Origin of the sequence: Pseudomonas sp. PDM03 (assembly GCF_014852385.1) — a bacterium.
Lineage (GTDB): Bacteria > Pseudomonadota > Gammaproteobacteria > Pseudomonadales > Pseudomonadaceae > Aquipseudomonas > Aquipseudomonas migulae.
On sequence record NZ_JACVBM010000002.1, the window covers coordinates 1 to 110643 of the forward strand.

At 59.8% G+C, this 110643-nt stretch carries 109 protein-coding genes, 1 other RNA gene and 1 pseudogene (1 of these 111 only partly in view); 67 read left to right on the plus strand and 44 right to left on the minus strand.

Annotated elements, in window-relative coordinates:
• Positions 1 to 468: 468 nt before the first annotated feature.
• Positions 469 to 729, minus strand: a complete 261-nt coding sequence (locus IB254_RS04835) for an accessory factor UbiK family protein (RefSeq protein ID WP_008030504.1) — start codon at positions 727 to 729, stop codon at positions 469 to 471.
• Positions 730 to 1147: 418 nt separating this feature from the next.
• Between IB254_RS04835 and glnK the strand changes: the two genes are divergently transcribed.
• From glnK to sutA, 4 genes are all read left to right on the plus strand, one after another.
• Positions 1148 to 1486 (plus strand): P-II family nitrogen regulator, encoded by a 339-nt coding sequence (gene glnK, locus IB254_RS04840; RefSeq protein ID WP_002555808.1) that lies wholly within the window; start codon positions 1148 to 1150, stop codon positions 1484 to 1486.
• A 36-nt stretch (positions 1487 to 1522) separates the two neighbouring features.
• Entirely contained in the window at positions 1523 to 2860 is a 1338-nt protein-coding gene (locus IB254_RS04845; RefSeq protein WP_008030500.1) for an ammonium transporter, read from the plus strand.
• Positions 2861 to 3073: 213 nt separating this feature from the next.
• Entirely contained in the window at positions 3074 to 3499 is a 426-nt protein-coding gene (locus tag IB254_RS04850; RefSeq protein ID WP_008030499.1) for a secondary thiamine-phosphate synthase enzyme YjbQ, read from the plus strand.
• Positions 3500 to 3600: 101 nt separating this feature from the next.
• On the plus strand, positions 3601 to 3924 hold the full coding sequence (gene sutA, locus IB254_RS04855; protein WP_192416627.1) for a transcriptional regulator SutA: 324 nt from the start codon (positions 3601 to 3603) through the stop codon (positions 3922 to 3924).
• A gap of 199 nt (positions 3925 to 4123) precedes the next feature.
• Here sutA and IB254_RS04860 read toward each other — a convergent pair whose 3' ends face one another.
• The 6 genes from IB254_RS04860 to lptM are packed head-to-tail and all read right to left on the minus strand — an operon-like array spanning position 4124 to position 8731.
• On the minus strand, positions 4124 to 4828 hold the full coding sequence (locus IB254_RS04860; RefSeq protein WP_192416628.1) for an HAD family hydrolase: 705 nt from the start codon (positions 4826 to 4828) through the stop codon (positions 4124 to 4126).
• Positions 4825 to 5724 carry a tyrosine recombinase XerC gene (xerC, locus tag IB254_RS04865; protein ID WP_192416629.1) on the minus strand — a complete coding sequence of 300 codons (900 nt, stop codon included), beginning with the start codon at positions 5722 to 5724 and terminating at the stop codon, positions 4825 to 4827. Before xerC ends, IB254_RS04860 begins: the two co-directional genes overlap by 4 nt.
• 2 nt (positions 5725 to 5726) lie before the next feature.
• Positions 5727 to 6452 carry a DUF484 family protein gene (locus IB254_RS04870; RefSeq protein ID WP_192416630.1) on the minus strand — a complete coding sequence of 242 codons (726 nt, stop codon included), beginning with the start codon at positions 6450 to 6452 and terminating at the stop codon, positions 5727 to 5729.
• Positions 6453 to 6465: 13 nt separating this feature from the next.
• A complete protein-coding gene (gene dapF / locus IB254_RS04875; protein ID WP_192227475.1) occupies positions 6466 to 7296 on the minus strand; it encodes a diaminopimelate epimerase in 831 nt (276 codons plus the stop codon).
• Positions 7297 to 7300: 4 nt separating this feature from the next.
• Positions 7301 to 8548, minus strand: a complete 1248-nt coding sequence (gene lysA / locus IB254_RS04880; protein WP_192416631.1) for a diaminopimelate decarboxylase — start codon at positions 8546 to 8548, stop codon at positions 7301 to 7303.
• A 9-nt stretch (positions 8549 to 8557) separates the two neighbouring features.
• A complete protein-coding gene (gene lptM, locus IB254_RS04885) occupies positions 8558 to 8731 on the minus strand; it encodes an LPS translocon maturation chaperone LptM (protein WP_008024369.1) in 174 nt (57 codons plus the stop codon).
• A 317-nt stretch (positions 8732 to 9048) separates the two neighbouring features.
• Here lptM and cyaY point away from each other — a divergent pair, with 317 nt between their 5' ends.
• From cyaY to rnk, 3 genes are all read left to right on the plus strand, one after another.
• A complete protein-coding gene (cyaY, locus tag IB254_RS04890) occupies positions 9049 to 9381 on the plus strand; it encodes an iron donor protein CyaY (protein WP_008024366.1) in 333 nt (110 codons plus the stop codon).
• 4 nt (positions 9382 to 9385) lie between these two features.
• Positions 9386 to 9613, plus strand: coding sequence for a DUF1289 domain-containing protein (locus tag IB254_RS04895; RefSeq protein ID WP_192416632.1), 228 nt, complete (start codon positions 9386 to 9388; stop codon positions 9611 to 9613).
• Positions 9614 to 9842: 229 nt separating this feature from the next.
• Positions 9843 to 10253: a nucleoside diphosphate kinase regulator gene (gene rnk / locus IB254_RS04900; RefSeq protein ID WP_008024364.1), complete on the plus strand. Its 411-nt coding sequence runs from the start codon at positions 9843 to 9845 to the stop codon at positions 10251 to 10253.
• Between the two features lie 6 nt (positions 10254 to 10259).
• Here rnk and IB254_RS04905 read toward each other — a convergent pair whose 3' ends face one another.
• The 3 genes from IB254_RS04905 to IB254_RS04915 form a co-directional block, all read right to left on the minus strand.
• Positions 10260 to 13103: a class I adenylate cyclase gene (locus IB254_RS04905; RefSeq protein WP_192416633.1), complete on the minus strand. Its 2844-nt coding sequence runs from the start codon at positions 13101 to 13103 to the stop codon at positions 10260 to 10262.
• A gap of 193 nt (positions 13104 to 13296) precedes the next feature.
• Positions 13297 to 13542, minus strand: coding sequence for a TIGR02647 family protein (locus IB254_RS04910; protein ID WP_008024358.1), 246 nt, complete (start codon positions 13540 to 13542; stop codon positions 13297 to 13299).
• 299 nt (positions 13543 to 13841) lie between these two features.
• Positions 13842 to 14126, minus strand: a complete 285-nt coding sequence (locus IB254_RS04915) for a hypothetical protein (RefSeq protein WP_192416634.1) — start codon at positions 14124 to 14126, stop codon at positions 13842 to 13844.
• Positions 14127 to 14250: 124 nt separating this feature from the next.
• On the opposite strand from IB254_RS04915, the gene IB254_RS04920 reads away from it, so the two are divergent.
• Both IB254_RS04920 and IB254_RS04925 read left to right on the plus strand, forming a co-directional pair.
• Positions 14251 to 14910: a glutathione S-transferase family protein gene (locus tag IB254_RS04920; protein WP_192416635.1), complete on the plus strand. Its 660-nt coding sequence runs from the start codon at positions 14251 to 14253 to the stop codon at positions 14908 to 14910.
• Positions 14911 to 15107: 197 nt separating this feature from the next.
• Positions 15108 to 15782, plus strand: a complete 675-nt coding sequence (locus IB254_RS04925) for a glutathione S-transferase family protein (protein WP_192416636.1) — start codon at positions 15108 to 15110, stop codon at positions 15780 to 15782.
• A gap of 56 nt (positions 15783 to 15838) precedes the next feature.
• Here IB254_RS04925 and argH read toward each other — a convergent pair whose 3' ends face one another.
• Positions 15839 to 17233, minus strand: a complete 1395-nt coding sequence (gene argH, locus IB254_RS04930; protein WP_008040637.1) for an argininosuccinate lyase — start codon at positions 17231 to 17233, stop codon at positions 15839 to 15841.
• Positions 17234 to 17474: 241 nt separating this feature from the next.
• Between argH and IB254_RS29800 the strand changes: the two are divergent.
• The 8 genes and pseudogenes from IB254_RS29800 to rsd form a co-directional block, all read left to right on the plus strand.
• Positions 17475 to 17684, plus strand: a pseudogene (locus IB254_RS29800) (sensor histidine kinase); the annotation flags it as partial.
• Positions 17681 to 18427: a LytR/AlgR family response regulator transcription factor gene (locus IB254_RS04935; protein ID WP_192416637.1), complete on the plus strand. Its 747-nt coding sequence runs from the start codon at positions 17681 to 17683 to the stop codon at positions 18425 to 18427. The pseudogene IB254_RS29800 and the gene IB254_RS04935, both read left to right, overlap by 4 nt.
• Positions 18428 to 18565: 138 nt before the next feature.
• Positions 18566 to 19507 (plus strand): hydroxymethylbilane synthase, encoded by a 942-nt coding sequence (gene hemC / locus IB254_RS04940; RefSeq protein ID WP_192416638.1) that lies wholly within the window; start codon positions 18566 to 18568, stop codon positions 19505 to 19507.
• Entirely contained in the window at positions 19504 to 20271 is a 768-nt protein-coding gene (locus tag IB254_RS04945) for a uroporphyrinogen-III synthase (protein WP_192416639.1), read from the plus strand. Before hemC ends, IB254_RS04945 begins: the two co-directional genes overlap by 4 nt.
• 16 nt (positions 20272 to 20287) lie before the next feature.
• Positions 20288 to 21442: a uroporphyrinogen-III C-methyltransferase gene (locus IB254_RS04950; protein WP_192416640.1), complete on the plus strand. Its 1155-nt coding sequence runs from the start codon at positions 20288 to 20290 to the stop codon at positions 21440 to 21442.
• Entirely contained in the window at positions 21439 to 22677 is a 1239-nt protein-coding gene (locus IB254_RS04955; protein ID WP_192416641.1) for a heme biosynthesis protein HemY, read from the plus strand. The genes IB254_RS04950 and IB254_RS04955 overlap by 4 nt, the downstream gene beginning before the upstream one ends.
• Before the next feature lie 230 nt (positions 22678 to 22907).
• Positions 22908 to 23459, plus strand: coding sequence for a disulfide bond formation protein B (locus tag IB254_RS04960; RefSeq protein ID WP_192416642.1), 552 nt, complete (start codon positions 22908 to 22910; stop codon positions 23457 to 23459).
• 178 nt (positions 23460 to 23637) lie between these two features.
• Positions 23638 to 24096: a sigma D regulator gene (gene rsd / locus IB254_RS04965; RefSeq protein ID WP_192416844.1), complete on the plus strand. Its 459-nt coding sequence runs from the start codon at positions 23638 to 23640 to the stop codon at positions 24094 to 24096.
• Positions 24097 to 24156: 60 nt separating this feature from the next.
• Here rsd and IB254_RS04970 read toward each other — a convergent pair whose 3' ends face one another.
• The gene (locus tag IB254_RS04970) at positions 24157 to 24822 is read right to left on the minus strand and encodes an FKBP-type peptidyl-prolyl cis-trans isomerase (RefSeq protein ID WP_008040643.1); all 666 of its coding nucleotides are present in this window, start codon (positions 24820 to 24822) and stop codon (positions 24157 to 24159) included.
• 192 nt (positions 24823 to 25014) lie between these two features.
• Here IB254_RS04970 and IB254_RS04975 point away from each other — a divergent pair, with 192 nt between their 5' ends.
• Positions 25015 to 26217: an AlgP family protein gene (locus IB254_RS04975; protein WP_192416643.1), complete on the plus strand. Its 1203-nt coding sequence runs from the start codon at positions 25015 to 25017 to the stop codon at positions 26215 to 26217.
• Here IB254_RS04975 and IB254_RS04980 read toward each other — a convergent pair.
• The gene (locus IB254_RS04980; RefSeq protein WP_192416644.1) at positions 26214 to 26678 is read right to left on the minus strand and encodes a TIGR02444 family protein; all 465 of its coding nucleotides are present in this window, start codon (positions 26676 to 26678) and stop codon (positions 26214 to 26216) included. The two genes, IB254_RS04975 and IB254_RS04980, sit on opposite strands and share 4 nt — an antisense overlap.
• A 50-nt stretch (positions 26679 to 26728) precedes the next feature.
• Between IB254_RS04980 and IB254_RS04985 the strand changes: the two genes are divergently transcribed.
• The 3 genes from IB254_RS04985 to IB254_RS04995 all read left to right on the plus strand — a co-directional run bounded on the left by IB254_RS04985 (position 26729) and on the right by IB254_RS04995 (position 29971).
• Positions 26729 to 28639: an ATP-binding cassette domain-containing protein gene (locus IB254_RS04985; protein ID WP_192416645.1), complete on the plus strand. Its 1911-nt coding sequence runs from the start codon at positions 26729 to 26731 to the stop codon at positions 28637 to 28639.
• Entirely contained in the window at positions 28639 to 29220 is a 582-nt protein-coding gene (locus tag IB254_RS04990) for a mechanosensitive ion channel family protein (protein WP_192416646.1), read from the plus strand. The genes IB254_RS04985 and IB254_RS04990 overlap by 1 nt, the downstream gene beginning before the upstream one ends.
• 118 nt (positions 29221 to 29338) lie before the next feature.
• Complete coding sequence (locus IB254_RS04995; protein ID WP_008024319.1) at positions 29339 to 29971, plus strand: LysE family transporter; 633 nt, start codon at positions 29339 to 29341, stop codon at positions 29969 to 29971.
• A gap of 54 nt (positions 29972 to 30025) precedes the next feature.
• On the opposite strand, the gene IB254_RS05000 is transcribed toward IB254_RS04995, so the two are convergent.
• Genes IB254_RS05000 through IB254_RS05015 form a run of 4 tightly spaced genes read right to left on the minus strand, consistent with a single transcriptional unit; the run spans position 30026 to position 33148 of the window.
• Positions 30026 to 30769, minus strand: a complete 744-nt coding sequence (locus IB254_RS05000; RefSeq protein WP_192416647.1) for a penicillin-binding protein activator LpoB — start codon at positions 30767 to 30769, stop codon at positions 30026 to 30028.
• Between the two features lie 3 nt (positions 30770 to 30772).
• Positions 30773 to 31363 carry a penicillin-binding protein activator LpoB gene (lpoB, locus tag IB254_RS05005; RefSeq protein WP_192227487.1) on the minus strand — a complete coding sequence of 197 codons (591 nt, stop codon included), beginning with the start codon at positions 31361 to 31363 and terminating at the stop codon, positions 30773 to 30775.
• Positions 31364 to 31396: 33 nt separating this feature from the next.
• Positions 31397 to 31747, minus strand: a complete 351-nt coding sequence (locus IB254_RS05010) for a YcfL family protein (protein WP_192416648.1) — start codon at positions 31745 to 31747, stop codon at positions 31397 to 31399.
• A 15-nt stretch (positions 31748 to 31762) separates the two neighbouring features.
• Positions 31763 to 33148, minus strand: coding sequence for a COG3014 family protein (locus IB254_RS05015; protein WP_192416649.1), 1386 nt, complete (start codon positions 33146 to 33148; stop codon positions 31763 to 31765).
• A gap of 316 nt (positions 33149 to 33464) precedes the next feature.
• Here IB254_RS05015 and IB254_RS05020 point away from each other — a divergent pair, with 316 nt between their 5' ends.
• Together IB254_RS05020 and IB254_RS05025 are read left to right on the plus strand one after the other, a co-directional pair.
• Complete coding sequence (locus IB254_RS05020) at positions 33465 to 35363, plus strand: FTR1 family protein (protein ID WP_192416650.1); 1899 nt, start codon at positions 33465 to 33467, stop codon at positions 35361 to 35363.
• A gap of 67 nt (positions 35364 to 35430) precedes the next feature.
• The gene (locus IB254_RS05025) at positions 35431 to 35886 is read left to right on the plus strand and encodes a YaiI/YqxD family protein (RefSeq protein ID WP_192227491.1); all 456 of its coding nucleotides are present in this window, start codon (positions 35431 to 35433) and stop codon (positions 35884 to 35886) included.
• Between the two features lie 134 nt (positions 35887 to 36020).
• On the opposite strand, the gene elbB is transcribed toward IB254_RS05025, so the two are convergent.
• Entirely contained in the window at positions 36021 to 36689 is a 669-nt protein-coding gene (elbB, locus tag IB254_RS05030; RefSeq protein ID WP_008024305.1) for an isoprenoid biosynthesis glyoxalase ElbB, read from the minus strand.
• Between the two features lie 115 nt (positions 36690 to 36804).
• Here elbB and IB254_RS05035 point away from each other — a divergent pair, with 115 nt between their 5' ends.
• Positions 36805 to 38040, plus strand: a complete 1236-nt coding sequence (locus IB254_RS05035; RefSeq protein WP_192416651.1) for a sterol desaturase family protein — start codon at positions 36805 to 36807, stop codon at positions 38038 to 38040.
• Here the strand turns inward: IB254_RS05035 and IB254_RS05040 are convergent.
• Positions 38021 to 38653 carry a DedA family protein gene (locus IB254_RS05040; RefSeq protein WP_192416652.1) on the minus strand — a complete coding sequence of 211 codons (633 nt, stop codon included), beginning with the start codon at positions 38651 to 38653 and terminating at the stop codon, positions 38021 to 38023. The genes IB254_RS05035 and IB254_RS05040 overlap by 20 nt on opposite strands.
• A gap of 208 nt (positions 38654 to 38861) precedes the next feature.
• Here IB254_RS05040 and hemB point away from each other — a divergent pair, with 208 nt between their 5' ends.
• Both hemB and ppk1 read left to right on the plus strand, forming a co-directional pair.
• Positions 38862 to 39875, plus strand: coding sequence for a porphobilinogen synthase (hemB, locus tag IB254_RS05045; RefSeq protein ID WP_010465043.1), 1014 nt, complete (start codon positions 38862 to 38864; stop codon positions 39873 to 39875).
• Between the two features lie 18 nt (positions 39876 to 39893).
• Positions 39894 to 42116, plus strand: coding sequence for a polyphosphate kinase 1 (ppk1, locus tag IB254_RS05050; protein ID WP_192416653.1), 2223 nt, complete (start codon positions 39894 to 39896; stop codon positions 42114 to 42116).
• Positions 42117 to 42372: 256 nt separating this feature from the next.
• Here the strand turns inward: ppk1 and ppx are convergent, their stop codons facing one another.
• From ppx to IB254_RS05075, 5 genes are all read right to left on the minus strand, one after another.
• The gene (gene ppx, locus IB254_RS05055; RefSeq protein WP_192416654.1) at positions 42373 to 43875 is read right to left on the minus strand and encodes an exopolyphosphatase; all 1503 of its coding nucleotides are present in this window, start codon (positions 43873 to 43875) and stop codon (positions 42373 to 42375) included.
• Between the two features lie 209 nt (positions 43876 to 44084).
• Positions 44085 to 44822, minus strand: a complete 738-nt coding sequence (locus IB254_RS05060) for an amino acid ABC transporter ATP-binding protein (RefSeq protein ID WP_008040676.1) — start codon at positions 44820 to 44822, stop codon at positions 44085 to 44087.
• Positions 44809 to 45459: an amino acid ABC transporter permease gene (locus IB254_RS05065; protein ID WP_008024293.1), complete on the minus strand. Its 651-nt coding sequence runs from the start codon at positions 45457 to 45459 to the stop codon at positions 44809 to 44811. The genes IB254_RS05060 and IB254_RS05065 overlap by 14 nt, the downstream gene beginning before the upstream one ends.
• Complete coding sequence (locus IB254_RS05070; protein ID WP_192416655.1) at positions 45456 to 46124, minus strand: amino acid ABC transporter permease; 669 nt, start codon at positions 46122 to 46124, stop codon at positions 45456 to 45458. The genes IB254_RS05065 and IB254_RS05070 overlap by 4 nt, the downstream gene beginning before the upstream one ends.
• Before the next feature lie 21 nt (positions 46125 to 46145).
• On the minus strand, positions 46146 to 46931 hold the full coding sequence (locus tag IB254_RS05075; protein ID WP_008024289.1) for a transporter substrate-binding domain-containing protein: 786 nt from the start codon (positions 46929 to 46931) through the stop codon (positions 46146 to 46148).
• A 255-nt stretch (positions 46932 to 47186) separates the two neighbouring features.
• On the opposite strand from IB254_RS05075, the gene IB254_RS05080 reads away from it, so the two are divergent.
• The 6 genes from IB254_RS05080 to IB254_RS05105 all read left to right on the plus strand — a co-directional run bounded on the left by IB254_RS05080 (position 47187) and on the right by IB254_RS05105 (position 53398).
• Positions 47187 to 47894 carry a FadR/GntR family transcriptional regulator gene (locus IB254_RS05080; RefSeq protein WP_008040677.1) on the plus strand — a complete coding sequence of 236 codons (708 nt, stop codon included), beginning with the start codon at positions 47187 to 47189 and terminating at the stop codon, positions 47892 to 47894.
• A 120-nt stretch (positions 47895 to 48014) separates the two neighbouring features.
• Positions 48015 to 48344, plus strand: coding sequence for a thioredoxin TrxA (gene trxA, locus IB254_RS05085; protein WP_003206727.1), 330 nt, complete (start codon positions 48015 to 48017; stop codon positions 48342 to 48344).
• Between the two features lie 250 nt (positions 48345 to 48594).
• Positions 48595 to 49854 carry a transcription termination factor Rho gene (gene rho, locus IB254_RS05090; protein ID WP_007942421.1) on the plus strand — a complete coding sequence of 420 codons (1260 nt, stop codon included), beginning with the start codon at positions 48595 to 48597 and terminating at the stop codon, positions 49852 to 49854.
• 140 nt (positions 49855 to 49994) lie between these two features.
• Positions 49995 to 51461, plus strand: a complete 1467-nt coding sequence (gene ubiD, locus IB254_RS05095; RefSeq protein ID WP_008024285.1) for a 4-hydroxy-3-polyprenylbenzoate decarboxylase — start codon at positions 49995 to 49997, stop codon at positions 51459 to 51461.
• Entirely contained in the window at positions 51461 to 52429 is a 969-nt protein-coding gene (locus tag IB254_RS05100; RefSeq protein WP_008040685.1) for a CDP-6-deoxy-delta-3,4-glucoseen reductase, read from the plus strand. Before ubiD ends, IB254_RS05100 begins: the two co-directional genes overlap by 1 nt.
• 300 nt (positions 52430 to 52729) lie before the next feature.
• Positions 52730 to 53398 (plus strand): gamma-glutamylcyclotransferase, encoded by a 669-nt coding sequence (locus tag IB254_RS05105; RefSeq protein WP_192227496.1) that lies wholly within the window; start codon positions 52730 to 52732, stop codon positions 53396 to 53398.
• On the opposite strand, the gene glpT is transcribed toward IB254_RS05105, so the two are convergent.
• Entirely contained in the window at positions 53374 to 54723 is a 1350-nt protein-coding gene (glpT, locus tag IB254_RS05110) for a glycerol-3-phosphate transporter (protein WP_008024279.1), read from the minus strand. The genes IB254_RS05105 and glpT overlap by 25 nt on opposite strands.
• 328 nt (positions 54724 to 55051) lie before the next feature.
• Here glpT and IB254_RS05115 point away from each other — a divergent pair, with 328 nt between their 5' ends.
• The gene (locus tag IB254_RS05115) at positions 55052 to 55669 is read left to right on the plus strand and encodes an energy transducer TonB (protein ID WP_192416656.1); all 618 of its coding nucleotides are present in this window, start codon (positions 55052 to 55054) and stop codon (positions 55667 to 55669) included.
• Between the two features lie 97 nt (positions 55670 to 55766).
• Here the strand turns inward: IB254_RS05115 and IB254_RS05120 are convergent, their stop codons facing one another.
• Complete coding sequence (locus tag IB254_RS05120) at positions 55767 to 56744, minus strand: NADPH:quinone oxidoreductase family protein (RefSeq protein WP_192416657.1); 978 nt, start codon at positions 56742 to 56744, stop codon at positions 55767 to 55769.
• A gap of 150 nt (positions 56745 to 56894) precedes the next feature.
• On the opposite strand from IB254_RS05120, the gene IB254_RS05125 reads away from it, so the two are divergent.
• On the plus strand, positions 56895 to 57305 hold the full coding sequence (locus IB254_RS05125) for a flagellar basal body-associated protein FliL (RefSeq protein WP_192227498.1): 411 nt from the start codon (positions 56895 to 56897) through the stop codon (positions 57303 to 57305).
• A gap of 108 nt (positions 57306 to 57413) precedes the next feature.
• On the opposite strand, the gene IB254_RS05130 is transcribed toward IB254_RS05125, so the two are convergent.
• Complete coding sequence (locus IB254_RS05130) at positions 57414 to 57863, minus strand: EVE domain-containing protein (protein ID WP_008024269.1); 450 nt, start codon at positions 57861 to 57863, stop codon at positions 57414 to 57416.
• Positions 57864 to 58064: 201 nt separating this feature from the next.
• Between IB254_RS05130 and IB254_RS05135 the strand changes: the two genes are divergently transcribed.
• A complete protein-coding gene (locus IB254_RS05135) occupies positions 58065 to 58217 on the plus strand; it encodes a hypothetical protein (RefSeq protein WP_008024268.1) in 153 nt (50 codons plus the stop codon).
• A gap of 35 nt (positions 58218 to 58252) precedes the next feature.
• Here IB254_RS05135 and IB254_RS05140 read toward each other — a convergent pair whose 3' ends face one another.
• From IB254_RS05140 to IB254_RS05155, 4 genes are all read right to left on the minus strand, one after another.
• On the minus strand, positions 58253 to 58858 hold the full coding sequence (locus IB254_RS05140; RefSeq protein ID WP_192416658.1) for a 5-formyltetrahydrofolate cyclo-ligase: 606 nt from the start codon (positions 58856 to 58858) through the stop codon (positions 58253 to 58255).
• Between the two features lie 86 nt (positions 58859 to 58944).
• A non-coding RNA gene (gene ssrS, locus IB254_RS05145) (6S RNA) lies at positions 58945 to 59123 on the minus strand.
• A 30-nt stretch (positions 59124 to 59153) separates the two neighbouring features.
• Positions 59154 to 59471: a cell division protein ZapA gene (locus IB254_RS05150; protein WP_008024266.1), complete on the minus strand. Its 318-nt coding sequence runs from the start codon at positions 59469 to 59471 to the stop codon at positions 59154 to 59156.
• Positions 59468 to 59677 carry a TIGR02449 family protein gene (locus IB254_RS05155; RefSeq protein ID WP_003177365.1) on the minus strand — a complete coding sequence of 70 codons (210 nt, stop codon included), beginning with the start codon at positions 59675 to 59677 and terminating at the stop codon, positions 59468 to 59470. Before IB254_RS05155 ends, IB254_RS05150 begins: the two co-directional genes overlap by 4 nt.
• Before the next feature lie 130 nt (positions 59678 to 59807).
• Here IB254_RS05155 and IB254_RS05160 point away from each other — a divergent pair, with 130 nt between their 5' ends.
• From IB254_RS05160 to gcvH, 9 genes are all read left to right on the plus strand, one after another.
• On the plus strand, positions 59808 to 60368 hold the full coding sequence (locus IB254_RS05160) for a YecA family protein (protein WP_192416659.1): 561 nt from the start codon (positions 59808 to 59810) through the stop codon (positions 60366 to 60368).
• Between the two features lie 27 nt (positions 60369 to 60395).
• On the plus strand, positions 60396 to 61730 hold the full coding sequence (pepP, locus tag IB254_RS05165) for a Xaa-Pro aminopeptidase (protein ID WP_192416660.1): 1335 nt from the start codon (positions 60396 to 60398) through the stop codon (positions 61728 to 61730).
• Positions 61727 to 62914 carry a 2-octaprenyl-6-methoxyphenyl hydroxylase gene (ubiH, locus tag IB254_RS05170; RefSeq protein WP_192416661.1) on the plus strand — a complete coding sequence of 396 codons (1188 nt, stop codon included), beginning with the start codon at positions 61727 to 61729 and terminating at the stop codon, positions 62912 to 62914. Before pepP ends, ubiH begins: the two co-directional genes overlap by 4 nt.
• Positions 62907 to 63392, plus strand: a complete 486-nt coding sequence (locus tag IB254_RS05175; RefSeq protein ID WP_192416662.1) for a DUF4442 domain-containing protein — start codon at positions 62907 to 62909, stop codon at positions 63390 to 63392. Before ubiH ends, IB254_RS05175 begins: the two co-directional genes overlap by 8 nt.
• 9 nt (positions 63393 to 63401) lie before the next feature.
• Complete coding sequence (locus IB254_RS05180) at positions 63402 to 64619, plus strand: 2-octaprenyl-3-methyl-6-methoxy-1,4-benzoquinol hydroxylase (RefSeq protein ID WP_192416845.1); 1218 nt, start codon at positions 63402 to 63404, stop codon at positions 64617 to 64619.
• A gap of 220 nt (positions 64620 to 64839) precedes the next feature.
• Positions 64840 to 65844: an extracellular solute-binding protein gene (locus IB254_RS05185; protein WP_192416663.1), complete on the plus strand. Its 1005-nt coding sequence runs from the start codon at positions 64840 to 64842 to the stop codon at positions 65842 to 65844.
• A 205-nt stretch (positions 65845 to 66049) separates the two neighbouring features.
• A complete protein-coding gene (locus IB254_RS05190; RefSeq protein ID WP_008024249.1) occupies positions 66050 to 67666 on the plus strand; it encodes an ABC transporter permease in 1617 nt (538 codons plus the stop codon).
• Positions 67667 to 67822: 156 nt separating this feature from the next.
• Complete coding sequence (gcvT, locus tag IB254_RS05195; protein ID WP_008024247.1) at positions 67823 to 68905, plus strand: glycine cleavage system aminomethyltransferase GcvT; 1083 nt, start codon at positions 67823 to 67825, stop codon at positions 68903 to 68905.
• Between the two features lie 50 nt (positions 68906 to 68955).
• On the plus strand, positions 68956 to 69339 hold the full coding sequence (gene gcvH / locus IB254_RS05200) for a glycine cleavage system protein GcvH (RefSeq protein WP_192416664.1): 384 nt from the start codon (positions 68956 to 68958) through the stop codon (positions 69337 to 69339).
• A gap of 114 nt (positions 69340 to 69453) precedes the next feature.
• Here the strand turns inward: gcvH and IB254_RS05205 are convergent, their stop codons facing one another.
• Complete coding sequence (locus IB254_RS05205; RefSeq protein ID WP_192416665.1) at positions 69454 to 70149, minus strand: hypothetical protein; 696 nt, start codon at positions 70147 to 70149, stop codon at positions 69454 to 69456.
• Positions 70150 to 70322: 173 nt separating this feature from the next.
• Positions 70323 to 71021 (minus strand): hypothetical protein, encoded by a 699-nt coding sequence (locus tag IB254_RS05210; RefSeq protein ID WP_192416666.1) that lies wholly within the window; start codon positions 71019 to 71021, stop codon positions 70323 to 70325.
• A 439-nt stretch (positions 71022 to 71460) separates the two neighbouring features.
• Here IB254_RS05210 and gcvP point away from each other — a divergent pair, with 439 nt between their 5' ends.
• Positions 71461 to 74334, plus strand: a complete 2874-nt coding sequence (gene gcvP / locus IB254_RS05215; RefSeq protein ID WP_192416667.1) for an aminomethyl-transferring glycine dehydrogenase — start codon at positions 71461 to 71463, stop codon at positions 74332 to 74334.
• 162 nt (positions 74335 to 74496) lie between these two features.
• Here gcvP and IB254_RS05220 read toward each other — a convergent pair whose 3' ends face one another.
• From IB254_RS05220 to IB254_RS05230, 3 genes are all read right to left on the minus strand, one after another.
• A complete protein-coding gene (locus IB254_RS05220) occupies positions 74497 to 74817 on the minus strand; it encodes a DUF2388 domain-containing protein (RefSeq protein ID WP_192416668.1) in 321 nt (106 codons plus the stop codon).
• 75 nt (positions 74818 to 74892) lie between these two features.
• Positions 74893 to 76677 (minus strand): GspE/PulE family protein, encoded by a 1785-nt coding sequence (locus IB254_RS05225; RefSeq protein ID WP_192227505.1) that lies wholly within the window; start codon positions 76675 to 76677, stop codon positions 74893 to 74895.
• A gap of 90 nt (positions 76678 to 76767) precedes the next feature.
• Complete coding sequence (locus IB254_RS05230) at positions 76768 to 77106, minus strand: hypothetical protein (protein WP_192416669.1); 339 nt, start codon at positions 77104 to 77106, stop codon at positions 76768 to 76770.
• A 126-nt stretch (positions 77107 to 77232) separates the two neighbouring features.
• On the opposite strand from IB254_RS05230, the gene IB254_RS05235 reads away from it, so the two are divergent.
• A complete protein-coding gene (locus tag IB254_RS05235; RefSeq protein ID WP_008024235.1) occupies positions 77233 to 77697 on the plus strand; it encodes an Lrp/AsnC family transcriptional regulator in 465 nt (154 codons plus the stop codon).
• 108 nt (positions 77698 to 77805) lie between these two features.
• On the opposite strand, the gene IB254_RS05240 is transcribed toward IB254_RS05235, so the two are convergent.
• Positions 77806 to 79173, minus strand: coding sequence for an inorganic triphosphatase (locus tag IB254_RS05240; RefSeq protein WP_008026000.1), 1368 nt, complete (start codon positions 79171 to 79173; stop codon positions 77806 to 77808).
• A gap of 156 nt (positions 79174 to 79329) precedes the next feature.
• On the opposite strand from IB254_RS05240, the gene argE reads away from it, so the two are divergent.
• Both argE and argA read left to right on the plus strand, forming a co-directional pair.
• Positions 79330 to 80484 carry an acetylornithine deacetylase gene (gene argE / locus IB254_RS05245; protein ID WP_192416670.1) on the plus strand — a complete coding sequence of 385 codons (1155 nt, stop codon included), beginning with the start codon at positions 79330 to 79332 and terminating at the stop codon, positions 80482 to 80484.
• A 237-nt stretch (positions 80485 to 80721) separates the two neighbouring features.
• Positions 80722 to 82020, plus strand: coding sequence for an amino-acid N-acetyltransferase (gene argA / locus IB254_RS05250; RefSeq protein ID WP_008026003.1), 1299 nt, complete (start codon positions 80722 to 80724; stop codon positions 82018 to 82020).
• 90 nt (positions 82021 to 82110) lie between these two features.
• Here the strand turns inward: argA and tauA are convergent, their stop codons facing one another.
• Positions 82111 to 83100, minus strand: coding sequence for a taurine ABC transporter substrate-binding protein (tauA, locus tag IB254_RS05255; protein WP_192227509.1), 990 nt, complete (start codon positions 83098 to 83100; stop codon positions 82111 to 82113).
• 361 nt (positions 83101 to 83461) lie between these two features.
• Here tauA and IB254_RS05260 point away from each other — a divergent pair, with 361 nt between their 5' ends.
• The 9 genes from IB254_RS05260 to IB254_RS05300 all read left to right on the plus strand — a co-directional run bounded on the left by IB254_RS05260 (position 83462) and on the right by IB254_RS05300 (position 92462).
• Complete coding sequence (locus tag IB254_RS05260; protein ID WP_192416671.1) at positions 83462 to 84796, plus strand: OprD family outer membrane porin; 1335 nt, start codon at positions 83462 to 83464, stop codon at positions 84794 to 84796.
• Between the two features lie 373 nt (positions 84797 to 85169).
• Positions 85170 to 86531 (plus strand): OprD family porin, encoded by a 1362-nt coding sequence (locus IB254_RS05265; protein WP_192416672.1) that lies wholly within the window; start codon positions 85170 to 85172, stop codon positions 86529 to 86531.
• Positions 86532 to 86825: 294 nt separating this feature from the next.
• Positions 86826 to 87464 carry a peroxiredoxin gene (locus IB254_RS05270; RefSeq protein ID WP_192416673.1) on the plus strand — a complete coding sequence of 213 codons (639 nt, stop codon included), beginning with the start codon at positions 86826 to 86828 and terminating at the stop codon, positions 87462 to 87464.
• Positions 87465 to 87796: 332 nt separating this feature from the next.
• Positions 87797 to 88390, plus strand: coding sequence for an NADPH-dependent FMN reductase (gene ssuE / locus IB254_RS05275; protein WP_008026012.1), 594 nt, complete (start codon positions 87797 to 87799; stop codon positions 88388 to 88390).
• A gap of 89 nt (positions 88391 to 88479) precedes the next feature.
• Positions 88480 to 89445: a sulfonate ABC transporter substrate-binding protein gene (locus IB254_RS05280; protein ID WP_192416674.1), complete on the plus strand. Its 966-nt coding sequence runs from the start codon at positions 88480 to 88482 to the stop codon at positions 89443 to 89445.
• 25 nt (positions 89446 to 89470) lie between these two features.
• A complete protein-coding gene (ssuD, locus tag IB254_RS05285; RefSeq protein WP_008026018.1) occupies positions 89471 to 90619 on the plus strand; it encodes an FMNH2-dependent alkanesulfonate monooxygenase in 1149 nt (382 codons plus the stop codon).
• An 8-nt stretch (positions 90620 to 90627) separates the two neighbouring features.
• Positions 90628 to 91410, plus strand: coding sequence for an aliphatic sulfonate ABC transporter permease SsuC (gene ssuC, locus IB254_RS05290; protein ID WP_192227512.1), 783 nt, complete (start codon positions 90628 to 90630; stop codon positions 91408 to 91410).
• A complete protein-coding gene (gene ssuB / locus IB254_RS05295; RefSeq protein ID WP_192416675.1) occupies positions 91407 to 92213 on the plus strand; it encodes an aliphatic sulfonates ABC transporter ATP-binding protein in 807 nt (268 codons plus the stop codon). The genes ssuC and ssuB overlap by 4 nt, the downstream gene beginning before the upstream one ends.
• A gap of 33 nt (positions 92214 to 92246) precedes the next feature.
• On the plus strand, positions 92247 to 92462 hold the full coding sequence (locus IB254_RS05300; RefSeq protein WP_003229256.1) for a TOBE domain-containing protein: 216 nt from the start codon (positions 92247 to 92249) through the stop codon (positions 92460 to 92462).
• A gap of 175 nt (positions 92463 to 92637) precedes the next feature.
• On the opposite strand, the gene IB254_RS05305 is transcribed toward IB254_RS05300, so the two are convergent.
• Together IB254_RS05305 and IB254_RS05310 are read right to left on the minus strand one after the other, a co-directional pair.
• On the minus strand, positions 92638 to 93276 hold the full coding sequence (locus tag IB254_RS05305; RefSeq protein WP_008040751.1) for a TetR/AcrR family transcriptional regulator: 639 nt from the start codon (positions 93274 to 93276) through the stop codon (positions 92638 to 92640).
• Positions 93277 to 93503: 227 nt separating this feature from the next.
• Positions 93504 to 94880, minus strand: coding sequence for a glutamine synthetase family protein (locus IB254_RS05310; protein WP_192416676.1), 1377 nt, complete (start codon positions 94878 to 94880; stop codon positions 93504 to 93506).
• Positions 94881 to 95158: 278 nt separating this feature from the next.
• Between IB254_RS05310 and IB254_RS05315 the strand changes: the two genes are divergently transcribed.
• The 8 genes from IB254_RS05315 to IB254_RS05350 all read left to right on the plus strand — a co-directional run bounded on the left by IB254_RS05315 (position 95159) and on the right by IB254_RS05350 (position 104004).
• Positions 95159 to 95539 carry a gamma-glutamyl-gamma-aminobutyrate hydrolase family protein gene (locus IB254_RS05315; RefSeq protein ID WP_192416677.1) on the plus strand — a complete coding sequence of 127 codons (381 nt, stop codon included), beginning with the start codon at positions 95159 to 95161 and terminating at the stop codon, positions 95537 to 95539.
• Positions 95540 to 95576: 37 nt separating this feature from the next.
• A complete protein-coding gene (locus IB254_RS05320) occupies positions 95577 to 96935 on the plus strand; it encodes a glutamine synthetase family protein (RefSeq protein WP_084320351.1) in 1359 nt (452 codons plus the stop codon).
• Positions 96936 to 96993: 58 nt separating this feature from the next.
• A complete protein-coding gene (locus IB254_RS05325) occupies positions 96994 to 98358 on the plus strand; it encodes an aspartate aminotransferase family protein (protein ID WP_008026032.1) in 1365 nt (454 codons plus the stop codon).
• Between the two features lie 170 nt (positions 98359 to 98528).
• Positions 98529 to 99641, plus strand: a complete 1113-nt coding sequence (locus tag IB254_RS05330) for a polyamine ABC transporter substrate-binding protein (protein WP_008026034.1) — start codon at positions 98529 to 98531, stop codon at positions 99639 to 99641.
• Positions 99642 to 99886: 245 nt separating this feature from the next.
• A complete protein-coding gene (locus IB254_RS05335; RefSeq protein WP_192416678.1) occupies positions 99887 to 100984 on the plus strand; it encodes a polyamine ABC transporter substrate-binding protein in 1098 nt (365 codons plus the stop codon).
• A gap of 70 nt (positions 100985 to 101054) precedes the next feature.
• Positions 101055 to 102197 (plus strand): ABC transporter ATP-binding protein, encoded by a 1143-nt coding sequence (locus IB254_RS05340; protein ID WP_008026038.1) that lies wholly within the window; start codon positions 101055 to 101057, stop codon positions 102195 to 102197.
• Positions 102198 to 102232: 35 nt separating this feature from the next.
• Positions 102233 to 103114, plus strand: coding sequence for an ABC transporter permease subunit (locus tag IB254_RS05345; RefSeq protein ID WP_177318183.1), 882 nt, complete (start codon positions 102233 to 102235; stop codon positions 103112 to 103114).
• Positions 103111 to 104004 carry an ABC transporter permease subunit gene (locus IB254_RS05350; RefSeq protein WP_192416679.1) on the plus strand — a complete coding sequence of 298 codons (894 nt, stop codon included), beginning with the start codon at positions 103111 to 103113 and terminating at the stop codon, positions 104002 to 104004. Before IB254_RS05345 ends, IB254_RS05350 begins: the two co-directional genes overlap by 4 nt.
• Before the next feature lie 130 nt (positions 104005 to 104134).
• Here the strand turns inward: IB254_RS05350 and IB254_RS05355 are convergent, their stop codons facing one another.
• Complete coding sequence (locus tag IB254_RS05355) at positions 104135 to 104776, minus strand: HD domain-containing protein (RefSeq protein WP_192416680.1); 642 nt, start codon at positions 104774 to 104776, stop codon at positions 104135 to 104137.
• A 303-nt stretch (positions 104777 to 105079) separates the two neighbouring features.
• Between IB254_RS05355 and IB254_RS05360 the strand changes: the two genes are divergently transcribed.
• Positions 105080 to 106045, plus strand: a complete 966-nt coding sequence (locus IB254_RS05360) for a GlxA family transcriptional regulator (protein ID WP_008040757.1) — start codon at positions 105080 to 105082, stop codon at positions 106043 to 106045.
• Between the two features lie 128 nt (positions 106046 to 106173).
• Here IB254_RS05360 and IB254_RS05365 read toward each other — a convergent pair whose 3' ends face one another.
• The gene (locus IB254_RS05365; protein ID WP_192416681.1) at positions 106174 to 108585 is read right to left on the minus strand and encodes a penicillin acylase family protein; all 2412 of its coding nucleotides are present in this window, start codon (positions 108583 to 108585) and stop codon (positions 106174 to 106176) included.
• A 107-nt stretch (positions 108586 to 108692) separates the two neighbouring features.
• Positions 108693 to 109274 (minus strand): DUF6436 domain-containing protein, encoded by a 582-nt coding sequence (locus IB254_RS05370; protein WP_192416682.1) that lies wholly within the window; start codon positions 109272 to 109274, stop codon positions 108693 to 108695.
• 97 nt (positions 109275 to 109371) lie between these two features.
• Between IB254_RS05370 and IB254_RS05375 the strand changes: the two genes are divergently transcribed.
• Positions 109372 to 110319, plus strand: coding sequence for an alpha/beta hydrolase (locus IB254_RS05375; protein WP_192416683.1), 948 nt, complete (start codon positions 109372 to 109374; stop codon positions 110317 to 110319).
• Positions 110320 to 110439: 120 nt separating this feature from the next.
• On the opposite strand, the gene IB254_RS05380 is transcribed toward IB254_RS05375, so the two are convergent.
• Positions 110440 to 110643 carry the final stretch of a DUF2059 domain-containing protein gene (locus tag IB254_RS05380; RefSeq protein ID WP_192416684.1) on the minus strand. The gene runs 549 nt beyond the window's last position, so 204 of the gene's 753 nt are visible here — the last part of the coding sequence; its start codon lies beyond the right edge, outside the window — the gene reads right to left on this strand; its stop codon occupies positions 110440 to 110442.

Below are 110643 nucleotides of genomic sequence, written 5' to 3' on the forward strand. Positions count from 1 at the left end.
TTTCCAATATCCAGGCCGAGCAAGTCCAGGATGTCCATGAGAGGTCTCCTCAAGTAAGTGAGAACCCCGGTAAGTTTAGATTTAGCGGGGTTCCCGTACTGGGCTGACCATCTCATTAGGGTGGCAGTTGTACGCGGGTTGGCGAACCGGAGCAAAAGGAACCCGGCAGACCCGAAGGCCTCCCACGCACAACCGCCATGACTGTGTCGATGGTCGTCATGCTCCTTAAGCTTCCAGGTCGCCAAACCCGGTGCTGAACATTCAGCATTGGGCGAGCTTAGGAACCGGGGCATTGCGGCGCAATCGGACGGCGGTGGTTTTGTTGTAGGAAGGTGCCGGGATTTTTGAGGGCTTGGGATCGCCCTTGGCACCATTTCCTACAGATGAATCTGAAGGTCGTTCCGACCTTCAATCGCGAGCAGGCTCGCTCCCACAGGGGAGTGGGTTTTTACAATGGGATTTGCGGGGTTACTCGGTTGGGGGATTGAGCTTTGCTTCCAGCTCCGCAACCTTCGCTTCCAGGCTTTCCAATCTTGCCCGAGTGCGTGCGAGCACGACCATCTGGCTATCGAATTCTTCCCGGCTCACCAGGTCCAGTTTGCTGAAGCCGCTTTGCAGCAACGCCTTGAACTGGCTTTCGATTTCGCTTTTCGGCAGTGGGGTGTCGCCGCTGAAGAGGCGGGAGGCTGTGCCGGTCAAGGCGTCGAGGAAATCTTTGGGCGCGAGCATGGGAAAGGTCCTGGAAACAATGGCGGGCAGTGTATCACGCAGTGTCTATAGTCAATCCCGACCGCAGGGATGCACGCTTTTCGCGCATGCGGACGGACGGTGCCGCACCGTTGTTGTGCGTAACGCGTCCGGTGTTGCAGCGATGTGGCGGGCATCTACGGCCAAAGGCTTGAAAACTGAGGGTTTTGTGGAGATGGCAAGCTTTCTGCTTAGACGGTAGTGACCCATGCACTGATGCAGTCGATGTGACGAATGCAGTGCGCCAAGCGAAACGGGGGAAGAGTTTCGTGCGGAGCGGTTAGCTGGCGTCGGACGGGCAGGTAAGGCCGACGATGCGTTACAAAGCCAGGCACTGCGCTTAGACTTGAGCCGGGTTTGTTTTCCTGGGGCAAGTCCACCAATTCGGGAGAGAGTTTTCATGAAGCTAGTCACTGCCATCATCAAGCCGTTCAAGTTGGACGACGTGCGCGAATCGCTGTCCGAGATCGGCGTGCAGGGCATTACCGTTACCGAAGTCAAAGGCTTCGGACGGCAGAAGGGTCACACCGAGCTGTATCGCGGCGCGGAATACGTGGTCGATTTCCTGCCCAAGGTGAAGATCGATGTCGCCATTGACGACAAGGATCTTGATCGGGTTATCGAGGCGATAACCAAGGCAGCCAACACCGGCAAGATCGGTGACGGCAAGATCTTCGTGGTCAATCTGGAACAGGCGATTCGCATCCGTACCGGCGAAACCGATACCGACGCGATTTAAGCCGCCACAAACCCCAACGCCCCAGGAGAAAACAATATGACTCTGCGTAAATTCGCAGGGCTAGGAGCCCTGTTGTCCCTCGTAATGCCCAGCCTGGCCATGGCGGCAGACGAAGTGGCGGCCCCAGTCCTCAATTCCGGCGATACCGCCTGGATGCTGACCTCGACAGCCCTCGTGCTGTTCATGACCATTCCCGGCCTCGCGCTGTTCTACGGCGGCATGGTTCGCTCCAAAAACATTCTTTCCGTGATGATGCAGTGCTTCGCCATTACCGGTCTGATCAGCGTCCTGTGGGTCATTTATGGCTACAGCATCGCGTTCGACACCACCGGCATGGAACAAGGCGTCGTCAACTTCAACTCCTTCTTCGGCGGCATGGGCAAGGCATTCCTGGCCGGTGTCACACCAGCGAGCCTGACCGGCCCTGCAGCGCTGTTCCCTGAAGCGGTGTTCATCACCTTCCAGATGACGTTCGCCATCATCACTCCGGCGCTGATCGTCGGTGCCTTCGCCGAGCGGATGAAGTTCTCCGCGATGCTGATCTTCATGGGCATCTGGTTCACTCTGGTTTATGCACCGATCGCGCACATGGTCTGGTCCGGCAACGGCGGCCTGATGTGGGACTGGGGCGTGCTCGATTTCGCCGGCGGCACCGTGGTGCACATCAACGCCGGTGTGGCCGGTCTGGTGGCGTGCATCGTGCTCGGCAAGCGTAAAGGCTTCCCGACCACCCCGATGGCACCGCACAACCTCGGTTACACCCTGATGGGCGCAGCCATGCTGTGGGTTGGCTGGTTCGGCTTCAACGCCGGTTCCGCCGCAGCGGCCAACGGCACTGCCGGCATGGCGATGCTGGTTACCCAGATCGCAACCGCCGCCGCCGCACTGGGCTGGATGTTTGCCGAGTGGGTCACCCACGGAAAGCCAAGTGCACTGGGTATCGCCTCTGGTGTAGTCGCCGGTCTGGTTGCAATCACCCCGGCCGCTGGCACCGTGGGCCCGATGGGCGCGCTGGTGATCGGTCTGGCAGCGGGCGTGGTGTGCTTCTTCTGCGCCACCACCCTGAAACGCAAACTCGGTTATGACGATTCCCTGGACGCCTTCGGCGTGCACGGTATCGGCGGTATCCTCGGCGCGATCCTGACCGGTGTGTTCGCCGCACCGTCGCTGGGTGGCTTCGGCACCGTCACCGACATCGCCGCACAAGTCTGGATTCAGTGCAAAGGCGTGGGCTTCACGGTGATCTACACCGCAATCGTCACCTACATCATTCTCAAGGTGCTGGACGCTGTCATGGGTCTGCGTATCACCGAAGAAGAAGAGGCTGTCGGCATCGATCTGGCGCTTCACAACGAACGCGGCTACAACTTGTAAGACGCGCATAAAAAACTTGCCCGGCTTGCCGGGCATTTTTTTGTCTGGAGTTTGTCAGTGTGAGGACTGCTGAAAGGTTTTTTCGTACACGTTTAGTGGTGTTTACGGCGGGCGTTTTTCTGCGGCCAATGGCTTACATGATTGAAGGAATATTAGGGCCTTTGTTTTTTCCCAGAGCGCGCTAGAATGCGCCCCGAACGTGCGGAGAACTGTATGTGGCAACAGACTCTGATTACCCTGCGGGCGAGGCCCCGGGGCTTTCATCTGGTAACGGACGAGTTACTCGCCGGCCTGCCTGAACTCAAGGCGTGTCGGGTCGGTCTGTTGCATTTGTGGCTGCAGCATACCTCGGCGTCGTTGACCATCAACGAGAACGCCGATCCGGCGGTACGTCGCGACTTCGAACGATTTTTCAATCGTCTGATCCCACAAGGAACAGACGGCTATGAGCATAACGACGAAGGCCTGGACGACCTCCCGGCGCACTTCAAGGCCAGCGTGCTTGGCTGTCAGCTCAGTTTGCCGATTTCGGCGGGCCGACTGGCGTTAGGGACCTGGCAAGGCGTTTATCTGGGCGAGCACCGTGATTTTGGCGGTGCCCGTAAAGTCCTCGCCACCGTGCACGGTGAAGAGGCATGAGCCGCTGGTCACCAGCGGTTATTGAATTTTTCCGGCAGCCTTCGACAGAGGGCAAAGCTGGGCTATAACTAATCTGCTTTTCGCAAGTCATGAGGTAGAACATGAGCGACGATGATCTGGAAAACGACGACCTCGAAGTAGGCGACGACGACGAAACCGAAGAAGGTCTGGAAGCAGCGGCGGAAGACGTCGCTGAAGACGATGGCGGTGAAGCGCCCGTTCCGACCGCCAAAGGCAAAGCCAAGGCAGCGGTATCGGTCGATGAGCTGCCGAGCGTCGAAGCAAAAAACAAGGAACGCGATGCCTTGGCCAAGGCCATGGAAGAGTTCCTGGCTCGTGGCGGCAAGGTGCAGGAAGTGGAGGCCAATGTGGTCGCCGATCCTCCCAAGAAGCCTGACAACAAGTACGGCAGCCGGCCTATCTAAGCGTCTGCCCTTGCTTGCTGAAAAAGCCCGCCGTCGCTGCGGGCTTTTTCATGTCTGTAAAAAAGTCTGGAGACTTGTGTAGATCCCCTGTGGGAGCGAGCCTGCTCGCGATGGCGGTGTGTCAGTCAACATCAATTGCGAATGTTAAGGCCTCATCGCGAGCAGGCTCGCTCCCACAGGGTCGGTGGTGTATTCAAGGTCAGTGATGGACATTCCAGCGCGCCAACAACGCCGGCAGCTCAGTCAGGCTGCGAATCTCGGCGTCCGGCGCTTTCTGCGCTTCCCACAATTTGCCCTGCGGGTTAAACCAGATCGCCCGCAACCCCGCCTGCTGCGCCCCGGCAATGTCATCACCCGGATGGTCGCCGATATGCACCGCCGTCGCGGCCGTTGCGCCGCCACGCTTCAGCGCCTCATGAAACAGGCGTGCGTCCGGTTTGGCGATGCCGATGTCTTCGGCGCACAGTGCAAACTTGAAGTAGTCGGCCAGCCCTAAACGGCGCACATCGGCATTGCCGTTGGTGACGACGCCGAGTGCATAGTGTTTGGCCAGCGTCTCCAGTGTCGGCTCGACTTCCGGGAAGATTTCCAGCTGATGCCGGGCATGCAGAAACACTTCAAAACTCTGATCGGCCAGGTCTGACGCCTGATCGTGACCGTAACCGGCCTCTTCCAGTGCATGGAAAAGCACCCGGCGACGCAAGGCACTGATTCGATGCTTGAGGCCCGGTTCGCTGCCCAGAATGCGCTCGCGAATCCCCCACAAGTGCTCCACCGGCACCGCGCCCAGATTCGGTGCATGTTCGGTCAGCCATTCACGCAATACGGCTTCGGCGCTGACGATGACCGGGGCGGTATCCCACAAGGTGTCGTCGAGGTCGAAGGTGATCAATTGGATCGTCATGAATCATCGCCCTTAATGCGTTTGGCCCGTGGATGGGCGCTGTCGTAAACCGTCGCCAGATGCTGGAAGTCCAGGTGGGTGTAGATCTGGGTGGTCTTGATGTCCGAGTGGCCGAGCAATTCCTGCACTGCGCGCAGGTCCTGCGAGGATTCCAGCAGGTGGCTGGCGAAGGAGTGTCGCAACATGTGCGGATGCAGGTTTTGCCCCAGCTCGCGCTCACCGGCGGCCTTGACCCGCACCTGAATCGCCCGAGGGCCGAGGCGTCGGCCTTGCTGGCTGACAAACACGGCGTCATCCGCCGGGTTGGTCATGGCGCGCAATGGCAGCCACAACTCCAGCGCTTCGCGGGCCTTTTTGCCAACTGGCAACAGGCGCGTCTTGCTGCCTTTACCGAGCACCTGAACCATGCCGTCAGCCAGGTCCAGTTGATCGAGATTGAGCCCGGTCAGCTCCGAAAGCCGCAAACCCGAGGAATAGAACAACTCCAGAATCGCCTGATCCCGACGTGCCAGAAAATCATCCTCCACCGCGCCTTCAAGCAGTTGCAGCGCGCGGTCGGTGTCGAGGGTTTTCGGCAGTCTTCGTTCGCCTTTCGGCGGCGCCAGACCGTTGGCCGGATCGTGATCGCAAAGACCTTCGCGGTTCAGATAATGATAGAGCCCGCGCACGGCCGAGAGCAGCCGCGCCAGACTGCGGGACGATTGGCCCTGGGAATGCAAGCGAGCGATCAGGCTGCGCAGACGCTGGATGTCCAGCGCGGCCCAGCTGTCGATGTTCTGTTTGACGCAGAAGCCCAGCACTTTGTCGAGGTCGCGGCGGTAGGCGTACAGCGTGTGGGGCGACACCTGTCGCTCACTGCGCAGGTGTTCGCAGTAAGCGTCCAGTTGCCGTTCCACGATCAGCGTACCGAGCGCAGCGAGCTGTTGACCCGTGGCAGCACGCGGCCCATGACTTCGGCGATGTAGCTGAGGAACAGCGTGCCCACCGAGCTTTTGTAGTGCTGCGGATCACGGCTGGCGATCGCCAGTACGCCGTGGATGCCTTGATGACTGATGGCAACGACGGCGGTGGAGCCGATCTGCTTGCGCTGCTCTTCGCCGAACAGGAAGTCCAGTTCATGCTCGCGCAGGCTGCCGCTGACACTTTTGTCTTCCGAGAGCAAACCACCAATGGCTGTTTGCGCATCGGCGTGGGTCACCCAGCGGCCGACCGGCATCGGGTTGTCGCCCAGCAGGATCAGGCTGACAAAAGGCACCTGAAAGTCCTGGCGCAGGCTGTCTTCAACGCTGATCACCACGTCTTCCAGGCTGGTGGCGTCCATCAAGGCGAGAATCAGACGCCGGGTCTTGTCGAAGAGGCGGTCGTTGTCGCGGGCCACGTCCATCAAGTGCGAGAGGCGATGACGCAATTCGATGTTGCGGTCGCGCAGGATGGTCATCTGGCGCTCGACCAGCGAGATGGTGTCGCCACGCTGGTGCGGAATGCGCAGGGCCGGGAGCAGTTCTTCGTGCTCGACGAAGAAATCCGGATGAGCCTCCAGGTACGCGGCAATCGCCGCCGCCTCAAGGCTTTCGGAAGGGGATTCGTCGGGCTGTAGGGCGGGAACCTGGGGCTTGTCGGTCATGGGTTTGACTCACTCAAAGACGTACTTGTCCTTCATAAACACGGACTGCCGGGCCGGTCATCAACACCGGTTGGCCAGGGCCTGCCCATTCAATGGACAGACGCCCGCCGGGCAGGTCGATCAATAGCGGCGAATCCATCCACCCCTGGCTGATCGCGGCCACTGCAGCAGCACAGGCGCCGGTGCCGCAGGCCTGGGTTTCCCCGGCGCCACGTTCCCAGACGCGCAGCTGCGCGCGGTTCCGGTCGATGACCTGGAGAAAACCGACATTGACCCGCGCCGGGAAGCGCGGGTGATGTTCGATTTTCGGCCCCAGTTCATGCACCGGTGCGTTGTTGATATCGCTGACCCGCAGCACGGCGTGCGGATTGCCCATCGACACAGCGGCGAGTTCCACCGTGGTGCCGTCGACGTCGAGCGAGTAGCTCGGCGCCTGACTGTCGGCAACGAACGGGATGTCGGCCGGCACCAGGCGCGGTGCGCCCATGTCGACACTGATCTGGCCGTCACTGCGGATATCCAGCTCGATGATGCCACTTTTGGTTTCGACGCGAATCTGCCGTTTTGCGGTCAGGCGCTTGTCGAGCACGAAGCGGGCGAAACAGCGCGCACCGTTGCCGCACTGTTCCACTTCGGAACCGTCGGAGTTGAAGATCCGATAGCGGAAATCCACGTCCGGGTTACTCGGCGCTTCGACGATCAGCAACTGGTCGAAACCGATGCCGGTGTGCCGATCGCCCCATTGCTTGGCATGCTTGGGCAGGATGTGCGCGTGCTGGCTGACCAGGTCGAGGACCATGAAGTCATTGCCCAGGCCGTGCATCTTGGTAAAACGCAGCAGCATGGTTTTACTCCGGCAGCAGGCTTTCGCCAGCAAACAACTCGGCTACCGTCTCACGGCGACGCACTTCAAATGCCTGATCACCGTCCACCAACACTTCAGCGGCGCGGCCGCGAGTGTTGTAGTTGGAACTCATGACAAACCCGTAGGCGCCGGCCGAATGCACAGCCAGCAAGTCGCCTTCTTCGAGGGCCAGCTGACGATCCTTGGCCAGGAAGTCGCCGGTCTCGCAGATCGGTCCGACGATGTCGTAGGCACGAGCGGCGGTGGCGCGAGGGCGCACGGCGGTGACGTCCATCCATGCCTGGTACAGCGCCGGGCGGATCAGGTCGTTCATGGCCGCGTCGACGATGGCGAAGTCTTTGTGTTCGGTGTGCTTGAGGTATTCGACCTGAGTCAGCAGCACGCCGGCGTTGGCGACGATGAAGCGGCCCGGCTCGAACACCAGCGCCAGGTCACGACCGTCGAGACGCTCGCGCACGGCTTTGATGTAGTCGGCAGCCAATGGTGGCTCTTCATCGCGATAACGCACGCCCAAGCCACCACCGAGATCGATGTGGCGCAGGTAAATGCCGCAATCGCCGAGGCGGTCGACCAGGCCCAGCAGGCGGTCGAGAGCATCGATGAACGGCGGCAGGGTGGTCAGTTGCGAACCGATGTGGCAATCGACGCCGACCACTTCCAGGTTCGGCAGCTGCGCGGCACGCACGTACACGTCTTCGGCGTCGGCAATGGCGATGCCGAACTTGTTCTCTTTGAGACCGGTGGAAATGTACGGGTGCGTGCCGGCATCGACGTCCGGATTCACGCGCAGCGAGATCGGTGCGCGAACGCCCAGCTCGGCGGCGACGATTTGCAGGCGTTCCAGCTCATCGGTGGACTCGACGTTGAAGCAGTGCACGCCGACTTCCAGGGCGCGACGCATGTCGTCACGGGTCTTGCCGACACCGGAGAACACGATCTTGTCGGCACTGCCGCCAGCGGCCAGTACGCGTTCCAGCTCGCCACGGGAGACGATGTCAAAACCGGCGCCCAATCGCGCCAGGACATTCAGCACACCCAGGTTGGAGTTGGCCTTGACCGCGAAGCAGACCAGGTGCGGCATGCCGACCAGTGCATCGGCATACGCCAGGTACTGGGCTTCGATGTGGGCACGGGAGTAGACGTAAGTCGGGGTGCCAAAGCGTTCGGCGATGGCAGACAGGGCAACACCCTCCGCGAACAGCTCGCCGTCACGGTAGTTAAAAGCGTCCATGGCGTTCCCTTATTGGTAGACGTCGTGCTTGTGTGCTTTCGACGGCTGCTTTTGCGAGGACTTGGCCTGCTCGGCAGGGTCCTGGGAATCGTCAGGCAGGTACAGCGGACCTTTTTGACCACAGGCCGACAATAAACAAGCAACCGCGACGAGCGCAGCAAAGGAAGAGATCAGGCGCTTCATGGCGAAATCCTTGAAAATGCGTTAATTGCGCCGGAGTATACCGGCCACCCGGCAGCTTGCCTATGCGACCAGGGTCCCGTCCGGCGGGGCTTCGCATGAAGCCGGCTAGCAAGGTGCAATCCCTGTGGGAGCGAGCCTGCTCGCGATGGCGGTGTGTCAGGTGACGATGATGTTGAATGTGCCGGCCTCTTCGCGAGCAAGCCCGCTCCCACAGGTGTACCTAAATCGGCCCTTGGTCGTTATCCTTTGCAATCACCGGGGCTCGCCCGTATCTTGCGGCGCTTGAGCCTGATCAGACACTTTTTGAGGTTGCCGTAATGAGTTTGTCCGAAGCGCGTTTCCACGATCTGGTCGATGCCACCCAGCAAACCCTGGAGGACATCTTTGACGACAGCGACCTGGATATCGATCTGGAGAGCTCGGCCGGTGTGCTCACCGTCAAGTTCGAAAACGGCACTCAGTTGATCTTCAGCCGCCAGGAACCCCTGCGTCAGCTGTGGCTGGCGGCGGTGTCGGGTGGCTTCCACTTCGACTACGACGAAGAGAGCGAGCGCTGGATGTGCGACAAGAGCGAAGAGCAGCTCGGCGAGATGCTTGAGCGCATCGTCCAGCAACAGGCCGGCGCTGAATTCGATTTCGAAGGTCTGTGAGATCGTGACCCAGCCTGCACCCGTTCGACCGCCCAAGCCGCTTTACAGCAATGTCAGCCCGGCGGTCCCTTCGCCGTGCAGCGGCGTGTGTCGGCTGGATGAGCAGAAGGTCTGCCTGGGGTGTTTTCGCCATGTCGAAGACATCCGCGAATGGCGCTCGGCCGATGATGAGCGCCGGCGCACGATTTGCGTCCAGGCCTCCCATCGCAAAGCCAGCGCCGATTCCCTGTAGGAGCTGGCTTGCCAGCGATGGCGGCCTTAAGGTCGCCGCAAAGTTCAAGATCCTGTCGCCAGCAAGCTGGCTCCTACAGGGATTGCACGCTGTCCGCTTGCGGCTTGTATATTTTTTGAGCTGTGATAGTGTCCAGAAACGCCTCAACCCATCGAGGCTCGTGAAAACCCCGCCTTTTTCTGGCGGGGTTTTGCTTTTTCTGTGCAGAAGAAAGGAGTCTGCCTCTATCATGACCGCACCTTCCATCACCCTTACTCGTCTGGACGTTCAACGTCTGGAACGCCTGATCGACAGCCTGGACGACACGCTGCCGGGCGTTATCGCGCTGCAAACCGAACTGGATCGCGCCGATACCGTGGTCGGTCACGATGAAGTGCCCGCCGATGTCGTGACCATGAATTCCAGAGTGCATTGCCGCGAAGAAAGCAGCGGCAAGGACTATCATCTGACGTTGGTGTACCCCAAGGATGCCAACGCGGACGAAGGCAAAATCTCCATTCTGGCGCCTGTCGGTAGCGCACTGCTGGGCCTGAAGGTTGGCCAGCACATCGATTGGCCTGCTCCGGGCGGCAAAACCCTCAAGCTGACCCTGCTTGAAGTCGAATCGCAGCCAGCCAATGGCGGCCCCTTCCCGGAATAACTTGCCTCAGACCAGCTCGAGCGCGTCATTCAATGCGCGCTCCAGATCGGCCTTGTAGCGCAGGTACAAATTGCTTGAACTCTGACCATCACCGAGCAGGCCCGACAGGTCCAGATCGGTGATGTAGCAGCGATAGCGTTCGGTTTCACGGCGCTGCTCGACGATTTCCCGGGCGACCACACTGAACAGTTGGTCGCCATGCTCCAGCTCTGAAAATTCCCGCTGATTGCAATACAACGTGACTTGCACCTTGCCCGGTGCGGCTTTGCCGACGATCGCCTGCACATCGTAGAACGGCTTGTTGACCGGAGTTTGCGGCGCGAGTCGGGCTTCGACCCGGCGCGCTCGTCCGGGACCCGACGGCAGCAGTTGGTAATACAGCGTGTCGAGGCTCAGTGGCTGGGCGGCGTCCATCGGCAGCAAGGCATCGCGCCGGTACTGGATCGATTGCAGGAAGCGTTGCAACGGCACCAGCAGGCTTTGTTCGTCGTGATAGGGCAAACGCTGTTGCCACAACGCATTGAACTCATCCAGCACGTACAGATCGGCCTGCTCGTCGTGAATCCGGTAGAACACCTGAATGCACTCGGGCTGCCCCATGGGCAGAATCAGTGCGAGGTCCTGATCCTCCAGCGCCATTGGGTCCAGGTGCAGCGGGCTGTAGCTCGCCAGCTCTTCGCCGAGGTAGTCGAACAGCGCCGGCAGGGTGGCGAGGGCGACGTGATTGACCTGCCCCGGCACCAATTCCAGCACGTGATAATGCTGCTGGACCTGAATCAGGTAGCGATGATTGAGTTTGCTCAGCAGCAGGTTCTGCGCGGTGTCGATCACTTCCTCGACCCGTTGCGCAATGAACTGCGCGCGGTTGTGGCAGAAACAACGCACCCGCAACTTGGGTTGCTGTGGGCCGTTCGGCAGGTTGTTGAGGTAATCGCGCAGGCAGTCGAGCAGGGCGTGAGGGCCATCGAAGCGATTGACCGAGACCTCGTTCCAGCTGTTGAGCGTGACCTGATCCAGGGTCAGCACCAGGTTCTCGCGGACCCCGGCGTAACTCAGCGAGTCAGTGCGCTCGGTGGTCATCAGGATGTTCAGGTCGCGGTGATGCTTGAGCGGATCGACGCCGACGTTCACCAGAATCAGCACCTCGCTCGGCACGCTGGCGCGCAGCAGCGGTTCTTCGGCGACCGTAGGCAGGGGCAGGGCGATGCTCTGTTGCAGGCTGCCGAGCAGGTTGAACAGTTCGAATTCGCTCAGGTCACTGTCGCCGGGATGCAGCGCCAGGCGCGTGCTGCTATCGATCACGCCGTTGCGATGGCACCAGGTCAGCAGTTCCAGCAATTGGCGACTGCGCTTGATCGGTGCGAAATGCTCCCACTCGAGGGCGGTCAGGCTGCCGTTGTACAAGCCCCACTGGGTTTGCCCCGATTCTTTCTTGTCTGGCGCATGCACCAGCGTCAGGGTGTCTTCGGCCAGGTCCGGGGCGATGCCCGGGTTGATGAACTCGACTTTGTCGGCCTTGCGCTCGAACGCTGCGTACAGGCGTCGGCCCAGCACGTTGAGGTCGCGCTTGTTGATCAGGCTGACGGTCTGTTCGCTGCGGGCGAACTCAGTCAAAAAGCGGTAGCTGTAATTCAGTTCGTTGACCAACGCCCGGCGTTCGGAACTGACCTGACGGACTTTCCACTGGCTACGGCTATCAAGCAGCGCCAGTTGACGCTGATCCCAATGCCATTCGTGGGCCAGGCGTTCAAGCAACGAGCGCTGCCAACTCTGGGTGCGGCTGCTGCCAGTGAGTTTACGATTGACCTTCAGGTACAACGCGCGCCGCACCAGCTCCAGGCGCTCCGATTCGCCACGGGCGGTGAGGTATTCCTCTATTCGCCGGTAAACCACGACGTACGGGTCCAGCTCGTCGAGGTCGAGCTGGTTGGCGAACACCGCTTGCTTGAAACGCAGGCTCAGGCATTGAACCCTGGGGTGTTCGCTGGCGTAGACCTCGGTCAGCAACAGCTTGAGCACCGACTTGTAGGGTGACTCGATCCCTTTGAACAACTGCCAGAGCCCGGCGCCGATGAATTCGCCAGGCGGGATGTACGCCAGATGCCCCAAGTCGAGGGTTTCGTCGGCACGGATGAAGCGCTTGGACAGCAGCGTGTGGGTGTAGCGGTCGTACGCGGCCTCTTCGTATACCGGCACCAGCCACCAGATGGGCGTGCGGCCGGCCAGCCAGATTGCCGTGCGGTAGAACTCGTCCAGTAGCAGGTAATGCTGGGTGGTGCCGCAGTCTTCCGAACTCAGTTGATTGTCCCGCTCGCCGAGCACGAAGCGGGCCGGGTCGATCAGGAAAAAATGCGCCTCGGCGCCCTGGCTCGCGGCCCAGGTTTCGAGCAACTGGCATTTTTTACGCAGCTCGTTGAGTTCGCTTTCGCTCAAGTCCGGTGCGTGACAGACCCACACGTCCATGTCGCTTTGATCAGCCTGCGCCAGGGTGCCGAGGCTGCCCATCAGGAACAGGCCGTGAATCGGTCGCGGTGGATTGCTGCCGTGGCGCGGCTTGTATGAAAACGAGCGGGTCAGGCGCTGGGCTTCGGCGAGGGCGTTGGCGTCAGGCTCGAAGTTCGACAGCCCGGCGGGCGTGCTTCCGGATACGTAACCCGGCAACAGCGGATGATTGACGTGGAAAAACAGCGGCAGCAGGGTCAACACCCCTTGCTGACGGCTCGATAGCCCTTCCATGGCCCGCGTCATGCGGCCCTCGTTGAGTTTTAGAAAACGTGCGCGCAACTGACCGAGAACCTTGCGGTCGATTCCTTCGTCCAGATCGGGGCGGATTTCATGGGTGCGGGTCATGTCAGCTCAAACCGGCTCGCAGGGCTCGGACGTGGAGGATCTCAGGATGAGGGGCAGTTTAGCGCCTCGGCCCCGGGATATTCAGGCTGATTTTGTTTTTTTGGCGTCAGATTTCTATCGTTGGGCGACAGTTCGTATCGAAGAGTGCCCGCGGAAATCCCGTAGCGGGGGTTTCCGTGGGCGATACGGTGGGTCAGGCTGTTTCCTGGACGCTCAGAATGGTGAGAACGGTTTGCACACTTTGCGCGGCATCACGACCCAGGCTGGTCAGATAACCGCCATCGGGTTGGTCAATCAGTTCTTTTTCGAACAGGCGTTGAGCGGCAGCTATGGCTTTCGGGGCAGCGGTCTGATGAATTTTCAAACCTTCCTGGGAACTGTCCAGGTTGAAGAGTGCGAGGATTTCCAGTTCGGCAACCAACTCAGGGGTAAGCGACATAAGGACTCCAGACTTTCTAGGAATTGGACGACAGCGCCCCTAAGGTGATCCCACTCGCGCGGCATGTCCAGTGCTCGCGACAGGGTTTTTTCTCTTCGGGAAGATTCCCCGACAGCGGGGTGCGTACCAGTGTAGTCAGGGTCTGGGGGAAAGGCCTGGGGATTGTTTGTAGGAGCGAGCGGTGCGGCGATCCGACTCGCCCGCGAAGAACGGTAACGCGGTGTTTCAGAGGGACCGCGGTAGAGCTTTCGCGGGCAAGTCGGATCGCCGCACCGCTCGCTCCTACACTAAGCGGGGGGTTACTTCTTTTCCGGCGGCAATTCCGGCAAGGCACGCAGTGCCGCTTCGTACCATTCGGTGTTGAACGCGCGGTCTTCTTCGAGGATCGCGTCGATTTCTACCGCTAAAACGTGAGCCATCAGGTTGAGGATTTCATCACGCTCGTAACCCACCAGGGTCAACTTGTTGAAGGTCGCCTTGGCGGCTGGCGGGTTGTCGCTCTCGATCTGGTTTTCGATCGCTTCGATCAGGGTATTTTCGGTGAATTCTTCTTCGTCGCTATCGATGTCGGTTGGCTCGCTCATGGCAGGCTCCTCAAGTTAAGGCGGGCAGTTTACCTGCATTCAGCGCTGTGATGCTGCTGGCGAGAAACGCCCGGGCGTTCTATAAACAGGCACTGCCAACCCCGCACGGCCTGGAGGCTTCGTGATGCTCAAGCTTTATGGATTTTCCGTCAGTAACTACTACAACATGGTGAAACTGGCGCTGCTGGAGAAAGGACTGCCGTTCGAGGAAGTGCCGTTTTATGCGGGCCAGAGCCCTGAGGCGCTGGCCATCAGCCCGCGTGGCAAGGTGCCTGTGTTGTGCGTCGAGCAAGGGTTTGTCAACGAAACCTCGGTGATTCTCGAATACATCGAGCAGAGCCAGAAAGGCACGCCGCTGCTGCCGAGCGATCCCTTCGAGCGCGCACAGGTCCTGGCGCTGGCCAAGGAAATCGAGCTGTACATCGAGCTGCCGGCTCGTGCCTGTTACGGCGAAGCATTTTTCGGCTCGCCTTTACCCGGCGCCATCAAGGACAAGACCAAAGCCGAGTTGCTGCTGGGTTTTGCCTCGCTTGAAAGGCACGGCAAGTTTGCCCCTTATGTTGCAGGCGACAGCCTGAGCATTGCGGATTTGTACTTCCTGTACAGCGTGCCGCTGGCCTGTGCGGTGGGCCACAAGCTGTTTGGTGTTGACCTGTTGGCAGACATGCCAGCGGCCAAGGCATTGCTCGAGCGCCTGGAGCAGAACCCGAACGTGCAGCGGGTTGCGGCGGACAAGGATGCGGCGATGCCCGCGTTCCTGGCGATGGTGGCGTCCAAGAAATAAAGAAGTGGCGGCCATTGTGTGTGTCAGAAGATTCGCAATCTTTTGTCCCATATTGCCGTCGCCCTTGTCCGACGGGCCGCTCAGGCAATTGCGTCTTACGCGGTAATAACCGGGTTCTTCCACGGCCCCGGGTATTGGTTACCTTGAGCATCGATCGTTTCCGATCAGGAAACTTCCACGGTCAAGGAGACCCGACGATGCTCAAACTGTATGGCTTTGCGGCCAGCAATTATTTCAACATGGTCAAACTGGCACTCCTGGAGAAAGGCGTGCCGTTTGAAACGGTTCCGTTTCATGGATGCCAGAACCCGGACATCCTGGCGGTCAGCCCACGCGGGAAAGTGCCGGTACTGGAAACCGAACAAGGGTTCTTGAGCGAAACGGACGCTATCCTCGATTTCATCGAAGAGACTCAACCGGGCATTTCACTGCTGCCGCAAACGCCGTTTGAAAGGGCAGGCGTTCGAGCCATGGCCAAGGAGATCGAGTTGTATATCGAACTGCCGGCGCGAGTCTGTTATGTCGAGGTGTTCTTTGGTGGCAGGCCGACCCCCGAGGCGCTGAAGGCCAAATCCGAGCGAGACCTGATCAAGGGATTTGCCGCCCTGAAACACCGGGCGCGGTTTGCACCGTATGTGGCGGGCGAACAGTTCACCCTGGCCGATTTGTACTTTCTCTACAGCGTCGATCTGGCGGCGGACGTCGGAAAGCGTTTGTTCAACGTCGATTTCCTCGGCGACATGCCCGGCGCCAAAGCCTTGTTGGAGCGCCTGGCCGATAATCCGAATGTACAAAAAGTCGCCGCTGACCGGCTGGCTGAAGCGCCTGCCTTTTTGCAGCGGGTGGGAGCCGTTGGACGCGCGACAGCCTGAGCATAAAAAAGCTCGATGGCCTTTCAGCCATCGAGCTCAGGTGTTACAGAGGCCGTTTAACGGCTGGCGAGCAGCGCCTGGCCGCGAGCCACCGCCTGCTTGACCTGCGCCGGAGCGGTCCCGCCGATGTGGTCACGGGCGTTCACCGAACCTTCGAGGGTCAGTACGGCGAACACGTCCTGATCGATCTGGTCGCTGAACTTGCGCAGCTCTTCCAGGCTCATTTCCGCCAGGTCTTTACCGCTTTCCACGCCGTACTTCACGGCATGGCCAACGATTTCGTGGCAGTCACGGAACGGCAGGCCACGACGCACCAGATAGTCGGCCAGGTCGGTGGCGGTGGAGAAACCGCGCAGCGCCGCTTCGCGCATCATTGCGTGCTTGGGTTTGATCGCCGGGATCATGTCGGCAAAGGCCCGCAGCGAGTCGCGCAGGGTGTCGGCGGCGTCGAACAGCGGTTCCTTGTCTTCCTGGTTGTCCTTGTTGTAGGCCAATGGCTGGCCTTTCATCAGGGTCAGCAGGCCCATCAGTGCGCCGAAGACGCGACCGGTCTTGCCGCGAACCAGCTCTGGCACGTCCGGGTTTTTCTTTTGCGGCATGATCGAGCTGCCGGTGCAGAAGCGGTCCGGCAGATCGATGAACTGGAACTGGGCGCTGGTCCACAGCACCAGCTCTTCGGAGAAACGCGACAAGTGCATCATCGCGATGCTCGCGGCCGAGCAGAACTCGATGGCGAAGTCACGATCGGACACATTGTCCAGCGAGTTGCCGCCCACGGCGTCGAAGCCCAGCAGTTGCGCGGTGTATTCGCGGTCGATCGGGTACGTGGTGCCGGCCAGCGCGGCACTGCCCAACGGCATGCGGTTGGTGCGCTTGCGGCAGTCGACCAGACGCTCATAGTCGCGGCTGAGCATTTCGAACCAGGCCAGCATGTGGTGCCCGAAAGTCACCGGCTGCGCGGTTTGCAGGTGAGTGAAGCCCGGCATGATGCTGCCGGCTTCGCGCTCGGCCTGTTCCAGCAGGCCTTTTTGCAGGCGGGTGATTTCGCCCAGGATCAGGTCGATCTCGTCACGCAGCCACAGGCGAATGTCGGTGGCGACCTGGTCGTTACGGCTGCGGCCGGTGTGCAGCTTTTTACCGGTCACGCCGATGCGGTCGGTCAGACGCGCCTCGATGTTCATGTGCACGTCTTCGAGGTCGATGCGCCAGTCGAACTGGCCGGCCTCGATTTCACCCTGGATGGTCTTCAGGCCATCGGTGATGCTGTCGCGCTCGGCATCAGTCAGCACGCCGACCTTGGCCAGCATGGTGGCGTGGGCGATCGAGCCCATGATGTCGTGGCGATACAGGCGCTGGTCGAAAGTGACGGAGGCGGTGAAGCGGGCGACGAAGGCGTCGACGGGTTCACTGAAGCGGCCGCCCCAGGACTGATTGGTCTTGTCAGTGCTCATGAATTCGCTCGTATCGGCTGAAGAAAGATGGCGTTGAAAGCTGCGGCGGATAATAACAGGGTTGCCAATCCTGTCGCTGACACTGGTCGACACGTTTTTTTCTCATGCGTCGACCCATACTCAAGGCAGGCATTGTGGAAATTGCGCAACGATATTTTTCAATTGAGCAATAACGTGCCGGCAACCGTCTACAGTTGGACAGTAGGATCAGCGCACTTCCTGGCGCTGCAGCGGACGATAAGAAGAGGGGGTGTTCATATTGTGTATCAGCAAACCCTACGGCGATGCCTCGCCAACCGCCAATTGCCCGGCAAATAAAAATTTAGCAGTCGGACGGGCGGCACTTTTTGGCCCTCGCGCTAGTCTTAGCGTGGATCGCGGTGACAGACGTCACTTCACCTGTCTACGCTATCCTTGTGCGAGACTCACGCAGGAATCCAGCGCAATATGAATGTCCTGATCGTTGATGACGAACCCCTTGCCCGCGAGCGCCTGAGCCGAATGGTCGGCGAACTCGAGGGATACAGTGTCCTGGAGCCGAGCGCCACGAACGGCGAAGAAGCGTTGGCACTGATCGACAGCCACAAACCGGATATCGTGCTGCTCGATATCCGCATGCCGGGCCTCGATGGCCTGCAAGTGGCTGCACGATTGTGCGAACGCGAAACCCCGCCCGCCGTGGTGTTTTGCACAGGTCCCGATGAATTTGCCGTGGAAGCCTTACAGGCCAGCGCCGTAGGCTATCTGGTGAAACCTGTGCGTACAGAACAATTGCATGACGCGATGAAAAAAGCCGAACGCCCCAATCGCGTCCAGCTCGCGGCTTTGACCCGTCCCGCCGCCGAAACCGGCAGCGGCCCGCGCAGCCATATCAGCGCCCGTACCCGTAAAGGTATTGAACTGATCCCGTTGGGGCAGGTGGTCTACTTCATTGCGGATCACAAATACGTGACCTTGCGCCATGAAGGCGGCGAAGTGCTGCTGGATGAGCCGCTCAAGGCCCTTGAGGATGAATTCGGTGACCGTTTCGTGCGGATCCACCGCAACGCCCTGGTCGCCCGCGAACGCATCGAACGCCTGCAACGCACGCCACTGGGGCATTTTCAGCTGTTCCTCAAAGGCCTGAACGGTGACGCCCTGATCGTCAGCCGACGCCATGTGGCCGGTGTGCGCAAAATGATGCAACAGCTTTAATTCGCCACCCGCAGGCGAACTTCTCACCCGATTGCCGGACGTCCGGGGCCAGGGAGGCCAGGCAATTCCTGATTCAAGTCAAAGCGGATTTGGTTGAGCTGTTATTATCTGCCGTATCTATTCAGTACGGATTGATCCATGTCCTCTCGCGAAATCCGCATCGCCACCCGCAAAAGTGCTCTCGCCCTGTGGCAGGCCGAATACGTCAAAGCCCGTCTGGAAGAGGCCCATCCGGGTCTGCTCGTGACGTTGGTGCCCATGGTCAGTCGTGGCGACAAGCTACTCGACTCGCCGCTGTCGAAAATCGGCGGCAAGGGCCTGTTCGTCAAGGAGCTGGAAACCGCGCTGCTGGAAAATGAAGCCGACATCGCCGTGCATTCCATGAAAGACGTGCCGATGGATTTCCCGGAAGGCCTCGGTCTGTTCTGCATCTGCGAGCGAGAAGACCCGCGCGATGCCTTCGTCTCCAATACCTATGCCAGCCTGGACGAATTGCCGCCAGGCAGCATCGTCGGCACCTCCAGCCTGCGCCGTCAGGCTCAGTTGCTGACCCGTCGCCCGGACCTGGAAATCCGCTTCCTGCGCGGTAACGTCAACACGCGCCTGGCCAAGCTCGATGCCGGCGAATACGACGCCATCATCCTCGCGGCGGCCGGTTTGATTCGTCTGGGCTTCGAGGATCGCATCACCTCGGCGATCAGCGTCGATGACAGCCTGCCGGCCGGCGGGCAGGGTGCCGTGGGCATTGAATGCCGCTCCGCCGACCGCGAAATTCACGCCTTGCTCGCGCCGCTGCACCATCAGGACACCGCCACCCGTGTCACCGCCGAACGTGCCCTCAACAAACATCTGAATGGCGGTTGCCAGGTGCCGATCGCCTGCTACGCCGTGCTGGAAGGCGAGCAGATCTGGTTGCGTGGCCTGGTGGGCGATCCGAGCGGCGGTCTGCTGCTCAGCGCCGAGGCCCGTGCACCGCGCGCCGATGCCGAAGCACTGGGTGTGCGAGTGGCCGAAGACCTTCTGAGCCAGGGTGCCGATGACATTCTGAAAGCGGTCTACGGTGAGGCAGGTCACGAGTGACGGGCTGGCGCCTGCTGCTGACGCGTCCGGCGGATGAGTCGGCGGCGCTGAGCGCTGTGTTGGCCGAAGCGGGGATTTTCAGCAGCAGTTTGCCGCTTTTGGAAATTGAACCGATTCCGACCTCTGCCACAATGCGCCAGGTGATTCAGGATCTGGATCGTTATTGCGCCGTGATTGTGGTCAGCAAACCCGCCGCCAGAATCGCGGTGGACCTGGTCGATCAGTACTGGCCGCAAGCACCGCGCCTGAAGTGGTTCAGCGTAGGCGCGGCGACGGCGCAGATCCTTGATGAACACGGGTTGGACGTGAGTTTCCCGGCCGAGGGTGATGACAGCGAAGCCTTGCTGGAGCTTGCGTCGTTGCGCGAGGCTGTCGAGCAGCCTGATCCACGGGTGCTGATCCTGCGTGGGGAGGGTGGCCGCGAGTTGCTCGCTGAGCGTTTGCGCGAGCTTGGTGCTAGTGTCGACTATCTGGAGTTGTATCGCCGCAAGCTTCCACAGTATCCGCCGGCAACACTGCCTGAGCGGATCAAGGCGGAACGCTTGAACGGGCTGGTGGTCAGCAGTGGACAGGGTTTTGAGCATCTGTATCAATTGGCCGGCGATGCCTGGCCGCAGTTGGCGCAGTTGCCGTTGTTTGTACCAAGCCCCAGGGTCGCCGAGCTGGCACGTGCCGCCGGGGCCCAAACAGTTGTGGATTGTCGTGGCGCGAGTGCCACGGCTTTGCTGACGGTGTTACGGGAGCATCCCGAACCCGTTCTCTAATGCAAAGGATGGATACGTGAGCGAAACAGCCTTGCCTAAAGATGACTCCCGGCCAGTGATCGATGCGCCGATAGATGCACCGGTAGAAAGTGCGCCACCTGCTGCAGAGCAGCGCCGAGGCAATGGGCTGGCAATCGTCGCGCTGTTGCTGGGCGCCGCCGGTGTGGCGGTGGGCGGTTGGGGCGTCTGGCAGGTGCGTCACCTGCAAGCCAATACGCAGGAGCAGTTGAGTCAGGTGCAGGCGTTGAACGATCAGGCGCAAAGCCTGAAGCTCAACGAGCAGCGCCTTAGCGCACGCCTTGAGCAAATGCCTGCCGCCGAAGAACTCGATGCCCGCAGCCGTCTGGTGATCCAGCTGCAAGGCGATCAGCAGCGCTTGAATCAACGTCTGGAAACCGTCCTCGGCGCCAGCCGCAAGGACTGGCGCCTGGCTGAGGCCGAACACTTGCTGCGCCTGGCCAGCCTGCGTCTTTCGGCGTTGCAGGACATCAACAGCGCTCAGGCGCTGGTGCAGGGCGCCGACGAAATTCTTCGCGAACAGAACGATCCGGGTTCCTTTGCCGCTCGCGAGCAAGTGGCGAAAACCCTGGTCGCCTTGCGCAGTACCGAACAGCCGGATCGCACCGGCCTGTTCCTGCGACTGGGTGCGCTGCGCGATCAGGTGGTCAGCCTCACCGAGCTGGCTCCCGAGTACAAGGACCGGGGCGATTCGCTGCTGGGCCTGACCGCCGATGGCGACGGCGCGAGTCGTTGGGCGCAGTGGTGGGATCAGATCTCGCGTTACATCCGTATCGATTTCAATGCCGATAAAAATGTCCGTCCGCTGCTGGCAGGGCAGAGCCTGAGCCAGGTGCGCCTGGCCTTGAGCCTGGCGCTGGAGCAGGCGCAGTGGGCGGCGCTCAATGGTCAGGCTGCGGTCTACACCCAGGCGCTGGCCGAGGCGCGGGACGTGCTCAAGGGTAATTTCAACCCGGACAACCCGCAGAGCAAAGTGATGCTCGAGCAGGTGGGCGAACTGAGCAAGCAGCCGGTCACCGTGGTCACGCCGGACCTGACCGGCACGCTGAGCGCGGTTCAGGGCTATCTCGAGCGACGTAATGTCAACGCCGAAGACTCGATCAAACCCATGGCCAAACCTGCCGCAAGCACCGCGCAGGAGGCCACGCCATGAAACGCCTCTATGTGATCGTGTTTCTGGCCATCGCCGTTGCCGCCGCGCTGGGGCTGGCGATTGCCGAGCATTCCGGCTACGTGCTGATCGCCTACAAGAGCTTCCGTTTCGAATCGAGCCTGTGGGCCACCCTGGCGCTGGTGGCGGTGCTGTGGCTGGTGTTCTGGGGCATCAAGGCGTTGATCGAATTGGTGACGACCTCCAGCGGCGTGGTCAACCCATGGTCGCGGCGCAATCGCAGTCGTCGGGTGCAAGTGGCGATCGAGCACGGTCAGCTGGATTTGGCCGAGGGTCGCTGGGCCAGCGCGCAGCGTCATCTGCATCGCGCCGCCGAAGCCGAGCGTCAGCCGCTGCTTTACTACCTCGGCGCTGCCCGCGCGGCGAACGAACAAGGTCATTACGAAGAAAGCGACAACCTGCTGGAGCGCGCACTGGAGCGACAGCCTCAGGCCGAGTTGGCGATTGCCCTGAGTCATGCCCAATTGCAGACCGACCGTGGCGACACCGACGGCGCCCTCTCGACGTTGCAGGCGATGCATGAGCGTCACCCTCACAACGTACAGACCTTGCGCCAGTTGCAACGCTTGCATCAGCAGCGCGGCGACTGGTCAGCGGTGATTCGCCTGCTGCCGGAGCTGCGCAAGGACAAGGTCCTGCCGGCGGCCGAGCTGGCCGAACTTGAGCGCCGGGCCTGGGGCGAAAACCTGTCCCTGGCTGCGCGTCAGGAAGAAGACGGGACGGTGGGTTTGCAGTCGCTCAACCGCGCCTGGCAACAACTCACCTCGGCTCAGCGCCAGGAACCGCAACTGGTATTGGCGTATGCCGAGCAACTTCGGCAACTGGGCGCGCAGGTTGAGGCCGAAGAGGTCCTGCGAACGGCGCTCAAGCGCAACTACGACAGCCATCTGGCACGCCTTTACGGGCTGGTTCGCGGCAGTGACTCTGCGCGTCAATTGCAGACCGCCGAGGGCTGGCTCAAGGATCATCCTGCTGACCCGAGCCTGTTGCTGACCCTTGGTCGTCTGTGTCTGCAAAACAGTTTGTGGGGCAAGGCCCGGGACTATCTGGAAAGCAGCCTGCGCGTGCAGCGCAACCCGGAAGCCTGTGCCGAGCTGGCTCGGCTGCTGGCGCAACTGGGCGACACCGAGCGCAGCAACCAGCTGTTTCAAGAAGGCCTTGGTTTGTTGGACGAACGTTTGCTGGCCGCGCCGCTACCGGCGCCGGTTCATGCCTGATTGTGTGGCGAGGGGGGCAAGCTCCCTCGCCACGCAGTAGGTGTTGCAGCGACGTTTTCTTACATTCGTAGAGCCTCGACGGCAAAGTCCTACAGAGGACTACACCTGATCCTCTCGCTTCTGTCGGGAATTCCCTACACCTCTGTTGAAGTGTCCTTGCTGGCTTGCCTTGAAAGGCTGCCGCGCTTTCCTCTACCGTAACCACTTGTCTCTACTGGTACGGAAAAGCCATGACGTTGGCCTGCTCACGCTCCTTGTTTTTCATGGTTTTCATTGCCGGCGCGCTGGCGTTGGGCGTTTCCTACTACCTGGAATATGCAGTCGGCCTCAAGCCCTGCGGGCTGTGCCTTTTACAGCGGATTTGCCTGGCGGTGCTCACGGGTGTCTGCCTGATGGCTTCGGTTCATGGCCCCGGTCGCTTCGGTTCGTTCCTGTACTGGCTGCTCGGTTTGCTGTGCAGTCTGGCAGGTACGGTGACGGCGTGGCGTCAGGTGTTGTTGCAAGGCGATCCGGTGCAACAGCTATCAGCGTGCTCGCTCAGCCTGGCGGACCCGTTCGCAAGAACCCCCTTGGTTTATGTGGTGCAGCAGATGTTCAAGGGCGCGGCCGAATGCGCACAGATTTCCTGGACGCTGTTTGACCTGAGCCTTCCCGAGTGGAGTCTGCTCTTCTTCATCGCCATGACGATCCTGAGTGTTTACCAGTTACTGCGCGTGGTCTGGTTCGCTTGTCAGCGACCGCTCAGTGGCACGTCGTCGCACCGGGCGCTGGTCGGCGATTAAACACTTGTATGAACTTTATCTGCTGCGTACCTTGAAGCCACAGTCGCGCGGGCATAATCTGGCCCGCACGTGTCATTGGAATTATGTTGCTCGAATGACGCTCTGCCTGGCCGATTCTTGATCTTCAAGTGTGCGACAGGTGTAGGGCAGCATGACCCACAAGGGAAGAGAGACCGCCATGCTCGAAAGTTGTCAGAATGCTCAAGAACGCTGGGGTGGAGTGAATCTGCTGATCGATCGCTGGTTGCAGGAGCGTCACGAACTGGTTCGGGCCTATGATGCTCTCGGCGCCAAGCCTGAGGCGCTGGGTGAGAACCGCAAGCCATTGCAGGAATTCTGCGGCGTGCTGGTCGATTACGTGTCTGCCGGGCACTTCGAGATCTACGAACAGCTGACGGGGGAGGCCAAGGCTTTCAACGACAAGCGTGGCCTGGAACTCGCCGAGACCATCTATCCGCGCATCGACGTCATCACCGAGAAGCTGCTCGCGTTCAATGACCTGTGTGACGCAGGCAAATGCGTCGCAGAGAAATTCAAGGAGCTGGGTGGCCTGTTGCACGAACGCTTCGAACTGGAAGACTGCCTGATCGAAGTGCTGCACACCGCTCACAAGGAAGTGGATTCGGTTCAGGCCTGAACCCCTTCCTGCCACACCTAAAAACGGTGCGCTTTGCGCGCCGTTTTTCGTTTCCGCTGTTTAGCTGGTGGCACCGCGCAATTCGACTTCGAATACCAGCGGCGTGAACGGCTCGATCAAGTCGCCGGCACCGTCGGCGCCATAGGCTTGGGCCGATGGAATCACCAATCGCCACTTCGCACCGACCGGCATGTTCTGCAGTGCGCTGCGCCATCCGCTGATCACGCTGTCGAGACTGAACCATTGCGGTTGAGTGTTCTGATCGAACACGGTGCCGTCGGGAAGACGACCGACGTACAGCACCTGAACCTTGCCATTCGGACCGGCTTTCGCGCCGGTGCCGGGTGTCAGCTCTGTCAGCAATATTCCATCGGCCAGTTCGCGAACGCCGGGTCTGGTTTTTTCTTCGGCGAGAAATCGGTGCTCTTTTTCGAGAGAGGCTTCGCTCTGTGGCGGGGTCGGCTGCAAGGCTGCCTGCGCTTCGTGCTCGGTCAGAATCTGTTCGATCTGCTCATCTTTCAGGGCCAGGGGTTTGCCTTGATAGGCCTGCTGCAAACCTTCGACCAGCGCCTGCAGTTGCAGGTCGGGAACCTCCAGGCGCAAGCGTTCGCCGAGGCTCGCGCCCAGGCTGTAAGCGAGATCGTGAGCTTCATTTTCCTTGGTTTTTTCGGCGGCTTGGGCGATGGAAAAAAACACGCACAGCGATAAAAAAAGGTAGCGCGACATGGGCACTCTCCGACCTGAGATGCGGCAGATTATGCCAGTGTGAATGCGTTCGACAGTGAACTTGTTTTGCGCAAGCGCGGAAGATTTTCGATCCGTTGCAACGCGACGCTTTCGATACTGTCAACATGCCCTAGCGGCGGTAGCAGCAGAGGTCTAGTATGAGCCGCACCCACGTCAGCCAGGAGGTAAACCATGTCGGCCACCAAGAAGCCTGTAAATACCCCGTTGCACTTACTCCAACAACTCTCGGGCAGCTTGCTCGAGCATTTGGAAACCGCTTGTTCCCAAGCCTTGGCTGATGCTGAAAAACTGCTCGCCAAACTGGAAAAACAGCGCGGAAAAGCACAAGAGAAATTGCACAAATCCCGCACCAAATTGCAGGACGCTGCGGCGGCCGGCAAAGCCAAGGCACAAGCCAAGGCGAAGGACGGCGTGCAGCAACTCGAAGACGTGCTCGATGCCCTCAAGGATCGTCAGTCCGACACCCGCGCCTACATTCTGCAACTCAAGCGCGATGCCCAAGAAAGCCTGAAACTGGCCCAGGGCGTCGGTCGTGTTCAAGAGGCTGTCGCCAAGGCGTTGTCCTTGCGTGCGGCCAAGCCTGCTGCGGCCCCTGCGAAGAAAGCCGCTGCCAAACCGGCTGCTGCAAAAGCACCGGCCAAACCTGCCGCCAAGGCACCTGTGAAAGCGGCGGCTAAACCTGCAGCTAAACCTGCGGTGAAAAAACCAGTCGCTGCCAGCGCTGCTAAACCGGCTGCAAAACCAGCTGCTAAAACTGCTGCTGCCAAACCTGCTGCCAAGCCAGCCGCTGCCAAAACAGCTGCCGCAAAACCGGCCGCAAAACCGGCTGCAAAAACCACTGCTGCCAAACCGGCTGTAGCAAAAACTGCAGCGGCCAAACCCGCTGCAAAACCGGCCGCTAAAACAGCTGCAAAACCAGCCGCTAAAACTGCCGCTGCGAAGCCTGCTGCCAAGCCGGTCGCCGCTAAAACCGCTGCCAAGCCAGCGGCAAAATCAGTGGCTAAAACTGCTGCTGCGAAACCTGCTGCCAAACCGGCCGCTACCAGGACTGCTGCTGCAAAACCTGCGACTGCAAAACCTGCTGCCGCTGCCAAGCCAGCCACCGCGGCAAAACCTGCCGCAGCGAAACCAGCAGCCAAACCTGCCGCTGCCAAGCCGGCTGCAAAACCAGCTGCCAAGCCAGCAGCCAAACCAGCCGTGAAAAAACCGGCCGCTGTTGCCAAGCCGACCCCGGTAATTGCTGCCAAGCCAGCGACTCCGGCGCCATCCGCTTCGGCCGCGCCTGCACCAGCAGCCTCCACCTCGACAGTCACCACGGCGCCAACGCCTGTCGCACCGTCGAGCACCAGCTCCACCCCAACCAGCGCTTCCTAAGTGCCGGTTGCCGCGACGCGCAGCTGATGCAGCGCGTCGCGGTCCAGGTGGGCGGCACCCGCCGCCACACCCTCCAGCCAGGCCGATAAATCGGTCGCCTCACACTGCGGCCAATTCAACGCCGCTCGCTCCAGCCGCATCAGCAAATGCCGCTCGGCTTCCAGCTCCAGCGTTTTTACTTGTTCGCGTAACGCATTCAGTTCGGCGTCCTCAGTCGCGACGACTTTCCATCGCATGCGCAAGGCGCGCAGCGGTTGAACGACATCCGAGTCCCAAGGCTGCGCCACGTTGCGAAGCCGCTGCAGTCGATGTTCGTTGCAGGCGATCCCCCGCTGGCCCAGCCACAACCCGCATAGCAACAGGCACACATTCACCCCCGCCGATTGCAGGGTCAGGCACGCGGCTTCAACGCCGGGACGGGCGTAAGTGTCAAGGGAAAAGCTCCACAGGTCAGAGGACATAGTGCTACTCGCGCCAGTTGCGAGCGAAGCTGGTAGACTCCGCCGCCATTATGATTCGACTTCAGAACCTGACTTTACAGCGTGGCCCGCAACGTCTGCTAGAAGACGCCGAGCTGACCCTGCACGCCGGCCACAAAGCCGGCCTCATCGGTGCCAACGGCGCCGGCAAATCGAGCCTGTTCGCCTTGATCCGGGGCGAACTGCACCCGGACTCGGGTGATTGCTTCCTGCCGGCCGACTGGCGCATCGCCCACATGCGCCAGGAGATCGAGACGCTCGAGCGCCTGGCGGTCGACTACGTGCTCGATGGCGACCTGCGCCTGCGCGAGGTGCAACGTGACCTCGCCGTGGCCGAAGCCGCCCATGACGGCACCGCTCTGGCTCGCCTGCACTCGGAACTCGACAGCGCCGACGGTTACACCGCCGACGCTCGTGCCCGCAAGCTGCTGGCCGGGCTTGGGTTCACCAATGAGCAGATGGATCGCCAGGTCGGCGATTTCTCCGGTGGCTGGCGGATGCGTCTGAACCTGGCGCAGGCATTGATGTGCCCCTCGGACTTGCTGCTGCTCGACGAACCGACCAACCACTTGGACCTCGACGCCATCATCTGGCTCGAAGAATGGCTGAAAAGCTATCCCGGCACCTTGCTGCTGATTTCCCACGACCGGGATTTTCTCGACGCCGTGGTCGATCACGTGGCCCACGTCGACCAACGCAAGATCACCCTGTATCGCGGTGGTTACAGCGCTTTCGAACGTGCCCGCGCCGAACGTCTGGCCCAGCAACAGCAGGCCTACGAGAAGCAGCAGGCGCAGCGTGCGCACATGGAAAGTTACATCGCCCGCTTCAAGGCCCAGGCCACCAAGGCCCGCCAGGCCCAGAGCCGGATCAAGGCGCTGGAGCGGATGGAAGAGTTGTCCGCCGCCCACGTCGACTCGCCGTTCGACTTCGTCTTCCGCGAGTCGACGAAGATTTCCAGCCCGCTGATCGATCTGTCCGATGCCCGTCTGGGCTACGGCGACAAAGCCGTGCTGGAGAAGGTCAAGCTGCAACTGACCCCTGGCGCGCGCATCGGGTTGCTCGGCCCCAACGGTGCCGGTAAATCGACCCTGATCAAAAACCTTGCCGGTGAGCTTTCGCCGCTGGCCGGTCGGCTGACCCGTGGCGAGAACACCGTCGTCGGCTACTTCGCCCAGCATCAGCTCGATTCACTCGACTCGAAGGCCAGCCCGTTGCTGCACTTGCAGCGTCTGGCGCCAACCGAGCGTGAACAGACGTTGCGCGACTTCCTCGGTGGTTTCGACTTCCGCGGCGCGCGCATCGACGAGCCAGTGCTGAACTTCTCCGGTGGCGAGAAGGCACGTCTGGCCCTGGCGTTGATCGCCTGGGAGCGGCCGAACCTGTTGCTGCTCGACGAACCGACCAACCACCTGGACCTGGAAATGCGCCTGGCGCTGACCATGGCTTTGCAGGAATTCAGCGGTGCGGTACTGGTGGTCTCCCACGATCGTCATTTGCTCAAAAGCACCACCGACAATTTCTATCTGGTGGCGGATGGCAAGGTCGAGGAGTTTGATGGCGACCTGGAAGATTACGCCCGTTGGCTGGTCGACTACCGTCAGCGCAACGCCCCGGTCAACACCACGCCGGTCAATCCGGACAAGACTGACAAGAAGGCCCAGCGTCAGGCCGCCGCTGCGTTGCGTCAGCAACTGGCACCGCACAAGCGCGAGGCTGACAAGCTCGAAGCCGAGCTGGGCAAGCTCCACGAGAAGCTGGCGAAGATCGATACCAGCCTCGGCGACAGCGACATTTACGAGCCGGCGCGCAAGAACGACCTGCGTGATCTGTTGGCCGAGCAAGCCAAGCTGAAAGTGCGTGAAGCCGAACTGGAAGAAGCCTGGATGGAAGCCCTGGAATTGCTGGAAAGCATGCAGGCGGAGCTGGAGGCGCTGTCCTGATGGAGGCGTTCAAGCTGCCGCTGCCGGCGGTGTGGGTCGAGCCGATCTGGCTCGTCGTGCAAATCCTGCTGATTCTGTTGGCCGGTTACTTCACCCAGCGCTTTGTCGCGAAATGCCTGACACGCCTGGGCGAGCGCTACCCGTTCCCGCCGCAGCTGCTGATGCCGCTGCGGGGCGGTCTGCGCTGGCTGATCATGGGCAGTGCGCTGATTTTCGTGCTGGAACGCCTCGGGGTGTCGGCGACGGTGCTCTGGACCGCGCTGTCCGGCTTCGTCGCGGTAGCGGCGGTGGCGTTTTTCGCCATGTGGAGCGTGCTCTCCAATCTGCTCTGCGCGATCCTGATCTTCACCGTCGGCCCGTTTCGCCTCGGCGATGTGGTCGAGTTGGTGGACACCACTGACAAGCCTGGCGTCAAAGGTCGGGTGGTGGCGATCAATCTGCTTTACACCACGTTGATCGAAGCTGAAGAGCTTGGGACCGGCAGTGCGATGGTTCAGGTGCCTAACAGCCTGTTCTTCCAGCGCTCGGTTCGACGCTGGCGCGGTACGGATGTGTTCCCTTCCAACGGGTTTGAAAAGTAAGCCCTCAAAGCTGCAAACGCTGGTCGGCGACCGCAACATCCTGCAAAAAATCGATGGTCATCGGCCCAAAGCCGCATTAGCTTAGACATCTGTTTACGAGTCTGAGTCGAGGTGTGCGATGGAGCTTCAAACATGGCTGGCGTTTTTTGCCGCCTGCTGGGTGATCAGCCTGTCTCCCGGTGCCGGCGCCATTGCGTCGATGTCCAGCGGTCTGCAATACGGTTTCTGGCGCGGTTACTGGAATGCCCTGGGCCTGCAATTGGGCCTGGCGGTGCAGATCGCGATTGTCGGTGCCGGTGTCGGCGCGATCCTCACGGCGTCGGCCAGCGCTTTTTATGCGATCAAATGGTTCGGCGTGGCGTACCTGGTTTATCTCGCAATCAAGCAATGGCGCGCTCTGCCCAGCGACATGAGCGATGACGCGGCGGTGCGTCAGATCGGCAAGCCGATGGCCCTGGTGTTCCGCGGTTTCCTGGTCAACATCAGCAACCCCAAGGCCCTGGTGTTCATGCTGGCGGTGTTGCCGCAGTTTATCGATCCGCATGCGCCATTACTGGTTCAATACCTGATCATCGGCGTAACCATGGTCTGCGTTGACCTGATCGTCATGGCCGGTTACACCGGGCTGGCGTCCAAAGTGCTGCGCATGTTGCGCACGCCCAAGCAGCAAAGACGCATGAACCGCACGTTTGCCGGGCTGTTCATTGGCGCTGCGGCGTTTATGGCGACGCTGCGCAAAGCGGCGGTGTAAAACCGCCAGGCACAAAAAAGGCGACCCTTGAGGTCGCCTTTTTCGTTCAAGGGATCAGCGCAAAATGACTGGCTCTGTATCCTCTGGCAGGTTATTGCTCAACGGCGCCTGCTCTTGCTGCTCATTCCCGCTGCCACCCAGTTGTTCGCTCAATTGACGAGCCACATCTTCCCCCAGGGACTTGGACACCTCACGTACCAACCGTGGGCGACTCTGTGAGATTTTCGCGTCCCGATGGTTCGTCAACTTGGTGTCCTGGCCTTCGCCCATCGCCGTGAAGGCCGAGGTGATTTCGAAGGTTTTGGTGTCGATCAGGCTGAAATCCGCCACCAGGGTCAGTGCCAGCACCGAGGAATAGCTGTCGGTGTTGGGTATTTCGTTGACATCACTGTTGAAGTCTACGTCCGACAAGGTGCCGAACAGTACATAGTCGGCGCCCTCGAAGTTGCCGGCCTTGATCCGCTCGATCACGTCATAGATATCGACTTTGGACTCGGCGGTGTGCGGCTTGCCTTGCACCAGCTGGAACATTCCGGAGCGCAGCATCTGGCCCTTGATGTCGCCGGTGAATTTGCGCAGCTCGGTTTGCTCGATGTAACTGGTTTTGGATTCGAACGAGTCGTAGCTCGAAGAACCGCTGGAGCTGTACTCACCCTCGCGGTAATTGTCCTTGGACGAAACGGTGTGGATGTACTGCTCCACGCGCTCCTCGTATGCCAGGTCGGTTACTGCGACTTTCGGGGCCGCCTGCACGCTGAACGTGCAAGCCAGGGCCATCATCCCAATCCATGCGCGCATTGATTAATGCTCCGTAGTTTTGCGGATCTCTTTTTCGTCCATCCACTCGGCCAGACCGCTTTCAACGTCGATCAATTGCAGGCTGAATTTGTAGAAGACGTCCTTGTACTCGCTGCTGCGCTTGACGATCGAGCTGATCGAACCTTCAAGGCGGTATTTGGCGGCGATCATGTTGCCGATCTTGGACACGGTGGCTTTCTTGTACAGACCGCTCTGGTTTTGCAGCTGGATCTGATCAACCTGGCTCTGCATATCGGTGTTGTCGCTGGAGAAGCGTGCCGTGCCCGATTTCATCAGTTGGGTCTTGATGGTGGTGGTGATTTCACGGGTGTCGATGTATTCGCTGGTCTTGTTCTTCACGTCGTAGACCTGGACCACCGGGCGTCCACGCAGAATGCCGGACTGGGCGAGAGAGCGGGTCATGGACTCGGCGATGATCTGCAGGTCGGTGGAGCTGAACTCGTTGGTGATGGTTTCCACAGCCTTGGTGTCGCCATAGCTGGTGTTCTTGCTGCCCAGGGTCGGTGGGTGGTTGCTGGCGCAACCACTGGCCAGGAGGGCGATAGCGGCAATCATCGAAAAGCGTACAAACATGGGAATGCTCTCTGAAGCTGAACGAATAGGGTGTTAAGGCGTATTGATTTCCAGGCGGAAATCCACGGCCTTGGGGGTGGGCGCTATGGCCTGAATGAAGCGGGTCTGCTCGCCGTACATCATCTGGCTCTTCCAGGTTTCTTCTTCGGCAACCGGGAAGCCATCAGGGTCGAGCCAGGCAAAGCGGTAGTAGAAGGTCTTGTTGTCGGAGCTGGTGTTGCTCAGCTGTGTATTGACCGTAATGAAGCCGTTTTCCCGGGCGACACGCATGGCGTCGACCTCAATGTCCCTTAGCTTGCCCAAGGCCACTACCTTGCTGGCGGCTGTTGTGGCGCAACCGGCCAACAAGGCCAGGATGACGACAGCGATGAGTTTGAAGCGCATGGGAAGACTCCGTAATTAAAGTTGTTTGAAGCTGGCCACGGCTGTCGGGCTGGCGCTCGGGGTCGCGTGAACGGCCAGGCCGCTGGCGAATACCTGGTTGCCCACGGCGCGAAGGCTGATGACTTGATAGCGCTGGTCAACGGTGATCTTGAGCACCGTCGTTCCAACCGCGACCTGGTGCTCGCCTTTCTTCAGGCGCAGGCGCACGACATGGGTGTTGTCCGGCAGGGTGCGCCACGTACGGGTATCGGCACCTTCGAACACGGTTGAACTGAAACCGACTGCCATGCCCGCCAGCTGGCTGACTTGTTTGATCTTTTCCTGCGCCACGCCACGGGTAGCTGCACGAACAGTGGTGCGCACAATGATGCCCGGCATGTCGTCACGCAGTGCGCGGCGGGACATGGTGGTAATGCTGTTGAGTTGCGTCAGGGTGAGTTGCTGACCGTCCACGCCAATCTGGGTGAGCGGGGCGGTGGAGGTATCTGGCTTGATGACCGGGAAGGACAGCGGAGCGATCACCACGCCGTTGCTGATCGGCAGAGTCAGTGGCAAGCGGATCGAGCCCCGGGCCGGCGCCAGCCCGCTTTGCACGACGATCAGGATGTCGCTGTCTTCGTCCTCGGCACTTTTCTGGTCCAGATCCTTCAATGCCTGCTCCAGCAACGGAGTGTTTGGGCGCAGTTCGGCTGCTGTGCGGTAACCCGGTGCGGCCAGGCCTTTTTCGCCCAGGGCTTCGTAGACGAAGCCGGCCAGGTAATGGCTGAAGGCACTCTGGTAGCTGTTTTTCAGCCCAACCACTTCAGGTGCGTCGAGGCTGGCGACGGGATAGCCATACAAGTCTTTTAACTCGGTCTTGATGCCTACCTTATCGGCTTCCTCTTCGCTCTTGAGGTATTCCTTGTCGCGCAGGTTGGCGATCACCGCTTCACGTTCGTGGGTTTTCTTGATCGCGACACGTGCGCCGTCGAAGTCGTTGACGGCCAGCAGATTCAGGGCCATTTGCGTGGTCAGCATGACTTTTTCGTAGTCGTAGCCTTCGTAGCGGCGGACCTTGTCGTTCACCAGGAAGCTGCCGAACTGAGCGAGGTACTTGCCGGCATCGAGTTTGACCGACTCTTCCCATTGACCGACCACGACATCGGCGCTGCTCCAGGCGCTCTGGCTGCCGGACAGATCGCCCTTGGCGCGCAGCAATTCACCCTTCTCGAAGTAGTAGAGGAGGTCCTTGTCTGCACCGAAGTTGTTCTTTTCCAGCAGGGTCAGCGCCGCATCGATATTGCCGGAAGCCAGCTGCATGTTGGTTTGTGCGAGCTCCGAGTCGTAGTTGCGAAACACCGAACAGCCGGAGAGGAGCGTGACAGCGCTGACCGCAATCACTGCAAGGGCGCGGGAGGCCATAGGTACTTCTTCCGTGAATGGTGATCAGCCACGCTTGCTGGTCGGGCTTTTTGGACCTATCGGCGCAGACGGGCGTCCTGCCAATTCCTCATGAGCAGAGGAGCTTTGAGTGCCATATCGATCAATTGAAGGCTCTGCATTATAGACAGGGATGGTGGCGCAGTAATGGCTTTTTGGTTGCTGAAAAACAGGAAGTGCCATCATCTTGAAAAAGCACCAATCGAGGTCTGCGACGGCGTTTCAGACAACAAAGCTTGAGCGAAACTCATTCGAAGTGAACAATGTGTTACTTCGTATTTCCAATTGAGATTCATTCATGACTGCCCCGTCCCGTTTCTTGGCCTGGCTGGTATTGCCGCTGTTTGCCTTGTGCAGTTCCAATCTGCTGGCCGACACCGTAGAAGGTGCGCCGCAAGCGCTGCATTTGCTTGATTACATCGGCGCCGATTACCCGGAGTCGGTCGAGGCCGGCAAAGTCATCAATGAGTCTGAATACCGCGAGCAGCTGGAATTCAGCAAGGTGCTGCAAGGCCTGATCGCTGCCTTGCCGGCCAAGCCGGAAAAAACGGTGCTGGAGCAGGATGTCAGCACACTGCGCAAATCCATCGCTGCGCGGCAGGACGGCTCGGACGTTTCCCGTCAGGCACGGCAGCTCGGTGCGAAGCTGGCGGTGGCCTATGAAGTCAGTCAGGCGCCGATCATTACACCGGACCCAACCCGTGGTGCGTCGATGTACACCCAGCATTGCTCGGTTTGTCATGGCGATGCGGGGGCCGGTGATGGCCCTGCCGGTGTCGGCCTGACGCCGCCGCCAGCCAATCTGCGCGATGCCGCGCGGTTGGACCGCCTGAGCCTGTACGCGATCTACAACACCTTGGGGATGGGTGTCGAAGGCACTGACATGCCGGCCTTCGCCGACCAACTGGACGATCGTCAGCGCTGGGACCTGGCGACCTACATCGCCGGTTTCAGTGCCGATCCGGCCGCAGCCGCATCTGAAAAGACCTACAACATCGCCGACCTGGCCCGTCAGACCCCAGCCGAAGTGCTGGCTGCCGAAGGCCCGCAAGCGGCAGCGACTTTCCGTGCGCAGCGTGCGCAACCGCCGCAGGTCAAGCGTGGCCCGGCGCAGTTGCTCGACTACACCGCTGCAACGCTGGACAAAAGTATCGCCGCCTATCGTGCCGGCGATCACGACCAAGCCTATGACCTGTCGGTAGCGGCGTACCTGGAAGGTTTCGAACTGGTCGAAAGCTCGCTGGACAACGTCGACGCCAACGTGCGCAAGGACACCGAAAAATCGCTGATGGCGTACCGTCAGTCTTTGCAGGACGGTTTGCCGGTGGCCCAGGCCCAAGAGCGTCTGGAGGCGGCCAAAGCCAAGTTGAAAGAGTCTGCCGGCCTGTTGGGCAGTGATGGCCTGAGTTGGTCCTTGAGTTACATCTCCGGTCTGCTGATTCTGCTGCGCGAAGGTCTGGAAGCGATTTTGGTGCTGGCGGCGATCCTTGCCTTCCTGCGCAACACCGGCCAGCAATCGGCGGTGCGCAGCGTCAACGTTGGTTGGGGCCTGGCGTTGCTGGCCGGTCTGGCGACCTGGGCACTGGCGGCGTACGTGATTGATGTCAGCGGCTCGCAGCGTGAATTGCTGGAAGGTGCGACGGCGTTGTTCGCGGCGGTCATGGTGCTCTGGCTCGGGGTGTGGATGCATGACCGTCGCCACGCGGCGGCCTGGCAGGATTACATCAAGAGCAGCCTGGTGGGCGGCGGTGGCCGTTTCGGTTTTGCGACACTGGCGTTCTTCTCGGTGTATCGCGAACTGTTCGAAGTGATTCTGTTCTACGAAACCCTGTGGTTGCAGGCGGGGCCGGCAGGGCACAACGCGGTGTTGGCGGGCGGGGCGACGGCGCTGGTGTTGTTGGTTGGCCTGGCGTGGGTGATCCTGCGGGGCTCGGCGAAACTGCCGCTGTCGCTGTTCTTCAGTATCAACGCCGGGTTGTTGTGCGCGTTGTCGGTGGTGTTTGCCGGTCATGGCGTGAAGGCGTTGCAGGAAGCCGGGATCTTCGGCACGCGGCCGGTGCCGTTCTTTGACTTCGACTGGCTGGGTATTCACGCGGATGCGTATTCGTTGAGTGCGCAGGCGGTGGCGATCATTGCGATCATCGTGCTGTATGGGCGTAGCTGGGTGGCGGAGAAGCGGCGGGTGCCGGTTTCTTAAACGGCATTCGCTGCGCTCACATTCGCGGGCAAGTCGGGTCGCGAAGCTTTTAAAGGGGAAAAATTCTATGCGTGTGTGGATCGATGCCGACGCTTGCCCCCGGGCAGCGAAGGATCTGGTGGTGAAGTTCGCCCTCAAGCGTCAGTTCGAGGTGGTGCTGGTGGCCGGGCAGCCGCAGATCAAGCCGGGGCTGGCGCTGGTGAAGTTGATCGTGGTGCCGAGCGGGCCGGATGCGGCGGACGACTATCTGGTGGAACACGCGGTGCCCGGTGAACTGGTGATCTGCAGCGATGTGCCGCTGGCCGACCGGCTGGTGAAGAAAGGCGTGGCAGCGCTGGACCCGCGAGGCAAGGAGTTCGACGCGCAAAACATGGGTGATCGGTTGGCGGTGCGCAACCTGTTCACCGACTTGCGTGAACAGGGGCAGATGAGCGGCGGGCCGGCGCCGTTTGGCGAGCGCGAGAAGCAGGCGTTTGCCAATGCGCTGGACCGGATCCTCACGCGGCTGACCCGCAAATCCTGAACCCTGCGTAAACCCCTGTGGGAGCTGGCTTGTCGGATCGCCGCACCGCAGCGATAGCAATCGAACAGTCAGCAAATGATGCGCTGAATGTTACGGCCTCATCGCTGGCAAGCCAGCTCCTACAGTAATCCGTGTCAGGCGTCGTTTTCGTGGGTCAGTTCTAGCACGCGGTCGACCAGTTTGTTGATGCCGGACGCTGCTTCGCTGATCGATTGCGCCAGCATGTACGCCGGGGTGCTCACCAGTTTGCGTGCTTTGTCTTCAACGATGTCAGTCACTGCGCAATCCTTGTGAGTGGCGCCCATCTTGTTCATCGCAGCGGCGGTATCGGCGTCATTGCCGATGGTGCAGGTCACGCCCGGTCCATAAATCTTCGCGGCCAGCGCCGGCGAGATGCAGATCAGCCCGACCGGTTTGCCCGCTTCGGCAAACGCCTCGGTCAGGGCGAGAACATCGGGTTGCACGGTGCAGCCAGCGCCTTCGATGGCGAAGTTCGACAGGTTCTTCGCCGCGCCAAAACCACCCGGCACGATCAGCGCATCGAACTCTTCGACGTCAGCTTCGCGAATATCCTTGATGTTGCCCCGGGCGATCCGCGCCGACTCCACCAGCACATTGCGCGACTCGGGCATTTCTTCGCCGGTCAGGTGGTTGATCACGTGCAACTGCGCGATGTTGGGGGCGAAGCACTGCACCTGCGCGCCGCGCTGATCCAGTCGCAGCAAGGTAATCACGCTTTCGTGGATCTCGGCGCCGTCGTAGACGCCACAGCCGGAAAGGATCACTGCAATTTTTTTGCTCATGGGCTTTTCTCCAGATTCATGGCGTTAAATGTCCACTAATTTGTCACTCGTTGCCATAGGTTCAATTCGCGGCTACACCTAGCATCTGTCCTCAAGATTCCGATCAGGGCGCGTCATGGACTTCATTCTGTATGCGGTGCCGTTCTTCTTTGTGCTGATTGCCGTCGAGCTGCTGGCCGACCGTTGGCGCGGGGTCAGCAACTATCGGGTGGCCGACGCGATCAACAGCATCAGCACCGGCGTGCTGTCGACCACCACTGGCCTGTTGACCAAGGGCGTGGGGCTGGTGACCTATGCCTTTGCGCTCAAGCATCTGGCGCTGTTCGAACTCTCTGCCGACAGCGTCTGGGTCTGGGTGTTCGCCTTCGTTCTCTACGACTTCTGCTACTACTGGCTGCATCGCATGGGCCACGAACGCAACATCCTCTGGGCCGCACATTCGGTGCATCACCAGAGCGAGGACTACAACCTCTCCACGGCGTTGCGCCAGACCAGTACCGGTTTCCTGTTGAGCTGGATTTTCTACCTGCCGATGGCGGTACTCGGCGTGCCGCTGCTGGTGTTTGTCAGCGTCGCCGCGCTGAACCTGCTGTATCAATTCTGGGTGCACACCCGGCACATTCCCAAGCTCGGGTGGTTCGAGTGGTTTTTCGTCACGCCATCCAACCATCGGGCCCACCATGCACAGAACGCTCTCTACATGGATCGCAATTACGGCGGGGTGTTCATTATCTGGGACCGCCTGTTTGGCTCGTTCCAGGAAGAAGACGACAACGAACCGGTGATTTTCGGCGTGACCACGCCGTTGGCGAGCTGGAATCCGTTGTGGGCGAACGTGCAGTTTTACGCGCAGCTGTGGGATGACGCGCGACGGGCTGAAAGCACGTGGGACAAGCTGCGGATCTGGTTCATGCGCACCGGTTGGCGGCCAGCGGACGTGGCGGCGAAGTACCCGATGAGCAAACCGGACTTGAGCCAGTTCCGCAAATTCGAAGTGCCGCTGGACGGGCGTCAGCAGATTTATGTGCTGTTGCAGTTCTGCGTCTACGTCGCGCTGGGCAGTTACTTGATGAACTTCGAGCCGCACCTGCCGACCGCTGCGCTGGTGCTCGGCTGGAGCGCCGTGGCGCTGGGGTTGTTTACCTTGGGCGTGGCCCTGGAGAATCGCCCGTGGGCGTTGAAGCTGGAGCTGCTGCGGCTGGCGTCGAACGTGCCGCTGGTGTGGCTGGCGCCGCTGCTCGGGCTGTGGCCGGCCAGCGCGGTGGGCTGGGTTGGCTTGCTGAGTTACAGCCTGCTCAGCGGAATCGGTCTCTACTGTTGCAGAAACCGCTTCACTCGCTTGGCGTCTTGACCTCGGCGGCCTTGGCCTGTTCGGCTTTCAAGGCCTGCTCTTCGGCATAGACCTGCTTGGCCAGGCGCGCATTCTTGAAGCGGCGACGCAGCCACAGGCCGAAGCCCAGCACCAGCAGGGCGCCGAGCACCCACAGCTCATACTTCTTGACGCTGCCCAGCATGCCTTCGAGCACCGCGCCGAAGTGATAGGCCGCCGCCGCCAGTGCGGCCGCCCAGATCGCGGCGCCGATCCCGTTCAGCAACAAGTAACGTCCCGGCGGATAACCCGACAGGCCGATCGCCACCGGCATCACCGTGCGCAACCCGTAGACAAAACGGAAGCTCAGCACCCAGATGTCCGGGTGCCTGCGAATGTGTTCCAGTGCCCGGTCGCCCATCATCTGCCAGCGAGGCTTGCGCGCCAGCAACTTGCGGCCGTGCTTGCGTCCCAGGAAGTACCACAGCTGGTCGCCGGCATAACTGCCGAAAAACGCCACGACCACCACGATATTGATGTCCATGTATCCACGGAACGCGAGGAAGCCTGCGAGCACCAGGATGGTTTCGCCTTCGAAGAACGTGCCGAGAAAAAGGGCAAAGTAGCCGAAGTCATGCAGAAATTGTTGGAGCATTGTCTGGGTGCTGGCGAAATGAACGCGCAGCCTAACCCTTCGTGCACATTCATGAAAGTGTCCAAATGTGTCTCGACGTGAACATTTCCTACAAGGACAATGGAATGCGACTACGTGTCGCGGGGGTGCACACAACTGTAATACCACGGTCATAATGGCCGCTTATAACTGTCACGCTCGCCCGCCAGCGCGGGCTCAGGAGTCTGCCGTGAGTTTTACCCCCGCCAATCGCTTGTTTCCAGCCACCCGCCTGCGCCGTAACCGCCGTGATGATTTCTCGCGTCGACTGGTTCGTGAAAACGTCCTGACTGTCGATGACCTGATCCTGCCGGTGTTTGTGCTGGACGGTGAAAACCGTCGCGAAGCGGTGGCCTCGATGCCCGGCGTTGAACGCCTGACCATCGACCTGTTGCTGGAAGAAGCGGCCAAGTGGGTCGAACTGGGGATTCCAGCCGTAGCGCTGTTCCCGGTCACGCCACCGGAACTCAAGTCGCTGGACGCCGCCGAAGCGTGGAACCCGAACGGCATTGCCCAGCGCGCCACTCGCGCCCTGCGTGCGCAGTTCCCTGAACTGGGTGTGATCACCGACGTCGCGCTGGACCCGTTCACCACCCACGGTCAGGACGGTATCCTCGACGAAGAAGGCTATGTGCAGAACGACATTACCGTCGACGCACTGGTCAAGCAGGCCCTGTCCCACGCCGAAGCCGGTGCTCAAGTGGTGGCCCCGTCGGACATGATGGACGGTCGCATTCAGGCGATCCGCGAAGCCCTCGAGCTGGCCGATCACGTCAACGTGCGGATCATGGCCTATTCGGCGAAGTACGCCAGCGCCTATTACGGCCCGTTCCGCGATGCGGTGGGTTCGGCGCTGAACCTGGGCAAAGCCAACAAGGCCTCCTATCAGATGGACCCGGCCAACAGCAACGAAGCCCTGCACGAAGTGGCGGCGGACTTGTCAGAAGGCGCAGACATGGTCATGGTCAAGCCAGGCATGCCATATCTGGATATCCTTTACCGGGTCAAAGAAGAATTCAAAGTGCCGACTTTTGTTTATCAGGTCAGCGGTGAATACGCCATGCACATGGCGGCGATCCAGAATGGCTGGTTGAGCGAAGGGGTTATCCTCGAATCCCTGACCGCTTTTAAACGTGCAGGCGCTGATGGCATCCTGACTTACTTTGCCGTTCGTGCTGCTCAATTGTTACGAGAGCAAAAATAGCCCTCCCAGGAACATTCGATGAATACCGAAGGACTCACTGAAGTTGCAGTACAAGAGGCTCAACCTGTAGTGGAGCAGATCGCCGAAACCCCGCCGGAGCTGGAGCCTGCTCCGCCCGCAGTGGTGGTCGAAACCGCGCCGGCGGCGCCAGCGATTGTCATTCCGGGCCTGGATGACAGCAGCCTGTACATCCATCGCGAGCTCTCGCAACTGCAGTTCAACATCCGTGTGCTGGAGCAGGCGCTGGACGAGTCCTATCCGTTGCTGGAACGGCTGAAGTTCCTGCTGATTTTCTCCAGCAACCTGGATGAGTTCTTCGAAATTCGTGTGGCCGGCCTCAAGAAGCAGATCACCTTCGCCCGCGAACAGGCTGGCGCCGATGGTCTGCAACCGCACCAGGCACTGGCCCGGATCAGTGAGCTGGTGCACGGTTACGTCGACCGCCAGTACGCCATCCTCAACGACATTCTGTTGCCGGAACTGGAAAAGCATCAGGTCCGCTTCATCCGTCGCCGTTACTGGACCACCAAACTCAAAACCTGGGTCCGCCGTTATTTCCGCGACGAGATCGCGCCGATCATCACCCCGATCGGCCTCGACCCGACGCACCCGTTCCCGTTGCTGGTGAACAAGAGCCTGAACTTCATCGTCGAGCTCGAAGGCATCGACGCCTTCGGTCGCGATTCCGGTCTGGCGATCATCCCGGCCCCGCGTCTGCTGCCGCGAGTGATCAAGGTGCCGGAAGAAGTCGGTGGCCCTGGCGACAACTATGTCTTCCTGTCGTCGATGATCCACGCGCACGCCGATGACTTGTTCCAGGGCATGAAGGTCAAGGGCTGCTACCAGTTCCGCCTGACCCGAAACGCCGACCTTGCCGTCGACACCGAAGACGTGGAAGACCTGGCCCGCGCCCTGCGCGGCGAGCTGTTCTCCCGTCGCTACGGTGACGCGGTGCGTCTGGAAGTGGCCGACACCTGCCCGAAACATCTGTCCGACTACCTGCTCAAGCAGTTCAACCTGCACGAAACCGAGCTGTATCAGGTCAACGGTCCGGTCAACCTGACCCGCCTGTTCAGCATCACCGGCCTGGACAGTCAGCGCGAGCTGCAATACCTGCCGTTCACGCCGCAGATCCCGAAACTGCTGCAGAACAGCGAGAACATTTTCAGCGTGATCAGCAAGCAGGACATTCTGCTGCTGCACCCGTTCGAGTCGTTTACGCCTGTGGTCGATTTGCTGCGTCAGGCGGCGAAGGATCCACACGTATTGGCGGTGCGTCAGACGCTGTACCGCTCCGGCGCCAACTCGGAAATCGTCGATGCGCTGGTGGATGCGGCGCGTAACGGCAAGGAAGTCACCGCGGTGATCGAATTGCGCGCGCGGTTCGACGAAGAGTCCAACCTGCAACTGGCCAGCCGTCTGCAAGCGGCCGGTGCGGTGGTGATCTACGGCGTGGTCGGCTTCAAGACCCACGCCAAGATGATGCTGATCCTGCGTCGCGAGGCTGGCGAGATTGTGCGTTACGCCCACTTGGGTACCGGCAACTATCACGCGGCCAACGCCCGTCTGTACACCGACTACAGCCTGCTGACCTCCGACGACGCCCTGTGCGAAGACGTCGGCAAATTGTTCAGCCAGCTGATCGGCATGGGTAAAACCTTGCGCATGAAGAAGCTGTTGCACGCGCCGTTCACCCTGAAGAAGGGCATGCTCGACATGATTGCCCGGGAGACGCAGTTCGCCCTCGATGGCAAACCGGCGCACATCATCGCCAAGTTCAACTCGCTGACCGATCCGAAGATCATCCGCGCGCTGTACAAGGCCAGCCAGTCCGGCGTGCGCATCGATCTGGTGGTGCGCGGCATGTGCTGCCTGCGTCCGGGCATCGCCGGGGTTTCGCACAACATCCACGTGCGCTCGATCATCGGCCGCTTCCTGGAACACACCCGGGTCTTCTACTTCCTCAATGGCGGTGAAGAGCAGATGTTCCTCTCCAGTGCCGACTGGATGGAGCGCAACCTCGACAAGCGCGTCGAGACTTGCTTCCCGGTGGAAGGCAAGAAGCTGATCATGCGGGTCAAGAAAGAGCTGGAGCTTTATCTCACCGATAACACTCACAGCTGGAGCCTGCAGGCGGACGGTCGTTACATCCGCAACACGCCGACCGGCAACCAGAACCCGCGCAGTGCCCAGGCCACATTGCTGGAACGGTTGGGCAGCCCGATTCTGGCGGTGCGTTAACCTTCACGCGGCATAAAAAATGGCGATCCCTGCGGATCGCCATTTTTGTTTGTACTACCACCATTCCCTGTAGGAGGCGGCTTGCCGGCGATGGCGCCCTTGAAATCGCCATCGCCAGCAAGCTGGCTCCTACAGGATCGTGTTCCTCCAGACGTCCCCGCCACTGTGGGAGCTGGCTTGCCAGCGATGGCGTCCTTTCAATCACCGCAGGGTTGAGACCCTATCGCCGGCAAGCCAGCTCCTACAGGACGGTGGTTTACCGGACGTTGAGCACGAAACCCACACGCGTCAGCCATTCAGCTTCCAGCGCAAAGTCAGCCTGGGTCAGCTGGTTGTCGTCCAGCCAGTTTTCCGGGAACAACACCTCCAGGCTGTCGCCTTTGGCGTGCAGCGCCACCTGAGGCATTTCCTGGGTGCCGCGGATGTGATGGAACAGGATCGCAAAGCGCAGCAGCACGCACAGGCGAATCAGCTTGATGCCTTCGTCGCCGAAATCGGCAAACCGGTCCCGGGGAATATTGCGGCGGTGGCCACGCACCAGTAGCGCGAGCATCAGTTGGTCTTCGCGGGAGAACCCGGCGAGGTCCGAGTGCTCGATCAGGTACGAGCCGTGCTTGTGATACTGATAGTGAGCGATGTCCAGGCCCACTTCATGGACCTTGGCAGCCCAGCCGAGCAGTTCGCGCCAGACGCCGTCGTCCAATTCCCAATCGACCGCCACCTGATCGAACGCATGCAGTGCTTTGCGCTCGACCCGTGCCGCTTGTTCCAGATCGACGTGGTAACGCTCCATCAGTGAGCTGAGCGTGCGCTCACGGACGTCTTCATGATGGTGACGGCCCAACAGGTCATAGAGCACGCCTTCGCGCAGAGCACCTTCACAGTGGTCCATGCGTTGCAGTTCGAGGGCATCGAAGATCGCTTCGAGAATTGCCAGGCCCGCCGGAAAAATCGCCCGGCGGTCAGGCTTGATGCCCTCGAAATCGATTTTCTCGACGTCGCCGAGTTTGATCAGTTTGCGCTTGAGCCAGGCCAGCCCTTGGGCGTTGACCTCGCCCGTGCCGTGACCGCCCGCTTTCAGCGCCAGGCCGATGGCGCGGATGGTGCCCGAGGAGCCGATGGCTTCATCCCAGGTCAGGCGATGCAGGGCGTGTTCGATGCTCATGATCTCCAGCCGCGCCGCCGTGTACGCCTGGGCGTAGCGGGCCGGGGTGATCTTGCCGTCCTTGAAATAACGCTGGGTGTAGCTGACGCAGCCCATTTGCAGGCTTTCGCGCAGCAGCGGCTCGAAGCGCTGGCCGATGATGAATTCGGTACTGCCGCCGCCAATGTCGGCCACCAGGCGTTTGCCCGGCGTATCGGCGAGGGTGTGCGACACGCCGAGGTAGATCAGGCGCGCTTCTTCACGACCGGAGATGACTTCCACCGGGTGGCCGAGAATTTCTTCGGCGCGGCGGATGAATTCGACGCGGTTACGAGCTTCGCGCAAGGCGTTGGTGCCCACGATTCGCACGGCGCCGGGCGGCATACCGCTGATCAGTTGGGCAAAACGCTTCAGGCAATCGAGCCCGCGCTGCATGGATTCTTCGTTGAGGTGGCGCTCTTCGTCGATGCCGGCGGCCAGCTGAACCTTCTCCCCGAGACGCTCGAGAATACGGATTTCGCCGTTCTGGGCCTTGGCCACGACCATGTGAAAGCTGTTGGAGCCCAGGTCGATTGCGGCGATCAGGGACAGATTCTTGGCTTGGGATTGCGGCATGGTCAGGGGGTCTCGGTCGATAACCTCGACATCGTGCCACGATCAAACGCTGACGCCAACGCGTAGCGTTCAAAGCCTTGATCCAGTGCAGGAAAGTTGGTGAACGCTGCGCGGTCAATCGCTAGCAGGGCTAGCTCCCACATTGGAATGCGTACCCCTGTGGGAGCTAGCCTGCTAGCGATGAGGGCATTAAAGACACTCAGGTTCTTTCAGGCTGTCGCTTCGACCGTCCCGATAAAATTCGCCAACTCCGCCGTCTGCGGATTCGCGAACAGAATCTTCGGATCCCCCACCTCATGCACCTTCCCCTGATGCATGAACACCAACTTATCCCCAACCTCCCGGGCAAAGCGCATTTCATGGGTGACCATGATCAGCGTCATGCCTTCCTTGGCCAGTTGCCGAACCACGCTCAGCACCTCATTGACCAGTTCCGGGTCCAGCGCCGAAGTAATCTCGTCGCACAGCAATACCTTCGGCGACATCGCCAGCGCCCGGGCAATCGCCACGCGCTGCTGCTGCCCGCCGGACAGCCGATCCGGGAACGCATCAAACTTCTCGCCCAACCCGACCCGTTCCAGCATCTCCCGCGCCAACTCTACCGCTCTGGCCTTGGGCACTTTTTGCACCACTTGCGGCGCGAGCATCACGTTTTCGCCCACCGTCAGGTGCGGGAACAGGTTGAACTGCTGAAACACCATCCCGACTTTCTGCCGCAGGCTGCGCAAATCGGCGCGCGCGGCATCGAGGTATTCGCCGTCGACTTCGATCACGCCGTCGTTGATCGACTCCAGGCCGTTCAGCGTGCGCAACAAGGTCGATTTGCCCGAGCCGCTGCGACCGATGATCGCCACCACCTGGCCCTCCTCGACGCTGAGGTCGATGCCTTTGAGTACATGGTGGTCGCCGTAATATTTATGCAGGGCGGAAATTCTAAGCAGAGGCATGCAGTCTCCTTTCCAGGTAGCGCGCACTGAGGGACAAGGGGTAGCAGAGCAGGAAGTAGCCGAGGGCGACGAGGCCGTAGACCATGAACGGTTCGAACGTCGCGTTGGCGAGCATGCCGCCGGTCTTGGTCAGTTCGGTGAAGCCGATGATCGAGGTCACGGCGGTGCCTTTGACCACTTGCACCGAGAAACCCACGGTCGGCGCCACGGCGATGCGCAACGCTTGCGGCAGGATCACGTAGCGCAGTTGCTCCAGCGGGTTGAGCGCCAGGCTCGACGAAGCTTCCCACTGACCGTTGGGAATCGAATCCACGCAACCGCGCCAGATCTCCGCCAGGTAAGCGCTGGTAAACAGGGTCAGGGCAATCGCCGCCGCCATCCACGCCGAGATTTCCACCCCGGCCAGCGCCACCCCGAAAAACACCAGGAACAGCTGCATCAGCAGCGGCGTGCCCTGGAACAGCTCGATGTAGGTGCGTGCAACGTTGCGCGGCAGGGCATTTTTCGAAATGCGCATGACCATGATCAGCAAGCCGATCAACCCGCCGCCGATAAACGCCACCAGCGACAGCGCGAGCGTCCATTGCAGGCCTGTGAGCAAGTTGCGCACGATGTCCCAGAAGGTGAAATCGCTCATTGGCTGCTCCTGACTATGTATCGACGACCGATCCAGTTCAGCAACTGACGGATCAATAAAGCCATGCACAGATAAAGCAGCGTGGTCAGAGCGTAGGTTTCAAAAGCGCGGAAGTTGCGCGACTGAATGAAGTTGGCGGCAAAGCTCAGCTCTTCGGTGGCGATCTGCGAACAGACCGCCGAGCCGAGCATCACGATGATGATCTGGCTGCTCAGCGCCGGCCACACCTTGCCCAGCGCTGGCAGCAGGACCACATGGCGGAAGGCTTCGAACCGGGTCATCGCCAACGCCGCTGCGGCTTCCAGTTGCCCGCGAGGGATCGCTTGAATACCGGCGCGGATGATCTCGGTCGAATAAGCGCCGAGGTTGATCACCATCGCCAGCACCGCCGCCTGCCATTCGGAAATCTGCACGCCCAGCGATGGCAAACCGAAGAAGATGAAAAACAACTGCACCAGAAACGGCGTGTTGCGGATCAACTCGACGTAAACCCCGAAGATCGCCGAGAACGGGCGGATATTCCACGCCCGCACCAGCGCGCCGACAATGCCCAGACCGACGCCGAGCACCGCGCCGATGGCCGTCAGCTCCAGGGTGAACAGCGCACCGCGCACGAGCAGGTCGGTGTTTTGAACCACCGGCAGAAAGTCGAACTGATAGGCCATATCAAATCTCCCGAGCGACGATCAGAGATCGGCCGGCAGCGGCTCTTTCAGCCAGGTCTGTGAGTTTTTTTCCAGTGCGCCGTCAGTCTTGGCGGTGGCGAGGATCTGGTTGACCTTGCCCAGCAACGCCGGCTCGTTCTTGTTTACGCCGACATAGACCGGCGAATCCTTGAGCTTCACTTTCAGCGCGGGCACGCGTTTCGGGCTTTTCTCGCTGATCGCGACCATCACCACGTTACCGCTGGCGATCAGGTCAACCTGTCCGGCGAGGTAGGCGGCGATGGTCGAGTTGTTGTCTTCGAAGCGCTTGATGGTGACGCCTTCGGGGGCGACTTTGGTCAGTTCGATGTCTTCGATGGCGCCACGGGTGACGCTGATGGTTTTGCCCTTGAGGTCGTCCAGGCCTTTGATGGCGGCATCCGGCGGGCCGAATACCGCGAGGTAGAACGGCGCGTAGGCGCTGGAGAAGTCGATGACTTTCTCGCGCTCGGGGTTCTTGCCGAGGCTGGAGATCACCAGGTCGACCTTGCCGGTGGTCAGGAACGGGATGCGGTTGGTGCTGTTGACCGGCGTCAGTTCAAGCTTGACCTTGAGTTGGTCGGCCAGCAGTTTGGCGGTGTCGATATCGAGGCCGCGGGGTTTCATGTCCGGGCCGACCGAGCCGAATGGCGGGAAGTCCTGAGGCACGGCAACCTTGAGGACGCCGCGTTTGACCACATCCTCCAGACCGTCGGCGTGGGCGGGAACCTGGCTCAGCAGCAGGCTGGCGAACAGGGAGGCGAGGAGGGCGCTGTAACGCAGGGTCATGGCAAATCTCCGGATCGGCGAGGAATGATTTCTGCGGATCGACAGAGCACGGGCCATGCCAACATTGGGTTTTTGCCGTGCCAAGCCACGGTTTTACTGGTGTTGTTCGGTCTTACTGGTCTGAACAGTCAGTCCGTGTTTCGCACTCTGATAGCGCATCGTCGGCCATTACCGAACCCCGGTGGGGCACGACTTGCCGGGCGCCGCGAATAGCTTTAAAACTAGCCGCTCATTCGCCTGGTTCGTCCGAAAACCATGAATTCGATCTCCCGAGCTGTACCTGAAGTGGCGCTGCAAGCCATCCGCAAACTGATCGCCGAACAAGGTTTCGGGCCGGGGGATGCCTTGCCTTCGCAGCGGGATCTGGCGGTGCAATTGGGGGTCAGTCGGGCATCGTTGCGCGAAGCGTTGTCGTCGCTGAGTGCCTTGGGCGTGATCAGCATTCAGCCGGGCAAAGGCGTTTTCGTGCAGGCGCCGGTGGACTTGCCTCGCCAAGATGCGGCGCTGAGCTGGCCGTTCGCGGCACAGGCGTCGCCGCTGGATATCTTCCAGTTGCGCTATGCCCTGGAAGGTTTTGCCGCCGGGCTGGCCGCCGTGACGTTGAGCACCGATGAACTCGATGCTTTGGAGGACAACGTCGCCGCGATGCGCACTGAATTGAAGGTTGGTGACTTCGAGGCGGCGGCGCGCCTGGACTTCGAGTTTCACCGGCGCATCCTGCTGGCCAGCGGTAATCAGGCGATGCTGAGCATCCTGACGGCCAGCGCGGACATTTTCCTGGAGAGCCAGAAGCTACCGTTCATCCGGGCCGAACGGGCCATGGAAACCTGGCACGAGCACCGCAAAATCCTTCGTGCACTGGCCCGGCGTTCGTCCGGCGCGGCGCAGAAGGCCATGCACGAACATGTGCGCAACGCTGCCCTGCGCACCGGAATTGCCTTCGTCGCTCCCGCCACATCCTGACTTGAGCTATACCCAAACTCATGCACCACCATAGTGAGACTCAATCATCTGCACCTTCCTGAACGAGGGAAGGGCGGCTATGATGGGCCACGTTTTTTTGCTTACAACCTGGAGACTTCCATGAGCAGCGATCTTATCAAACACGTTAGCGACGCTAGCTTCGAGGCCGACGTACTCAAGGCCGAAGGCGCTGTACTGGTCGACTACTGGGCTGAGTGGTGCGGCCCTTGCAAAATGATCGCTCCTGTTCTGGACGAGATTGCTGAAACCTACAAAGGCAAGCTGACCGTTGCCAAACTGAACATCGACGAAAACCAGGAAACCCCGGCCAAGCATGGCGTGCGTGGTATCCCGACCCTGATGCTGTTCAAGAACGGCAACGTTGAAGCGACCAAGGTCGGCGCACTGTCGAAGTCGCAACTGGCTGCTTTCCTCGACGCCAACATCTAAGCGTCGTTTGTAAAGTGTCCGAAAAAAGGCCCCGCATATTGCGGGGCTTTTTCGTTATTGAGGGCTAGACGCTCCGAAACTCAGGTGTTACATTCGGCCCCGCACTGGTTTCTCCACTGCCCCCTGCTAGCCGTCGCCGACGCACTCCTTTTCGAATAAGTACGCGATCCTGTCGCCTTCTCCGCGGCGCGGCCTCATTAAGCCAAAAGCTTAATTTCCCCCCCTCCATAAATGATTACGTCATTCCTATATGAATCTGACTGAACTCAAGCAAAAGCCGATTACCGAACTGCTCGAATTGGCCGAACAGATGGGCATAGAAAATATGGCCCGTTCGCGCAAGCAGGACGTGATTTTCTCCCTGCTCAAGAAGCACGCTAAAAGCGGCGAGGAAATCTCCGGTGATGGCGTGCTGGAGATTCTCCAGGACGGCTTCGGCTTCCTGCGCTCCGCTGACGCTTCCTATCTCGCCGGCCCGGACGATATCTACGTCTCGCCGAGCCAGATCCGCCGTTTCAACTTGCGCACCGGTGACACCATCGTTGGCAAGATCCGCCCTCCGAAGGAAGGCGAGCGTTATTTCGCGCTGCTCAAGGTCGACACGATCAACTACGATCGTCCCGAGAACGCGAAAAACAAGATTCTCTTCGAGAACCTGACCCCGCTGTTCCCGACTGTGCGCATGAAGATGGAAGCCGGCAACGGTTCCACCGAAGACTTGACCGGTCGTGTCATCGACCTGTGCGCCCCGATCGGTAAAGGCCAGCGCGGTCTGATCGTTGCACCGCCGAAAGCCGGTAAAACGATCATGCTGCAGAACATCGCGGCGAACATCGCACGTAACAACCCTGAAGTTCATCTGATCGTATTGCTGATCGACGAACGTCCGGAAGAAGTAACCGAAATGCAGCGCACCGTGCGCGGCGAAGTGGTTGCCTCGACGTTCGACGAGCCGCCAACCCGCCACGTGCAGGTTGCCGAAATGGTGATCGAGAAGGCCAAGCGCCTGGTCGAACACAAAAAAGACGTGGTGATCCTGCTCGACTCCATCACCCGTCTGGCTCGCGCCTACAACACCGTGATCCCGAGCTCCGGCAAAGTGCTCACCGGTGGTGTCGATGCTCACGCCCTGGAGAAACCGAAACGTTTCTTCGGCGCCGCGCGGAACATCGAAGAAGGCGGTTCGCTGACCATCATCGCCACCGCGCTGGTTGAAACCGGCTCGAAGATGGACGAAGTGATCTACGAAGAATTCAAAGGCACGGGCAACATGGAACTGCCGCTGGATCGCCGTATCGCTGAAAAACGCGTCTTCCCGGCCATCAACATCAACCGTTCCGGCACCCGCCGCGAAGAGTTGCTGACAGCCGACGACGAGTTGCAGCGCATGTGGATCCTGCGCAAGTTGCTGCACCCGATGGACGAGATCGCTGCCATCGAGTTCCTGGTCGACAAGCTGAAAACGACCAAGACCAACGATGAGTTCTTCCTGTCGATGAAACGCAAGTAAGTCGATAGACCAGCAAAAGCCGGGGAAACCCGGCTTTTTGCTATCTGATTTTTGATGAACGGCACTTCGTTGTTCTGAACAGAGGGGTTCGGCGCTAAACTGCCAGCCCCCGAACGCCACGGCCAACACGAGGCTCACGCATGCAGTATCGCGACTTGCGCGACTTTATCAGCGGTCTGGAACAGCGCGGCGAACTCAAGCGCATCCAGGTTCCGGTGTCCCCGGTGCTCGAAATGACCGAGGTCTGTGACCGCACCTTGCGTGCCAAAGGTCCGGCCCTGCTTTTCGAGAACCCGACGGGCTATGACATTCCCGTCCTCGGCAATCTGTTCGGTACCCCCGAGCGTGTTGCGCTGGGCATGGGCGCAGAAGCGGTGAGCGAACTGCGCGAGATCGGCAAGCTGCTGGCGTTCCTCAAGGAACCCGAGCCGCCGAAAGGCTTGAAGGACGCCTGGTCGAAGCTGCCGATCTTCCGCAAGATCATCGCCATGGCACCCAAAGTCGTCAAAGACGCGGTGTGCCAGGAAGTGGTCATCGAGGGCGACGACGTCGACCTCGCGATGCTCCCGGTGCAGACCTGCTGGCCGGGCGACGTCGGCCCGCTGATCACCTGGGGCCTGACCGTCACCAAAGGCCCGAACAAGGACCGGCAGAACCTCGGCATCTACCGTCAGCAAGTGATCGGCCGCAACAAGGTCATCATGCGTTGGCTCAGCCACCGTGGCGGTGCGCTGGATTACCGTGAGTGGTGCGAGAAGCATCCGGGCCAGCCGTTCCCGGTGTCCGTGGCGCTCGGCGCTGACCCGGCGACCATCCTCGGCGCTGTGACGCCTGTGCCGGACAGCCTTTCCGAATACGCTTTCGCCGGTTTGCTGCGCGGAAATCGCACCGAACTGGTGAAGTGCCGTGGCAACGACCTGCAAGTGCCGGCCACCGCCGAGATCATCCTTGAAGGCGTGATCCATCCGGGCGAAATGGCCGACGAAGGTCCGTACGGCGACCACACCGGTTACTACAACGAAGTCGACAGCTTCCCGGTGTTCACCGTCGAGCGCATTACCCACCGGATCAAACCGATCTACCACAGCACCTACACCGGTCGTCCGCCGGATGAGCCGGCGATTCTCGGTGTCGCGCTGAACGAAGTGTTCGTGCCGATCCTGCAGAAGCAGTTCCCGGAAATCACCGACTTCTACCTGCCGCCCGAAGGCTGCTCGTACCGCATGGCCATCGTGACCATGAAGAAGTCGTATCCCGGCCATGCCAAGCGGGTAATGCTCGGTGTCTGGTCGTTTTTGCGACAGTTCATGTACACCAAGTTCGTTATCGTCACTGACGACGATATCAACGCACGGGACTGGAACGACGTGATCTGGGCCATCACCACGCGCATGGACCCCAAGCGCGACACGGTGATGATCGACAACACGCCGATCGACTACCTCGATTTCGCCTCGCCGGTGTCCGGCCTGGGTTCGAAAATGGGGCTCGATGCCACGCATAAATGGCCCGGCGAAACCACACGCGAGTGGGGCCGGGTGATCGTCAAGGATGAAGCCGTCACCCAACGGATCGATGCCATCTGGAATCAGTTAGGAATAGATTGATGCGTGTAACTTTGCAGCCCTCCGGAGCAGTGCTAGAGATACTGCCCGGCGAGCGGATTCTCGATGGCGCACGCCGCCTGGGCTATGAATGCCCGCAAAGCTGTCGCAACGGCAATTGCCATGTGTGCGCCGCGCTGCTGGTGGAAGGACGAGTCGAGCAGGCCGGTGGTGTGCGCGACCATGGCGAGTTCTACACTTGCATAGCAGAGCCGCTGGAAGACTGCATCGTGCTGTGGGATGGCGTGCTCGCGCTGGGAGAATTGCCGGTGCGCAGCGTCTCGTGTCAGGTCATTGAGTGCAAGGATGTCGGCGGCGATACCTGGCGCGTGAGTTTTCGCGCGCCTGCCGGCAAGCCACCGCGTTATCACGCCGGTCAGTATTTGATGATCGAGCGTGAGAACGGCGAAAAATCCGCATTTTCCCTGGCCTCGGCACCGCATGCGGGGCGTGATCTGCAAATTCACGTACTGGCGCGCGAAAGCAGTGCGCTGAGCCTGATCGAGCAACTGCAACGCAATCCGATGGTGCGGATCGAAATGCCCTTCGGCGATACCCATCTGGCAGAGTTGCCGGACGGTCCGCTGGTGCTGATCGCTGCGGGCACCGGCATGGGCCAGATCCATAGCCTGATCGAACATTGCCGGGCGTCGGGTTTCAAGCATCCGGTGCACCTGTACTGGGGCGTGCGTCGCCCTGAAGACTTTTATGAGATCGAGCATTGGGACGAATGGCAGAAACTGCCGAATCTGTTCCTGCATAAAGTCGTCAGCGATCAATGTGGCTGGAAGGGGCGCTGCGGGATGTTGCATGAGGCGGTGTGCGAGGATTTTCCGGATCTGAAAGCGCTGCATGTATACGCCAGCGGCTCACCGGCGATGGTCTACGGGACACTGGACGCGTTGGTCAACGCCGGGATGGATGCTCATCAGATGCGTGCCGATGTGTTTGCGTACGCACCCAGAGGATGACGCCGACCCTGTAGGAGCGAGCCTGCTCGCGATGGCGGTCAACGATAACGCGCTGCAGCAGCATGAACGCGTTGTCCCTGCCTCCATCGCGAGCAGGCTCGCTCCTACATATAACTTCATATATAGCCGATCGGTATTTATAGATTTATATAAATACCGGTAGGTTATATCGCATCCAGGCAATTAATTAAGAACTGTGCCGTGGCACTTAAATTGCCTTAAAACATATGTGCCTTATTGTTACAGCGGTGCGTTCTATTAAGTAATTCATCACCCGCGGGGAGCTGAACGCTATTCGCCATGAGCGCCATTGAATCTGCTTTTATGAATCTGGCTTACCCTCCGCGGCTCGATCTGGGGCCGCAGCTGACGCACGAACAATTGCTCAGCTCGATGCAGTCGACCATGGCGCGCCACAAGGGTGGGCCGGTCTGGCTGTTCGCTTACGGCTCGCTGATCTGGCGCCCTGAGTGCGCGGCGGTTGAACGGGTTCGCGGCCGGGTGCATGGCTACCATCGCGGTTTGTACCTGTGGTCCCACGAACATCGCGGCACGCCGGAAGTACCGGGGCTGGTATTTGGCCTGGATCGCGGCGGCTCTTGCAGTGGCTTCGCTTATCGCTTGCCCGAAGAACAACTCGAAGCGTCGCTGTACGCCTTGTGGCAGCGCGAAATGCCATTCCCTTCTTATCGCCCACACTGGTTGAACTGCCGTCTCGAAGATGGCAATCAGGTTCAGGCGTTGGGATTTGTGTTGGAGCGACACCTGCCCAGCTATGCCGGCAACCTGCCGGATCACGTGTTGAGCCACGTGTTCGAAAACGCTTGCGGGCGTTACGGCACGACTCGCGATTATGTCGAGCAGACCGCCAACGCCCTGCGTAGCCACGCCATGCCAGACCGGAATCTGGAGGCGCGGCTCAAGCGCTGCAAATCAAAGGTCGATCAGGCGATGGCTTCGCGGGTCTGACTGGCGACCTGCTTGTGCCACAAGGTTGGCGCAAGGAAAGCCATTGCCAGCAGGCACGCGCCGATCAGCAAGACGAAACCGCCGTCCCAGCCGAAATGGTCCACGGTGTAGCCCATGGCTGCACTGGCCGCGACTGAACCACCCAGGTAACCGAACAGGCCCGTGAAGCCCGCTGCCGTGCCGGCGGCTTTCTTCGGCGCCAGTTCCAGCGCTTGCAAGCCGATCAGCATCACCGGGCCGTAGATCAGGAAACCAATCGAGATCAGCGCGATCATGTCGACCGTCGGGTTGCCGGCCGGGTTGAGCCAGTAAACCAGCGTCGCCACGGTCACCAACGCCATGAACACCATGCCGGTCAGGCCACGGTTGCCACGGAAGATCTTGTCCGACATCCAGCCGCACAGAAGCGTCCCGGGAATACCTGCCCACTCGTAAAGGAAATAGGCCCACGAGGTTTTATCCACGCTGAAACCTTTGGCTTCCTTGAGGTAGGTCGGTGCCCAGTCCAGCACGCCGTAACGCAGCAGGTAGACAAAGACGTTAGCCATGGCGATGTACCAGAGCATTTTGTTGCGCAGCACGTATTTGACGAAGATTTCCTTGGCGCTGAATTCTTCTTCGTGACTGGCGTCGTAGCCTTCCGGGTAGTCGTTCTTGTACTTCTCGATCGGCGGCAGGCCGACCGATTGCGGCGTGTCGCGCATGGTGGCGAAGGCAAACACCGCCACGGCCATGGCCACTGCCGCAGGCACGTAAAACGCCGCGTGCCAGTCATTGAACAGGCCCATGCCGAGCAGGAACAGCGGGCCGATCAAACCACCGCCCACGTTGTGTGCCACGTTCCACAAGGACACCACGCCCCCGCGTTCCTTCTGCGACCACCAGTGGACCATGGTCCGGCCACTCGGCGGCCACCCCATGCCCTGCGCCCATCCATTGATAAACAGCAGGATGAACATGATGGTCACGCTGGACGTGGCCCAGGGCGCAAAACCGAAAATGAACATCACGCCAGCCGAAACCAGCAAGCCGAACGGCAGGAAGAAGCGTGGGTTGGAACGGTCGGAAACAATGCCCATCAGGAACTTGGACAAGCCGTAGGCGATAGCAATCGCCGACAACGCCAGGCCCAGCTCACCGCGGGTATAGCCCTCTTCGATCAGATAGGGCATGGCCAGGGAGAAGTTTTTGCGCAGCAGGTAGTAACCCGCATAACCGATGAATATGCCGGCGAAGATCTGCCAGCGATGCCGTCGGTAGGCGCTGTCTATTTTTTCTTCAGGCAATGGAGCCTGATGTGCGGCAGGACGAAAGAAAGCAAACATTCAAGAGCTCCAGATTTCTTGTTTTGACTGCGGATGCGAATGTTACAGTTTCGTTACCGAAAATAGCACTGGTTCACATCGACCAAACAGCGGAAATGTTGGAGATTGCATGTTCTTTTACGAACATGTCGCTCAGGTATAAGTGAAGGGCGCTGTGGGAATTGTTACCTCACAACCTTTTATGACGCAGCGATGCCCGGCGTAGGGCAGGGCTTTGGGAAATGTCCTGCACTTGAACAGGAAGTCATGGCGTTATGTAAACAATTACCGAGCCTTACCCTTTGTGCTGTTGCCAGATTTGGCTTTTCAGTGGTGAAGGGGAGGGGTTATGCGGTGGTTTGTGTGGGCTTTTTTATTTGTGGTTTCCAGCAGCGTCAGCGCTGAGGCGATGCTCCTGATCCCTGGGGACAATCCTAAGCCGAAGTACCCAAAAACACTTTCTCGGGCCGGTATCACGGGGGATGTTCGGATCAGTTTTACCGTTCACGCCAATGGATCAGTTAGCAACGTGATGGCGGCTCCGGGCAAAGCTCACGCTGAACTGGTAGACGCATCACTCGTAGCGGTGAATCGGTGGCGATTCAAATCATGGGGTATCACCAGTGACAGGCCGCCAGAGATCGAAGTTGTTGTGCCAATGTCTTTCAGGCTGGACAGCGATATACCCATCCATGCCAACGAAGAATTGAAACAGTTGACTTGCGGTGAGCTCGCCAAGGCAGCACTGCAGATTGAAGATTACTCGTGGGTGGACATGCCGGTGTTCAACTGGACCCGCAGCTATCTGACCCACTCCCTTTCGCCGACGCAATTGCCAGAGGAGAAGCGTCTGGCGCTCATCGCCAAGCTCAACAAGAGCGTGCCTTCTATTGTGAGGCGTTGTAATACACATCAGGCGACCCGGTACGTGCATTTTCTTCCGGAGGAAATTCGTGAGTTGCTTTGACGAAAAGTATGGAGCGCTGTCTTTCTGCTGGTCATGTAATCGAAAAGGCCAGAACAACCTCATCAGTTGTCCTGGCCTTTTTGTATCCTGCTGCGACTCAGCGAACCTGCACCACCACTTTCCCGACCGCCTTGCGCTGGCCAAGATCATTGATCGCCTGCGCCGCGTTGCTCAGCGGGTACACCTGCGACACCAGCGGCTTCAGCTTGCCCTCGGCAAACCAGCCAAACAATTGCTGGAAGTTCGCCGCGTTGTCCTGCGGTTGGCGCTGGGCGAAGGAGCCCCAGAACACGCCGACCACCGCCGCACCCTTGAGCAGTGCGAGGTTGACCGGTAATTCCGGAATGCGGCCGCTGGCAAAACCAACCACCAGCAAACGGCCGTTCCAGGCGATGGCGCGGATGGCCTGGTCGAACAGGTCGCCGCCGACCGGGTCGTAGATCACGTCCGCACCCTGGCCATCGGTCAGGCGTTTGATTTCGTCCTTGAGGCTGGTTTCGGTGTAGTTGATCAGTTCATCGGCACCGGCAGCCTTGGCCACGGCCAGTTTTTCGGCGCTGCTGGCGGCGGCGATCACGCGGGCGCCCATGGCTTTGCCGATTTCCACGGCGGCCAGGCCGACACCGCCGGAAGCACCGAGCACCAGCAAGGTTTCACCCGGTTGCAGGTTGCCGCGTTGCTTGAGCGCGTGCATCGAGGTGCCGTAAGTCATGCTGAATGCGGCAGCGGTGTTGAAGTCCATGGAGGTCGGGATCGGCAGCACGTTGTAGCCTGGCACCGCGACCTGTTCGGCGAAGCTGCCCCAACCGGTGAGGGCCATGACCCGATCACCGACTTTCAGGTGGCTGACTTTTTCGCCCACTGCGCTGACCACGCCAGCCGCTTCGCCGCCCGGCGAAAACGGGAAGGGCGGCTTGAACTGGTATTTGCCCTCGATGATCAGCGTGTCCGGGAAATTCACCCCGGCGGCGTGCACGTCCAGCAGGATTTCATTCTTCTTCACGACAGGACTGGCGACGTCTTCCAGCACCAGCGATTCGGCAGGGCCGAAGGCTTTGCACAGCACGGCTTTCATCAGGGCTATTCCTTTGGGAGTGATGGCCGATAAGTGTAGGTGTGTGAGTCGACGGGTCAACGAGCATGCCCCGCCCTGATAGTCAGCCATAAGCTTGTGCTTGCGCGGCGGGTCGTTATGCTAGGCCGCAAACCGGATAAGGAGCGAATTGTGAAAGCGTGGATCATGTTGTTGCTGGCCCTGTCTCTGCCTGTGGCAGCAGTGGCTGAAGAAGCCGCCAAAGAAGGTGAGGCCCCGAAAGTCAGTTACCTCACCCTGAGCCCGCCATTCGTGGGCAACTACGGGTTGGATGGCACGGCGAAGTTGAAGGTCTTCAAGGCTGACGTGGCATTGCGGGTCACTGGTGATGAGGCGGCCAAACAGGTGAAGGCCAATGAGCCGTTGATTCGCAATCAACTGGTTGCGTTGTTCACCCAGCAAACCACCGAGGCGATGAACAGCATCGAGGGAAAGGAAAAGCTGCGTCAGGAAGCGTTGAAGCAGACCCAGCAGATCATGAGCGACGAAACCGGCAAACCGGTGGTTGAGGATTTGTTGTTCAACAACCTGATTATCCAGTAATGCTGGATTTGTAGGAGCCGGCTTGCTGGCGATAGCGGTTTAACATTCAACATCCATATTGATTGTTACATCGCTATCGCCAGCAAGCCGGCTCCTACAAAAAGCGTGTCAGCGCAATGCAATCACCGCTGCCCACTGCTCAGCAGTAACAGGCATCACCGACAACCGCGAACCCTTCTGCACCAATGGCATTTCCGCCAGCGCCGTCTGCTGCTTCAAATAATCCAGCTTCAACACCCTGGAAAACGTCTCCACATGCGCGACATCAATCGCGCTCCAGGCGTTTTTCTCGGCGCTGGCCTTCGGGTCGTAATAATGACTCTCCGGCTCCAGCGCCGTCGGGTCCGGATACGCCGCTTCGACAATCTTCCCGATCCCGGCAATCCCCGGCTCCGGGCAGCTGGAGTGATAGAAGAAGAACTCGTCGCCGACCGCCATCGCACGCAAAAAGTTACGCGCCTGATAGTTGCGAACCCCATCCCAGCGCGCTTTGCCGAGCTTCTCCAGGCCTTTGATCGAGAGCTCGTCGGGCTCGGATTTCATCAGCCAATAGGCCATGGTTTTTGCTCCTTGCGAGTCAGGTGGACAAGTTGTCGGGCGATTTTATGACAAACCGACGGTCGGTTGACGCCAGCGATTGAGTGTCGGTTCACGTTGTCGCAAAATGCCGGCCTTCTAAGCTTGACGCTGCTGCACGGCCTACACCTACAACGGAAACCGCTGCTGTCATCGTATTGATGTGCCTTTGGGGGGCAATCGATGAAACGCAAACCGGATTTACTATGGATTTTGGTTATTTTGTTCGGCCTTGGCGTCGTGACCACTGGCTATGCCCAAAGCTTGTGGAGCAACAAGACCGATGCGCCGATTGAAATCGCGCAGCAACAACAGCCGTCAGCCTTCAAGCGCTGAACCTGTCTTTTTGACGCCGCTGATTTGAGTGGCGTCTAGTCTGCGAAATACCACGCCTTGTCTGTAACCGTTCCTTGCAACGGCACATCCCAGCTCGCCTGAGCCAGTCTTCCGACCTTCTGACATTCATGGGCCAGCCCCAATAGCGTCGGCTTGCGCCAGCTTTTCCGCCGCGCCAGATACGCCAGGCTCCGGTCGTAGAAACCACCACCCATGCCGAGTCGGCCACCGACATCGTCGAATCCCACGAGCGGCAACAGCACCAGATCGAGCGCCCAGACTTTGCGTTGTCGGGCGAGGTTGTGCCTGGGTTCGAGAATACGGAAGCGATTGGGTTTGAGCTTTTCGCCGGGGCGAATCCGCTGGAACACCATTTTGGTTCGCGGCCAGGCGCTGAGCACCGGCAGGTAAGTCGCCTTGCCCCGACGTTGTGCGGCGCGCAGCAACAGGCGCGGATCGATTTCACCGTCGGTGGGTAAATAGAGCGAGATATGTTTGGCGCGGCGAAACAACGGCTGCTGGGCCAATTGCTTGTACAGCCCGCGAGCGGCCTGGCGCTGCTGATTGGCTGTCAGTGCGCGGCGGGCCTTGCGCAGCATGCGTCGAAGTTGCGGGCGGGGCAGCAGCGCAGGTTCGGTCATGGATTCGGGCTTCGGCAGTGCGGGTACACAAAGCGTACCCGTAAAAAAGCCGATGCCGGTATTTAAACCGGCATCGGACTGGAATCAGGCTCCCCGGATGAACCGCTGCTGACTTAGCCCTTGAACCCGAAAGTTCAAGGTGGAAGATGCAGTAGGCTTTAAGGCTTTCCGTCTAGCGGACATGCACACCAGCCCAACGTGCAGCCTCCAGGGTAGTGCGAATCGGCTCAGGGACGTGGTCAACTGGCAAGCACCCCAGGGAGTGTTGCGAGTATAACCCAAGCGGTCGGACGAATCAGCCCTTGGTGACGTCTGGATCGGTGGCGAGCACCAGATCGACGCGGTCCAGCAGGTCGCGCACCTGCTCGCGGGTCGAACCGCTGACCTGTACATCCGGCCGTTCTTCCTTGTGCAGAAGGTCGTGCGTGATGTTCAGCGCGGCCATCACGGCGATGCGATCGGCGCCGATGACTTTGCCGCTACTGCGGATCTCGCGCATCTTGCCGTCCAGGTAACGGGCGGCGCTCACCAGGTTGCTGCGCTCTTCCTGGGGGCAAATGATCGAATATTCTTTGTCGAGGATCTGCACGGTGACGCTATTGCTTGAACTCATGAGTCTTGCTCCAGGGCCTTGAGGCGCGAAATCATCGATTCGACCTTACGCCGGGCGATTTCGTTCTTTTCAATGAGGTGAGCGCGTTCCTCGCGCCAGGTTTTTTCCTGAGCTAGTAGGAGTCCATTTTGACTCTTAAGTTGCTCGACTCGATCAATTAGCAGTTCGAGTCTGGCCATCAGCGCTTGCAGGTCGGTGTCTTCCATTGTGTCCACTGAATATGTAACTGATGGAGGTAGTCGCGGCCGGACAGCCTTTAATAGTCTTGGCGAGTCTGTCGATGTAGGATACAAGGCCTTCATTCTAGACATAGCGCCGTCTGGCGCCTAGCTGCCCATGCCCATTCAGAATTCTCCGTACCAAGCCTTCGCCACCCTGCTGACTTCCAGCGGTCACAACGTCTCGCCTGCCGAACTGCATGGCTTGCTGCTCGGCCGCAGTTGCGCCGGTGCCGGTTTCACTGCCGAAGAGTGGCTTATCGATGCTGCCGAGCTTCTCGAAGGCGAGCCGCAAGACAACGTTCGCAATGCCTTGATCGGCCTGCAAGAGATGGTCAAGGGCGAACTCACCGGCGACGACGTGACCGTCGTTCTGCTGCTGCCGACCGATGACGCGCCGCTGGCTGACCGTGCCGCCGCACTGGGCCAATGGTGCCAGGGCTTCCTCAGCGGTTTCGGCCTGAACTGCCGCGACAGCAGCATGCTCAGCACCGAGGCCACCGAAGTGTTGCAGGATCTGGCGGCGATTTCCCAGGTGCAAGACGCGCTGGAAGAGTCCGACGACGGCGAAAGCGACTACATGGAAGTCATGGAGTACCTGCGTGTCGCGCCGCTGCTGCTGTTCTCGGAAACCCGCAAGCCAGACGCGCCGGCTGCCGCCAAACCGTCGTTGCATTAATCGCGAGCCAGGAAAAGCCATCTGCCCATGATTCATATCCCGAAATCGGAATACAGCCGTCGCCGCAAGGCCTTGATGGCGCAGATGGAACCCAACAGCATCGCTATTCTGCCCGCCGCCGCGGTCGCTATTCGCAACCGCGACGTCGAGCATGTTTACCGCCAGGACAGCGACTTCCAGTACCTCAGCGGTTTCCCCGAGCCTCAAGCCGTTATCGTGCTGATGCCGGGTCGTGAGCATGGCGAATACCTGCTGTTCTGCCGTGAACGCAACGCCGAGCGAGAACTCTGGGACGGCCTGCGCGCCGGTCAGGAAGGCGCGATCCGCGACTTCGGTGCCGACGACGCTTTCCCGATCACTGACATCGACGACATCCTGCCGGGCCTGATCGAAGGGCGCGACCGGGTGTATTCGGCCATGGGCAGCAACCCGGAATTCGACCGCCACCTGATGGAATGGATCAACGTGATCCGCTCCAAGGCGCACCTCGGCGCGCAGCCGCCGAACGAATACGTTGCGCTGGATCATCTGCTGCACGACATGCGCCTGTATAAATCGGCGGCAGAAGTGAAGGTGATGCGCGAAGCCGCGCGGATTTCCGCTCAGGCGCATATTCGTGCGATGCAGGCCAGCCGGGCCGGGTTACATGAGTACAGCCTTGAAGCCGAGCTTGATTACGAGTTCCGCAAGGGCGGGGCGAAGATGCCGGCGTATGGTTCGATCGTCGCGGCGGGGCGCAACAGCTGCATCCTGCATTACCAGCAGAATGACGCGGTGCTCAAGGACGGCGATCTGGTACTGATCGACGCCGGTTGCGAGATCGACTGCTACGCCAGCGACATCACGCGCACCTGGCCGGTCAACGGCAAGTATTCAGCGGAACAGAAGGCGATCTACGAGTTGGTGCTGGCTTCACAGGAAGCAGCCTTTGCCGAAATCGCCCCGAACAAACACTGGAATCAGGCGCACGAAGCCACGGTCCGGGTGATTACCACCGGTCTTGTGAAGTTGGGCCTGTTGCAGGGCAACGTCGACGAACTGATCGCCAGCGAAGCCTATAAAGCGTTTTACATGCACCGCGCCGGCCACTGGCTGGGGATGGATGTGCATGACGTTGGCGAGTACAAGGTCGGCGGCGAATGGCGCGTGCTGGAAGTCGGCATGGCGCTGACCGTGGAGCCGGGGATCTACATCGCCCCGGACAACCAGAACGTAGCGAAGAAATGGCGCGGCATTGGCGTGCGCATCGAGGATGACGTCGTGGTCACCAAAACCGGCTGTGAAATCCTGACCAATGGCGTACCGAAAACGGTCGCCGAGATTGAAGCCTTAATGGCTGACGCGCGGACAAAAGCAGCATGAGTCGAGTCAATCTGGCAATTATCGGTGGCGGCCTGGTCGGTGCCAGCCTGGCGTTGGCCTTGCAGGCCGGAGCCAAGGCGCGCGGCTGGAAGATCGTGCTGATCGAACCGTTTGCCCCCGGCCACACCTATCAGCCGAGCTACGACGCCCGTTCTTCGGCGTTGTCCTACGGTGCCAAACAGATTTATCAACGGTTGGGCGTGTGGCAGGAAATCTCCCGCCGTGCCGAGCCGATCAAGCAGATCCACGTTTCCGACCGTGGCCGTTTCTCCACCGCGCGCTTGTCGGCGATGGAAGAGGGCGTGCCGGCGCTGGGTTATGTGGTGGAAAACGCCTGGCTCGGCCAATGCCTCTGGCAAGGTCTGGACAAGGACGTGGTCACCTGGCGCTGCCCGGCGGAAGTCACGCGCATGGAACCGTTGACCGACGGCTATCGCCTGACCCTCAGCGACGAAACAATGCTGGAGTGCGACCTCGCAGTGCTCGCTGATGGCGGCCGTTCAGGCCTGCGCGAGCAACTGGGGATCGGCATCAAAAAACGCCCGTACAACCAGAGCGCGCTGATCGCCAACATCACCCCGAGCGAAGCGCACAACGGCATGGCGTTCGAGCGTTTCACCGACGACGGTCCAATGGCGTTGTTGCCGTTGCCGGAAAATCGTTGCGCATTGGTCTGGACCCGTTTGGGCATGGACGCGCAACGGCTTGCGGCCCTGGATGAACGCAGTTTCCTCAGCGAATTACAGGGCGTGTTCGGTTACCGCCTCGGTACGTTGAAACAGGTCGGCGCACGGCATCTTTATCCGTTGACGCTGATCGAAGCCGAAGAGCAGGTGCGTCCGCATCTGGCGATCCTCGGCAACGCCGCCCACAGCCTGCACCCCATTGCCGGCCAGGGTTTCAACCTGTCGCTGCGTGATGCGCAAGCGTTGGCGGATGCGCTGCTGGCGAGCGAGAGCTCGCTCGGCGATTTCGCGACTTTGCAGGCTTACCGCGAACGCCAGCGGATGGATCAGAACCTGACCGTGGGCTTCTCCGATCAGGTCACGCGGTTGTTCGGCAGCACTCAACCGCTGGTTTCGCTGGGCCGCAACATCGGCCTGCTCGGCCTCGATCTGCTGCCGCCGGCCAAGCGCTGGTTCGCCCGACAGGCCATGGGCCTGGGTACGCGTCCTGATGCGTAAGTGGCTGACGAGCAGGGTCGGCAAAGCGCGGTTGATGCGTTGGATCATGACCTTCTACCCGCCGTACCTGGGCGCCGGGGTTCGCGTGCGGCACATCAGCGATGATTTCCGGGACGTCACGGTGTCCATGGGTCTGGGCTGGTACAACCGCAATTACGTCGGCACGCAGTTCGGTGGCAGCCTGTATTCGATGGTCGATCCGTTCTACATGTTGATGCTGATGGAAAACCTCGGACGCAATTACATCGTCTGGGACAAAACGGCAGACATCGATTTTATCTCGCCGGGCAAAGGCCCGGTGTTCGCCAACTTCAGGGTCGACGAGACCTTGCTCGACGAGGTCCGCCGGCAAACGGCGAACGGCGAAAAATACCTGCCGCAATTGCAGGTCGATATCCACGACGGCGCCGGCACCTTGGTGGCGCGGGTCCAGAAAACCCTTTACGTGCGGCTCAAGCCGCAAGCGAGACAGGCTTAAAGCATGGACATGCGCGCAGATCTGCTGATTGTCGGGGCCGGAATGGTCGGCAGCGCCCTGGCGCTGGCGTTACAGGACAGCGGGCTGGAAGTCCTGCTGCTGGACGGCAGCCCGATGAGCGTCAAACCCTTCGACGGGCAAGCGCCGTTCGAACCGCGCGTGAGCGCGTTGTCGGCGGCCAGCCAGCGGATTCTTGAACGCCTCGGCGTGTGGGATGGCATTGCCAACCGGCGCAGCAGCCCCTACACCGACATGCACGTCTGGGACGGCAGCGGCACCGGGCAGATCCACTTTTCCGCCGCCAGCGTGCATGCCGAGGTGCTCGGGCATATCGTCGAGAACCGCGTGGTTCAGGACGCCTTGCTCGACCGTTTGCACGACTGCGACCTCGGGATGCTGGCCAATGCGCGCCTGGAGCAGATGCGCCGCTCCGGCGATGACTGGCTGCTGACGCTCGCCGATGGCCGCACCTTGCGTGCGCCGCTGGTGATTGCGGCGGATGGCGCGAACTCGGCGGTTCGGCGCCTGGCCGGGGTGGCCACGCGCGAGTGGGATTATCTGCACCACGCGATCGTGACCAGTGTGCGCAGCACCAGGCCTCATCAAATGACGGCCTGGCAGCGCTTCACCGACAACGGCCCCTTGGCGTTTCTACCCCTGGAACGCGATGGTCAGCAGGATTGGTGTTCGATCGTCTGGTCGACCACGCCGAGCGAAGCCGAACGGCTGATGGCGCTGGACGACACAGCGTTTTGCCTCGAACTGGAACGCGCCTTTGAAGGCCGGCTCGGCACAGTGCTGAGCGCCGACCCACGTCTGTGCGTGCCGCTGCGCCAGCGTCATGCCAAGCGGTATGTGGCCGAAGGTCTGGCGCTGGTCGGCGACGCGGCCCACACCATTCACCCGTTGGCCGGGCAGGGGGTGAACCTCGGTTTCCTGGATGCCGCGGTGCTGGCTGAAGTGCTGCTGCGAGCCGCCGAGCGGGGCGAGCGGTTGGCGGATGCGAAAGTGCTGAGCCGTTACGAGCGTCGGCGCATGCCGCATAACCTGGCGTTGATGGCAGCGATGGAAGGCTTCGAGCGCTTGTTCCAGGCAGATCCGCTACCGGTGCGCTGGTTGCGTAATACCGGTTTGAAGATCGTCGAGCAGATGCCGGAGGCCAAGGCGTTGTTTGTGCGTGAGGCGTTGGGATTGACCGGGGATCTGCCGGCACTCGCCAAGGCCTGACTTTCGCTGGAGCTGATGGCCCCTTCGCGGGCAAGCCTCGCTCCTACAGACTTTCTGCGATCCCTGTAGGAGCGAGGCTTGCCCGCGAAGGCGTCTGTATATCCACCACACATTTCAAACCATGCAACATCTGGTAACTCCTCCGCAAACTGATCGATTGAGAAGGTAAATGTGAGTCCTTATCATTTGGCCTTACTTTTCGAATCGAGAGATCGCTCCCATGTTGGCACCGAAGCGTCTACTGACAGCACTCGCCCTGACCCTGATCGGCAGCACCGTTGCCCAGGCCGCTGACGAGGTGGTGGTTTACTCCTCGCGTATCGACGAGCTGATCAAGCCGGTGTTTGACGCCTACACCGCGAAAATCGGCGTACAGGTGAAGTTCATCACCGACAAGGAAGCGCCGCTGATGCAGCGCATCAAGGCCGAGGGCGAGAACGCCACCGCCGACCTGCTGCTGACCGTCGATGCCGGCAACCTGTGGCAAGCCGAGCAGATGGGCATCCTGCAACCTTTCACTTCGAAAACCATCGACGCCAACATCCCGCTGCAATACCGTGCGGCTTCTCATGCCTGGACCGGCCTGAGCCTGCGGGCGCGGACCATCGCGTACTCCACCGACCGGGTGAAACCGGGCGAGTTGACCACTTATGAAGGTCTGGCCGACAAGAACTGGGAAGGCCGCCTGTGCCTGCGTACGGCGAAGAAGGTCTACAACCAGTCACTGACCGCCACCATGATCGAAGTGAATGGCGCCGACAAAACCGAGAAGATCCTCAAGGGCTGGGTCAACAACCTGTCCACCGACGTGTTCTCCGATGATGTCGCGGTTTTGGAAGCAATCAACGCCGGCCAGTGCGACGTCGGCATCGTCAACACTTACTACTACGGCCGTCTGCACAAGCAGAAGCCTGACCTGGCGGTGAAGCTGTTCTGGCCGAATCAGGCTGATCGAGGCGTACACGTCAATCTTTCCGGCATTGGCCTGACCAAGCACGCGCCGCACCCGGAAGCGGCCAAGGCGCTGGTGGAGTGGATGACCACACCTGAGGCGCAGAAGATTTTTGCTGATGTGAACCAGGAATTCCCGGCCAACCCTACGGTGGCGCCGTCCGCGGAAGTCGCCGCGTGGGGCAAGTTCGTCGCCGATACCTTGCCGGTGGAAGTCGCCGGTAAACGTCAGGCTGAAGCGATTCGCATGATGGATCGGGCTGGCTGGAACTGAGTCTGTCGATATACTGCGCCCCGCCTGTGTGGGGCGTTTTGTTATGCGCGAAGCGCCTCCGACCCTGTAGGAGCGAGCCTGCTCGCGAAAGACGTCAACGATAACGCGGATGGCCTGACGGTCCGCGGCGCCCAGGCGTTCATCGCGAGCAGGCTCGCTCCTACAATGGCCTCTGTGTATCGTCCATCCGCTTGAGAGTTTGTCCTTGGCCCACCCCGCCCAACGCCGCTGGTATCCCCTGGTCTTCGCCATCGCTGCGCTGGTCTTGCTGCCCCTCAGCGTTCTGTTGCTCTCCTGGCAAACCATCGATCATCAAATCTGGTCCCACCTCTGGGACACGCAGATGCCGCGGCTGCTGGGCAACACGCTGACCCTGGTGCTTGGCGTCGGTGCCGGCGTAACGCTGCTGGGTGTCAGCCTTGCCTGGCTCACCAGCCTCTGCGAATTCCCCGGTCGGCGCTGGCTGGATTGGGCGTTGATGCTGCCGTTCGCGATTCCCGCCTACGTGTTGGCGTTCGTCTTCGTCGGATTGCTGGATTTTGCCGGTCCCGTTCAAACGTTGATGCGCGAATGGTTCGGCACGGGCCTGCGACTGCCGCGAGTCCGCTCGACCGGCGGCGTTATCCTCGTTCTGGTACTGGTCTTCTATCCCTACGTTTACCTGCTGGCGCGTACGGCATTTCTCGCTCAAGGCAAAGGCCTGATGGAAGCGGCGCGAGTCCTGGGGCAATCGCCGTGGCAGGCGTTCTGGCGCGTCGCGTTGCCGATGGCACGCCCGGCCATCGGTGCGGGTGTGGCGTTGGCGCTGATGGAAACCCTGGCGGATTTCGGTGCGGTGTCGGTGTTCAACTTCGACACATTCACGACGGCGATCTACAAAACCTGGTACGGCTTCTTCAGCCTTTCGACTGCCGCACAACTGGCCAGCCTGTTGCTGTTGGTGGTGATGGTCGTGCTGTACGGCGAGCGCCGCGCACGCGGGGCCAACCGCGCAAGCAATGAACGACCGCGGGTCAAAGCGTTGTATCACTTGCGCGGCTTCAAAGCGCTGGCAGCGATGAGCTGGTGCGGTCTGGTGTTTGCCTGCGCCTTCGTGATCCCGGTGCTGCAATTGGTGGTGTGGTTCTGGCAGCGGGGGCGTTTCGACCTGGATGAACGTTACACCGGCCTGATCGTCCACACCTTGTATCTGGGCGGCATGGCGGCGCTGATTACTGTCAGCGTTGCGCTGGTGCTGGCATTTGCCCGGCGCCTGGCGCCGACCCGGGCGATCCGCTCCGGTGTCAGCCTGGCCAATCTCGGCTATGCGTTGCCGGGTTCGGTGTTGGCGGTGTCGATCATGTTGGCGTTCAGTTATCTGGATCGCGAGCTGGTGATTCCGCTGTCGGGATGGTTGGGTGGCGCCGGCAAGCCGTTGCTGTTGGGCAGCCTGTCGGCCTTGCTGTTGGCCTATCTGGTGCGATTCATCGCGGTGGCTTACGGGCCGCTGGAAAACAGCCTGGCGCGTATACGGCCATCTTTGCCCGAAGCGGCACGTAGCCTTGGGGTCGGTGGTCCGCGACTGTTTTTCAAAGTGTATCTGCCGTTATTGCTACCCGGCACATTGAGCGCTGCGTTGCTGGTGTTCGTCGACGTACTCAAGGAAATGCCCGCGACCCTGCTGATGCGGCCGTTTGGCTGGGATACGCTGGCGGTGCGCATCTTCGAAATGACCAGTGAGGGCGAGTGGGCGAGGGCGTCATTGCCGGCGCTGACCCTGGTTTTGGTCGGGCTGTTACCGGTCATCGGATTGATTCGACGTTCAGCGCATCGAAACACCTAGGTGTCAGTCCTACACCTTGAGGCTACAATGCGCGGCATTCGGTGCGGTCCGTCCTACAGACCCGGTTGCTGAAATCGGCTGAAAGCCTTCTATTTCAAGGCGTTCACTCCGTGCAGCACCGGCCCGCACCTTCGCCACGCCCGGAAGGAGAAACCCATGGGACAGCGTACGCCTCTGTATGACCTTCATCTCGCCCTCGGCGCGAAGATGGTCGATTTTGGCGGTTGGGATATGCCTCTGCATTACGGCTCGCAGGTCGAGGAACACCATCAGGTGCGCCGCGATTGCGGGGTTTTCGATGTATCCCACATGACCGTGATCGATGTCAGCGGCGGGCAGGCCAAGGCCTGGCTCCAGCATTTGTTGGCCAACGACGTCGAACGCCTGCACAGCCCCGGCCGTGCCTTGTACAGCACCATGCTCAATGAACGTGGCGGCATCGTCGACGACATGATCGTCTATCGCCTCGACGACGGTTATCGCCTGGTGGTCAATGCCTCCACCCGCGATCAGGACCTGGCGTGGATGCAGGCGCACCTCGACGGCTTCGATGTGCAGCTCAACGAGCGCTCCGAGCTGGCGATGCTGGCCATTCAAGGCCCGCATGCCCGACACAAAATCTCCGAACTGGTCACCCAGTCTCGCGGCAACCTGATCCAGTTGCTCAAGCCGTTCGAAGGCCAGCCTGACGGTGACTGGTTCATCGCGCGCACCGGCTACACCGGCGAAGACGGTCTGGAAATCATTTTGCCGGCCAGTCAGGCGCCAGGTTTCTTCAACGATCTGGTGGGTGCAGGCATCTCGCCGATTGGCCTTGGCGCACGGGATACGCTGCGTGTCGAAGCCGGCATGAACCTGTACGGTCAGGACATTCATCAAGATGTTTCGCCGCTGGCTTCGAACATGGCCTGGAGCATTGCCTGGGAGCCGGCCTCTCGCCAGTTCATCGGCCGTGTCGCTCTGGAAGCTGAACGGGCAGGCGGCGTACAGCACAAACTGGTGGGGCTGGTCCTTGAGGAACGTGGGGTTTTGCGCGCTCATCAAGTGGTCCGCATCGCCAATGTTGGCGAAGGAGAGATCACCAGTGGTAGTTTCTCTCCTACGCTTAGCAAGTCGATTGCACTGGCGCGCGTGCCAATGGCGACTGCCGACCGCGCAGAAGTGGAAATCCGTGGCAAGTGGTACCCGGTCCGAGTGGTCAAACCGACCTTCGTACGCCATGGCAAAACCTTGATTTAACCTTTTCTGGCGGGCAACGACCGCTGACAATTTTCTTGAGGACACAGAATATGAGCGATATCCCTGCCGACCTGCGTTTTGCCGAAAGTCACGAATGGGCCCGTCTGGAAGCCGATGGCACGGTCACTGTGGGCATCAGCGATCACGCTCAGGAAGCCTTGGGCGATGTGGTGTTCGTTGAGCTGACTGAAGTCGGTAATGTGTTTGCAGCCGAAGACCAAGCGGGTGTTGTGGAGTCGGTTAAAGCCGCCTCTGACATCTACTCACCGATTGCCGGTGAAGTGATTGCGGTCAATGAAGACCTGAGCGGTTCGCCTGAGTTGCTCAACTCCGACCCGTACGGTGCCTGGATCTTCAAGCTCAAGCCAAGCAATGCCGCTGACTTGGACAAGCTGCTCGATGCAGCTGGCTATAAGGCCGCCATCGGCGAGTAAGCACTGCCGAAAGCAAAACCGCTACAAGAGCGCCGCGTTTTCCTTGCCTGGAGAACGCGGCGTTTTTGTTTAATGCCGTGCGGTGAGGTGTTGCTGTGACGGTTTGCTGACCATTCACGCCGCCATTGCTACCGCTTTGTTTACCCTGGCGTGAAGCGCCGTTACCTGGTCGTCTGTCAGACGTGTTGCCGGTTCGCCCGGGACCCAAACACCGCTGTCGTTGTAAGTGATTGTTTTGGTCTCTCCGTCATTGACCGTGACGACGTAAGAGTTAGATACATTTCCGGCGATTAAAGACCCCGCCGCCTGGGCTGTGCCGAACCATAGTTGGAACTGGTTTTTTGGTGTCATGGTGGTTGCACCGATGCTCATGCCGCCTGAACAGTTCACCCAAATATTGTTACCTTTGGAGTCCAGCAATATTTCGCTTGGATTGGCCAGTAGTTGGTTGTTGATTAAAATATCTCCAGAGACACCGCCATTTGTGGCAGGACTGAATACGCCATATTCATCGAGTGTCGTTTTTTGTCCGGTATTGATAGGAAGGTTTTTGCCTCCCGAGGTAAATGTAATATCGCCTTGTTGTATTGGGGAGTTTGTAAAATTGACCATAAAAGAGTTGCTGGATATGTCGAATGTGTTTTTGTATTGATAGCTGGGCTGGCCTGTTGTGGCTTTGGCGGGCTTTGCTAGCCATATGGCGGTAAAGCTGTTATTTACCATTTTTGCAAGGTGGAGGCTGTAATTGTTGGTTTTCTGGGCGATCAGTTGTGCCTCTTCGATATAAACAATAATTTGCTGTTCGCTCATGGCTGTTTTCCATTCGGTCCGGTATTTCTACCGCGTTGCTACTGTAAATAAAAAACCCTGTAGATCCAGGATTTACAGGGTTTTTTGAACATGTCTGCGCGTTCAAGACTGTCAACGGTAAAACGAAAGGCTTTCAGTCCATTGTGCAAACGGTGCTCGATCCACCCTCCATACTATGCCGCTACTCTGCTCTCTACCTTGGCTACCTTGACATGCAGTTCCACGACTTCCTTGTCGCTGAGGAGGTTGGCCGGTTCGCCAGTTACCCAGTCGCCACTGTCGTTATAGGTGAGGGTAATGCTACCTCCATTCTGCAAGGTTGCCACATAGGCATTGGATAGGTTTTGGGCAATCAGCGAGCCTGTTTCCTGAAGGTTTCCGAACCACAGTTGGTATTGGTCTTTGGGTGTCAGCGTAGCGGTGCCTATGTTCATGCCGCTCTGGCGATTTACCCAGATATAATTGCCATCGGAATCCAGCAGTATCTGGTGGGGATTGCCTTGGAGTTTATTGTTGATAAGAATATCCGACTTCACGCCGCCGTTTTGGGCCGGTGAAAAAACACCGTTTTGATCCAGTGTTGTAATCTGGCCGGTACTGATGGGCAGGTTTTTTCCGCCGGAGGTGAAGGTGACATCGCCTTGTTGAACCGGATCGTTCGTGAAGTTGACATTGAAGGATGGTGTCGTGATATCGAATGTGTTGCGGTATTGATAGCTAGGATTGCGAACGGTGGCCACAGCACCTTTTGATTGCCAGATAACAGTAAAATCATTATTTACCTTTTTGGCCAGGTAAAGACTGTAGTTGTTTTCTTTTTGTGCAATCAGTTGCTGTTCTTCAATGTACAAAATTATTTGTTGGCTGCTCATTTTTGAACTCCATTTCGAATAAAGCGTAGCTTGGGTTGTTTGTAACTGGGTAGTGGCTTTTTGGTTCCGTTGCCCAGTCCTCAACAAACATAGCATGCGGATTATTGTGCTATAGATCTATTGGCTATGGTTTGATTCTATCTATCGCGATTGGTTTTTTTAAGAGTTTGGCTGTTTTAATAAGTGTTGGTTTTTCACCTATTTGCAAGCGCCGTTGTGCGGGTACTTATGTAGAGTTTTATTTTTGGCGAGTAAGGATGACTATTTATAACTATCGGCGATGTATATATCGCTGAAATGAAATAGCCTAAAAGTCTTGGCATGTTTTATATGCATCAGGGACGGGCCGCGTCCAAAGACGCCATGCCGCGCGCAGGGGAGCTATGCTGGTTTGACCGTGTTGCATCGACGTTGAGCGCCAGTCAAGAGAGAGCCCGTCATGTCCCAGTTGCCGTCCTTGAGTCAGTTACGCGACCCCAATGCCTTCCTCCGCCGTCACCTCGGGCCCGATGCCGCCGAGCAGCAGGCGATGCTCGACAGCCTCGGCGTTGGTAGCCGCGTCGAGCTGATCGAGCAGACGGTGCCGCCGGGAATCCGCCTGAACCGGGCGCTAGACCTGCCTCCCGCCCTCGATGAACAGGCCGCGTTGGCCAAGCTGCGTGGCTACGCCGAGCAGAACCAGGTCTGGACCAGCCTGATCGGCATGGGCTACCACGGCACGCTGACACCGACCGTCATTTTGCGCAATGTCCTGGAAAACCCCGGTTGGTACACCGCCTACACGCCCTATCAACCGGAGATCGCCCAAGGTCGGCTCGAAGCGCTGCTGAACTTCCAGCAATTGACCATCGACCTCACGGGTCTGGAGCTGGCCAATGCCTCGCTGTTGGACGAGGCCACGGCGGCGGCGGAAGCCATGGCCCTGGCCAAGCGTGTCGCCAAGTCCAGGAGCAATCTGTTCTTCGTCGATGAAAACTGTCATCCGCAGACCATCTCCGTGGTGAAGACCCGAGCCGAAGGTTTCGGTTTCGAGCTGATCATCGACGCTGTGGATAACTTGAAACAGCACCAGGTGTTCGGCGCGCTGTTGCAGTATCCCGACACCCACGGCGAGATTCGCGATCTGCGCCCGTGGATTGATCACCTGCACGCCCAGCAAGCCCTGGCCTGCGTCGCCACCGATCTGCTGAGCCTGCTGTTGCTGACGCCGCCGGGAGAATTGGGCGCCGACGTGGTGTTCGGCTCGTCCCAGCGGTTTGGCGTGCCCATGGGTTACGGCGGCCCCCACGCGGCGTTTTTTGCCAGTCGCGATGAATACAAACGAGCGATTCCGGGGCGGATCATCGGCGTCTCGAAAGACGCACGTGGCAACATTGCGTTGCGCATGGCCCTGCAAACCCGTGAGCAACACATCCGCCGGGAGAAGGCCAACTCGAACATCTGCACTGCCCAAGTGCTGCTGGCCAATATCGCCAGTTTCTACGCGGTCTACCACGGTCCGGAGGGGCTGAAGCAGATTGCCCAGCGTGTTCACCGGCTGACCTGCATCCTCGCGGTGGGCCTGGAGCGCCGTGGCATCACCCGCCTGAACAAACACTTTTTCGACACGTTGACGCTGGAGGTCGGTGGCACTCAAACCGCGATCATCGAAAGCGCGCAGGCCGCGCAAATCAACCTGCGGATTCTGGGGCGCGGGCAATTGGGCCTCAGCCTCGACGAAACCTCTGACGAAAGTACCGTGGCGAAATTGTTCGATGTCTTCCTGGGGGCCGATCACGGGCTCAACGTCGACGAACTGGACGCTGAAACTCTGCCTTCTGGTATTCCTGACGGGCTGCTGCGCACTTCGCCTTACTTGCGTCATCCGGTGTTCAGCGCCCATCACAGCGAAACCGAAATGCTGCGTTACCTCAAGCAACTGGAGAACAAGGACCTGGCGCTCAACCAATCGATGATTCCGCTAGGCTCTTGCACCATGAAGCTCAACGCCACCAGCGAAATGATCCCCATCACCTGGCCGCAATTCGCCAACTTGCACCCCTTTGTGCCGAAAGAGCAGGCGGCCGGTTATACGGCGATGATCGAAGAGCTGGAGCGCTGGCTCTGCGCGATCACTGGTTTCGATGCGATCTGCATGCAGCCCAACTCAGGTGCCCAGGGCGAGTACGCCGGGTTGCTGGCGATTCGCAAATACCACGAGAGTCGGCATCAAGGCGGGCGGGATATCTGCCTGATCCCGTCCTCGGCCCACGGTACAAACCCCGCTTCAGCGCAAATGGCCGGAATGCGCGTGGTGATCGTCGAATGTGACGAGGCGGGCAACGTCGATCTGGAAGATCTGAAAGGCAAGGCTGCCGAAGCGGGCGACAAGCTGGCCTGCCTGATGGCGACGTATCCTTCGACCCACGGCGTGTACGAGGAAGGCATCAGCGAGATCTGTGAAGTTATCCACAGTCACGGCGGTCAGGTGTACATGGACGGCGCCAACCTCAATGCGCAAGTCGGGTTGGCGCGGCCGGCGGACATCGGTGCCGACGTTTCCCATATGAATTTGCACAAGACCTTCTGCATTCCCCACGGCGGTGGCGGGCCCGGCATGGGGCCGATTGGCGTGCGGGCGCATCTGGCGCCGTTCGTGGCCAACCACCCGGTAGTGGCGATTGACGGCCCGCTGCCGGAGAACGGCGCAGTCAGCGCGGCGCCCTGGGGCAGCGCGAGCATTCTGCCGATCAGCTGGATGTACATCGCGATGATGGGGCCGCAACTGGCGGACGCCAGTGAAGTGGCGATCCTCGCCGCGAATTACCTGGCGCAGCATTTGTCCGGTGCGTTCCCGGTGCTCTACACCGGGCGCAACGAGCGTGTGGCCCACGAATGCATCCTTGATCTGCGGCCGCTCAAAGTGCTGACTGGCATCAGCGAAGAGGACGTCGCCAAGCGCCTGATGGACTACGGCTTTCATGCGCCGACCATGTCCTTTCCGGTGCCGGGCACCTTGATGGTCGAGCCGACCGAAAGTGAATCGAAGGCGGAACTGGACCGCTTTATCGGGGCGATGCTGAGTATCCGCGCGGAAATCACCGAGGTGCAAAACGGCAATTGGCCGGCGGAAGACAATCCACTGAAACGGGCGCCGCACACCTTGGCCGACATCACCGGGGTTTGGGAGCGGCCCTACACCATCGAACAGGGCGTCACGCCGGACGCGCACACCAAGGCGCATAAATATTGGCCGGTGGTGAATCGTGTCGATAACGTCTACGGCGACCGGAACCTGTTTTGCGCGTGTGTCCCGGTGGACGACTACCGCTGAAAAACACCGTCTCTCTGTAGGAGCTGGCTTGCTAGCGATGGAGTGTCAGCTACGTCGATGTCGACTGACACTCCATCGCTAGCAAGCCAGCTCCTACAGGGTTTTGTGTTGCCCATAAAAAATGCCGCTCATGTGAGCGGCATTTTTGTTCAGCCGTAAATCTTACTTCGACGCGACGGCATTCTTCGCCAGGATCGCATTCGCCAGTTCCATATCCGTGGCCTGCAGGCCCGGGTTGTCGGCGCGTACTTTCTGTATTGCGGCTTCCAGATAGGGGCCGCGAATAGCGCCGTCGCTGGCGACAAAGCTGCCGGCGTCGTCCTGGGCGGCGACGATCAGCTTTTGATCCCTGGAGGTCAGGTAGGACGAACCGGTGGTGGCACCGGAAGTAAGGACGTTACGCCAAAAGCTGTCATCAGCCATCGCCGAACCGACAGGAAGGGACAACACGGCGAGGGTAGCAACAGCAAGTTTGAAACGCATGATGGGTGACTCCACTGGGTTAACTACGCGGGGTTGGATTGCCAATGACCCTGCCGAGTTCCATCACGGTCGCAGCTACTTCTGTTCACTCTGCGGTGTCACCCGCAGCACCTCCTCGATCGTCGTCAAACCCGCCGCCACCTTCTGTGCGCCCGACAGTCGCAAGCTGCGCATGCCTTCCTTGAAAGCCTGGCGCCGTATCGCCAGCAAGTCGGTGTCGGGGTTGATCAGCGCTTTGAGGCCATCCGTCAGTTGCATGATTTCGTACACCCCGGCGCGGCCGCGATAGCCGGTGTCGCGGCATTCCAGGCAACCGATGGCGCGTTGCGCATTGCCGGGCAACGGCGCCTGCCAGGGTTTGGTCAGGGTTTGCCAGTCTTCTTCACTCAGGGTCAGCGGGGCCTTGCAGTGCGGGCACAACGTACGGACCAGCCGCTGCGCCATGACGCCGAGCACCGTGGCCTTGATCAGGTAATGCGGCACGCCGAGTTCCAGCAGGCGGCTGATGGCGCTGGGCGCGTCATTGGTGTGCAGCGTCGATAGCACCAAGTGGCCGGTGAGCGCGGCCTGAATCGCCATTTCGGCCGTCTCCAGGTCCCGGATCTCGCCGATCATGATGATGTCCGGGTCTTGCCGCATCAGTGCGCGCACGCCGGCAGCGAAGGTCAGGTCGATGTTGTGCTGGACCTGCATCTGGTTGAAGGCCGGCTCGACCATCTCGATCGGGTCTTCGATGGTGCAGAGGTTGACCTCCGGCGTCGCCAGTTTTTTCAGCGTGGTGTAGAGCGTGGTGGTCTTGCCCGAACCGGTCGGGCCGGTCACCAGAATGATGCCGTTGGGCTGGCTCGTCATGTCCTGCCAGCGACGCAGGTCTTCGGCGGAAAACCCAAGCTGATCGAAATCCTTGAGCAGCACTTCCGGGTCGAAGATCCGCATGACCATTTTTTCGCCAAACGCCGTCGGCAATGTCGACAGCCGCAGTTCGACTTCGCCGCCATCCGGGGTCTTGGTTTTGACCCGGCCGTCCTGGGGTTTGCGTTTTTCCGCGACGTTCATCCGCCCCAGGCTCTTCAGGCGACTGACAATCGCCATGGTCACCTGCGGCGGGAATTGATAGACGTTGTGCAACACGCCGTCGATGCGAAAGCGCACGGTACCTTGCTCGCGTCGGGGCTCGATATGGATATCGCTGGCGCGTTGCTGGAAAGCGTACTGGAACAGCCAGTCGACGATATTGACGATGTGCGCGTCGTTGGCGTCCGGCTCCTGATCGCTGGCACCGAGGTTGAGCAGTTGTTCGAAATTGCCCAGGGTGCTGGTTTGATGATCGTTGTTGGTCGCGCCGCTGACCGATTTGGCCAGGCGAAAGAACTCCACGCTGAAGCGCTGGATGTCCACCGGGTTGGCCACCACCCGTTTGATCGGCAGCTTCAACACATGGGTCAGGTCGGCCTCCCAGCCTTTGACGTAAGGCTGGGCGCTGGCCACGGTCACGGCGTCGCGATCGATGGACACCGCGAGAATCTTGTGGCGCTGGGCGAAGGCGTAGGACATCAGCGGCGTAACGGCCGCGACGTTGATTTTCAGCGGATCGATGCGCAGATAAGGCTGACCGGCCTGCTGCGACAGCCACAGGGTCAGGCTTTCCAGATCGAGGTGTTTACCGGGACGGCTGAGGTCGTCCAGCTGTTGGCTGGCGATGAACTCCAGCGGGTGCATCTGGCCATTGGCGGCGTGACGGCGGCGGGCATTCAGTGCGTGCTCGGCCGAGTCCTGGCTGATAAAGCCCTGGGCGACCAGCTCGCGCAGCAAATCATTGAGATCCAGCCAGCGGTCCTGAAGGGCAAGTTGAACGGACATGCGGGCTCCTCGTGAACAACAGTTCGCAAAGGATAGTCTTGGACCCACCGACCGTTGGGCCACTACCCGACGAATCCGTATCGGGTTTTTTCAGCCAGTCGCCTGAGCGGCTTCAGCCCACGCAGAATCAGACGCTTGCAGGTCCACCGAGCAGACGCTGATCAGGTTACGTAGTTTTTCCGCGATCACTTGAGCGCGGTGCCAGCTCAATCCGTCCATGACGATGTCGATCGCCAGCAAATCGTCCGTGCGCTGCACGTTGACCTGTTGCGGCGTCAGGAACTGTAGAGCGAACAGGTTGAGCGCCCGGCACAGCAGATCCGGTTCGGCTTCGGCCAGCAGTTGATAGTGCACACGACACTGGGCGTGGCTGGCGTTCCAGACATCGGCGCGGGTGGGCGGGGTGTTCACGGCTTCAAGATGCGGCATGGTCGGTCTCCAAAATCACTGGAGGAATTTTTACATTCGATGCCGGGCATTTCTTATCTATGATGGGGCTAATTAACGATTTATCGAATCGTGCGATTCAACAGAACATCGATTACAGGTTTTTCTATGCAAAGCGAACTGGATGGCTACGACCGCAAGATTCTCGCGTTGCTGCAAGAGGACGCTTCGCTCTCCAGCGCGCAGATCGCCGAGCAAGTGGGACTTTCGCAATCGCCGTGCTGGCGGCGGATTCAGCGGATGAAGGAGGAGGGGATCATTCGTGGTCAAGTGACGCTGCTGGACCGCAAGAAAATCGGGCTCAACACGCAGATCTTTGCCGAGGTCAAACTCAACGCGCACGGGCGTTCGAACTTCACTGAGTTCACCGAGGCGATTCGCGGTTTTCCCGAAGTGCTGGAGTGTTATGTGCTGATGGGGTCGGTGGATTTTTTGCTGCGGATTGTCACGGCGGACATCGAGGCGTATGAGCGGTTTTTCTTTGAGAAGCTGTCGATGGTGCCGGGAATTCAGGAGGTGAACTCGATTGTGGCGTTGTCGGAGATCAAGTCGACGACGAGTTTGCCGGTCTGAAGATTTGCGGTGAATTTGCTGGCCTCATCGCTAGCAGGCTAGCTCCCACACGGGTTTTGTGGCGTGCACAAAGCCAATGTGGGAGCCAGCCTGCTGGCGATGACGGTTTTACATACGCAGCAGCATTTTCCAGGCACGATTCTGATAAACGGCAATCGCCTGCTGCTTACGCGCATCCAGCAATTCATCGGTGATCGGCTCGTTAGCCAGCAACGCCAACTGTTTCAGCTCGCCGTACAGTCGATCCATTTCCGGGACCTCCAGCACGTTGCGCGCATGGTGCAACCAGGACTGGATGCGCTCGATGCGCGGCAGTTGCTCGGCCAGATCTTCCGGCTGCTGCTGGTAACGCTGCAATTGCAGGGACGTCGCTTCTTCACCAAGCAAGCGCGGTAACCAGCTACCCAGTTGCGCAGCGCCCTGGCGATTGCCGCGAACATTACGATCGGCCGCCCAGGTGCGGGCCAGCAACCAGCGCGAGGTGTTCAGCGAGAACAGGCCCCAGCGCGGGTCTTCGAGTTCTTCGAGGAACTGCTCCGGCGCGGCTTTGCGCACGTCTTCGTCGTCCAGACCGGCTTGAACCAGCGGACGCCAGTCTTCAAGCAAGGCATCCAGCGCGAGACGCAGGTCGTGCGTCGACTGACGTGGCGCGGCCTGGCCAAGGCTGCTCAGCAGGGCGCGCAATTCAGCGAGGTTTTCAACCCAGTCCTGCAACAGACGCCAGTGGCCATTGAAGCGATATTGCTCGGCCAGACGCTGGCTGCTGCTCAGCAAGTGCCAGCTCAACGCGGCGAACGCGTCGTCCAGCGGCATTTCGGCGCTGATCTGCGGGGCCGGCAGGCTCAACGAATAGCTGTTGGCGTCGTACAAGCGATAACCGCGTTCGGCCTTGCTGATGTCACACGGCATCAGGGCCAGGGTCGCGGCCAGTTCGGCGGCCAGTTCCAGCAATGCAGCCGGTTCACCTTCGCGCAATTCCAGTTCCAGCTCGCAGATTTCTTCTTTCTGCTTGCCGACCACCACGTGGCCCAGGTCCAGCGCAGCTTCGATGACCACTTTGGTCTTGCCACGGCCCCAGGCGATTTCAGCGCGTTCGCGGACGAAATCGGTGGTGAAGATCGGCTTCAGGGTTTTCTTGTCCAGCTCGGCCAGCTCTTCAGGCCAGCATTCGCCGTCGAGTTTTTTTACGTCGAGCTTGGCTTTGGGCAGGTTCCAGTCGTATTCGTTACGCTCGGACAAACCGGCGACGCTCTGGCCACGGGTCTTGAGGGTCTGAATGACTTCTTCGCCGTCCTTGCGCAGGCGCAGGGCAACCTTGGCGCGGGCCAGGTCGCGCTCAGGCGTGTCGAAGTACTGGTTCATCAGTTCACGGCGTTCCCAGCCACTTTTGTTGCGTTTTTTCAGGAGCGGGTGCTCGCGCAGTGCGGCGAGGGTTTCGCGGCTGACGCGGAGTTTGATTTCAGTTTCTTTCTGCATGGCCGGAAAATCCAGGATCGGGAGCGCAGCCGGGGGAATGTGTGGCTGCCAAGGTCGTGCAGTGTACAGCACTGCTCAGACCTACGCGCCGCGACGGTTTATTCCTGTCACCGGATGGCTCTATGATGGACTTCAATTCGGGAGTTGGAGTCAGCGATGCCGTTGCCGTCGATGAAAGATCAGTTCGCTGCGCTGATTGCCGCACCATCGGTCAGTTGCACTCAGGCCAGCCTCGATCAGACCAACCGTCCGGTGATCGATTTGCTGGCGACTTGGCTCGGTGATCTGGGTTTTGCCTGCGATATCCAACAGGTCAGCCCCGGCAAATTCAACCTGCTGGCCAGTTTTGGTTCCGGCCCCGGCGGTCTGGTGCTCGCCGGGCACAGTGACACGGTGCCGTTCGATGGCGCGTTGTGGCAGACCGATCCGCTGAAGCTGACCGAAGTCGATGGCCGCTGGGTCGGGCTGGGCAGTTGCGACATGAAAGGCTTTTTTGCCCTCGCCATCGAAGCCGTCCTGCCGTTGCTCGACCAGCCGTTCAAACAGCCGTTGCTGATTCTCGCCACTTGCGACGAAGAAAGCTCGATGTCCGGCGCGCGTGCCTTGGCCGCAGCAGGACGCCCGTTGGGCCGAGCGGCGGTGATCGGCGAGCCGACCGGGCTCAAGCCGATCCGCATGCACAAAGGCATCATGATGGAGCGCATCGACATTCTCGGTCAGAGCGGCCATTCCTCCGATCCGCGCCTGGGCCATAGCGCCCTCGAAGCCATGCATGATGCGATTGGCGAATTGCGCGGCCTGCGCCTGCTGTGGCAACGTGAATTCCGCAATCCACAGTTTGGCGTGCCGACTCCGACCATGAACTTCGGCTGCATCCATGGCGGGGATAACCCCAACCGGATTTGCGGTCAGTGTTCGCTGGAATTCGACCTGCGTCCGTTGCCGGGCATGGACCCCAAGGTGTTGCGTGCGGAGATTTTGCAGAAACTCAAGCCGGTTGCCGAGCGCCATCAGGTGAAGATCGATTACGCGCCGCTGTTCCCTGAAGTGCCGCCCTTCGAGCAGGCCGAAGACGCTGAATTGGTCCGCATCGCGGAGCAGCTCACCGGTCATCGCGCCGAAGCAGTGGCGTTCGGGACGGAAGCGCCTTATCTTCAACGCCTTGGCTGCGAAACGCTGGTGCTGGGCCCGGGTGACATCGCGTGTGCGCACCAACCGGGGGAATACCTCGAAATGTCACGTTTGCAGCCTACCGTGCATCTATTACGACAGTTGATTGAACATTACTGCCTGACACCGGCCAAAATGTGACCTGTGTAGGAGCCGGCTTGCTGGCGATGAACGATAACGCGGTTCACCTGATGGACCGCAGCGCCCGCATCGCCAGCAAGCCGGCTCCTACAGAATGTATAAATAACCGATGTTTAAACCCGTATTCATGAGGAGAGCGCGCGTGTCGCCAAGCCTGTTCCGACGATAACCATCAGCCCGCTGTGCGTTTTCTGTTTCGCCCATTTTTTGGCTGCTATTTATTACAGGCCCAGGTTCATGCCCGAATACGTTAATTGGCTTCGTCACGCTTCGCCTTACATCAATGCCCACCGCGATTGCACCTTCGTCGTCATGCTGCCCGGCGACGGCGTGGAGCATCCGAACTTCGGCAACATCGTCCACGACCTGGTGCTGCTGCACAGCCTCGGTGTGCGATTGGTGCTGGTTCACGGTTCCCGTCCACAAATTGAAACCCGTCTCGCGGCACGCGGCCTGACCCCGCATTACCACCACGGCATGCGCATCACCGATGCCGCGACCCTTGAGTGTGTGATTGATGCGGTCGGCCAGTTGCGTATCGCCATCGAAGCGCGCCTGTCCATGGACATGGCCTCTTCGCCGATGCAGGGCTCGCGCCTGCGAGTGGCCAGCGGCAATCTGGTGACCGCCCGGCCGATCGGCGTGCTCGAAGGTGTCGACTATCACCACACCGGCGAAGTGCGCCGGGTTGACCGCAAAGGCATCAATCGCCTGCTGGACGAGCGCTCCATCGTGCTGCTGTCGCCGCTGGGCTACTCGCCGACCGGGGAGATTTTCAACCTCGCATGCGAAGACGTCGCCACCCGTGCGGCCATCGACCTGGGGGCCGATAAACTGTTGCTGTTCGGCGCGGACCTGGGCTTGATCGATGAAAACGGTCGTCTGGTGCGCGAGCTGCGCCCGCAACAAGTGCCGGCGCATTTGCAGCGTCTGGGCAGCAACTATCAGGCGGAACTGCTGGATGCGGCGGCTGAAGCCTGCCGTGGCGGCGTGGCGCGCAGCCATATTGTCAGTTACGCCGAAGACGGCGCGCTGCTGACCGAACTGTTCACCCGTGACGGCGGCGGTACGCTGGTGGCACAAGAGCAATTCGAGGTCGTGCGCGAGGCCGCGATTGAAGACGTTGGTGGTTTGCTGGACTTGATCAGCCCGCTGGAAGAGCAGGGGATTCTGGTGCGACGTTCCCGCGAAGTGCTGGAGCGTGAGATCGAGCAGTTCAGCGTGGTCGAGCGTGAAGGCATGATCATCGCTTGTGCGGCGCTGTATCAGATTGCCGATTCGGATGCCGGGGAGTTGGCGTGTCTGGCGGTGAACCCGGAGTACCGTCATGGCGGTCGCGGGGATGAGCTGCTGGAGCGCATTGAAACCCGTGCCCGGGCTCAGGGTTTGAAAACCTTGTTTGTCCTGACTACTCGTACGGCTCACTGGTTCCGCGAGCGCGGGTTTGTGCCAAGCAGCGTCGAGCGCCTGCCGTCGGCGCGGGCGTCGCTGTACAACTATCAGCGTAATTCGAAGATCTTCGAAAAAACCTTGTAACCGTGTTGCTTCCATCGCCAGCAAGCCGGCTCCTACGGAATCCTGTAGGAGCCGGCTTGCTGGCGATCGGTTGCAAAGCAACCGCCAAAATTACTCAGCGACGAATTTCGCGCTGACATACGGCGAATAGTCCGGCAGCACCGTCTCGACCTTGCCTTGTTCCTTCAAAAACTTCGCCGTCTCACCAATCGCCTTCGCCGTGCCGCCCTCCAGCAGCGCGGTGGTTTGTTGCGCCTTGGCGTCCGGGAATGCAGAACCGGCGAGCAGTTCCGGTACATCGGCGGCATTGGCACCGGTCAGTTTGGCGATTTTCTGTACCGGCACCGAATCGGCGGTCCAGCTGTCTTTATGTGCCGCATAGTCGGCGAACGAGTCCAGCGTCACCTTGGCGAACTTGGCTACGACGTCGGGATGTTTCTCGGCGTAATCCTTGCGCGCCACCCACACTTCAAAAGTCGGCGCGCCCCACTGACCTACCTGTGCGGCGTCAGTCAACGTCTTGCCAGTCTTGCGAATTTCCCCCAGGGCGGGCGACCAGACGAACGCACCGTCGATGTCCCCACGCTTCCAGGCGGCAGCGATTTCCGCTGGTTGCAGGTTCACCACTTTAACTTTTGAGGCGTCCAGGCCCCAGTGCTTCAAGGCGCCGAGCAAGCTGTAGTGAGAGGTTGAAACGAACGGTGTGGCGATGGTCTTGCCGATCAGATCTTCCGGTTTATCGATGCCGCTGCCGTTGCGTACCACCAACGCTTCGGCGGCGTTGATCTGGGCAGAAACGATAAACGCGACAATCGGCAGATTGCGCGAGGCGGCCGCGGCCAGTGGGCTTGAGCCGAGGTTGCCAATCTGTACGTCGCCCGAGGCGATGGCGGTTACTACTTCCGGCCCACTGTTGAAACGACGCCAGTCAATTTTTTGGCCGATGGTTTTCTCGTAGAGTCCATCCGCCTGGGGGACTTTGCTGGGGTCTATTCCGGTTTGATAGCCGACGGTGAGGTTCGCGGCATGGGCGGAAAAAGAAAATAATACCGATACACAAACTGTAACAATTGGGTTGGATAGTGCGCGCTTGGTCGTCATGGCGTAGGCCTTATCGAAAGGAATTGTTGCGGAGTTGCTTCCAAACCTAATCGATCTAAAAAACTCCTAATAAATACCATTTAGGAATTAGCTTATGAGCGGGCCGCTCTAGTCCGCGGGGCCGCAAACGGTGAGCAAAATTCCTAAATGGTATTAGAAAAGAATCCAGCCATTCTTTTCAGGTTTATGACGAAATCATGACCCTGCACGGACCAAAAACCGGGGATTAGACCATGGTCGTAGACACACATGGTTACGATTGACTTGTGGGTCACGCTCTGGCGCTAATCGCGCATCTTAGGACTTGGGACATTGATTCCGGGCCAGGAATACAAGAATTAGAGACGAGAGGAGTTTAACAATGAACAAGTCCACCTTGGCGCTGGCCGTGGCCCTAGGGGTTATGGCGCAGCAGGCAGGCGCCGCCGGTTTCATCGAAGACAGCAAGGCTTCCGTCAGTTCGCGTACCTATTATTTCGACGCCGATGTCCGTGAAGGCGCCAAGACCCCAGCTAACCGTCAGCGAGAAGCCGCTGAAGGCCTCAAGTTCGATTACCAGTCGGGCTTCACCCAAGGTGTCGTAGGTTTCGGTATCGATGCCCAGGCATTGGTCGGTATCCATCTGGACGGCGGCAAGGGCCATCACCCGGACAGTAACTCCTTCAGCCCTAGCGATACCGATGGTTCGGCAGAGAGTTCGTGGAGCCGCGTGGCGGGCAACGTCAAGGCACGCTTCTCGAAGACAGAGGCCCACTACGGTGGTGCCCTGCAGCCAAACATGCCGATCCTGATCGCGAACGACAGTCGCGTACTGCCACAAACCTTTGAAGGTGGCACCATCACCTCGAAGGAAATCGACAACGTGACCTTCAACGTAGGTCAGCTGGAGCACGCGACGGGTCGCGCGTCCAGCAACAGCACTGGCCTGTCTGTGGCTGGCGCTACTCAGGACAGCAATCAGTTCCGTTACGCCGGTGCTGACTGGAAAGTCACCAAAGACCTGATGCTGCAGTACTACTACGCGAACCTGGAAGATTTCTACAAGCAGAGCTTCCTCGGCCTGGTGCACGTCTACCCGATCGCACCCAACCAGTCGTTCAAGACCGATCTTCGTTATTTCGACAGCAGCTCCGACGGCAAGAACGGTGACGCCGGCTATCAATTCAACAACAACGGTGGTTTCGCCAAGAACAGGGGCGAGGTCGATAACAAGACCTGGAGCGCCACGTTCACCTACACCCTGGGCGGCAACGCGTTCCTGCTTGGGCATCAGCGTGTCAACGATGACGGCGGCTTCGTCTTCTTGAACCAAGGCAACGTTGTCGATGGCAACGGTCGCAACGAAGGTGCTGGCGGCGCCAGCTTCTACTCGTTCACCGATGCCACTGTGGGCAGCTTTATCCGTGCCGGTGAAAACACCACGTACGGTCAGTACACCTATGACTTCGCGTCTTTGGGTGTACCAGGCTTGAAAGCTTCGGCTGCTTACTTGTATGGCCGGGATATCAAGACCGTCAGCGGCGCGGGTGAAGACCTGAACGAGCGGGAAACCGACCTGCGCGTAGACTATGTGATTCAAACCGGTCCACTTAAAGGGTTTGGCACGACGGTGCGTCACGGTGCTTATCGTGGCAACACCAACGCTGACCAAGACCAGACCCGTCTGATCTTCAACTACACCTACAGCTTCCTGTAACAGGCTGCGCAAAAGAGCCTCGCCGTTTGGCGGGGTTTTTTTGTGATTTTTTCATATATTCTAATTCGGCATTACTTAGGAATTTATTATTCTTTTTAGCTTTTAAAATAAACCCCTAAAGTGCATCCCGCCGGGGCCGATATCGAGTGTCCCGTAGCGATTAAAATGCCGCTTTTTATTCCCGCACGGCATGAAAAAGAATGAAATAAATGTATTTACGTTTACCATGCCGGCCCATTCGCCGCGCTTAGACCCTTGACTTAGACACATCAGTTGAGTGGCGCGCGGATTGCGGTTGGCGGTATCCGCACATTTCAGGATCCAGGGCATTCGACTCAGGACCGAAAAAATTAGAAACGAGAGGAGCGAAACAATGAACAAGTCCACCTTGGCCCTGGCTGTGGCCGTAGGGGTTATGGCGCAGCAGGCAGGCGCCGCCGGTTTCATCGAAGACAGCAAAGCTACTTTGGGGCTGCGTAACTTCTACATCAACACTGATAACCGTGACCACGATGCCGCCACTGCTTCTGGTGTGCAGAGCAAAAACGAAGAATGGGGCCAAGGCTTCGATCTGCGCTTCACCTCCGGTTACACCCAAGGCACCGTCGGCTTCGGTATCGATGCTATCGGCCTGCTGGGTGTGCGTCTGGATTCGGGCGGCGGTACTAACGGCGCCACTTCGACTTCATACGGCGGCACTGTTTTCCCAAGCAAATCCAACGGCGAAGCGGTTGATAACTTCTCCAGCCTGGGTCTGACTGCCAAAGCCAAGATCTCCCAGACTGAACTGAAGCTGGGCACCCTGCAGCCAAAACTGCCGGTTATCGTGACCAACGACGGTCGTCTGTTGCCACAAACCTTCCAGGGTGGCCAGATCACTACGAACGAGATCAAAGACCTGACACTGGTCGGTGGTCAGATCGAGCACGCAAAAGGTCGTAACTCCAGCAACAACGAAGAGTTGTCGATCGCTGGTGCCAACGCCCACACGGCTGCCGGTCGCGACAGCAACAAATTCATTTACGGTGGCGGTGACTACAAAATCACCAAAGACCTGACTGCCCAGTACTACTACGGTAACCTGGAAGACTTCTACAAGCAGCACTTCCTGGGTCTGGTCCACAACTGGGCCATCGGTCCGGGCGTGTTGAAGTCGGACTTCCGTTACTTCAATAGCCGTGACGATGGCGCTAATGGCCACGACTCGAGCTACTTCACTACCGGTAATGACACCGGTTTCGCTAACGGTCGAGGCAAAGTCGACAACAATCTGTACAGCGGCTTGTTCCTGTACTCCGTTGCCGGTCACACCTTCGGTGGCGGTTACCAAGCCAGCAACGGCAACAGCGACTTCCCTTGGTTGAACCAGGGCGACGGCTCGTCGGCTTACCTGACTACCGACAGTCAGATTGCCAAGTTCGCCCGCGCCGGTGAGCGCACCTGGCAAGCTCGCTACTCGTATGACTTCGCCAAAGTCGGCGTACCTGGCCTGACCGCCGGTGTGGTTTACCTGCGTGGCGACAATATCGACACCGTGGGTGCCAACGGTCGCGAAAACGGCTCTGACGGTTCTGAGTGGGAACGCGACCTGACCGTCGGTTACGTCGTACAAGAAGGCTCGCTGAAGAACCTGGGCCTGATGTGGAAAAACGCTACCTGGCGCAACGACGTCCCTGGTCAGCGCGACCAGGACGAAAACCGCCTGATCGTCAGCTACTCGATCCCGCTGTTGTAATAGCGCTCGCGTAACCGCTGAAAAAAAGCCCCGCCCGGCATTACGCCGGGCGGGGCTTTTGCGTTTTCGGGGTGGGGTCACCCCCGTAATCCCATCCCGAAACGTTCCCTCTTTTGCAGCGACTCAAGGCCTTCTCGAACCTTGGAAGCGATAGTCGTCGCGATGACTTTGCAGGTCCAGTGAACAGATCTTTAATATTCTTTTTAGGTCTAATAATGTCTTTATATATTCTTTTTCTAAACTCCCCAACACAAGCTACAGTTGAGTTCTACACCTACTCATCAGGAGCCCACCATGAGCATCAGACTCGGCGACATCGCACCCGACTTCGAACAGGATTCCAGCGCCGGTACCATCCGTTTCCATGAATGGCTGGGCGATAGCTGGGGCGTGCTGTTTTCCCACCCGGCGGATTTCACCCCGGTGTGCACCACCGAGCTGGGCTTCACCGCCAAGCTCAAGGATGAATTCACCCAGCGCGGGGTCAAGGCCATCGCGTTGTCGGTAGACCCGGTTGACTCGCACCACAAGTGGATCGAGGACATCAACGAAACCCAGAACACGATCGTCAACTTCCCGATCCTGGCCGACGCTGATCGCAAGGTATCGGACCTGTACGACCTGATTCACCCGAACGCCAACGACACCCTGACTGTGCGTTCGCTGTTCGTGATCGACCCGAACAAAAAGGTACGCCTGACCATCACCTACCCGGCGAGCACCGGCCGCAACTTCCATGAAATCCTGCGGGTGATCGACTCGCTGCAACTCACCGACAACTACAAGGTGGCCACCCCGGCCAACTGGAAGGACGGTGAAGAAGTGGTGATCGTGCCGTCGCTTCAGGATCCAGAGGAAATCAAGAAGCGCTTTCCAAAGGGTTATCGCGCGGTGAAGCCGTACCTGCGCCTGACACCGCAGCCGAACAAGTAACCCGCAGCATTTTGGGCGCTGCTGAAATCGTCATCGCGAGCAGGCTCGCTCCCACATTAGAACGCGGTCAACTGTGGGAGCGAGCCTGCTCGCGATGACGGAGTATCAGGCGCCACAGAATTCAGATTCAGCAGCATCCATAAAGCAGGGGAATTTCAGGCCGTTTTCACGGCCTGTTTTTTTGCCCGGAAGAAAGGTTTTTGCATATCTCTTAAACGCATAACCAAATGAATAAATATGATTTAAAGATATATAAATCACCTGTTAAGGTCTCTCCATCGAAGCGAGATCGCCCACTGCGAATCGCCTGCACCGTTCAAGGAATCGTCTGAATGCTGGTCGTCTCACTCGGTGGCAGTCCCAGCCAACGCTCCCGTTCCGGGGTGCTGCTGGAGCGCTCTCAACGCTGGTTGCAAGAGCAAGGTGTGGAAGTGGTGAGTTATCAGGTACGGGACTTCCCGGCCGAAGACTTGCTGCACGCACGGTTCGACAGCCCCAAGGTGATCGACCTGTTGCAACAGATTGAAAACGCCGATGGCCTGCTGATCGCCACCCCGGTGTACAAAGCGTCGTTTTCCGGCGCTCTGAAAACCGTGCTGGACCTGCTGCCCGAACGCGCCCTGGCGCACAAAGTGGTGTTGCCCATGGCCACCGGCGGCAGCATCGCTCACATGCTGGCGGTGGATTACGCACTCAAGCCAGTGCTGTCGGCATTGAAAGCCCAGGAAATGCTCCACGGGATTTTCGCTGTGGACAGCCAGATCGCTTACGGCGAAGGCAGCGCCCAGGCGCAGCTGGCGCCGGAGCTGGAACAACGACTGAATGAATCGCTGGAGCTGTTCTTCAGTGCCATGGCGCGACGGCCCAAGCCGATCGATCCGAATCTGCTGAATGATCGTTTGTTGAGTGCTCGCTGGAGCATTTAAGCCTCACCCTGACTTGATGTACTCACCTTACTCAGCCGTCAACGGTTCAGCAGGTGCAGCCAAAACCCAACTGCAAAAAGGAGAGCGCTATGCGCACTGTCATTTTGCGTCGTGGTCTGGTCGCTCTGTTTGCTGCGGCTGTAACCTTCGGCGCCATTACTCAAGCACAAGCTGAAACCCTGCGGATCGGCTATCAAAAGTACGGCACCCTGGTGCTGCTCAAAGCCAAAGGCACTCTGGAAAAACGCCTCGCCGCCCAAGGCGTCGACGTGCAATGGACTGAATTCCCCGGTGGCCCGCAGCTGCTTGAAGGCCTGAACGTCGGTTCCATCGACTTTGGTGTCACCGGCGAAACGCCTCCGGTATTTGCTCAAGCGGCGGGCGCCGATCTGCTCTACGTCGCCTACGAACCGCCTGCGCCGCACAGCGAAGCGATCCTGGTGCCGAAGGACTCGCCGATCAAATCGGTGAAGGACCTAAAGGGCAAGAAAGTCGTGCTCAATAAAGGCTCCAACGTTCACTACCTGCTGGTCCGCGCGCTTGAAGACGCCGGCCTCAAATACACCGACATCCAGACTGTCTTCCTGCCGCCGGCCGATGCCCGCGCCGCGTTCGAGCGTGGCAGTGTCGATGCCTGGGTCATCTGGGACCCGTACCAGGCCGCCGCCGAGCAGCAGTTGCAAGCGCACACCCTGCGCGATGGCCAGGGCATCGTCGACAACCATCAGTTCTACCTGGCGACCAAGCCTTACGCACAGAAAAATCCTGAGGTGATCAAGACCCTCGTGGAAGAAGTGCGCGCCGTCGGCGAATGGTCCAAGGCCAATCCTGAAGACGTGACCAAGCAGGTCTCGCCACTGCTCGGCCTGCCGGCAGACATCACCCTGACCTCGGTGAAACGCCAGGGCTACGGTGCGTTGTTCCTGACCCCGGAAGTGGTCGCCGCGCAACAGAAAATCGCCGACAGCTTCTACCAGCTCAAGCTGATTCCGAAGCCGCTCAGCATCAAAGACGTGATCTGGACGCCGCCGGCAGCCGTTGCCAAAGCGCAGTAATTCGATTCCCCAAGGAGACCACTCCATGAGCCTCAATATCTTCTGGTTCCTGCCTACCCACGGCGACGGCCATTACCTTGGCACCGCCGAAGGCGCTCGCGCCGTTGACCACGGTTACCTGCAACAAGTCGCGCAAGCGGCGGATCGTCTGGGCTTCGGCGGGGTGCTGATTCCCACTGGCCGCTCGTGCGAAGACTCGTGGCTGGTGGCCGCGTCACTGATCCCGGTGACCCAGCGTTTGAAATTCCTTGTCGCCCTGCGCCCCGGGATCATTTCCCCGACGGTGGCTGCGCGTCAGGCCGCGACACTGGATCGCCTGTCCGGCGGTCGTGCGCTGTTCAACCTGGTGACCGGCGGTGATCCGGAAGAATTGGCCGGCGATGGTTTGTTCCTGACCCACGAAGAGCGCTATCAGGCTTCGGTGGAATTCACCCGCATCTGGCGTCGCGTGCTGGAAGGCGAAACCGTCGATTACGACGGTCAGCACATCAGCGTGAAAGGCGCGAAGCTGCTCTATCCGCCGATCCAGCAACCGCGTCCGCCGCTGTACTTCGGCGGCTCGTCGGAAGCCGCGCAAGACCTGGCCGCCGAGCAAGTGGAAATGGTCCTGACCTGGGGCGAACCACCGGCCGCCGTGGCCGAGAAGATCGAACAGGTTCGCGCCAAAGCCGCGAAGCTTGGCCGCACGGTGCGCTTCGGTATTCGCTTGCACGTGATCGTCCGTGAAACCAATGCCGAAGCCTGGCAAGCGGCGGATCGACTGATCTCGCACCTGGACGACGACACCATTGCCCGTGCCCAGGCTTCCCTGGCGCGCTTCGACTCCGTGGGCCAGCAACGCATGGCGGCGCTGCATGGCGGCAGTCGCGACAACCTGGAGGTCAGCCCTAACCTGTGGGCCGGCGTCGGCCTGGTGCGTGGCGGTGCCGGTACTGCACTGGTCGGCGACGGCCCGACCGTGGCCGCCCGCGTGAAGGAATACGCGGACCTGGGCATCGACACCTTCATCTTCTCCGGTTATCCACACCTGGAAGAGTCGTACCGCGTCGCCGAGTTGCTGTTCCCGCACCTGGACATCGAGCGTCCGGAGCTGCCGAAAAGCGCCGGTTACGTCAGCCCGTTTGGCGAGATGGTCGCCAACGACATTCTTCCCAAAGCTGCGTCCCAGAGCTGAGACGCGCCATGAAGAGAATCATCCACAACCTGGCGCCCTGGGCGTTGCCGATTTTGTTGTTGGCGGTGTGGCAGTTGTCGGTGTCGGCAGGCTGGTTGTCGACACGGATTCTGCCCGCGCCGATTGCCGTGATCGAAGCCGGCGTGAGCCTGGTGCGCAGCGGTGAAATCTGGACGCACCTGGCAATCAGTGGCTGGCGTGCGGCGCTGGGCTTCACCATCGGTGGCGGTATCGGCCTGGCGCTGGGCTTCATTACCGGCCTGTCGAAATGGGGCGAGCGCCTGCTCGACAGTTCGGTGCAGATGATCCGCAACGTGCCGCACCTGGCGCTGATTCCGCTGGTGATCCTGTGGTTCGGCATCGACGAGTCGGCGAAGATTTTCCTGGTGGCGTTGGGCACCTTGTTCCCGATTTACCTCAACACCTACCACGGCATCCGCAACGTCGACCCGGCGCTGGTGGAGATGGCGCGCAGTTACGGCTTGTCCGGTTTCAGTCTGTTCCGTCAGGTCATTTTGCCGGGTGCATTGCCTTCGATTCTGGTCGGCGTGCGTTTTGCGCTGGGCTTCATGTGGCTGACCTTGATCGTTGCTGAAACCATTTCCGCGAGCTCCGGCATCGGCTACCTGGCAATGAACGCCCGGGAGTTTTTGCAGACCGACGTGGTGGTGCTCGCGATTCTGATGTACGCGGTGCTGGGCAAACTGGCCGACCTCGCGGCCCGTGGACTTGAACGTGTGTGGCTGCGCTGGCATCCGGCGTATCAAGTTGCCAAAGGAGGTGCCGCATGACCGCTCAACAACCTCCACGCCTGCTGCGCGGGATTCCGCTGGTGGTGCGCAAGCTGCAAAAAACCTTCGGTTCGCGGCAGGTGCTGCGCGAGATCGATCTGCACATTCCGGCCGGCCAATTCGTCGCCGTGGTGGGTCGCAGTGGTTGCGGTAAAAGCACCTTGCTGCGATTGCTCGCCGGTCTCGACAAACCCACTGGCGGTGAGTTGCTCGCCGGTTCCGCGCCGCTGAGCGATGCGCGGGAAGACACCCGGCTGATGTTCCAGGAAGCACGTCTGCTGCCGTGGAAAAAGGTCATCGATAACGTCGGCCTCGGGCTCTCGGGCGACTGGCGGCCACAAGCGCTGGAAGCGTTGGAGTCGGTCGGCCTGGCGGACCGCGCCAATGAATGGCCGGCGGCCTTGTCCGGCGGGCAGAAGCAGCGTGTGGCCCTGGCCCGCGCGCTGATCCATCAACCGCGCCTGCTGTTGCTGGACGAACCGCTGGGCGCGCTGGATGCCCTGACCCGGATTGAAATGCAGCAACTGATCGAACGGCTCTGGCAGAAGCACGGTTTCACCGTGTTGCTAGTGACTCACGACGTCAGTGAAGCGGTGGCGATTGCCGATCGGGTGATCCTGATCGAGGAGGGCGAAGTCGGCCTCGACCTGCACGTGGAACTGCCGCGCCCTCGGGTTCGGGGTTCGCATCGGCTGGCTGCGCTGGAAACCGAAGTCCTCAATCGCGTCCTCGCGCTGCCCGGCCAGCCACCGGAACCGGAACCTGTTTCACCCTTGCCTACGCAATTGCGCTGGGCTCAATAACTCAAGCCTCATCCAACGACAGGAATCAACATCATGACTATCAAAGCCATCAACGTTCGTAACCAGTTCAAAGGCTCGATCAAGGAAATCGTACTGGGTGACGTGCTGTCGGAAATCGACGTGCAAACCGCTTCCGGCATCGTCACGTCGGTGATCACCACCCGTTCGGTGAAAGAGCTGGAGCTGGTGGTCGGCAGCGAAGTGATCGCGTTTGTGAAATCCACCGAGGTGTCGATCGCCAAGTTGTAAGGGCGTGTGCCAACAACAACCCCGGAGGGTTCGAACCCTTCGGGGTTTTTTATGGATGTGAGTCAGTGAGGTTGGCGGTGCGGCATTTCGCGAGCAGGCTCACTCCTACATTTGGAATGCATTCCCCTGTAGGAGCGAGCCTGCTCGCGATGAGGCCAGTGCAGCTGAAAAATAATCAGGCAGGAATAGCACGCTTGGGCAAATACGGCGGCAAATACAGCCCCAAATACGCATCAAACACCCGCATCCCTTCCTCGGCCATGCGCGGCGTAATCTGTCCATGCTGCTGCACTGAACGGGCATAAACGCGATCACCCAGCTCCATGGCCAGCGCAAACACATCAACGTCAGTCGGCAATTTAGGCAGTTCGAAGTGATGATCGAACAGCTTGTGCATCAGGTCGCCCAGCTCAATGTCGTGCTGACGGTCGGCCTGGGTGACTTCGGTCAATCCGTGCTGGGCGAGGATCAATTGGCGAGCGGCTGCGTCTTCGTCGTAGATGTCGAGCATGCGTTGTTCCACCAACCGCGACAGGTCGCGCCAGCCGTTAAGCGCATCGTGGTCGATGGGCGCTTGCAGGCAGGCGCGGAAAGCCGCGTGGACGTCGGCGGTCAGCGCTTCGAGCAGGGCCGGGACGCTGGCGAAAAAGTGGTAGACCGAGGAGGGCGGGATTTCCGCGCGTTCGGCAACGCTGTAGATCGACAGACTGGCCACGCCCTCGGCGGCCAGCAGCGTGCGGGCGGCATCGAGTATCGAATCGATCCGGGCCTGGCTGCGGGCGCGGGGTTTGCGTGGGGTGGCGAGTCGGGTCATTGAAGTCTCCTGCGGGGCAGCGGGCATTGTACGAGCAGGTATCTGTGTTGTCTGCCAGGACGCCATCGCTAGCAGGCTAGCTCCCACAGGGGATTTGCGGTGTACACAGAATTTATGTTCACTGGAGATTAACTGTGGGAGCTAGCCTGCTAGCGATCCGCCGCAGGCGGCCATAAAAAAACGCCGCAGGCTGTGAGGCCGGCGGCGTTGTTTTTCACTGCAACCGCTTAAACGGTATGCAGATACCAGTTGTACTCAAGGTCGGAGATGGAGTGTTCAAACTCCTCCAGCTCACTTTCCTTGCAGGCCACGAAGATATCGATGTATTTCGGATCGATGTACTTGGCCATGACTTCGCTGTCGTCCAGCTCGCGCAATGCGTCGCGCAGGTTGTTCGGCAGGCTTTGCTCGTTCTGCTCGTAGGAGTTGCCTTCCACGGGTGCGCCCGGCTCGATCTTGTTGGTCAGGCCGTGGTGCACGCCCGCCAGGACCGACGCCATCAACAAGTACGGGTTGGCATCCGCACCGGCCACGCGGTGTTCGATGCGCACGGCATCGGCGGCGCCGGTGGGTACGCGAATCGCTACGGTGCGGTTGTCCAGGCCCCAGCACGGCGAGTTCGGCACATAGAACTGCGCGCCGAAACGACGGTAGGAGTTGACGTTCGGGCAGAGGAAAGCCATCTGCGCCGGTAGGGTCTCGAGCACACCGCCGATCGCGTGTCGCAGCGCGGCGTTCTGCTCGGGATCCTCGCTGGCAAAAATGTTTTTGCCGTCTTTATCAAGAATCGAAATGTGGACGTGCAGACCGTTGCCCGCCTGGCCCGGGTAAGGCTTGGCCATGAAGGTGGTGTCCATCTCATGGTCGTAGGCGATGTTCTTGATCAGGCGCTTGAGCAGGACCGCGTAGTCGCAAGCCTTGATCGGGTCGGCCACGTGGTGCAGGTTCACTTCGAACTGCGCCGGGGCACTTTCCTTGACGATGGCGTCGGCCGGGATGCCTTGCTCTTTTGCACCTTCCAGAATGTCCTGGAGGCAGTCGACGTATTCGTCGAGGTCGTCGATCAGGTAGACCTGTGTCGAGTGCGGGCGTTTACCGGAAACCGGCGAGCGAGGTGGTTGCGGACGGCCGTTCACGTTCTCCTGGTCGATCAGGTAGAACTCCAGCTCGAACGCGGCGCAGATGGTCAAGCCAAGTTCGTCGAACTTGCGCACGACATTGGCCAGCACTTCTCGCGGGTCGGCAAAGAACGGCTGGCCTTCGAGTTCATGCATGGTCATCAGCAGTTGCGCGGTAGGGCGCTTCTGCCAGGGCTCATTGCACAGGGTGTCCGGGATTGGATAGCAGATTCGGTCAGCATCGCCGATGTCCAGGCCCAGGCCGGTGCTTTCCACCGTCGAGCCGTTGATATCCAGAGCAAATAGAGAGGCCGGCAGGTTGATGCCTTTCTCGTAAACCTTGTGGAGGCTGGTGCGTTCAATGCGCTTGCCGCGCACCACACCATTCATATCCGCAATCAGAAGGTCAACGTACAGAACCTCAGGATGTTCCTTAAGGAACGCGTTCGCTTCGTTAAGCTGAACGGCACGCGGGGGTACCGACATGATGCAACACCTTTGTTGTTAAAAATATCAATCATTGATCTCTTCGGATTCCAGTCAACCCGAACGGCATGCCGAAGTCAAGCGAGGCCTTTTTTGCCCTAAAAAAGCGCCCATGAGGCTTTTTTGAGGCACTTTGGGGCGTTTTTATGCCTTTGAATGCTTTGCCGTCCGCGGGCTTGAGCGGGCCGTGTTGTATTTTTTACGGGGGTGTTGTGTAAAAAAATGAACAAGGCTAAGCTCGATTCAAACCCATAACAGCAATAATACCGGGGTGCTTCATGTCTCGCCTGCCGTTAATCGGCGTCGCCGTCTGCTCTAAGCAGATCGGTCTGCATGCTTATCACATCAGTGGCGATCGTTACGCTCACGCCAGGGCCTGTGTTGCCAAAGGCGTGTCGTCGACTCTTCCTTCCCCGGCAAACCGGCTGGTCCCGTCCGATATTCTGGACGGTCTGCGCGACATTCTCTTTACGGGTTGTCCTTCCAATATAGAACCGTTTTACCTGGCTGGCCCGACCAACGTGTCGGTCATTGCTCGTGATTCTGCACGCCTTGCATTGTTCCCGTTCACCCATGCCGTCGTCGAGGCAGGTATTTGTGCGCGGCAATTGCAGTGGCAATCTGTACCAAGCGACGCCCGTGCGTCAAACAACGCCTGACTTATAAGAGTCAGGAAACTCAGCCTAAGAGGCATTTATGAGTAACAACCTCGACCAGCTCACCGATTGGTTGAAAGACCACAAGATCACAGAAGTCGAATGCATGATCGCCGACTTGACCGGGATCACCCGGGGCAAGATTTCGCCGACCAACAAGTTCATTGCTGAAAAAGGCATGCGCCTGCCCGAGAGCGTTCTGTTGCAGACCGTGACCGGCGACTATGTCGAAGATGACATCTATTACGAACTGCTCGACCCGGCCGACATCGACATGATCTGCCGTCCCGACTCGAATGCAGTGTTCCTGGTGCCATGGGCCATCGAGCCGACCGCCCAGGTGATCCACGACACTTATGACAAGCAAGGCAACCCGATCGAGCTGTCGCCGCGCAACGTGCTTAAAAAGGTTCTGAAGCTCTATTCCGACAAGGGCTGGCAGCCAATCGTGGCGCCGGAAATGGAGTTTTACCTGACCAAGCGTAGCGATGACCCCGACTACCCGCTGCAACCGCCAATCGGTCGCTCGGGGCGCCCGGAAATCGGTCGCCAGTCGTTCTCGATTGAAGCGGCCAACGAATTCGATCCGTTGTTCGAAGACGTCTACGACTGGTGCGAACTGCAGGAGCTGGACCTCGACACGCTGATCCACGAGGACGGCACGGCGCAGATGGAAATCAACTTCCGTCACGGCGATGCCCTGTCCCTGGCCGACCAGATCCTGGTGTTCAAACGCACCATGCGCGAAGCCGCGCTCAAGCACGACGTGGCCGCCACTTTCATGGCCAAGCCGATGACCGGCGAGCCGGGCAGCGCGATGCACCTGCACCAGAGCATCATCGACATCGAGACCGGCAAGAACGTCTTCTCCAATGAAGACGGGACCATGAGCCAGTTGTTCCTGCATCACATCGGTGGCTTGCAGAAACTGATCCCCGAGCTGTTGCCGCTGTTCGCCCCGAACGTCAACTCGTTCCGCCGCTTCCTGCCGGATACGTCGGCGCCGGTGAACGTGGAGTGGGGCGAAGAGAACCGCACCGTGGGCCTGCGGGTGCCGGATGCCGGGCCGCAAAACCGTCGGGTGGAAAACCGCCTGCCGGGGGCTGATGCCAACCCGTACCTGGCGATTGCCGCGAGCCTGCTCTGCGGTTACATCGGCATGGTCGAAGGCTTGAACCCAAGTGCGCCGGTGGTGGGGCGCGGCTATGAACGCCGCAACCTGCGCCTGCCACTGACCATCGAGGACGCGCTGGAGCGCATGGAAAACAGCGCGACCATCGAGAAATACCTGGGCAAGAAATTCATCACTGGCTACGTCGCGGTCAAGCGGGCCGAGCATGAAAACTTCAAGCGCGTGATCAGCTCCTGGGAGCGGGAATTCCTGCTCTTCGCCGTCTGATGCGCCGGGCGCTGCTGATTCCTGTGGCGCCTTTCACCGAAATCTTAGGAGAGTTCGCATGACCAGCAACAACCCGCAAACCCGTGAATGGCAAACCCTGAGCAACGATCACCACCTGGCCCCGTTCAGCGACTTCAAGCAGCTGAAAGAGAAAGGCCCGCGGATCATCACCAACGCCAAGGGCGTTTACCTCTGGGACAGCGAAGGCAACAAGATCCTCGACGGCATGGCCGGCCTGTGGTGCGTAGCGATCGGCTACGGTCGCGATGAACTGGCTGATGCCGCCAGCAAGCAAATGCGCGAGTTGCCTTACTACAACCTGTTCTTCCAGACCGCTCACCCGCCGGTGCTCGAGCTGGCCAAGGCCATTGCCGACATCGCGCCAGAAGGCATGAACCATGTGTTCTTCACCGGTTCCGGCTCCGAAGGCAACGACACCATGCTGCGTATGGTCCGCCACTATTGGGCGATCAAGGGCCAGCCGAAAAAGAAAGTCATCATCAGCCGCAAGAACGGTTATCACGGTTCCACCGTGGCCGGCGCGAGCCTGGGTGGCATGACTTACATGCACGAACAAGGCGACTTGCCGATCCCGGGCATCGTCCACATCGCCCAGCCTTACTGGTTCAGTGAAGGCGGCGACATGACACCGGAAGAGTTCGGTGTGTGGGCAGCCAATCAGCTGGAAGAGAAGATTCTGGAAATCGGCGTGGACAACGTCGGTGCCTTTATTGCCGAGCCGATCCAGGGTGCCGGTGGCGTGATCATTCCGCCAGACACCTACTGGCCGCGCATCAAGGAAATCCTCGCCAAGTACGACATCCTGTTCGTGGCGGACGAAGTGATCTGTGGTTTCGGCCGCACCGGTGAGTGGTTCGGTACCGATTTCTACGGCCTCAAACCCGACATGATGACCATCGCCAAAGGCCTGACGTCCGGCTACATCCCAATGGGTGGCCTGATCGTGCGTGACGAAGTGGTGGCGGTGCTCAACGAGGGCGGCGATTTCAACCACGGCTTCACCTATTCCGGGCACCCGGTGGCGGCGGCGGTGGCGCTGGAAAACATCCGCATCCTGCGCGAAGAAAAAATTATCGAGCGCGTTCATGCAGAAACGGCACCTTACTTGCAGAAACGTTTGCGGGAACTGAGCGATCACCCGTTGGTGGGGGAAGTGCGCGGGGTGGGGCTGTTGGGGGCCATCGAACTGGTTCAGGACAAGGCCACGCGCAAGCGTTACGAAGGCAAGGGCGTCGGCATGATCTGCCGCACGTTCTGCTTCGACAACGGACTGATCATGCGCGCCGTCGGCGACACCATGATCATTGCTCCGCCACTGGTGATCACCAAGGCTGAAATCGATGAGCTGGTGACCAAGGCACGCAAGTGCCTGGACCTGACCCTGAGTGCGTTGCAGGGCTAAGTGCTAGGCTCTGAGCGGGAGACATGAAACTTTCGCTCAGGGCAGTCGCAAACGGCGGCCTTTCCTTGAAAGACCGCCTCCGATCTTGCCAGACTAGCCGCGGTTCCAGTTGCCCGGGTTCGGCCGCTGAACAAAGTGGTTCAAAAAAGAAAAAATTTGGAGCATTACGCATGAAGGCATTAGGAAAAAAGCTTGCTGGCAAGACACTTCTCGCCATGTCCCTGATGGGCATTATGGCGGGTGCGGTTCAGGCGGACGACAAGGTGTTGCACGTCTATAACTGGTCCGATTACATCGCTCCGGACACCATCAAGAAGTTCGAAACCGAGTCCGGCATCAAAGTCGTCTACGACGTATTCGACAGCAACGAAACTCTGGAAGCCAAGTTGCTGGCAGGCAAGTCCGGTTACGACATCGTCGTACCGTCGAACAACTTCCTGGCCAAGCAGATCAAGGCCGGCGTTTACCAGAAGCTGGACAAGTCCAAGCTGCCTAACTGGAAGAACCTGAACACTGACCTGCTCAAAGCGGTATCGGTGAGCGACCCGGGCAACGAACATGCCTTCCCGTACATGTGGGGTTCGATCGGTATCGGCTTCAACGCCGAGAAGGTCAAGGCTGCACTGGGCGCCGATGCACCGACCAATTCCTGGGACCTGTTGTTCAAACCTGAAAACATCGCCAAGTTGAAATCGTGTGGCGTCAGTTTCCTCGATTCGCCAACCGAGATGATTCCGGTGGCGTTGCACTACCTGGGCTATCCAACCGACAGCCAGGACAAAAAACAACTGGCCGAAGCCGAAGCGCTGTTCCTGAAGATTCGTCCTTCGGTTGGCTACTTCCACTCGTCCAAGTACATCTCCGACCTGGCCAACGGCAACATCTGCGTAGCCGTGGGTTACTCGGGTGACATCTACCAGGCCAAAGCGCGCGCCGCCGAAGCTGGTGACAAGGTGAAAGTCAGCTACAACATTCCGAAAGAAGGTGCCGGCAGCTTCTACGACATGGTCGCCATCCCTAAAGATGCCGAAAACGTCGAAGGCGCCTACAAGTTCATGACCTTCCTGCAAAAGCCGGAAATCATGGCTGAAATCACCAACGCGGTACGTTTCCCGAACGGTAACGCGGCGGCCACTCCTCTGGTCGAAAAAGAAATCACCGAAGATCCGGGCGTCTACCCGCCTGCCGATGTGCTGGCCAAGCTGTACGCGATTGCCGACTTGCCGGCCGCGACCCAGCGGATCCTGACTCGCAGCTGGACCAAGATCAAATCCGGTAAGTAAGTAATACACCCTGTAGGAGCGAGCCTGCTCGCGAAAAAAGCGACAACACCGCGGGGTGTCAGACACCCCTCGTTATCGTTGACGACCATCGCCGGCAAGACGGTCTCGCTCCTACACGGATCTTCATAAAGTTTGCTGGAACGGTTTTTCGAGGGTAAGTTGCGCGCCGGTTTTGTTGCTGGGCAGCTACGACTGTCATGTAACGCGGGGCAACTTGGGCCCAACTAATTTTAGAGGACCTCCACTTGCCTATTTTTTCTTTGTTGCGCAATGCATTGCTGGCCGGTGCCGGACTGACGATGGCTGTCAGTGTCCAGGCTGCCGGCACGGTGCATATTTATAACTGGTCGGACTACATCGGCGAGACCACCCTGGCCGACTTCCAGAAAGAGACCGGTATCAAACCGGTGTATGACGTTTTTGACTCCAACGAAACCCTGGAGGGCAAGTTGCTCGCCGGGCGTACCGGCTATGACGTGGTCGTGCCGTCGAACCACTTCCTCGGCAAGCAGATCAAGGCCGGTGCTTTCCAGAAACTCGACAAGACGAAGTTGCCGAACTACTCGAACCTCGACCCCGTATTGCTCAAGCGTCTGGAACAAAATGATCCGGGCAACTTGTACGCCGTCCCTTACCTGTGGGGCACCAACGGCATCGGTTACAACGTCGACAAGATCAAGGCTGTGCTCGGCGTCGACAAGATCGATTCCTGGAGCGCGGTGTTCGAGCCGGAGAACATCAAGAAGCTGCAGAGTTGCGGCGTGGCGTTCCTCGACTCCGCCGATGAAATGATGCCGACGGTCCTCAACTACATGGGCCTGAACGCCAACAGCACCAACCCCGAAGATTACAAAAAGGCTGAAGCCAAGTTACTGGCAGTGCGGCCTTACGTGACCTACTTCCACTCCTCCAAGTACATCGCGGATCTGGCCAACGGCGATATCTGCATCGCGATCGGTTTTTCCGGCGACATGTTCCAGGCCCGCAACCGTGCAGCTGAAGCGAAGAAAGGCGTGAACATCGCCTACACCATTCCCAAAGAGGGCGGTGCGCTGTGGTTCGACATGCTCGCGATTCCGAAGGATTCGGGCAACGTCAAAGAGGCCCACGCCTTCATCAACTATCTGTTGAAACCCGAGGTGATCGCACAGGTCAGTGATTCTGTTGGCTATGCGAACCCCAACCCTGGCTCGGACAAATTGATGGAGCAGTCCATCCGCACCGACGAGTCGGTTTATCCACCGCAAGCAGTCCTCGACAAGACCTACGTGTCGGTCGAGTTACCACCAAACATTCAACGTTTGATGACCCGCAGCTGGACCAAGGTCAAGTCGGGCAAATAGCTTCAGGGCTCAAACTATCCAGGTTGGCTCACCTTGAGCGAACTGCACTCTTTTTTTGGGAGTTTCGTAAATGGCAGTTGCCTCCGGCGCCTATAAGAAAGCCCTCGAGGGCGACCAGTCACCTAAACAGGTGCTGGTCAAAATCGACCGGGTCACGAAGAAGTTCGACGAGACGATTGCCGTGGACGATGTGTCCCTGGAAATCAAGAAAGGCGAGATTTTCGCCCTGCTCGGCGGTTCGGGATCGGGCAAGTCCACGTTGCTGCGCATGCTCGCAGGCTTCGAACGGCCCACGGAGGGGCGCATTTTCCTCGATGGCGTAGACATCACCGACATGCCGCCCTACGAGCGGCCGATCAACATGATGTTCCAGTCGTACGCCCTGTTCCCGCATATGACCGTGGCGCAGAACATCGCCTTCGGCCTCAAGCAGGACAAACTGCCGGCGGCTGAAATCGATGCCCGCGTGGCCGACATGCTCAAGCTGGTTCAGATGACCCAGTACGCCAAGCGCAAGCCGCATCAACTCTCCGGTGGTCAGCGTCAGCGTGTTGCCCTGGCGCGTTCGCTGGCCAAGCGACCGAAGCTGTTGCTGCTCGACGAACCGATGGGTGCGCTGGACAAGAAGCTGCGCTCACAGATGCAGCTTGAGCTGGTCGAGATCATCGAGCGCGTCGGCGTAACCTGCGTCATGGTGACCCATGACCAGGAAGAGGCCATGACCATGGCCGAGCGCATCGCGATCATGCACCTGGGCTGGATCGCCCAGATCGGCAGCCCGATCGACATCTACGAAACCCCGACCAGCCGCCTGGTCTGCGAGTTCATCGGCAACGTCAACATCTTCGACGGTGAAGTGATCGACGACGCCGAAGGTCATGCGACCATCACCTGCAAAGACCTGGATCGCCAGATCTACGTGGGCCACGGCATCAGCACTTCGGTGCAGGATAAATCCGTGACTTACGCGATCCGTCCGGAAAAACTGCTGGTGACGCCGGACATGCCGACCTGCGAATACAACTGGTCCAGCGGCAAGGTGCATGACATCGCCTACCTCGGTGGTCACTCGGTGTTCTACGTCGAGCTGCCGAGCGGCAAGATCGTCCAGTCCTTCGTCGCCAACGCCGAACGCCGTGGTCAGCGCCCAACCTGGGGTGATCAGGTTTACGTGTGGTGGGAAGACGACAGCGGCGTGGTACTCCGCTCATGAACATGCGCAAATTCAAACGCCGCCTCAATCGAATAATTCCCGGTGGCCGTCAGCTGGTCATCGGGGTTCCGTTCCTCTGGCTGTTCATGTTCTTCATGCTGCCGTTCTTCATCGTCCTGAAGATCAGCTTCGCTGAAGCCGACGTGGCCATTCCGCCGTACACCGAGATCTACAACTTCGTAGACCAGAAGCTGCAGGTGCTGCTCAACCTCGGCAACTACGCGATGCTCGGCGACGATGAGTTGTACATCGCCGCTTACCTCGGTTCGTTGAAGATGGCGCTGATCAGCACCATCCTTTGCCTGCTGATCGGTTATCCGATGGCCTACGCAATCGCCAGTGCCCGCAAAGAGCTGCAAACGGTGCTGGTGCTGCTGATCATGATGCCGACCTGGACCGCGATCCTGATCCGCGTGTACGCGTGGATGGGCATTCTCAGCAACAACGGTCTGCTCAACGGTTTCCTGATGAGCATGGGCTGGATCGACGAACCGCTGCAGATCCTCAACACCAACCTGGCGGTGTACATCGGCGTGGTTTATTCGTACCTGCCGTTCATGATCCTGCCGCTCTACGCCAACCTGGTGAAGCACGACAACAGCCTGCTGGAAGCGGCGTCCGACCTCGGTTCGAGTACGTTCAACAGCTTCTGGAAGATCACCATTCCGCTGTCCAAGAACGGCATCGTCGCCGGTTGCATGCTGGTGTTCATTCCAGTGGTGGGCGAGTTCGTGATCCCGGAACTGCTGGGCGGTCCGGAAACCCTGATGATCGGTAAAGTGCTCTGGCAAGAGTTCTTCAACAACCGTGACTGGCCGGTGGCGTCTGCCCTGGCGGTGGTGATGCTGTTGATCCTGATTGTGCCGATCATCCTGTTCAACCGCAGTCAGGCCAAGGAAATGGAGGGTAAAGAATGAAGCGCTTCCGTTTCTCGAGTTTCATGCTGATCGCGGGTTTGCTGTTCATCTACGCGCCGATGCTGATCCTGGTGATCTACTCGTTCAACGCCTCGAAGCTGGTGACGGTGTGGGGCGGCTGGTCGATCAAGTGGTACGTCGGCCTGATGGACAACACCCAACTGATGGGCTCGGTGGTGCGTTCGCTGGAAATCGCCTGCTACACCGCGATTGCCGCTGTGGCGCTGGGCACGTTGGCCGCATTCGTCCTGACCCGCATTACCCGCTTCAAGGGTCGTACGCTGTTCGGTGGCCTGGTCACCGCGCCGCTGGTGATGCCCGAAGTGATCACCGGTCTGTCGCTGTTGCTGCTGTTCGTGGCCATGGCGCAGATGATCGGTTGGCCGCAAGAGCGTGGCATCGTCACCATCTGGATCGCCCACACCACGTTCTGTGCGGCGTATGTGGCGGTGGTGGTGTCGGCGCGCTTGCGTGAGCTGGACCTGTCCATCGAAGAGGCCGCCATGGATCTCGGGGCGAAGCCGTGGAAGGTGTTCTTCCTGATCACCATCCCGATGATTGCGCCATCGCTGGGTGCGGGCGGCATGATGTCGTTCGCCCTGTCGCTGGATGACCTGGTGTTGGCCAGCTTCGTGTCGGGGCCGGGGTCGACGACCTTGCCGATGGAAGTGTTCTCGGCGGTGCGTCTGGGCGTGAAGCCTGAGATCAACGCCGTGGCCAGCCTGATTCTGCTGGCGGTGTCGTTGATGACCTTCCTGGTCTGGTTCTTCAGCCGCCGCGCCGAAGAAAGCCGCAAGCGTGCGATTCAGCAGGCCATCGAAGAAAGCGCTGCCGATTCGTGGAGGCAACCGGACGTGCGTCGCGCGCAGCAGGCGCCGGAAGCGGCCTGAACCTTTGGGTTGATCGCATTTCTGTGATCAACCCAAATCCCCTGTAGGAGCCGGCTTGCTGGCGATGGTGTGTCAGTCGACATCAATGTTGCTGACCCTCCATCGCCAGCAAGCCGGCTCCTACAAGGTTTCAGGAAATCCAGGGGGACTTGCGGATGATCTCGACGAAGTTCATCGGCTTGAACCCTGGCTCGCTGTCCACCAGCACATCCGCGTTCACCGTACCGAACGTGGTATCCGGCTTGTGCTTGAAGCCGTTGGCGAACGCACACAGGATGCACTCCTTGAACCCCTCGCCCCGTGGATGCGCGTGCACCACCGCCTCACGCTGCGCCGTGGGAAACGCGGCGTAGTCGATCCCCAGCACATCCATTTCAACGCCCGCCGTCACCAATGCCACGTTGGGGCGCAGGTGATGCACTACGTTCGGCGTGGTGTGCAGGGCAATCGACAACCACACCTGCTCGATGTCGTCATCGCTCAGGCCGTAAGGCTTGAGGAATGCTTTGGCGGCGTTGGCGCTATCGACTTCGAAGCGTTCATCGTCGCTGCGATGACCTTCCACCAGACCCAGGTCATGAAACATTGCGCCGACGTACAACAGCTCCGGGTTGTAGGCCAGTTGCTTGCGTTCACCGCTCAAAGCGCCGAACAGAAACACCCGGCACGAGTGGTGATAAAGCAGGTCGGATTCGACGTCGCGAATGTATTCCGTGGTGGCCCGGGCCAAAGCGCTGTCGGGGATTTTGATGCCGGCGATGGTGCTGCTCATGGTGCTGTCCTCGTGGGGAACGCCGTGGCGGCGCTGATGGGACAAGTCTGTTCCCGGCCCCAAAACCGGACAATCGATCCATGGCTGCGATCCTTGCCAATGAGCATGCATATCGCGCCAACCTCGCTTGTTGAGCGCGGATTGGCTACGGTTGAGGCCCTGCGCATGGATTTACGTCATGCGCACACCTTGTAGGAGCCGGCTTGCTGGCGATGGTATGTCAGCAACATTGATGTCGACTGACACTCCATCGCCAGCAAGCCGGCTCCTGCAAAGTCTGCGTGCATCGAGGGTGTTCCTGTCATGAGTAAAACCGTTGCCATCGTGGTGTTCGCCGGCGTGCAGTCCCTGGACGTCACCGGCCCCATGGATGTGTTTTCCGAGGCCAATCGTTTCCTCGCGCCGCAGGATCACTATCAACTGGAGGTGATCGGCGTCGAGCGCGGTGTGATGCCGTGCTCCAACGGTTTGTCCCTCAATGCCCATCGGCATTTCAGTGAGGCGCTGGGGGCGTACGACTTGTTGCTGGTGGCCGGTGGGCCGCAGTTGCCGTTCATGGATTTCGGCGCGGCCTTCGATGCCTGGTTGCGCGATGCCAGCGCGCTGGCGCAACGGTTCGGCTCGATCTGCAACGGTGCGTTCATGCTCGCCCGGGCAGGCTTGCTCGAGGGGCGGACGGTGACGACTCATTGGGGCGATGCCGCTGCGCTCGCGGCGTTGTGCCCTTCGACGCAGGTCGAGGCTGATCGCTTGTACGTGCAGGACGGCGAGCTCTATACCTCGGCCGGGGTTACGGCGGGGATCGATCTGTCGTTGTACTTGTTGGCCCGGGATCATGGGCCGGAAGTGGCGCTCAGCGTGGCCAAGCGGTTGGTGGTGTTCACGCAGCGCTCGGGTGGGCAATCGCAGTTCAGTCCTTTCCTCACGCCCCACGCCGAGCCGACGTCGGCGGTGGCGATGGTTCAGCATTATGTGCTGGCCAACCTGACCGGCGATCTGACCATTGCAGACCTGGCCAACGCCGCCAACATGAGCGCCCGCAACTTTTCCAGGGTGTTTGCCAAAGAGGCGAAAGTCACCCCGGCGGAATTCGTCGAGCGGGCGAGGGTGGATGCGGCGCGGGTGATGCTCGAAAGCACCGTTGCGCCGTTGAAGACGGTGGCGTATCAGTGCGGGTTTCGCGATGCGCAGCATATGCGCAGCGTGTTCAATCGCCGGCTCGGTGTGACGCCGCAGCAGTTCAGGTTGAATTTTGCGGCGATGGTTTGAACGCATGAATATGCGTTGTTCTTGCGGGCCTCATCGCTAGCAGGCTAGCTCCCACAATGGATCTGCGTGCACAGGACCACTGTGGGAGCCAGCCTGCTGGCGATGAGGCCAGTCCAGCCAATACAAATCTACTGAGCACTGCGCGCCGGCAACAGCTTCAACGTACTCCGCGTATTCGCCGTCACCTCTTCATCATTGAGATGCGCCTGGAAGTACACCCCTTCGACGTACGCCTCAGCCTGATCATCAAAATGCCGGTCAAACGGCACGCCACTCTGGCCCACCGGGTTGACGGTCAGGCTGTGCGCCGGGTCGGCGAAGTCGATCAGGCGTCGGGTCGACGGCCCATAAGTCACCGGCCACGGCGCCGGGCCGATCTTGGCCGAGAGGTTGTTTGGCACCTCGTGAGTGCCCGGCGCCGCGAACGGTCCGACATTGAAAATCCGGTCCAGCGGCTTCTGTTGCCCCAGTGGATGACCATGGGTCAGCGTATGCGCCTTGCCCCACTGCCATTGCGTGAAATCCGCACCCAGCGTGCTCTTGAGGTGCGCGAGGCTCGCTTGCCACGCCACCTTGACCGTGTCGGCGCGGGTTTCCTTGCCGAGGGTGTTGCGGTTGTCCCACCACGGCGAGTCGGCGTTCGCCGCCAGGCGCGGCAGCGCAGCGTCGATCACCCGGGTCGAGAGCAGCGTCTCGAAAAAGTCGTTGCCCAGTTCATCGTGCATCGTCGCGTCTGCGAGGTTGAACAGGAACTGATTGAACAGCGTGGCGCTGGTGGAATCCAGCGGGTAGTCGCCTGTCCACTGGGCCAGTTGTTCCACCAGTTTCAGTTCGGCGGGATCGCTCACCACCTCACGCAGCACCGGTAACAACGGCGCGAGCAAACGCGGGCCGTAAGCGGTAGTGGTGCCCAGTTGCAGTTTCTGGCTGGCCTCCAGATCCCACTTCACGGCTTTGTCACTGAGCTGGCGATTGAGCTGCTGCCCACGATCGGCGAGGTTGTAGTAACCGGGAATCTCCATGCCGGTCGGCGACACGGGCTGGAAGTTGGCCGAGACAATGTAGCCCCGCGCCGGGTTCTCTTCCTGTGGGTTGGCGCTGAACGGGTAGAAGCCGTCCTTGTCCGCTTCGGCGCTGCTGCCGTCGAGAATGAACCACGGCCGCACACCCGCCGGACGCTTCGGCAGTTGCGCCGCCGCCCACCAGCCGATGTCGCCCTTGGCGTTGGCCCAGACGATGTTCAGGCCCGGCGCCTGGACCTTGGCGGCGGCGATGCGCGCCTTGGCCAGGGTGTCGGCACGGTTGAGCTGGTAGAAACCTTCGAGGATCGGATTCTGGCTTTCGAGAAAACCCCACCACATGGCGATGGGCGTTTTACCGACGCTGTTGCCCAGCGCATCGTTGACGATCGGCCCGTGTGGCGACTGGCGCAGCAGCAACTTCACCGGCGGCTGACCCTTGACCGCGATCTGCTGTTCGCTGGTGACCATGTCCACCCACTTGCCGCGATACCAGACCTGATTGGCGTTGTCCGGGTTGACCTTCTCGGCGATCAGGTCGAGGTCGTCGTTCTGGAACATGGTGATGCTCCAGCCGAAGTCGCGGTTCATCCCCAGCGAGGCGAACGGCATCAACGCCTGATAGTGACCGTAGAGCTCGAAGCCCGGTGCCGAGAGCTGCGCTTCGTACCACACCGACGGCGCAGAGAAGCGGATATGCGGATCACCCGCCAGCAGCGGCTTGCCGCTTTTGGTCCGATTGCCAGCGACGACCCAGGCGTTGCTGCCCTCGAACTGCGGCAAACCGTTGTCGGCCAGCGCCTGCTCGCTCAGGCGGGCGAGGGCGTTGAGGTCTTTCCAGTCGGCGCTGGCGAGAGTCGGCGGGATGCTGCTGTGGTTGTTCGCCAGCACGCCTTTGGACTGCCAGTCGAGATCGAAGACGTTCAGGTACTCGGCACCCAGTTGATCGCGCACGTAGGTCAGCAAGGGTTCGGTGCGAAACGCCGCGGCAAAACTGTAGGCCATGTAACCGGCGATGCTGATGGTGTCCTGCGCAGTGAACGGGCGTTTTGGAATGCCCAGTACATCGAACTCCGCAGGTTTTGCATGGCCGTCCTGATACTGGTTGATGCCGTCCAGATAGGCTTGCATGGCGATGAAGGCCGGCGACTGCTTATCCATGTTCGCCAGGTAGGTTTCGGCACGTTCGCGAATGCGCAGGCTGCGCATCAGCTTGTCGGTGTCGAGCAGTTTCGGGCCCAGCACTTCGGCCAGTTCACCTCGGGCCAGGCGGCGCAGGACTTCCATCTGAAAAAGCCGGTCCTGGGCGTGCACATAGCCGAGGGCGCGGTACAGGTCGGTTTCGTTTTCGGCGCGGATGTGCGGGATGCCGCGTTCGTCGTAACGGACGGTGACGGAGCCTTGCAAGTGTTGCAGCTCGACCATGCCCTGGCGCGTCGGTTGCTTGCTGTAGATGTACCCGCCGGCACCTGCGGCGAGCGCGACTATCAGCAGTGCGAGAACGGTCAGGCTACGTTTCATGGTGACTCCTTGTTGTTATTAGTGGCAGCAGTTCCCTGGCGCCACTGTTTAACACGGCTTGCCGAATCGGCCCATCGCCCTTAGGAGGGATTCGCGTCTGCGCGGTCTTACTGCTTTGTGTCGGCGGGCCACGGGCAGTAACACCCGACGGCCAGCGTGTGCGTGGCATTGACGGTGCGGCCAGCGTTTAACGCTTGTAGGATCGGCTCAATGAAGCTGTTGCTCGAATTGCAGGTCAGGCCTTCGCTGTAGGGGCCGAAGTAGGCCAGTTTGCCGCTGCGGTCCCAGATCGCCACGGCCGGGCTGGCCGGGATCTGTTCGGAGCCCGGGAGGACGGTGATGGTTTTCAGGCTGCTCAGCGTGCTCGGCAACTGGCCGTGGCTGCCGGGTTTTTGTACCGCATAAAACTCGACGCCTTGCGGCACATACAGATCGACCAGTTCGCTCAGGTGTTGTTGATTGCCGACGTTGCACGGGCAGGCCGGGTCCCAGAAGTGCACCAGGCGAATGGCGCCGGGGCCGGCGAGGTTGTCGGGCAAGTGCAACGGGTCACCGGAAAACACCGCCGTGTGTTCACTGAACGCCCGCAGGTAGCGTCCTTGAAACCAGTCGTACGCCGCCCATAAAACACCGGCGCACACGAGGGCGAGCAGGCAGGCAAGCAGTGGGGTGCGGTAGGGCGAACGCATGAGTGTCGATCCTCGAAGGTCGCCCAGCTTGCCATGCTTGCCGCGACAGATGAATATCGCAGGCTTATAAAGTCCGCTTCGTGCTCTGGAATCGCCCATGTCCGCCACTTTCGCCCCCGATCATTTGCGTGCCAGCCTGCGGCCCCTGGCCGAGTGGCAGCCGTTGTCCGTGGAGGCTCAGGCTTACCAGCGGTTCTACGGGCTGGATTTTCCGGGGCGTCAGTTGCGCAGGGGCCTGGGGCGTTTTGAGGTGGATGCTTATGACGTGGTCGGCCAGGTGTGGTGGCCGGAGCGGGCGAAGGCGACGCTGTTTGTGTTCCACGGTTTCTACGATCACACCGGGCTCTACCGGCACGTGATCGAGTGGGCGCTGAATCAGGATTTCGCGGTGATTGCCTGCGACTTGCCGGGGCATGGCCTGTCCAGCGGCGAGCGTGCGAGCATCAACGATTTCGCCGAGTATCAGGACACGCTGCAAGGGCTGTTCGCGGAGGCGAAATCCCTCGATCTGCCGCAACCGTGGCACCTGTGCGGTCAAAGCACCGGTGGCGCCATCGTGATCGACCATGTGCTCAACGAAGGGGCGGGCAGTCCGGCGCAGGGCCAGGTGATCCTGTTGTCGCCGCTGGTGAGACCGCGCGCCTGGGGCTGGTCGCAGCTGAGTTATTACCTGCTCAAGCCGTTCGTCAAAGCCATCGCCCGACGTTTCAGCGAGAACTCCAACGACCCGGATTTCCTGCCGTTCCTGCAAGCCGACCCGCTGCAACCGCTGCGCTTGCCGACGGCCTGGGTCGGCGCGCTGGCGCGCTGGATCAAACGCATCGAAGCTGCGCCGGACAGTACTCGGCGGCCACTGATCGTGCAGGGGCAGGCGGACATGACGGTGGATTGGCAGCACAACCTTGAGGTGTTGAAGGCCAAGTTCGATCGGCCTCAAGTGTTGATGTTGCCTGAGGCGCGGCATCATTTGGCGAATGAGACGGTGGCGTTGCGCGGGGAGTATTTCGGGTTTTTGACGAAGCGGATAAAAGGCCGGAGTCTTTAGCGTCAGTTAAGCCCTCATCGCCGGCAAGCCGGCTCCTACAGCGGATCGAGTTGTCCGGAAGAACACGGTCAACTGTAGGAGCCGGCTTGCCGGCGATGGCGATCTAACCGGCGCTGAAAATCATTGGGTCAAGTTCGAAGGGGTTTGCCCCACCGCCAACCCTGCCCGAATCGCCGCCAACGCCGCCTGGTAATACGCCTTGCCTTCCGCCGACTCGGCAAACGTGGCGAACTCTTCCAGCTCGTCATCCGACAGATCTCGATAGACATACAGCAACGTGTTGTTGAGGTCGCTGCCGATCTGGTCCATCAAGCGCTGACGCTG

What these genes read in the sequence shown, in the direction of transcription:
- IB254_RS04835 (WP_008030504.1), bottom strand. Translation starts at nt 729, where the DNA reads ATGCTCGCGCCCAAAGATTTCCTCGACGCCTTGACCGGCACAGCCTCC.
- glnK (WP_002555808.1), top strand. Translation starts at nt 1,148, where the DNA reads ATGAAGCTAGTCACTGCCATCATCAAGCCGTTCAAGTTGGACGACGTG.
- IB254_RS04845 (WP_008030500.1), top strand. Translation starts at nt 1,523, where the DNA reads ATGACTCTGCGTAAATTCGCAGGGCTAGGAGCCCTGTTGTCCCTCGTA.
- IB254_RS04850 (WP_008030499.1), top strand. Translation starts at nt 3,074, where the DNA reads ATGTGGCAACAGACTCTGATTACCCTGCGGGCGAGGCCCCGGGGCTTT.
- sutA (WP_192416627.1), top strand. Translation starts at nt 3,601, where the DNA reads ATGAGCGACGATGATCTGGAAAACGACGACCTCGAAGTAGGCGACGAC.
- IB254_RS04860 (WP_192416628.1), bottom strand. Translation starts at nt 4,828, where the DNA reads ATGACGATCCAATTGATCACCTTCGACCTCGACGACACCTTGTGGGAT.
- IB254_RS04870 (WP_192416630.1), bottom strand. Translation starts at nt 6,452, where the DNA reads ATGACCGACAAGCCCCAGGTTCCCGCCCTACAGCCCGACGAATCCCCT.
- dapF (WP_192227475.1), bottom strand. Translation starts at nt 7,296, where the DNA reads ATGCTGCTGCGTTTTACCAAGATGCACGGCCTGGGCAATGACTTCATG.
- lysA (WP_192416631.1), bottom strand. Translation starts at nt 8,548, where the DNA reads ATGGACGCTTTTAACTACCGTGACGGCGAGCTGTTCGCGGAGGGTGTT.
- lptM (WP_008024369.1), bottom strand. Translation starts at nt 8,731, where the DNA reads ATGAAGCGCCTGATCTCTTCCTTTGCTGCGCTCGTCGCGGTTGCTTGT.
- cyaY (WP_008024366.1), top strand. Translation starts at nt 9,049, where the DNA reads ATGAGTTTGTCCGAAGCGCGTTTCCACGATCTGGTCGATGCCACCCAG.
- rnk (WP_008024364.1), top strand. Translation starts at nt 9,843, where the DNA reads ATGACCGCACCTTCCATCACCCTTACTCGTCTGGACGTTCAACGTCTG.
- IB254_RS04905 (WP_192416633.1), bottom strand. Translation starts at nt 13,103, where the DNA reads ATGACCCGCACCCATGAAATCCGCCCCGATCTGGACGAAGGAATCGAC.
- IB254_RS04910 (WP_008024358.1), bottom strand. Translation starts at nt 13,542, where the DNA reads ATGTCGCTTACCCCTGAGTTGGTTGCCGAACTGGAAATCCTCGCACTC.
- IB254_RS04915 (WP_192416634.1), bottom strand. Translation starts at nt 14,126, where the DNA reads ATGAGCGAGCCAACCGACATCGATAGCGACGAAGAAGAATTCACCGAA.
- IB254_RS04920 (WP_192416635.1), top strand. Translation starts at nt 14,251, where the DNA reads ATGCTCAAGCTTTATGGATTTTCCGTCAGTAACTACTACAACATGGTG.
- IB254_RS04925 (WP_192416636.1), top strand. Translation starts at nt 15,108, where the DNA reads ATGCTCAAACTGTATGGCTTTGCGGCCAGCAATTATTTCAACATGGTC.
- argH (WP_008040637.1), bottom strand. Translation starts at nt 17,233, where the DNA reads ATGAGCACTGACAAGACCAATCAGTCCTGGGGCGGCCGCTTCAGTGAA.
- IB254_RS04935 (WP_192416637.1), top strand. Translation starts at nt 17,681, where the DNA reads ATGAATGTCCTGATCGTTGATGACGAACCCCTTGCCCGCGAGCGCCTG.
- hemC (WP_192416638.1), top strand. Translation starts at nt 18,566, where the DNA reads ATGTCCTCTCGCGAAATCCGCATCGCCACCCGCAAAAGTGCTCTCGCC.
- IB254_RS04955 (WP_192416641.1), top strand. Translation starts at nt 21,439, where the DNA reads ATGAAACGCCTCTATGTGATCGTGTTTCTGGCCATCGCCGTTGCCGCC.
- IB254_RS04960 (WP_192416642.1), top strand. Translation starts at nt 22,908, where the DNA reads ATGACGTTGGCCTGCTCACGCTCCTTGTTTTTCATGGTTTTCATTGCC.
- rsd (WP_192416844.1), top strand. Translation starts at nt 23,638, where the DNA reads ATGCTCGAAAGTTGTCAGAATGCTCAAGAACGCTGGGGTGGAGTGAAT.
- IB254_RS04970 (WP_008040643.1), bottom strand. Translation starts at nt 24,822, where the DNA reads ATGTCGCGCTACCTTTTTTTATCGCTGTGCGTGTTTTTTTCCATCGCC.
- IB254_RS04975 (WP_192416643.1), top strand. Translation starts at nt 25,015, where the DNA reads ATGTCGGCCACCAAGAAGCCTGTAAATACCCCGTTGCACTTACTCCAA.
- IB254_RS04980 (WP_192416644.1), bottom strand. Translation starts at nt 26,678, where the DNA reads ATGTCCTCTGACCTGTGGAGCTTTTCCCTTGACACTTACGCCCGTCCC.
- IB254_RS04985 (WP_192416645.1), top strand. Translation starts at nt 26,729, where the DNA reads ATGATTCGACTTCAGAACCTGACTTTACAGCGTGGCCCGCAACGTCTG.
- IB254_RS04990 (WP_192416646.1), top strand. Translation starts at nt 28,639, where the DNA reads ATGGAGGCGTTCAAGCTGCCGCTGCCGGCGGTGTGGGTCGAGCCGATC.
- IB254_RS04995 (WP_008024319.1), top strand. Translation starts at nt 29,339, where the DNA reads ATGGAGCTTCAAACATGGCTGGCGTTTTTTGCCGCCTGCTGGGTGATC.
- IB254_RS05000 (WP_192416647.1), bottom strand. Translation starts at nt 30,769, where the DNA reads ATGCGCGCATGGATTGGGATGATGGCCCTGGCTTGCACGTTCAGCGTG.
- lpoB (WP_192227487.1), bottom strand. Translation starts at nt 31,363, where the DNA reads ATGTTTGTACGCTTTTCGATGATTGCCGCTATCGCCCTCCTGGCCAGT.
- IB254_RS05010 (WP_192416648.1), bottom strand. Translation starts at nt 31,747, where the DNA reads ATGCGCTTCAAACTCATCGCTGTCGTCATCCTGGCCTTGTTGGCCGGT.
- IB254_RS05015 (WP_192416649.1), bottom strand. Translation starts at nt 33,148, where the DNA reads ATGGCCTCCCGCGCCCTTGCAGTGATTGCGGTCAGCGCTGTCACGCTC.
- IB254_RS05020 (WP_192416650.1), top strand. Translation starts at nt 33,465, where the DNA reads ATGACTGCCCCGTCCCGTTTCTTGGCCTGGCTGGTATTGCCGCTGTTT.
- IB254_RS05025 (WP_192227491.1), top strand. Translation starts at nt 35,431, where the DNA reads ATGCGTGTGTGGATCGATGCCGACGCTTGCCCCCGGGCAGCGAAGGAT.
- elbB (WP_008024305.1), bottom strand. Translation starts at nt 36,689, where the DNA reads ATGAGCAAAAAAATTGCAGTGATCCTTTCCGGCTGTGGCGTCTACGAC.
- IB254_RS05035 (WP_192416651.1), top strand. Translation starts at nt 36,805, where the DNA reads ATGGACTTCATTCTGTATGCGGTGCCGTTCTTCTTTGTGCTGATTGCC.
- IB254_RS05040 (WP_192416652.1), bottom strand. Translation starts at nt 38,653, where the DNA reads ATGCTCCAACAATTTCTGCATGACTTCGGCTACTTTGCCCTTTTTCTC.
- ppk1 (WP_192416653.1), top strand. Translation starts at nt 39,894, where the DNA reads ATGAATACCGAAGGACTCACTGAAGTTGCAGTACAAGAGGCTCAACCT.
- ppx (WP_192416654.1), bottom strand. Translation starts at nt 43,875, where the DNA reads ATGCCGCAATCCCAAGCCAAGAATCTGTCCCTGATCGCCGCAATCGAC.
- IB254_RS05060 (WP_008040676.1), bottom strand. Translation starts at nt 44,822, where the DNA reads ATGCCTCTGCTTAGAATTTCCGCCCTGCATAAATATTACGGCGACCAC.
- IB254_RS05065 (WP_008024293.1), bottom strand. Translation starts at nt 45,459, where the DNA reads ATGAGCGATTTCACCTTCTGGGACATCGTGCGCAACTTGCTCACAGGC.
- IB254_RS05070 (WP_192416655.1), bottom strand. Translation starts at nt 46,124, where the DNA reads ATGGCCTATCAGTTCGACTTTCTGCCGGTGGTTCAAAACACCGACCTG.
- IB254_RS05075 (WP_008024289.1), bottom strand. Translation starts at nt 46,931, where the DNA reads ATGACCCTGCGTTACAGCGCCCTCCTCGCCTCCCTGTTCGCCAGCCTG.
- IB254_RS05080 (WP_008040677.1), top strand. Translation starts at nt 47,187, where the DNA reads ATGAATTCGATCTCCCGAGCTGTACCTGAAGTGGCGCTGCAAGCCATC.
- trxA (WP_003206727.1), top strand. Translation starts at nt 48,015, where the DNA reads ATGAGCAGCGATCTTATCAAACACGTTAGCGACGCTAGCTTCGAGGCC.
- rho (WP_007942421.1), top strand. Translation starts at nt 48,595, where the DNA reads ATGAATCTGACTGAACTCAAGCAAAAGCCGATTACCGAACTGCTCGAA.
- ubiD (WP_008024285.1), top strand. Translation starts at nt 49,995, where the DNA reads ATGCAGTATCGCGACTTGCGCGACTTTATCAGCGGTCTGGAACAGCGC.
- IB254_RS05100 (WP_008040685.1), top strand. Translation starts at nt 51,461, where the DNA reads ATGCGTGTAACTTTGCAGCCCTCCGGAGCAGTGCTAGAGATACTGCCC.
- IB254_RS05105 (WP_192227496.1), top strand. Translation starts at nt 52,730, where the DNA reads ATGAGCGCCATTGAATCTGCTTTTATGAATCTGGCTTACCCTCCGCGG.
- glpT (WP_008024279.1), bottom strand. Translation starts at nt 54,723, where the DNA reads ATGTTTGCTTTCTTTCGTCCTGCCGCACATCAGGCTCCATTGCCTGAA.
- IB254_RS05115 (WP_192416656.1), top strand. Translation starts at nt 55,052, where the DNA reads ATGCGGTGGTTTGTGTGGGCTTTTTTATTTGTGGTTTCCAGCAGCGTC.
- IB254_RS05120 (WP_192416657.1), bottom strand. Translation starts at nt 56,744, where the DNA reads ATGAAAGCCGTGCTGTGCAAAGCCTTCGGCCCTGCCGAATCGCTGGTG.
- IB254_RS05130 (WP_008024269.1), bottom strand. Translation starts at nt 57,863, where the DNA reads ATGGCCTATTGGCTGATGAAATCCGAGCCCGACGAGCTCTCGATCAAA.
- IB254_RS05135 (WP_008024268.1), top strand. Translation starts at nt 58,065, where the DNA reads ATGAAACGCAAACCGGATTTACTATGGATTTTGGTTATTTTGTTCGGC.
- IB254_RS05140 (WP_192416658.1), bottom strand. Translation starts at nt 58,858, where the DNA reads ATGACCGAACCTGCGCTGCTGCCCCGCCCGCAACTTCGACGCATGCTG.
- IB254_RS05150 (WP_008024266.1), bottom strand. Translation starts at nt 59,471, where the DNA reads ATGAGTTCAAGCAATAGCGTCACCGTGCAGATCCTCGACAAAGAATAT.
- IB254_RS05155 (WP_003177365.1), bottom strand. Translation starts at nt 59,677, where the DNA reads ATGGAAGACACCGACCTGCAAGCGCTGATGGCCAGACTCGAACTGCTA.
- IB254_RS05160 (WP_192416659.1), top strand. Translation starts at nt 59,808, where the DNA reads ATGCCCATTCAGAATTCTCCGTACCAAGCCTTCGCCACCCTGCTGACT.
- pepP (WP_192416660.1), top strand. Translation starts at nt 60,396, where the DNA reads ATGATTCATATCCCGAAATCGGAATACAGCCGTCGCCGCAAGGCCTTG.
- ubiH (WP_192416661.1), top strand. Translation starts at nt 61,727, where the DNA reads ATGAGTCGAGTCAATCTGGCAATTATCGGTGGCGGCCTGGTCGGTGCC.
- IB254_RS05175 (WP_192416662.1), top strand. Translation starts at nt 62,907, where the DNA reads ATGCGTAAGTGGCTGACGAGCAGGGTCGGCAAAGCGCGGTTGATGCGT.
- IB254_RS05180 (WP_192416845.1), top strand. Translation starts at nt 63,402, where the DNA reads ATGCGCGCAGATCTGCTGATTGTCGGGGCCGGAATGGTCGGCAGCGCC.
- IB254_RS05185 (WP_192416663.1), top strand. Translation starts at nt 64,840, where the DNA reads ATGTTGGCACCGAAGCGTCTACTGACAGCACTCGCCCTGACCCTGATC.
- gcvT (WP_008024247.1), top strand. Translation starts at nt 67,823, where the DNA reads ATGGGACAGCGTACGCCTCTGTATGACCTTCATCTCGCCCTCGGCGCG.
- gcvH (WP_192416664.1), top strand. Translation starts at nt 68,956, where the DNA reads ATGAGCGATATCCCTGCCGACCTGCGTTTTGCCGAAAGTCACGAATGG.
- IB254_RS05205 (WP_192416665.1), bottom strand. Translation starts at nt 70,149, where the DNA reads ATGAGCGAACAGCAAATTATTGTTTATATCGAAGAGGCACAACTGATC.
- IB254_RS05210 (WP_192416666.1), bottom strand. Translation starts at nt 71,021, where the DNA reads ATGAGCAGCCAACAAATAATTTTGTACATTGAAGAACAGCAACTGATT.
- gcvP (WP_192416667.1), top strand. Translation starts at nt 71,461, where the DNA reads ATGTCCCAGTTGCCGTCCTTGAGTCAGTTACGCGACCCCAATGCCTTC.
- IB254_RS05220 (WP_192416668.1), bottom strand. Translation starts at nt 74,817, where the DNA reads ATGCGTTTCAAACTTGCTGTTGCTACCCTCGCCGTGTTGTCCCTTCCT.
- IB254_RS05225 (WP_192227505.1), bottom strand. Translation starts at nt 76,677, where the DNA reads ATGTCCGTTCAACTTGCCCTTCAGGACCGCTGGCTGGATCTCAATGAT.
- IB254_RS05230 (WP_192416669.1), bottom strand. Translation starts at nt 77,106, where the DNA reads ATGCCGCATCTTGAAGCCGTGAACACCCCGCCCACCCGCGCCGATGTC.
- IB254_RS05235 (WP_008024235.1), top strand. Translation starts at nt 77,233, where the DNA reads ATGCAAAGCGAACTGGATGGCTACGACCGCAAGATTCTCGCGTTGCTG.
- IB254_RS05240 (WP_008026000.1), bottom strand. Translation starts at nt 79,173, where the DNA reads ATGCAGAAAGAAACTGAAATCAAACTCCGCGTCAGCCGCGAAACCCTC.
- argE (WP_192416670.1), top strand. Translation starts at nt 79,330, where the DNA reads ATGCCGTTGCCGTCGATGAAAGATCAGTTCGCTGCGCTGATTGCCGCA.
- argA (WP_008026003.1), top strand. Translation starts at nt 80,722, where the DNA reads ATGCCCGAATACGTTAATTGGCTTCGTCACGCTTCGCCTTACATCAAT.
- tauA (WP_192227509.1), bottom strand. Translation starts at nt 83,100, where the DNA reads ATGACGACCAAGCGCGCACTATCCAACCCAATTGTTACAGTTTGTGTA.
- IB254_RS05260 (WP_192416671.1), top strand. Translation starts at nt 83,462, where the DNA reads ATGAACAAGTCCACCTTGGCGCTGGCCGTGGCCCTAGGGGTTATGGCG.
- IB254_RS05265 (WP_192416672.1), top strand. Translation starts at nt 85,170, where the DNA reads ATGAACAAGTCCACCTTGGCCCTGGCTGTGGCCGTAGGGGTTATGGCG.
- IB254_RS05270 (WP_192416673.1), top strand. Translation starts at nt 86,826, where the DNA reads ATGAGCATCAGACTCGGCGACATCGCACCCGACTTCGAACAGGATTCC.
- ssuE (WP_008026012.1), top strand. Translation starts at nt 87,797, where the DNA reads ATGCTGGTCGTCTCACTCGGTGGCAGTCCCAGCCAACGCTCCCGTTCC.
- IB254_RS05280 (WP_192416674.1), top strand. Translation starts at nt 88,480, where the DNA reads ATGCGCACTGTCATTTTGCGTCGTGGTCTGGTCGCTCTGTTTGCTGCG.
- ssuD (WP_008026018.1), top strand. Translation starts at nt 89,471, where the DNA reads ATGAGCCTCAATATCTTCTGGTTCCTGCCTACCCACGGCGACGGCCAT.
- ssuC (WP_192227512.1), top strand. Translation starts at nt 90,628, where the DNA reads ATGAAGAGAATCATCCACAACCTGGCGCCCTGGGCGTTGCCGATTTTG.
- ssuB (WP_192416675.1), top strand. Translation starts at nt 91,407, where the DNA reads ATGACCGCTCAACAACCTCCACGCCTGCTGCGCGGGATTCCGCTGGTG.
- IB254_RS05300 (WP_003229256.1), top strand. Translation starts at nt 92,247, where the DNA reads ATGACTATCAAAGCCATCAACGTTCGTAACCAGTTCAAAGGCTCGATC.
- IB254_RS05305 (WP_008040751.1), bottom strand. Translation starts at nt 93,276, where the DNA reads ATGACCCGACTCGCCACCCCACGCAAACCCCGCGCCCGCAGCCAGGCC.
- IB254_RS05310 (WP_192416676.1), bottom strand. Translation starts at nt 94,880, where the DNA reads ATGTCGGTACCCCCGCGTGCCGTTCAGCTTAACGAAGCGAACGCGTTC.
- IB254_RS05315 (WP_192416677.1), top strand. Translation starts at nt 95,159, where the DNA reads ATGTCTCGCCTGCCGTTAATCGGCGTCGCCGTCTGCTCTAAGCAGATC.
- IB254_RS05320 (WP_084320351.1), top strand. Translation starts at nt 95,577, where the DNA reads ATGAGTAACAACCTCGACCAGCTCACCGATTGGTTGAAAGACCACAAG.
- IB254_RS05325 (WP_008026032.1), top strand. Translation starts at nt 96,994, where the DNA reads ATGACCAGCAACAACCCGCAAACCCGTGAATGGCAAACCCTGAGCAAC.
- IB254_RS05330 (WP_008026034.1), top strand. Translation starts at nt 98,529, where the DNA reads ATGAAGGCATTAGGAAAAAAGCTTGCTGGCAAGACACTTCTCGCCATG.
- IB254_RS05340 (WP_008026038.1), top strand. Translation starts at nt 101,055, where the DNA reads ATGGCAGTTGCCTCCGGCGCCTATAAGAAAGCCCTCGAGGGCGACCAG.
- IB254_RS05350 (WP_192416679.1), top strand. Translation starts at nt 103,111, where the DNA reads ATGAAGCGCTTCCGTTTCTCGAGTTTCATGCTGATCGCGGGTTTGCTG.
- IB254_RS05355 (WP_192416680.1), bottom strand. Translation starts at nt 104,776, where the DNA reads ATGAGCAGCACCATCGCCGGCATCAAAATCCCCGACAGCGCTTTGGCC.
- IB254_RS05360 (WP_008040757.1), top strand. Translation starts at nt 105,080, where the DNA reads ATGAGTAAAACCGTTGCCATCGTGGTGTTCGCCGGCGTGCAGTCCCTG.
- IB254_RS05365 (WP_192416681.1), bottom strand. Translation starts at nt 108,585, where the DNA reads ATGAAACGTAGCCTGACCGTTCTCGCACTGCTGATAGTCGCGCTCGCC.
- IB254_RS05370 (WP_192416682.1), bottom strand. Translation starts at nt 109,274, where the DNA reads ATGCGTTCGCCCTACCGCACCCCACTGCTTGCCTGCCTGCTCGCCCTC.
- IB254_RS05375 (WP_192416683.1), top strand. Translation starts at nt 109,372, where the DNA reads ATGTCCGCCACTTTCGCCCCCGATCATTTGCGTGCCAGCCTGCGGCCC.